Genomic DNA, 115343 nt, shown 5'->3' with positions numbered 1-115343 from the left:
CAATGACCATAGCCTGCTGACCCATGGCTGAACACATGATGACTTTGGCATTGGCATCTACTTTTTTGATTTCTTTTAGGGCGGCGATTCCGTCCATTTCAGGCATGGTGATATCCATCGTGATCAGATCCGGACGCAGTTCCTTAAATTTCTCTATAGCCTGTGAACCGTCCTGGGCTTCACCCACTACCTCAAATCCGTTCTTCGACAAAATGTCCCGGATCATCATTCTCATAAATGCTGCATCGTCCACGATTAGAATTCGGTTAGCCATTTTTACAAAATCCTCCCTAAGTATGCTTATTGTAATTTTTGTATACGGTCCCACTGGCTGACGATATCCGTAACGCGGACACCGAAGTTTTCGTCTATAACTACGACTTCCCCCTTGGCAATGAGCTTGTTGTTAACCAGAATGTCAACAGGCTCGCCCGCCAGTTTGTCCAGTTCGATAATCGAACCTTGCGACATTTCCAGAATATCTTTGATCTGCTTCTGGGTCCTTCCTAATTCTACGGTTACTCTCAGTGGTATGTCCATCAATAAATTTAAATTATTTTCGTCAATATTGCCAAAAGCACCTGCACTGAGGTTGGCAAATTGTACCGGCTGTACATTCACATTGCGATTAGGTGCAGAATTCTGCTGCGGCGCCTGCGGATATGGCATTCCTTGAGGCGGCATTCCGTAAGGCGGCATTCCCGGCATTCCATAGGCTGGCATACCGGCCGGAGGATAATAATAGCCACCTTCAGGCATTCCCGGATATGGCGGCATCCCCTGCGGCGGATATTGAGGAGGGATCCCTCCTGGGTCAGGTGCCGGCATCTGCTGCTGTACCGGAGGTGCTGCCGGAGCAGGTTCTGGTGCAGCGGCGGGTTTGGGAGGTGTTGTGGTCGATGCAACCGCCGCTTCCTGGTCAGCCTGGCTGACATCGCCCAATAGCATGGTCACCATGTCTTTGGCGAACGGTACCGGCAGCAGCTGCATAATCGTGGAATCGATCAAATCGCCGATCTTCAGCCGGAACGAAATCTGGATTAATGTTTCATCATCCGGCAGGCTTCCAACCCCTTCTCCACTGGACATATTTAGAATATCGATGCCTGGAGGAGAAATATTGACGAATCTGTTAAATATAGTCGACATGGAAGTAGCGGATGAGCCCATCATCTGATTCATGGCTTCCTGCACGGCGCTGATATGAATTTCATTCAATTCCTCGTCTTTGGGTTCACCTTCACCGCCAAGCATTAAATCGGCAATAACCTGTGCATCCCTGATCTTGATGACCAGTGAATTGATCCCCTGGAAACCGTCCACATACTGTACATGGACTGCGACATGAGGTTTAGGGAATGCTTCCTCGAACTCACTGCGGGTAATAATCGATACCTTTGGAGTCGTAATATCAACCTTTTTGCCGAGCAGAGTGGACAGCGCAGTCGCTGCACTGCCGAATGTAATATTTCCAATCTCTCCCAGAGCATCCTGTTCAAAAGGTGTTAAATAATCATCCACTGTCTTCGGCGAGGGAGCCAGGTTACCTTCCGCAGACTGTCTAAGAAGAGCATCTATCTCTTCTTGGGACAAATAATCTTTACTCGTCAAACTCTTCAACCCCTTCGCTGACAATCTCGTCTATTTGCACAGCCACTCGTTCTTTGATTATCCCAGGACTTCCGATGAATTTCAGCTTGTCCCCTACCTTGATTGACAGTCCGGAATCCACAGTCTTGTTAAGAGAAATCACGTCGCCGACACTGAGCCCGAGAAATTCAGCAATGGATAACCTCGATTCACCCAGCTCTGCTACTATCGGAAGCTGAGCCCGGTGAACTCTTGCCCGGATGGCTTCAAGCTCAACCTCATCCCGCACCTTCTTCTCGGATACAAACCACTGGTGAACAGACAGCCTCGACATAATCGGCTCAAGAACAACGTGAGGGATACAGAGGTTGATCATCCCGGTGGTATCTCCAATTTTGGTGCTGAGGGAGATAAGAGCAATCGTTTCATTTGGCGATACAATTTGCATAAACTGCGGATTCGTTTCCAGTGCTTCCATCCGTGGATGAATGTCCAGAACTGTCTTCCAGGCTTCCTGCAGACTTTCGAAACATCTGCTGAAAATTCTCTCCATAATTGTCGTTTCGATTTCAGTCAGGGCGTTAATCTTCGAAGGTGCTGTACCAAATCCGCCAAGCAGTCTGTCCAGCATGGCAAAGGCAATATTCGGATGCACCTCCATAACCATTCGGCCCTCTAAAGGTTCGGCTTCAAAAATATTCAGTATCGTCATTTTGGGAATGGAGCGGATAAACTCATCATAAGGGAGCTGCTCTACTTGAACGACACTGATTTGTACAAAAGTGCGCAATTGGGCCGAAAAGTACGTTGTAAGGTAGCGGGCAAAGTTATCATGGATCCGGGTAAGACTGCGGATATGATCTTTGGAGAAGCGTACGGCCCGTTTGAAATCGTAAGAGCGGATTTTTTTCTGGGTTTCTTCTTTTTTTAGTTCATCAGCATCCATTTCACCGGATGAGAGTGCAGCGAGCAGAGCATCAATTTCATTTTGTGATAGTACATCAACCAATTTCAATCACCCCCCCATCAAAGAATTATCCCGCCAGCAGTTACATTGGTGCCAAGATGAATTTGGTGAATTCGATCTGGGTAATCGTGCCTTCAGTCAAATTCTTATTGATTATGTTCACCAGTTTGCTGCTGAATTGATCTTTGCCGCTGGCCCCGTTTAAATCCTCAGGCCGGGCATCGGCAATCGCTTTGATAATAAGCGGTGCAATTTTAATAGCTTTTATCTTTTCGAATTCTTCCTTGGACTTCGCTGAATCTAGCTGAAACGCGATGTCAACTGAAAGGATATAATCGGGATCGGCAAGATTAGTTTTGATATCAGTGATTTCCGCCGTCAAGGCGACGATTTCATCCGCGCTTAGTCTCTTGGCTTCCACGTTCTGGACAGCCTGATTCACATCATTCGCATCACTGGGGAAAAACCTGTCCATTAGTAAAAATGCGGCTACTACAATGAGCGTAATCGCCAGTAAAATCGTAATGAGCCATGGCATCATCTTCTTCATGAAAGCTCCTCCATCGATTGGACTTTAATGGTGGCAGCATGTGTGCCTATGTCCCTGTTGTATTCCTTGATCTTCTCAATGACTTCATCAGCCTTTTCAAGCACAATCAGCCTTTTACCGGTTACGAGCGTGATATACGTATCCGGAGATTCTTCAACCATTTCAACCAGCAGGGCATTTAACCACATCGCCGCCCCATTCAATCTTGTTACCGAAATCATAACAGGCCTCCTAACAAAATAGGGGGAGGAGTCCCCCCCACGACTATAATAACAATACCGCCTCAAGCGGAAAGTTATTATTATACAGCAAGTTTATGACTAACCTTCAAAAACTTAACGCTTGAGGTTAACAACTTCCTGGAGTACTTCATCTGAAGTTGTAATAATACGTGAGTTCGCCTGGAAACCACGTTGTGACACGATCATCTCCGTGAACTCGTTCGTCAGATCGACGTTAGACATTTCCAGCTGGCCGGCAACAATTGAGCCTGTTCCCACTTCAGCATTGTTGGCAGTAGTCGGTTCCAGCGCCCCCTCTGCGTTGGCATTCAACGTCATCCGGTACAGATTGCCGCCGATTTTCTCAAGACCTTGCGGATTGCTAACTTTGGCAACGGCGATTTGAACCCCTTGTTCAGTCGTCCCGTCAGCCATCGTCTGAACAATGGTACCGTCACTTGAAATAGAGAATGCGGTAGCCTCTTCAGGCAACTGAATGGATTCCCCATCAACACTCACGACATGAAGACCATCGGAAGTAATGAGATTACGGTTAGAATCCACATGAAAATCTCCTGCGCGTGTAAGGAAAGGCGTCTCCTGATCATCCGTGAGTTTTACCAGGAAGAATCCGTCTCCGTCAATCCGCAGATCCGTAGGGTTATTAGTTGTCATGGCACTGCCCGCCAAATGCATCGTGTCCACAGAACCAATGCTTACCCCTAGTCCAATCTGTTTGGCATTAACCCCGCCTTGTCCGCCATCAACAGGTGCCGTAACACCGGATACCGTCTGGCTCATGATGTCTTTGAACATTACACGGCCTGATTTGAAACCGATGGTGTTGACGTTGGCAATATTGTTACCGATAACGTCCAGCTTAGTCTGGAACCCGCGCATACCAGATACTCCTGAATACATAGATCTTAACATTATTTGTCGTCCTCCCGGATTTAGAGTCTTTGAAGACTCTTAAAATTAGAATGATGGAAATTGGAGTGATGCCCGCGTCAGTCGGTCGGCGGACATTCCGGCTCTCCAGTTAGGACCAGCCGGTTTATGAAATAATTACTGCACTGTCAATCTGCGTAAATACATTATCTTTCATAGAGTTTCCATCCATAGCTGTAACTACGGTGCGGTTGGCAACACTTACGATTAACGCCATATCTTTCATCAGGATCAGCGATTCTTTGCTTCCCTTGGCCGCTGCCTTGTCTACCGCGGACGAGATCTGATCCAATTGTCGGCTGCCAAGCTCGATTCCCCGCTGTTCAAGCCGCTTTGCCGCATGATTGCTGAACTTCAGCATATTCTTCTGCAGCACGCTCTCAAATGAAGCTTCAGAGCTTACAGAGCACTTGGCTGACTGCTGACGCTGAAGTGTTGAAGGGTGTACACTAGACGGATACAGCTGGCCTATTGTCAGTCTGTCGCTCATGTGGTCGCCCCGCTCTCCCCGCCGCCCGTTGAAGTATCACTGCCCGCTGCCGGTTCAGCAGAAGGATTCTGAATTTGCGTGATATCTGTTAAGGCGATCCGCTCACTGCCTACTACCGCGTACTGTACACCGCTGCTTACAACAATGGATTCTACATTGCCTGATTTTGGTAATTTGGTTTGGGCATCTGTCCAAGTGACATCTTTGCCGATCAGACCGGATACAGAACCTAGTGACTGATTCAGTGCCGTAAGCTGGGTGGAAATGTTCATTAGCTGTTCGACAGATGAGAACTGGGCCATCTGGGCGATAAATTCCTTATCCTCCATCGGCTGCATCGGGTCCTGATTCTGCAGCTGGGTAATCAATATTTTAAGAAATTGATCCTTGCCCAGTGTCGAGCTGCCTGTTGTCTTGGTAGTTGAACTATCCGATACGTAATTCCATGAGTTACTGCCGGAAACGGGATTCGTTGTTGCCATTTCATTTCACCTCGCTTGTCCAGTTATTATACTTTGGCTGAAAAACTGCCGTTCTGATTATTATCTTGCTGCGTAGCCGAGACCCAATCTTTCCATTCTCCATTAAGCTCTGCGGCTAGCACCGCATCTGCTGATTCTTCCTGGCGCTCTCTAGAGCGTCTGCCCTGCTGTTGTCCGCCAGCTCCCGTATGTTGACCCTGCTGTCCGGTCCATTGTGACTGAGCCGATGGGTTGTTCTGGGTTACCTCAAGTCTTTCTACCTGTAGGCCTTGGGACTGTAAAGCTAAACGAAGCTGGTTCATCTGCTGCTCAAGAATATCCTTCGTCCCGCTATGCTGGGTCAGGAATTGGGCAACCAGATTACCATTTTGCATCGATATTTTCACATCGACTTGTCCAAGATTCTCCGGGAATAAGGTGATTGTAGCCTCAGCTACTCCGCCCTTTTTGACGATCTCCAATTTACCGCTGATAAAAGTGTTCATTTCCTGAGCGAATTGCTGAACCGGCACTGGAGAGGATGGTGCTTTCAGTGGTGCGGAAATTCCGTTACTGATTGATAACTGGCCTGCTGTAACGATTTCAGGCTCGTCAGCTGATGTTTTGACGGCCGGCAAAGCTTCCTCGGCAGTTGCCGTCTCCTTGACTGTAGCTATCCCCGCGGTAGGAACCTGAGGGCTTTCTTCTGCAGTTACGGTTGTACCGTTTACTGCTGCTGGTACTGGAGCAGATTCCGTCTTAACTGCGGCATCCAAAAATGTACGGATGTTTGAAACTACTCTTCTACTATCATCAACATTCTGTTTGGTTTCTGTTCCGGATGCCTGCTTAAGCGATGCTGACGAAACCTCTGTTGTACTTACTGTCTTAAGCTTGGGTTTGTTATCGGCAGGCACGCTTTCAGCCAGAATAGCCGAGAATTGATTCAACAGTGCAGCACCTTTGGCTGCTGTTTCTTCACTTCCGCTAACAGCTGCATCCTGAACCAGTTGGACCAGGCTGTTCAGCTCATCCTGGACTGCAAAGCGCAGGGTTTCCGGGTTCTGGGCAATTGGCGACAGACCTGTTGATGCTACTGCTCCAGTGTCTGATGCATCCGTCTGTTCAGCCGGAGTATTACCGGATAAGAGCGCCGACACTTGAAGAATCCACCCTTGAAGAGCAGCAAGCAGTGCGGGATCAGCCTCCAGACCTGCATCCAGATTCTCCATGTCCTGAGTTAGGCCTTCCAGAAGTTCTGATTTCTTGGCGTCCGTGCTGGCGGACTCTTCACCCTTGGTCTGTACCGCGTTCAGAAGACCCTGCAGCAAGGAAGCCAGATTGCCTAATACAGGTGCTTCCGTCCCTTTAGCAGCAGTGCCTCCCATGCTTTGTACAAGCGTCTGGGCAAAAGGTGTAGCCGTACTGGCAGTTCCACTGGTACCCGTTGACGTTCCACCGGCAGCAACCAGGTTACCTGCACTTAATGTTTGTACGATTAAACTCATCTTTTTCACCTCCCTTCAAGTGTTATTTACCGCCCATCAGCCGGTTTACAATTTTGGCTGTCTGTGCGCTGTCATTCTTGGTCATCTCCCCCAGGATAGAGGAGCGGACAGTATCACTGACTGTATTCAGTATGGTGATGACCTTATCCGGGCTAATACTGTACATCGAACCCAGCAGTGTAGCCGCGTCAGCAGCAGGCATTGAGGTAAAAGTCTGGCTGAGCTTTTCCTGATCAAGATTAGCTGAGGCTGCAGCCGTGGTTGTACCGGCTTCATCCTGTTTCAGTCTCGATTGAAGGGCTGCAATAGCCATATCGGTTGAATTCGTTGTTTCTTTTAGCTTTATAGACACATCCGCAGCTTTTTTCGGGTCCATTTTTTCCAGGATGGCCGTTTTGCTGGCATTGCTCATCACACTGAAGATTTGGACCATTTCATCTGTGGTCAAGTTCTCCATAATCGGTGCAGCTTTGGAGGCCTTCATTCCCGCGTACAGCTTGGCCAGATCCGTAACCTGCTTGAGATATGGATCTTCCTCTTCCTCAGTGGCTGCAACTGCCGCCGCTGCTTCCTTCATCCCGTCAATCTGCTTCTGAAGCGCCTCAGCTTTGTTAGCCTCGGACGCCTTGTCTTCTTCTGTCTGTTTCAGCTGCGCTGCCTGCGCGTTAAGCTGAGATTTCAGCTCTTTAATCGTGCTCTCCGAACTCGCAGCCTGCTCTTTACTTTCAGCTTGCGGATCATCTGCGGTTTCTCCGGCGGTATCCGAATCCGGATCCGGGGCAGGTTCAGGCACCCATTTCTCCACCACAGGAATCTTGTTCGCAATCTCAAGGACATTATTCCGGATGTCCATATTAAATAGGGTCAACAGTACTCCAAGCAGTACAAGCGTGAAGATGATCGGAATCATCAAGAATAAAAAACGCTCGAATTTACCTGCCGACCCTTCATCTTCAAGTTCCATTTGATTATTTGCCACTAGCGGAAACCTCCCGGGTTAGAGGGATTTCATCGCGAAGCGGACGGTAGCCATCTCATCCAGTTCGTTTTGTTCCCGTAAACTCATATTCTGCAGAAATGCTGTTTGTGCTTTGTCTTTGGCCTTGAGCCATACCTTCTCATCCAGAACCTTGGTACTGAGATGGTCCTGCTTGCTCTGAACCTCTGTATGCGCCCGGCTGATATCGGAATGCTTGCGGGCAATGCACTTATCCAGATAATCCACATAATCCTGCATTTCGCGAAGCTTAGCCATAGGTGTCTTTTGCTCAGCTGCACTCTGTAAAGACGACATTACCGCATTGCGCTGTATAATTAATTCATCAAGGCTTTTTTCCTGTGCCTGCAGTTCTCCGAGCGCGCTTGAGAGCATCCACTCTGCCTGTGTTTTTTCGTTACCCTTCAAGTCCACCACTTTTTGAAAAGTATAATGGAATCTCATGATCAATCAACTCCTCGAGAACTGTGAAATTAAAGACTGCTGCACTTCGCTAAGGGTTACCTTCTCATTCACTTTTTGCTTGGTGAAATCCCAGATGCTGTCGATGTAATGCATCGATTCATCGATTTGGGCGTTCGAGCCTCTTTGGTAAGCTCCGATATTGATCAGATCCTCGGAATCCTTATAGACCGCCATAAGCCGCTTTACATTCTCGGCTGCAGCAATCTGCTCTTCCGGTGCTATATCCTTCATCACACGGCTGATGCTGGAGAGAACATCGATTGCCGGGAAATGTCCTTTATTCGCGATATTCCGGTTCAGGACAATATGTCCATCCAGGATACCGCGCACAGCATCGGCGATCGGCTCGTTCATATCGTCACCGTCAACCAGCACTGTATAAAATGCGGTGATGGACCCTGTGGGGCCTGTTCCGGCCCGTTCCAGCAGCTTAGGCAGACTGGCAAACACCGACGGGGTGTACCCTCTCATTGCAGGAGGTTCACCTACCGCCAGCCCAACCTCGCGCTGGGCCATGGCATAACGGGTAACCGAGTCCATCATCAGCATGACATTCAGTCCGCGGTCACGGAAGTATTCGGCGATTGTAGTGGCGATCAAGGCACCTTTGATCCGGATCAGCGCCGGCTGATCCGAAGTAGCCACGATAACCACCGAACGCTGCAGCCCTTCCGGCCCCAGGTCGCGCTCAATGAAATCAAGCACTTCCCTGCCCCGCTCACCGATAAGGGCAATAACATTCACATCTGCCGAAGTGTTACGGGCAATCATTCCCATCAGTGTGCTCTTGCCGACGCCAGAGCCTGCAAAAATGCCGACCCGCTGTCCTTTACCGATGGTGAGAAGTCCGTCAATCGCCCTGACCCCGATGCTGATAGGTTCAGCTACACGCGGACGGTTAAGCGGATTGGAAGGAATGTTGAAGGTCGAACTGTGCGGCATACGGGCGGGAATGAGTGAGCCGTCAAGCGGCTGGCCCAAACCGTCAAGCACCTTGCCCAGCAGCTCCGAGCCCACCTGCACACTCAGCGGCTTACCTGTGCCGACAACATCACAGCCAGGCCCGATGGCCTGCAGTTCTCCAAGCGGCATCAACAGCACCTTGTTGTCACGAAACCCTACGACCTCTGCCTGAAGCGGTTTAGTTCCTTTGGCGGGATAAATAAAACACACATCACCGATGCTGGCATCCGGACCTTCCGACTCCACCATCAGTCCGATGACCTGGGTAACCTTGCCGTTAATCCGGACCGGGTCAAAATTACGCAGCTGTTCTTTGTACCTTCCGCTGTCAAGCATCGTCTTCCCCATTTCTGTGTTCACCTACGTCCAGGGCGATTCGCAGCAGTTCTTTTTTGATCTCAGCCAGCTGGGTATCCACACGTGCGTCGATGCTGCCAAAGGAGGAGCGGATGACACAGCCCTGATCCTTAACCGTTGAATCCGGAAGAATCTGCAGCTCAGCCTGTGAGTCCACGGCGAGTGAAAGCTCTTCCCGCGCCGCGTTGACAAACGCGAACTGCGCCGGAGAGACACATAAGGAAATCAATCCCTGCTCGCGCTTACGGGCCAGATTCTTGCGGATCAGTTCCATTGCAAATTGCGGTTCCACGGTCAGCTGCTTGTCCACTATTTTCTCGGCGATATCGCAGCTCAGCTCTACCAGAAAAGGTTCAGCTTCCTGAATAATTACATCTCTTGCCCGGTAAGCTTCCTGAAGTACAGTTCTTGCTTCCTCCATCATCTCGGCAAGCCGCTGGGACATCTCCTGCTCCGCATGGGCAAGACCCTCCTGGTAGCCTTGCTGAAATCCTTCGGACTTGACGGCTTCCACAAGATGCTCATCCTGCTCCCTGCGCTGCCGCCACCATTCTTCAGCTTCATTCCGTGCTGATTCCATAATATTCTCGGCTTCCTGAGATGCACTGCTGACCTGCCCTTCAGCAAACTCCTGGGCATCTTTCAGCATTTGCTTGCGTGCCTGCTCTGCCGCTTCCCTGGCGGGATCCTGATAGTGGACTTCGCCTGGAGCCTCCTCGGCAACAGGATCTTCGGTAAGCCCTGCATGATGTCTGGCCTGCTCCAGCCGCTTCAGCACATCTACCGGAACATATTGAGAATGTTTAATCAGCTTAGACAATAATGTCATCTCCTCCGCCACGGGCGATGATAATTTCACCAGACTCTTCGAGTCTGCGGATCGTGCCTACGATGCGGGTCTGTGCTTCTTCCACATCACGCAGCCGCACAGGACCCATGTATTCCATTTCTTCGCGGAAGGTTTCGGCCATACGCTTGGACATATTGCGGAAAATAACATCCCGCACTTCCTCGCTGGCCACCTTGAGCGCAAGCTGCAAATCCGCATTGTCGATATCCTTGATGATGCGCTGGATTGAACGGTTGTCCACATTGACGATATCCTCGAAGACGAACATCCGCTTCTTGATTTCTTCCGCCAACTCCGGATCCTGTATTTCCAGCGAGTCGAGAATGGTACGTTCCGTACCACGGTCAACACCGTTCAGAATCTGTACAATCGATTCAATACCGCCGGCATTTGTATAATCCTGGGTAACTGTAGCCGACAGCTTCTGTTCCAGAACCCGTTCAATTTGCGTAACAACCTCAGGAGAGGTGCTGTCCATAATCGCTATTCTCCGGGCAACCTCGGCCTGCTTCTCCTGAGGAAGGGAAGACAGGATAGAGGCAGCTTGTTCAAACTGCAAATAAGAGAGTACTAGTGCAATAGTCTGGACATTTTCGTTCTGGATAAAGTTGAGAATCTGGTTCGGGTCCGCTTTGCGGGCAAAATCGAACGGTCTTACCTGCAGCGTCGCCGTTAATCGGTTAATAACTTCAAGCGCTTTGGCTGAACCCAGTGCTTTCTCGAGTATCTCCTTGGCATAGTTAATACCGCCTTGAGAGATATATTCTTGAGCCAGACAGATTTGATGAAATTCTGACATGATCGACTCTTTCTCTCCGCTGTCCACCTTACGGACATTCGCAATTTCCAGAGTCAGCTGCTCGATTTCCTCATCTCTTAAATGTTTAAATATTTGTGCCGATACTTCAGGCCCTAGTGTGATAAGCAGGATCGCCGCCTTTTGACGGCCGCTAAGTCCCTGCTGGCTAGCTTTTGCCATTCCTTCACCTCTGTTCTTCAGCAAGCCATGTACGCAGCAGGTTTACGAATTCATCCGGCTTTTTCTTCGCCAGACTTTCCAGCTGCTTGCGGACCTGACTTTCATTCGTCACGCTCTCCATATTAATAGAAGGAAACTCGGTAGGAACCTGCAGCGGAATATCATCTTCCGCTTCTTCCTCCTGCTTATTCTTGCGGCTGCGGTAGATGAGGTAACCGCCGCCCGCACCGACCAGCAATGCGGCTCCGCCAATTGCCCAGATCATCCAGCTAGCCAGTCCGCCGGATGCTGCATCCGCCGCAGTACTGCCAAATTGTTGCGAGAATACCGAAACTTTTTTGGTTAAATCGGCGTCTGTATAAGTAATACCTGAATCTGCCAACGAAGCACGGACAATATTGACCAGAATATTCTGGATCGCCGCTGAAGTTGTATCATCCAAAGTTGTTTGCCCATTAGGTGGTTCAACTGCTACATTAATGGTTAAATCTTTAACAGTATATGGGCTTGCAATAATATCTTTAGTGATTCGATTCACTTCATAGTTCCTGGTCTCCGACGATTCCTCAGAAGAAGAAGTACCCGTGTCAGTCCCCGAAGGATATCCAGAGACATCTTCCGACCCTGTACCAGCAACCCCACCGGATGTATTCCCTTGACCCGAATAAGTATTGCTGATAATTTGCGAACTGATCTCAATCCCTTTCATATTCTCCGCATCTACCGGCAGTACGATTTCTTCCTGACGGTTCTCCTTATCGAAATTGAGCTTGGAGAACACCAGAACATCCACTTTATCGGGACCCGTGAGCGTACTCAGGAATTGCTTGACATCTTTCTTGACATCATCTTCGAATTTCTTCTGCAAAGCGAAGTTCTCTTCAACCTGGCTGGACACGCCAGCTTGTCCGCCTTTGGCTGTCGGCATCAATTCGACTTCATTATTAGTGATCGTAATGTTGTCAACCGGCAAATTCGGCACAGCGGTCTTTACGAGATTGAAGTACCCATCGATATTATCCTGTGTAGGCCTAAATCCGGGATTGAAGCTAAGCACCACGGAAGCCAACGCTTTCTCCTGATCCTCCTGAGAGGCAAACACAGTTTCCTTCGGCAGGGTAATCAGAACCTTGACATCTTTAATCCCCTGCATTCTTCTCATCAGCTGCTCAACTTCGCCGTTCAGGGCATTGTTGTACTTCACGTTGAATTCACTGTCTGTAGTCCCAATCATCGAAGAAGATTCATCAAATACTTTGTACCCGATCGAACCTTCCTGTACGATCCCCTGCGAGCCAATGGCTATCTTGATGCGCGCGGCGTCAGTACTGGGTACTGATATACTCTTTCCATCCGGACTTAAACGGTAAGGAATCCCCGAAGTATCCAAATAAGTCATAACTCCCGCTGAATCGGTACTGTCCAGATCCTGAAAAGCAACTTCATATTCTGTCTTTGATAATTGCATGGTCAAAACTACGATTATTATTATGATGATAAACAGAGTGGAGAAAAATAATATTTTCTGTTTACCGCTGAATCTGTTCCAATACAGGGTGATCTTCTCCCGGTACTGGGCCAATCTTTCATTCACAGTGTCACCCCATCCGAAACGTAGCTAGGATTATTTAGATTTGAGTTCTCATAATTTCCTGATAGGCTTCAATTACTTTGTTCCGGACTTGTGTAGTCAACTGCAAACTCAGCAATGCCTGTTGGGACGAAATCATAGCTTCATCAATGTTGACTTCTCCCAAAACAAATTTGTTACTCATGTCTTTAGCCTGTTGTTCCTGGTCCGCCACCTGATTAAGGGCATTCTCCAAGTATGAACCAAAGCTTTGTCCCGTTTCGGAGACGGCTGAAGCTTCTGAAGCTACGGGTTTCATAGCCAGCGGCTGTACAGCCTGAGTTCCAATCAATAAGTTCTGTATCAATTATTCTCCTCCTAATCAATCAATTCAATTAACGGCCGATTTCGAGCGCCTTACCCACCATCGCTTTGGACGCATTAAGCATCGTTACATTCGCTTCATAAGAACGTGAGGCAGACAGCATGTCCACCATTTCCTTCGTAAGATCCACATTCGGCATGTATACATATCCGTCAACATCAGCATCCGGATGACTTGGATTGTATACGGGCTTCAGCGGTGAAGTATCCTCAATAATCGACTTCACTTTAACACCTTCGCTGCCGCCGCTCATTTTTGAATCTAGTATGTTAGAGAAGCTATCAGCCTGGGCTGTTTCCAGCACTACAAGCTTACGGCGGTAAGGTACGGCTTTGCCGTCAACCACGGAAGCCCTGGTTGTCTCGGCATTGGCGATATTGGAGGAAATCACATCCATCCGCAGGCGCTGGGCAGTCAATGCCGAGGCGCTTATTCCAAAGCTGCTACCAAAGTTCATTATTTATTACCCTCCCTGCACAACTGTACGCATCATAGTAATCTGACTGTTCAACTGTTCAACGTAAGAGTTATACCTCAGCTGGTTCTCGGCGCTCAGCGCCTGTTCGCGGTCCATATCCACATTATTGCCGTTGTTATTCATAGAAGTAGTCTCATCTGTACTGACAACAGCAGCCGGCACGCCAGTTACTGTTCCGAATTGGAAATGCCGGGAGTCTGATACTTTCGCACTCAGCGTAGGTTTCACACCGCTCTCCTGTTGTCTCAGGAAACTTTCAAAACTGACATCAGAGCGTTTAAAATTCGGCGTATCAACATTTGCAACGTTATTAGCCAGAACACTTTGTCGTTTGGTGGCGGCATCTAGGCCTCCCTGTAATCTTTGAAAACTGACACTGTTCAGCAAACCCATGGTAATCCCCCTTCCAAACCTATCATAATGAAAAGAATTCCACAACTTCCCCCGAATTCCTGCTTACTTTCGACAAAAAAAGCTAAAATTTTCATTAATTTGTCGAGGGCAGGTCGAACGCTGTCGATGGATGATTCTTATGTCAATCTCACATACATTGATTCTCTTAGAATTTGTATATTATTACAATAAGAAATAAGCCCTATCTTTTCTGAAAAGAGAGGGCTTAAAGCATGTTTTTACAATATTCTACCTTTTTTATTCCATATAATTCTTTTAATTACTATTATTTAACTCTTTATGCATGATTTTCGAATCGAATTTGCATAGCAATAATTCTTAATACCTAATTTAGCGGGATAACACTCTGTCGCTTTAAAGGATATATTGGCTTAAATCGCGATCCTGGGCGATTCCTGCCAGTTTTTCGCGAACATACTCCGGAGTAATGACCATTGTCTCCAGTGTCAGCTCTGGCGCTTCGAAGGATAGGTCCTCCAGCAGCTTCTCCAGAATCGTATGCAGGCGCCGTGCCCCGATATTCTCCATATTCTGATTCACGGAAGCGGCGATTTTGGCAATTTCCTGAATCGCTTCCTTCTGGAACTGAATTTCGATGTTCTCGGTCTGCAGCAGATGAACATATTGCTTCGTCAGCGCGTTCTCCGGTTCGGTCAGAATAGAGACAAAATCCTCAAGAGTAAGACTGCTCAGCTCCACACGGATCGGGAAACGTCCCTGAAGCTCAGGAATTAGGTCCGAAGGCTTGGCAATATGAAAAGCTCCTGCAGCAATGAATAATACGTAATCCGTCTTCACAGGCCCGTATTTGGTCATCACAGTGGAACCTTCAACGATAGGCAGGATATCGCGCTGCACCCCTTCACGGGATACATCCGGACCGGAGCCTTTACCCTGGCTGGCCACCTTATCAATCTCATCGATAAAAATAATACCGGACTGCTCTGCGCGGGCTACCGACTCCTGAATCATATCATCCGTATCAATCAGCTTGGCAGCCTCATCCTGAATCAGCACCTTACGGGCTTCACGGATCGGCAGCTTGCGCTTCTTCGTACGCTTAGGCAGCAGGCTGCCGAACATTTCCTGCATGTTCATGCCCATCTGGTCATTGCCTTGGCCGGCAAACATATCCATCATCGAAGGAGTGGTGTCTTCCACATCGATTTCAATGATATCGTCCTCGAGCTGACCCGCCAGCAGCTTGAACTTAATGCCTCTGCGGCGCTCGCTCAGACTACCGTCCTCCGGCTCTTCTTTGGCTTCCTCTGCACCGCCGTTATTGCCGCCAAAAATCATCTCGAACGGATTGCGCTGCGATTTGCCCTTAGAGGTCGAAGGAACCAGTATGGCTACAATGCGGTCGTTCGCCAGTTCTTCAGCACGGTCCTTCACCTTCTCGGTACGTTCCAGCTTCACCATACGGATTGAAGTCTCTACCAGGTCACGGACCATCGATTCCACATCACGGCCTACGTAGCCGACTTCCGTGAACTTAGTGGCTTCCACTTTGATGAACGGTGCATTGACCAGCTTGGCCAGACGCCGTGCGATCTCCGTTTTGCCGACACCTGTAGGACCAATCATGAGAATATTCTTAGGAACAACCTCATCCCGGAGCTCTTCGGATAAAAGGCTGCGCCGATACCGGTTGCGGAGAGCAACGGCCACCGATTTTTTAGCCTGTTTCTGACCTACGATATATTTATCCAGCTCTGCTACGATCTGGCGGGGTGTAAGCGATTGATTCACCATTGTGACTTCCTCCCTCTTTCTATGGCACCATGCCTATAATTGTTCGACAATAATATTGGAGTTGGTATACACACAGATCTCGGAAGCGATCTGCAGAGCTTCTCTGGCAATATCCGCTGCGCCCAGATGCGATGCATGACGCTTGAGCGCGCGTCCGGAAGCCAGCGCAAAGTTGCCGCCGGAGCCAATTGCCAGCACGTCATCATCAGGTTCAATAATTTCGCCGTTTCCGGAAATAAGCAGCATGCCCTCCTTGTCCATTACGATCATGAGCGCTTCCAGCTTGCGCAGGATACGATCCTGGCGCCAGTCCTTGGCCAGTTCTACTGCAGCCCGCTGCAGATTGCCGTGATGCTCTTCCAGCTTACCCTCAAACTTCTCAAACAAAGTAATTGCATCCGCTACGGAGCCCGCAAAACCGGCAATTACTTGTCCTCTGTACAGGCGGCGGACCTTCTTGGCCGTCGTCTTCATAATGACACTCTCTCCGAATGTAACCTGACCATCGCCGGCAATCGCGGCATGACCGTCATGTCTTACCGCACAAATCGTAGTCGCATGAAAGCTGGGTAACATAATGGGCACCCTCCTAAAGTTTTGTGAGCGTTAGCATCCCGAAACAGATTGAAAGAAACCTGATCCGGAAGCATACACTTAGTGTTGTGGCATAAGCATTCCGGACCAGCTTCGGACAATCCGTCCCGGAAGCTTGCGTTTAAGCTTTATTGTGCCGGACTTTCCGCTTCGGTAAGCTGAGGTTCTACGACCTCCGGCTCAGTATAGGCCAGGCCTTTGTCTGCAGCATAGGCAGCAAGACTGTCCAGCGCACGGTAAGCCAGACGTTCGTTTTTCTCTTTTTTACTGCGGAATCTCGTTTCAAGCTTTGGCAGCAAGCCAAAATTGGCGTTCATCGGCTGGAAATGCTCGGGATCTGCAGAAGTGATGTAGGCCGGCATGCTGCCCAGCACGGTATCCTGCGGGAAGATCAGACCATCCTCACCGAGTGCCGCTCTGGCAGCGTTCATACCGGCGATCATGCCTGAAGCCGCAGACTCCACATAACCTTCAACCCCCGTCATCTGGCCGGCAAAGAACAGTCTTTCCCGTCCCTTCATTTGATAGGTGGGATGCAGCAGCTTGGGAGAATTGATAAATGTATTGCGGTGCATGACACCATAACGGACATACTCTGCGTTCTCAAGACCGGGGATAAGTGAAAACACGCGTTTTTGTTCGCCCCACTTCAAATGCGTCTGGAAGCCAACCAGGTTATAAAGCGTTCCCGCTGCATTATCCTGACGAAGTTGCACAACCGCGTAAGGAAGCTTCCCTGTATGAGGATTCATCAGACCTACAGGCTTCATCGGCCCGAAGAGTGCTGTCTGCTTGCCGCGCTTCATCATAATCTCGATCGGCATACAGCCTTCGAAGTAAATCTCTTTCTCAAAATCTTTGAGTGCGGCAGTCTCAGCCGAGATCAGTGTATCATAAAAAACATCAAATTCCTCTTCCGTCATCGGACAGTTCAGGTATGCAGCTTCACCTTTGTCGTATCGGGAGGCCAAATACACCTTGCTCATATCAATGGTGTCCTTTTCAACAATCGGGGCAGCCGCATCATAGAAGTAGAAATACTCCTCGCCAAGCAGGCCTTTAATCTCAGCGGAGAGTGCCGGAGAGGTCAGCGGGCCTGTCGCAATGACAACAATCCCTTCCTCCGGTATATGCATAAGTTCTTCATTTATGACTTCTACCAGAGGGTGATTATGCAGCATCGATGTAATCTCACCGGAGAATCCATCGCGGTCTACGGCAAGTGCGCCTCCGGCCGGAACCGCATGCCGGTCAGCTGCACCCAGTACCAGCGAGTCCAAACGGCGCATTTCCTCCTTGAGCACACCTACCGCATTGCCAAGGCCGTTGGCCCGCAGAGAGTTACTGCAGACCAGCTCGGCGAACTGGTCCGTATGATGCGCCGGTGTCTTCACAACCGGACGCATCTCATATAATCTGACCGGAACCCCGCGCGAGGCAATCTGCCAGGCGGCTTCACTGCCGGCAAGTCCGGCTCCAATCACGGTTACTTTAGCTATATCAGTCAATTTCCTTTCCTCCTGTAACACTATTATTCTGCCAGCTCTTCGTTGTCCAGCACTGCCTCGGTATGATCACAAGAAGTGCATTGCAGCTTAGTTCCCTGTTTGTTGCGCTTCTCTACCATCCAGGAGCCGCAGACAGGACATGGTTTAACCGACGGTCTATCCCAGGATACAAAGTCACAGCCCGGATACTGATCGCAGCCGTAGAAGACACGGCCTTTCTTGCTGCGGCGCTCCACAACCTTACCCTCATGACATTTCGGACAGCTTACTCCGATATCCTTAATGATCGGCTTCGTATTACGGCAGTCCGGGAATCCGGAGCAGGCCAGGAATTTACCGAAACGGCCCAGCTTGTAGACCATCGGCTTCCCGCATTTCTCGCATAGCTCGTCGGAAACTTCATCTTCAATCTCAATTTCCTTCATTTCTTCTTCGGCGTAGAGGAGACGTTTCTCAAAAGATTCATAGAACTGGGCCAGTACTTTCACCCAGTCCTCAGCACCTTCCTCCACATGGTCAAGATCCCCTTCCATATGGGCTGTGAATTCCACATCCAGAATTTCCGGGAAGAACTCTTCCATTTGCTCTATGATCAGCTCACCGAGCTCGGTTGGCATGAACTTCTTCTCTTCAATCGCTACATATCCGCGCTTCTGGATCGTCTCCAGTGTTGGCGCGTACGTACTCGGACGGCCGATCCCCAGTTCCTCCAGCGTTTTGACCAGACGCGCTTCCGTATATCTTGGAGGCGGCTGAGTGAAATGCTGCTTCGGCTCAATATCATGCTTGGTTAAGTCATCGCCTGCCTTAAGCGGCGGCAGATACTTCTCCTCATCCGTTGTGCCGTCATCATTGCCTTCTACGTATACCTTCATGAAGCCCGGGAAAGAAACCTTGGACCCGACGGCTCTGAAAATCGCAGTGCCTGCTGTGATATCCACAGACAGCGTATCAAGAAGGGCTGAAGACATCTGACTGGAAACAAAACGCTCCCAAACCAGCTTATACAGGCGGAATTGGTCACGGCTCAGGAATTCTTTGACCATGTCAGGCTCACGGAGCGCCGAGGTTGGACGGATCGCTTCATGCGCATCCTGGGCCCCCGCAGCTTTCTTGGAATACTGGCGCGGTGTCTCGGGAACGAACTTCTCACCGTATTTGGAGAGGATCAGCTCCTTAGCTTCTTCCTGGGCCGTAGCAGACAGACGGGTGGAATCCGTACGCATATAGGTAATTAAACCGACAGTGCCTTCCTTGCCCAGCTCAACCCCCTCATAGAGCTGCTGAGCAACAGACATGGTCTTGGATGCGCGGAAGCCCAGCTTACGGGCAGCTTCCTGCTGCAGTGAGCTTGTCGTAAACGGAGCGGAAGGATGCCGTTGTCTTTCCTTCTCTTTTACCTCTTTAACCTGGAAGGCGGAATTCTTAATAGCATCCAATACTTCCTGTACATCGCTCTCCTGGCCCAGCTCTTTTTTGTCGCCATTCAGCTTGTGGAACTTCGCTTCGAACAAGGAATCGCGGATGCCCAGCTTCGCAGTAATGCTCCAGTATTCTGTGGGAACAAAAGCAGAGATTTCGTTCTCGCGGTCCATAATAATCTTCACAGCTACCGATTGTACCCGTCCTGCGGACAGGCCTTTTTTGACTTTCTTCCATAATAGGGGGCTAATCTTGTATCCGACGAGCCGGTCCAGAATACGGCGGGCCTGCTGGGCATTCACAAGATCCATATTAATTTTGCGCGGTGTCTTGAAAGCATCCTTCACAGCCTGCTTCGTAATCTCATTAAAGACAACCCGGCATTCCTGTGTGTTGTCCAAATCCAGCGCATGCGCCAAATGCCAGGCAATAGCTTCACCTTCGCGGTCCGGGTCAGCTGCGAGATAGACTTTTTTTACTTTTTTGCTGGCATCCTTGAGTTCCTTCAAGATAGAGCCTTTGCCGCGGATCGTTATATATTTGGGGTTGAAATCATTCTCCACTTCCACACCAATCTGACTTTTCGGCAAATCTCTGATATGTCCCATTGATGCCTTTACAATATATTTACTGCCCAGATATTTACCAATCGTTTTTGCTTTTGCCGGTGACTCTACAATAACCAACGCATCTGCCATAGGTTTTCCTCCCAAAAGTTTGTAAGCATACATCCTCCTGAACCTGCCCTCAGGCCCGGCAGAAATCAAGAGTCTATGCTTAACACGGTTACTTCTATATTAAATTACCTTATAAATTGCACCCGGCAATTGTGTTACCGCTTTTTTTATGATTAAAGATAACAGAACTGAATGCAAATGTCCAAAATCCCACCTCGTGGACGCCAGGAGCTCATCGAGTGTAAAGGGGCCTTGATGCAGTATATGGTAAAGGTGCAACTCCTCACTTGTCAATTTCTTTTCGATTAAGCCATCTCCGGCGGAAGGCCCGGAACCGCTTGCCGGAGATCCTGAAGTCCCCTTTCCAGGCAGATAAGCTATGTATTCTTCCACGATATCCGCGGAGCTTGTTACCACCTTCGCACCTTGTTTAATCAGCTCTAATGCGCCTCTGCTCTTGGGCGAGGTGAGCGGACCCGGAACAGCAAACACATCCCTTCCTGCTTCTAGCGCAGCGTCGGCGGTAATCAGGGAACCGCTGCGGCTGTCTGCTTCGACCACCACCGTGCCGAGCGACAGTCCGGCGATAATCCGGTTGCGCTGCGGAAATAATCCGGGATGGCTCGGGGTACCGAGCGGATATTCACTAATCACAAGCCCGACACGTGAAATCTGCTGCTCCAGCTCACGGTTCTCAGGCGGATAGACCTTATCCAGCCCCGTTGCGACCACAGCAATGGTACTTCCGGCTCCCGATAATGCTGCTTCGTGGCAGACACTGTCAATCCCTCTCGCTAGGCCGCTTATAACCGTGAGACCGGCCGCACTGAGCTGTTCAGCCAGCATTTCACCAATCTTGCGTCCATAGGCAGTAGGCACACGGGTACCAACCATAGCTACAGAAGGACGGGAAGCCAGCTCCAGACGGCCGCGATAATATAAAACCCAAGGCGGCTGGGGGGTTTCCTTTAACTGGACAGGGTACCCTTCATCCAGCAAAGTCACCATCGAAACACCGCTTGCTTCCATTAAAGAGCGGCGCTGCAGAATCCATTCTTCATTAAAGACAGCGTTAAGCCTGGCCGACATTTTGCCGCTGATTCCGGCCCGCTCCCAATCTGTAACGGAACAGGACAAAGCTTCATTCGTCAAAAGTCCCGCCTGGCGTATTCTGTCCATACTTTTCCATCCAATGCCTTCTACTTCATTCAAACCGAACAGCAGATCCCGCGTTTCCATATGCATTCTCTCCTATACGGAAGGGCCAGCCTTCCTTAATGATTACATAAACTGCTGAAAAAAGACAAAAAAAGCAACCCTTCACCCCGGTACTCCAGGACAAAAGGTTGCTTACCTTTAAAATGATTATACATGAATCAGCGGTAAAAGCAGTGATCTTTGTGTGATTCTGCAGGCTGAGCTCTAGTGAGTGGTGAAAGCATTCAGAATGCCGCGTTCCTCAAGCACGCTGACGAGTGTAGAGCCCATCTCCGCAGGCGTTGGCGCGACCTTGATCCCGCAGGACTCCAGCACAGCGATCTTCTCGCTGGCCGTTCCTTTACCGCCTGAAATAATCGCCCCGGCATGGCCCATCCGTTTGCCGGGAGGTGCAGTAACGCCCCCGATAAAGCCTACTACAGGCTTTGTCATATTCTCTTTAATCCACTCAGCCGCCTCTTCCTCCGCCGTCCCGCCGATCTCTCCGATCATAATGACAGCTTTGGTGCCCGGGTCATCATTAAACAGCTTCAGAATATCTATGAACTCCGATCCCTTGACCGGATCTCCGCCGATACCTACAGCCGAAGACTGGCCGATTCCACGCTCCGTCAGCTGATGTACAGCTTCATAGGTTAAGGTTCCGCTCCGCGAGACAACCCCTACATAACCAGGCATATGAATATAACCCGGCATAATCCCGATTTTACATTCTCCAGGCGTGATTACCCCCGGACAGTTGGGACCGATTAATACAGTAGAACGTCCCTCCATATATCTTGATACTTTAACCATATCCAGCACGGGAATGCCTTCTGTGATACAAATGACGAGCTCCATTTCAGCATCCACAGCTTCCATAATCGAATCTGCAGCAAAAGCCGGCGGAACATAAATCACACTGGCAGTTGCACCTGTAGCTGCTTTGGCGGCAACGACCGTATCAAATACCGGGAGACTGGCCTCCGTGCCATTTTCAAGCGTGATCTGAACAAAGGTTCCTCCCTTGCCCGGGGTTACCCCTCCTACCATCTGGGTGCCGTAATCCAGTGCTCCTTTAGTATGAAATAAGCCCGTAGCGCCCGTAATTCCCTGTGTGATGACTTTTGTATGTTTATCTACAAGAATGCTCATGCGTCAGGTCACATCCTCACTTTTATTGTCGAATATTACACCAGAGCAACAATTTTACGGGCACCGTCAGCCATGGAATCGGCAGCAACAATATTCAGTCCCGATCCGGCGAGAATTTCTTTGCCCAGTGCTACATTCGTGCCTTCAAGACGTACAACCAGCGGCTTCGTTAACCCGAGCTGTCTTGCTGCCTCAACTACACCGGTAGCAATGACGTCACAGCGCATGATTCCGCCGAAAATATTAACAAAAATCCCGCTTACCTTATCATCCGAGAGGATGATCTTGAAAGCTTCGGTTACCTTCTCTGTGGTTGCGCCGCCCCCTACATCCAGGAAGTTGGCCGGCTCTCCACCGTAATATTTAATAATATCCATGGTAGCCATCGCAAGCCCCGCCCCATTCACCATACAGCCGATGTTGCCGTCAAGCGCGATATAGCTAAGATCGTATTTGGAAGCCTCAATCTCTTTGGCATCCTCTTCGTCCAGGTCACGGAGCTCCAGAATATCTTTATGCCGGAACAGCGCATTAGAATCGAAATTCAGCTTGGCATCAAGCGCCATCACATTTCCGTCAGCCGTTACAACCAGCGGATTAATCTCCGCGATGGAGCAATCTTTATCCACAAAAGCCAGATATAGCGCTTGCATGAACTTGACCGCTTTATTTACCAACTCTGAAGGTATGGCTATGCTGTAAGCCAGTTTACGCGCCTGGAAGGTCTGCAGTCCCACTGCCGGATCAATGATTTCCTTGAAAATCTTCTCCGGATGTGTGGCCGCCACCTCTTCGATCTCTGTACCGCCTTCCTCGGACGCCATCATGACTACCCGCCCGGAACCACGGTCTACAACCAGTCCGATATAATACTCTTTAACAATCTGGCAGCCCTCTTCAATCAGCAGCCGCTTCACTACCTTGCCTTCGGGTCCCGTCTGGTGAGTGACCAGCGTCTTGCCGAGGATTTCAGCCGCATAGGCACGAACCTCATCACTGTTCTTCGCCACCTTGACGCCTCCGGCTTTACCGCGTCCGCCTGCATGAATCTGAGCTTTGACTACAACTACCGGTGTACTCAGCGCTGCGGCAGCTTCCACTGCTTCCTCCACTGTATAAGCTACTTTTCCGTTCGGTACGGCTACGCCGTACTTCTTAAGTACTTCTTTTCCCTGATACTCGTGGATATTCATACCGGAAGCCTCCTAAAGTGTTGCGGTGACCTGTGCAGGCAGCCTGCGGCCATTCCGCATTCCGTTTTGATTGTCCAAAGCCGGGTCCAGACCGGTGAAAACTGGCAATATCCCGGCACATGCAGAAAACCGCCGCCTGAATAATAAATCCGCAAACGGTACAGTTTTCTGCTAGTGGCATATAGAACATATTACAGAGTGATATCTATAATTACCTATATGCCAGAATGTGAAACCCAGAATATTGTAACATGTTTTATAAGCGCTTTCCTTAAAAACTTTCACTATTTATACATACATTTTCGCTCGATTTCATGCCGGAATGCGAACGATTGCATTGACTTTGTGCTGATAGACTATTTCGAATTGCTAATATTGCTCTCATGAACACGGGCAAGCAGGTCTTTGAACTGGCCAAGCAGTCCAACAAACTCCTCGGGGGAGAGCATGGTGCCTTCGGCCATTTTGCCGGGAATGCACATCGCATCCTGCTGCAGTGCCAAACCTTGTGCGGTTAATGAAATCAACACCTTCCGCTCGTCCTGCAAAGAACGTTCGCGCAGAATCAGGCCAGCAGCCTGCAGTCTCTTGAGCAGCGGAGTCAGCGTACCGGAGTCCAGGAACAGAGCTTCACCAAGCTCCTTGACCGTACATTGCCGTCTCTCCCAGAGGACAAGCATAACCAGGTACTGCGAATACGTTAATCCGATCTTGTCCAGGTGAGGCTGGTACAGCTTCGTAAATTCACGCGAACAGGCATAAATCGTAAAGCAGAGCTGGTTCTCGAGCATTAGCTCTGGAGGAGTCATAGTTTCTTCTTGCATATCATCTTCACCTGCCTTTGTGACATTAGTTTAACACAATTCATTCACAATATCATGTTAATAGCGGAAAATATATTGACTTTTATTTTAATTGTGTTAAATTAAGTTGTGTACAATACAATATGAAAACGAACGGGAGCGATTTATAATGATGACTATTCAACAGAAAATGTATGAAACTACAGTAAAAGCGGTTGGCGGAAGACAAGGATATATTGAATCTGAAAGTCCTAAGCTAAACCTTACAATCAGCACACCACGCGAAATGGGCGGCGCCGGCGGTGAAGGCACTAACCCTGAGCAGCTGTTCGCAGCAGGCTACTCCGCGTGTTTCGACAGCGCACTGAATATGGTGGCCCGTATGGGTAAAATCAAGATCGAGGGCAGTGAAGTAACAGCAACGGTAAGCTTCGGCAAAGTCGAAGACGGCGGCTTCGGCATTGCCGTGAAGATGGACGTTCTGGTCAAAGGCGTAGATCACCAAACTGCAGTCCAGCTGGTAGAAGCGGCTCACGGCGCATGCCCTTACTCCCGCGCAACCCGCGGCAATATTGAAGTTGAACTGAATGTGCTGTAAGACATACTGCTCAGTATAATTACAAGACCGGGTATACATGTCCTATCCCCAGCCTGCCCTTTATATAGCCATACTTTCTTTAAAGTAAACGCCCTGTCCGGCGGCCCCGGGTAGGGTGTTTGCCGTTGATCGGCAAACTTTATGCTTTGGGTCCCGTGTTAATCTATCCATTTGTCTTCGATTATTCTATCTAACCCGCACTACAATTAACTTTCAAAAGAGTTACTGATGTGCGTTTCCCGGCGGAAACTCAGCACGACTCTTGGGTGACTACCAGCTGATGGAGTGAAATTCCTTTATATATGCAGATACGGCAGATTTGTATGTCAAACAGACTCAGAATCCTTTAGATGACCAGTTCCCGATCATTTCGGGCTCGAATGAACAAGATAACGCTCACTTAGTATTCCTCCTCTGCCGTCACCTGGCGGTCCAGATTACGGTACTGGACAGCTTCGGCAAGATGCGCAGAACCAATCTCCTCTGCCCCTTCCAGATCGGCGATGGTGCGGGCCAGCTTAATGATCCGGTCATGCGCCCGCATGCTGAGGCCAAGACTCTCCAGAATCCGGTTCAGCAGCAAATTTTCTTCATGCCTCAGAACTGCGTAACGGCGTAACGCCGCTCCTGAAAGCTCACTGTTCCAGGAGATCGGCAGGTGCTGGTAACGCTTAGCTTGAATAGCCTGAGCCCGCAGAACGTCCTCACGCATCCGCGCTGTAGACAACGCCGGCACATTCCGGTCCCATTCTTTCGGGCGGGGAACATCAACCTGCATGTCCATCCGGTCCAGCAGCGGTCCTGAGATTTTGGCCCGGTACTGGGCGATTCGTGCCGGACTGCAGGTACACCGCTGCTGTGAGCTGCCGTTCCCGAGAAATCCGCACATGCAGGGGTTCATAGAGCAGGCGAGCAGAAACTGGGCCGGGAAGGTAAACGACGCCCTGGCCCGGCTGATGGTCACTACCCCGTCCTCCAGCGGCTGGCGGAGAACCTCAAGAACCGTGCGGGAGAATTCAGGCAGCTCGTCCAGAAACAGAATTCCGCGGTGTGCCAGGCTGACTTCACCCGGCTTCGGTATTCCCCCTCCACCAATCAGTCCGGCTGCCGAAATCGTGTGATGCGGGGAACGAAACGGGCGGAGGCGCATCAGGCCTCCATTGCTGTCCCTCAGCTTACCGGCGGCACTGAATATCTTCATCACCTCAAGCGATTCATCATCGCTCAGGTCTGGGAGAATGCCGGGAAGTCGTTTAATCAGCATCGTTTTGCCTGTCCCCGGAGGGCCGATCAAGAGGATGTTATGCATTCCGGCAGCGGCAATAGTGAGCGCGCGCTTCACGTGATTCTGTCCAATGACATCACTGTAATCCTCCTTCATCAGATAATCCTCCCGGCTCGGGGCAATAACCTTGTTCCCTTCCGGCTGATATCTCAGATGGTCCAGCGTCAGCACCTGAACTGGCGGGCGGTTCCTCGGGGACGGCTCATTGCTAACCGATACCGGAAACGGCAGCTTTGTCTGCGGCATGGATAGTTCCGGAACGGCTGAATCAGGCACTTCTGTAGGTAATCGCGGCTCCAGTCCTGGAGCTGGCTCTACCGTAAACGGAGAAGCCGGAACACCGGCAGCTGACGGTGACAACTCACGCAAATGTCCGGCAGTATATACACAGATTCCCGTAATCAGCGCTGCTTCGGCAGCATTTCCCGGTGGTACGAGGACTGCCTGGAAGCCTGCCCGGCGCGCTGCCTCAACCATAGATAACACCCCATTAACCGGACGCAGACTGCCGTCCAGCGCCAATTCTCCGATGAGCAGCATTTTCCCGGCATCCGGCATAATAAGCTGGCCGCTTGTTGTCAGAATCCCCAGGGCGATGGCCAGATCGAACGCCGATCCCTCCTTGCGCAGATCTGCAGGTGCCAGATTGATTGTAACGCGCTGCTGAGGATAGCTGTAGCCGCAGTTTTTAACCGCAGCCCGGACTCTCTCTACCGCTTCCCTCACAGCAGAATCCGGCAATCCGATGATTATCGTTTGCGGAAGCCCGTTCGCCAGATCAATTTCCACGCCGATCATTACGCCTTCAATCCCGTACAAACATGCACTATGCATCTTTCCGTACACAAAAAAACACCTCTCCTCCTGAAATACGCCCGGTACGGGCGTTTATTTCCAAGAAAAAGGGTGCTTCCTCTTTTTTCCGTTAGCTTTATTATGTTGAGTATACCTATAGCCCCTGCTATCATGCAAGGACTATTACGCACAAGCTGATGCACAAATCCCAATTCCCATCCGTCTTGCATAATTGTGCATCTATGACTAGAGAATCAATTTGTTCAGCCTTCCTCACTGGCCACAACGGCATCCCTGATCTGTTCAAAGGACAACGGCGCATAATTCCAATGCTCTACACAAATGTTAAAATGGCTTTTGCCTTCATATTTCTGTCCATGAATATGGCCATGCACATTTACGTAAGGCATATGCTTGTTCATATACATAGGTTCATGGGAGAGCATAAAAAACTCTTTATAAATGATCGGGTATTCACTTACCTCGTCAAATCCGGCTTCCAGCCACCAATTACGCCCGCGTCCGCGGTCATGATTGCCGAGAATCAGGATTTTGTAGCCGTTCAGCGCAGAAATAATATTCCGGGTAGCCTCCTGATTCAAGAAGGAGAAATCCCCCAGATGAAATACCTTATCCCCTTTGCCCACCACAGCGTTCCAGCTGGCAATCATCGACTGGTCCATCTCCCCCGCACTGACAAAAGGACGGGATTCGAAATCTATGATCAGCTTATGGCCAAAATGATGATCCGAGGTGAAAAAGACATTAGTCAAAACAGCACCCCCATTTCAAGTACTTCAGGAATGGTTCATTTATTCCAGTTTCTCTTGGACGGACGCCGATTCACGTCAACCTGAATCAATTCGGCCAAAGGAGGGGTTTCCTCATGCTCGATCAGCCATTGACGCATTTCCTTAATGGCCTCTACCTGACCGTTCCCCTTATCCTTCCAGGTAAGCAGTTCGATGACATTGATGACCAGTGACAACAGGCTGCTGTTGCTGCTTTCTGTTTTTTCCGCACGCATTTTATGGAATAAAGCCTCATGCTCCCAGTCAATTAATATCTCTTCCGCTATTGCAGGCCGCATAACGGTAAATGTCTTATTACAATTGCTGCAGCAGACAACGGACAGAGGCTCTCCGCCCAATTCCGCTACGACTCTGTGCTCGCAATGCTGGCAAGTAAAACTTACCTGTATATCAATCGGTTGATTTCTCACTCGGACAGCCCTCCTCATGGTGACATTAAAAGTTACACTAATGTTTACCCATTTCTTTCGAGAAATGACCCATGGAGCCCATGATATGTCAAGGATAAATAAGCAAAATCGTTGAACACAGGCAAAAAAAGAGCTAAAATGCCTCACGGATATGCCGTAATGAAGCAATACTTAAATCTCTATTTAGCTGTACGGCGATTACATCAAAGGAAATCACCGGGTTATTCAGACCCCGCATATGTAAATACACCTGGGCTGTATTTCTCACCTGGCGGATTTTGCGTTCATCCACTGACTCCTCCGGGGTTCCCTGCACACCAGCCCCGCTCCGGCTGCGCACTTCAATGAAGACAATCCCCTCTTCATATTCTGCAATAATATCAAGTTCTCCGCTGCGGCAGCGCCAGTTGCACTCCCTGATTATGTATCCCCGGGAGGACAGATACAGACTTGCCGCCTGCTCGGCAGCAGCCCCTTTTTGCCTGCGGGTATAATTCGTCCTGTCCGCCCCGTGACTCACTTCGGTCTCCGTTCCCCGGCAGAACGGTCACTCTGATATACATAACTCAGAATCTCCGCGACCAGCTGGTATAGCTGAGGCGGAATCTGCTGATCCAGATCCAGCTTAGAGAGGACCTCCACCAGCGCGGCATCCTCCTGCACAGCAACCCCGTTTTCCTTGGCTTTTTGCAGAATGATATCGGCTACCGAGCCTTGTCCTTTGGCAACAACAACCGGGGCTTCGCTTTGGCCGGGGATATATTTAAGGGCAACCGCCTTTTTGAGGTTCTGTGAAACCTTATGTTCCGACTCACTCATATGCGGTAATCGACTCCTTTGTAGGAATCGGGAACATAATCGGACTGTTTGGCAGGAGCTGCAGCCGTACTCAGCTCGGGCAACGGCTCCGTGCGCAGGCTGGACAGCTGATACCCTATAGACTCAACCGCTGTCTTAATGTCCTCACGGCGCCCTTCCAGCAGCTCCAGCACCCAAGGTTCATTATTATGCAGCTTAAGGCTGACAATCCGGTCAACGACCTGTACGTCTACCATAGTCTGGCCGAGCTGCTTCATATCCAGATCAAACCACAGGCGGCAGTTCGCCGCATCCAGCTCGCCTTTGCGGCCGCGCCGGGACTGGATATGGACGGAAGCCGTCTCCTGGCCGTCCTGCCCCCGCAGCGGCAGGAACATCGTCACCTGCGCGAACGGCGCGGTGCGGTCTGTATTCAGCAGCAGCTGCTGGCCAGTCAGCTGCTGCACCAGCTGGCCCGCAGCTTCCTTGACCGCGGGCGGGACCTCGCTGCTGCCGAGAACCTGCAGCAGCACGCCCTTGAGCGTACCGGCGGCATCCTCCGCGCTGCCGGACGCCCCTTGCAGCGCCGCAGCCGGCAGCGCTGCCTCACGCCCGTGCGCGGCAACGCCGCCGCGCACGGCCTGCTGCTCGTGCTCCGCACCGAGCAGCTTCAGCACCCGCCCCACCCACGACTCCGTGTCGGGGGCGGGCGCCGTGCCCTGCTGCGGCTGCGCAGCCGCAGCAGAGGCGTCCCCGCGCGGCGCAGCGGGGACTTGCCCTTGCCCCGCCGGTGCTGGCGGGGCGGTATTGCCCTGCGGCGGCTGCGCGGCCGCAGGGCCTTCGCCCGCCGCGCCGGAGGCGGGCGGAGCTGTAGCGAGCTGCGGCAGCGTGCCGCGCAGCTCGGTGAGCACGCCCTGCAGCTTCGCGAGCAGGGCGGTCCCCGAGGCAGTGCTCTGCGGCTGCGGAGCACTGTTTACCGGCGCGGCAGCACCCGCACCTTCCCGAGCTCCTGCGGCCTCGGTGCGGCCAGCCGCAGCGGCTCCCGAGCCCTCCCGTGCTGCTGCGGCCTCATTCTGACCAGCCGCAGCAGCGCGGGAGCCTGCCGGGTCAGTGCTGCCGCTTCCTTTGGCAGCTCCTGCTCCAGCAGGCGCGGTACCAGCAGGCTCTGCATCTCCTGCTGACACAGCCTTATTGGCGGACGCCGCCTCGGACAACGGCAGTTTCTGCGCCAGGCCTCCAGGCACTTCCCCCTCTACTGCAGAATCTGCATTCAAAGCTGCAGCAGCCTGTCCAGCACTTCCTATTGCTTGAGTATTGCCAGCATTGACGTTACCATTATTACTCCCTGTGTTACTTACCATTCCTGATCCAGACTGGGTCTCTACAGAACCGGCTGCCGCCCCCGAAGGAGCACTATTACCTGTTGCGCCAGCTTTCGATGCCGGAAGTTCAGCATCTGTATTCGCTCCGGGCAGCACACCAGCCGTTACCGTATTTCCGGTCACAGGAGCTGTGGTGCCGCCTGTGAGCACTCCTGCCGCAGGTTTATTTCCTCCTGCCGACTCTGCACTCTTACCAGCATCACCCTGCTGGGCCCACATGTTCAGCTCCGATTCCAGCGTGGCCAGCAGCTGATGCAGCTTCGGACCGAATACCGCCTGCTGCAGCCCCTTCACCGTCTCAGCCGTAACCGGCAATCCGCGCTTCACGGAGATGACGGCCGCTTCCAGCCATTCCGAGGCTGGCACACCAGGCGGCTTGGCATTCATGACGGCATCCAGCTTCGCCGCCGTCTCTTTGGTCAATGCCAATCCGCCGGACTGCATCGCCTGAACAATCTCCCGCCCTGCCTTCGAATTCGTAAGGCCAAGCGATTCAATAGCTTCCCCCATACTCTGCGGTGAGGCGAGGGCAGCTTCACCAAGAGAGACGGGCTTCAGCACCGGCAATCCGTTCTCACCAGGTGTACCCACTTGCAGGTTCAGGGTCTGTCCAGGCATAAGCGGTGTTTCCAGTTCAGCACGGACAGGCGTCCCCTGAATCTGCACCATGGCTTCCTTGCCTGAATCAGACACGCTGAGTACAACGCCGCGAACAACCTGACCTTCCTTGAGCTCTACAGATTTAGGCTCTCCCGCCTTGCTGTCTCCGAGCAAGCCGCGAATGAGTGATCCGATATTCATGTTGTCCGCCTCCTGTCTCTTCTATATAATATCGGAATTATCTGTCCTTTTGATAACTGCGTATGTCCTTAGAACAATGTCTGCTGCTCGGCAAGAATATTACCGATGAAGCTGCGCCGGTGCATAGGCGTTACACCCAGCGTCTTGATCTGTTCCCGGTGCAGCTTGGTTGCATATCCTTTATGTAATTTGATCCCGTAATCCGGGTATAATTCCTCCCACAAGCCTTCACAGAGCCGGTCGCGTGTAACCTTAGCTACAATCGAAGCGGCAGCAATCGACTGGCTGCTGGCATCCCCCTTGATGATCGAACGCTGCGGCAAAGGCAAGTCCACTTTCTCTGCATCAATCAGCATATAATCAGGCTGCTGGATTAATCCTTCAACCGCCTTGCGCATAGCCAGACGCGAAGCCTGCTTAATATTTATTTCATCAATCACCGTCGATTCTACATGCCCTACACTTACCGCCAGTGCCTGATCCATAATAATCTCATACAAGGCATCACGCTTCTTGGCCGTCAGCTTCTTGGAATCATCCACACCCTCAATAATCAGCCGGGCCGGCAAAATTACCGCAGCAGCCACCACATCCCCGAACAAGCAGCCCCGGCCCACTTCATCGACACCGGCAATGTGCTGGTAAGACAATTCCCAGCCTTCTTTTTCATACAACAGCATATCTATCGTGCTCACTTCTATCCACCTGCCAATCAACAATTTATCCGGTTCCTCTACTAGCCAGCTTAACATAAGCGGCCATTATGGTCATCCGTCATTATAATGATTTTTTGACTTGAAGCTCAATCGTCCCTGCGGTGAATATTTGAATTTCCGGCCGCTTGGTAACACAGGTTTACTTGATCTAATCCTCTATCCGCAGTTGAAACTGGTTAACACAATTGCCCTCTGTCGCTCCTGCAAGTCCAAAACACTTCTTTTCGCTTTCGTTATTCTTTTGCGTTGCTATCTAGCCTTGCTTGCCATTAAATAGCCGGGTTAACCGCTGCATCGTAACAGTCTCCCAATTAACATTCCTGCACGAAATACAACATTCCCTTCATTATTTCCGCTCCAATCCAAAAATGTTGTATGGATTGCAGCATTTTCCCTCCTCCAAGCGACTTAACGGGATTATTGTTGTATTTCCTACAACAATCCAGCAGAATACCCAGTTGTGCATAACCCAAAGTTGCATTAAGTACAACATTTCTCCGCATTCACCCTCATCGCCAACTCCCCGTGCTGCCACGCAAAAAAGAGCCAGTCCACAAACACGGATGGCTCTTCCATTCCACAATTCGTTCTTAAGTTAAGGCGTCTCCAGCGTAAAACGTCCAAGCTTGCCGGCGCGCAGTTCATGCAGGAGTGCGCGTGAAGCTTTCTCCAGATCTACGCGTCCGCCGCTGAGCAGACAGCCCCGTTTACGTCCTACCGCTTCCATCACGGCAACGATTTCGTCCGGGTTCTCCAGATCCTCAGGCAGCTTGTCGATACCAAAACGCTCCTGGAACCGGCTGCCGTAATCCTTCACCAGATATTTCACCGCATAGAACGCGATATCCTCAATGTTCAGGATTTCTTCCTTGATCGCTCCGGTTACCGCCAGCTTATAGCCTACCACCTGGTCCTCGAACTTCGGCCAGAGGATACCCGGGGTATCCAGAAGCTCCAGATTCCCGCCTGTCTTAATCCATTGCTGGCCCTTGGTGACCCCTGGACGGTCTCCGGTAATCGCGATACTTCTGCCCGCCATCCGGTTAATGAGTGTCGATTTGCCTACGTTGGGAATACCGACGATCAATGCGCGCATTGCCCGCGGGTTAATTCCCCTGGAAATCTGCCGGTCAATCTTTTCCTTCAGCAGCAGCTTGACCTGCTCAGGAATCTCCTTAATGCCTGTCCCGGTAGAAGCATCCACAGGATAGGCAACATGGCCCTGTTCCTTGAAGTAAGCAAGCCACTTGCGCGTTGCTTCCGGATCGGCCAGATCCGCTTTATTCAGAATAATCAGCCTTGGCTTATCCCGCAAAATATCGTCAATCATCGGATTGCGGCTGGAAAGCGGCAGACGGGAATCAAGCAGTTCTATTGCAATATCAATCAGCTTCAGCTTATCCTCAATTTGCCGTCTAGCCTTCGTCATATGACCAGGAAACCATTGAATGGCCATTGCCGTCACCTCCTTTGACTTCTGTCAGCTTAATGGTTAATTAATGTAATATCTTTGACCGGCCAGAAAATAAGGTCCGCACGGCCGACAATATCACCCAGTGGCACATAACCGATCATCCGGCTGTCTGTACTGTCTGAGCGGTTGTCCCCCATCACAAACACATGTCCTTCGGGCACTGTGCCATCCGTAAAATCTTCATTCGGGAAGTTCTTATTGTTGTACAAAGAGTTGTTATTATGCGCATCATCAATTGCGCCCTGGATATACGTTTCATTTACCGGTTCGCCGTTCACAGTTACGACATCCCCTTCAACTTTTACCGTATCGCCCGCTACACCGATGACACGTTTAATGAAGTCTCTGCCTTCAGACGGCACATGGAATACGATGACTTCACCACGCTGAGGTGTACGTATATCATAGAGAATTTCATTAACAATAACCCGTTCGCCAGTATGGAAGTTAGGCTGCATGGAAGGTCCGTCCACGATAAACGGTTTGAACAAAAGCCAGCGTATTAGAATAACCAGAACCAATGCAATCGCAATCGCTTTAATCCATTCCAGGACTTCATTCTTAGGCTTCTGGGGGCTCTGGCTGTTAGATTCTGTAATCTCGCCTTGCCCTGGCTGCAAATCCTGCTGCATAGTTCACCGTCCTCTCCATATGTTGTTATCTCCACTATACAATACAAAAAAACTCCTACCAAAAACTCCCCCGCGATTACTCCTTCAGGAGGCCTTTTCGGAGAAGCTGTTCCTAAGGCACATATTTCTTAGTTGAATGTTTTGATTACATAGTAAGAATAAACGAAAGGGGCTTGATTTCAAGCCCCTTTCACTTGCCGCTATTCTAGCGACGGATTTCTTTAATTCTTGCAGCTTTACCGCGAAGTTCACGAAGATAGTACAGCTTCGCACGACGAACTTTACCACGGCGAGCCACTTCGATTTTCTCGAGCTTAGGGGAGTTGATTGGGAATGTTCTTTCCACACCAACACCATAAGAGATTTTACGAACTGTAAAAGTCTCACCGATACCACCGCCGCGACGTTTGATTACAACGCCTTCGAACAACTGGATCCGTTCACGAGTTCCTTCGATAACTTTTACATGCACCTTCAAAGTGTCACCCGGGCGAAAACTCGGGATATCTTTGCGAAGTTGCTCTTGCGTAATTGCTTGTAGGATATTCATTTAGGACTTCCTCCTTCCGTACAGGTGTTCTTGCCTCTTCCGGAGAGCCATTGCTCTCCCTCATTATCCGCAGAGGACCACCGTATTCCACACAACAGAAATAATATTACCACACGGCAGAAATAAAGACAAGTATAAAATCCAAAATAGAAGAATATATATGCTTCGCACTATAAATTCCCCTTCTAGTTCTCGCTGAAACGGTACCGTCCTGTTAAGGACGACATAGCGTTTCTACTTGTTTAGAGTGGCAGCATATCCCTTTTCTTCGCTTTGACCTTGCAATCCTTGCAGAGTCCGACCACACTTCCGTTATCCTGGGCATAAAAAACCAGCTTGCCGTTTTTCTTCTTACAGGAAGAACAAAGCTGATCTGCAGCATTCTGCTTAGCCTTGCGGTGCCCTTCCATAGATATTACGTTGCTGGCTTTAACCGTTCTTGGTGCCTCAGGCTGCTCCCTGTTCATCCGGTTGCGGGAAATTACATAAACAACTGCACCAACCAACAAAATAATGAAGACCGCCGCATATTGCATTTGGCTCATCCGCTCCTCTGACTTCATCAGTCAAAATAGTAAACAGACCTGGTTCCGCCTTACCTTCTATGCCGGTCTGTTCCAGCTGCCAGGATTGATTATTCCGGTCTTTAGATCTAACGCTAGTTTAACATATTGCTTCATCAAAATGTAGTCAACAGGCTTACTGGACTATGGTCCAGTACAGCAACCCGCCGCCAGCCCGTTATCCATATATTTTCCATAATATATAATATTAAATATACATAAGCAAATCACTAACCTTCAGGAGGGTATATATATTGAAGAAAAATCACAACACCGCAATTATTGCAGCAGTAGCCGTCTTCTCCATCGCTTTACTGGCAGGATGCAAGGAACTTCCCGGCAAAGAGGCGGCAGATCATCAGCTGGAGCAGCGTCTGTCCGGAAACTTCCAGCAGGAAGCCGCAGAGGCGGTTAAGCAGAGCATCGGCAAGGCAACCGTCACGCTAGGAGATGCAGTCCAGACGACAACGGACAGGATTGAACAAAAGATTAATGATAAGGGTATCAGCAGAGAATTCTCCACCTCCCTGCCGGCAGGTTCAGCCTCTGAATTTAAGCTTGATAATATTCTGGGTGAAGTCAGCTTAGTTCCCGCTTCCGGGGACGAGATTGTTGTCAAAGCCACCATTGTTGTCCATGATCGTTCGTCTAACGACGACGCTTCCGAGGTACTTGACCACGCTGAAGTATCGATTGAACATAAAAGTGGCGTGCTGACCGTTTCCACTCACGGGGAGGATAGCCCGAAGAAGAATCTTTGGGACTGGTCACAGAAGGAATACGGGCATTCAGACTTCAGTATTAATTATGTAGTTGAGCTTCCGGATACAGTGAACTATGTTGAGATCAATTCTAATGTAGGCTCCACACAGCTCCGCGGTCTGCAGGGTACCTTTGATATCGTCAGCAATGTCGGAAGCATCATCCTTCAGGATACTGTTTTCACAGGCAAATCTTCTATTAAGTCTAATACAGGAAGTATCGAGCTTGGTATATCCGGAATGGATAGCGGCAGCAGTCTTAAGGCTACAAGCGATATAGGTAAAATATCCGCCGATCTTGCCAGTTCAGTGCAATGTACTGTGGAAGCTGAGAGTGAGCTGGGGCATATAGCCGGCGCTACAGGCGGCAAGCAGGATTATAACGGCGGCGGTCCGCTGGTAACGCTAACTACCCAGATTGGAGCAATATCCGTTAATAATTAGAAAAGTGGGCGTTCCTGTTTTCCAGGAGCCCACTTTTTAATTTGTGCTCTTATCAGATCAGCGCAATGGCCAGCAATGTAAACAGGCTGAGTGTAAGGATTTCGCTGCCATAGCCGAAGTACCCTCCATAATAATTCCCCGAGCCTCCCGGATAAAATGCCGAAGTTTTCATTTTGCCGTTTCCTTTTGTTTTCAGGTACACATTGTTCTGGTCCACATCTACAATAATTCCTTCATGACGTTTGCCGTCATTGGTCATAATACGCACCCGCTTATTTTTGCAATGGAGACAGTTATAATAAGCTTCCATCTGCTGATTCCTCCTCAATCGTGTTTCTGTATCTTATGAGGGGAGGGATAAGCCGGTAACGGCAATAGCCACGCGGCAAATGTCTATAATTATTTTAGCTGTGAAATCAAGAACTTGTGAACATTGTGTATCATTTTCCGAAGAAAAGGGGTATTATTAAGATAATAATACGAATTGAAGCGCTTACGATTGTGAACATTAATCTACAATTCATAAGGAGGCAGGAATCATGAGCACAGCAGGCAGACGTTTCATTAATGAAGGAGTACTTCGTATCGCCTGGTTCATCATATTCACATCGCTCACCTACACGGTGCGCAATTACACTTGGGCTATTGTACTGCTTATGGTTGTTGCTGTATATTCGCTGGTCACCGGGATCATCATGCTTACCCGCCAGGATAGGGACAGGGGCAGAGCTTAACCGGCGTTATTCGTATAAAAGTTAAAAACACTTCCACAGAGCTTACGGCCCTGACGGAAGTGTTTTTTGATCGGAGTAACAGGATTCGAACCTGCGGCCTCATCCACCCCAAGGATGCGCGCTACCTGGCTGCGCTATACCCCGACATCTATGTATGCCTGCCTTCGAAATAAGATACGCGCCTTCTTTTAACATTATGCCGGAAAGCGGTTACTTCCTGGTTATATTTTATATATTCCGCAGAAGTACATTTTATATTTATTTTTAAACTATTATTCAAATTTTATGGATTTTTCATATAAGCTATGCTATACTCTTGGCACAAGGAAAGGAGGTGCGTTCACATCAAGCATGACATGCTGAACGTATCCCTTACCCGGACCAACGGCTGAATCACTGGCCCTGGTGGCGCGGGATACGGATCAAAGTAACAAACTAGCGCCTCGGGTAGAAAGACCGTCTACGGACGGTCTTTTTTTATGGGATCAGAACGTAGACGGGTTAGTTTATGTCTATAGATCTGTTTCTCTACACTCCATCACGAAATAAATAACCGCTAAAGCCAGCGTACCTTAGGTCCGTCTGTCTTTAGCGGTTATTTGTGTGCTCTGCTACAGTATCACTGAGCCTATGGAACCTGCTGCCAGGGTCTTGTTCATTCCTTGAGTTAGAGGGTTACGATTTACGATTCTTATAGAAATCAATAATATCGCTTACTGTGCGGAGCGGCTCCGCCTCCTTGTGGACAGTGTCCACGGCTGGCTTGAAGGGTTCATGCGTATTCGTAGTCACTTTCAGTCATTCCTTTCGATAATTAAGCTAGCTGCGTCTAAAGCTGCATGTCTGATCGCGGCACCTCTATTCATTACCCTAAAAAAAGGGCATTAACGCACATCCGCTCTTATTTTTGTGTGAATCTTCTGTGTCTGCTAATTTATTCTATGGATTTGATCAGTCTCCACTTCTCAGCACATAGCAAAAAACGCCTCCCTAACGTAATATACGTTAAAAAGACGCTATCTATGACTCTTCTCCGGGCCCAAATTTCATTTATTTGTTATTCAGGCTTGTCTGCTCCTGCAGCCGCTTCAGTGTCAGCTTGTCTTTCGCAGAAAGCTCTGCTGTCTTCAGCAGGTCCGGTCTGCGCTCAAGTGTGCGCTGCAGCGCCTGCTCACGCCGCCACACCTCAATGTTGGCATGATGTCCGCTTAGAAGCATATCCGGCACTTTCCAGCCGCGGAATTCTGCAGGACGGGTATAATGCGGATATTCCAGAAGCCCCGTGCTGAAGGAGTCGGTTACTGCAGAGGTCTCGTTACCCAGCGCCCCCGGCTGCAGCCGCACGACCGAGTCAATGACAGTCAGGGCAGGCAATTCACCGCCGGTCAGTACATAGTCGCCAATCGAAAGCTCGTCCGTCACCAGATGCTCGCGGATCCGCTCATCATAGCCTTCATAATGGCCGCAGATGAAGATCAGATGCTGCTCCTGCGCCAGCTCCTCGGCGATCTGCTGATTATACGTCTGGCCCTGCGGACACATGAGAATAATCCGCGGCTTCACCGGCGGGTCTATAGCGGATTCAGCCGCACCTGCTTCAGCGCTGGTCTCGGCCAGCACATGCTCTACCGCCGCAAAGATCGGGTCTGGCTTAAGCACCATCCCTCCGCCTCCGCCATACGGCGTATCATCCACGCTGTTATGCTTGTTTCCTGAGAAATCACGGAAGTTCACCGCATTCAGTGATACGATGCCTTTGTCACGGGCTTTGCCGAGTATGCTTGTGCCGAATACACCTTCACACATTTCCGGAAAGAGTGTCAGCACATCAATCCGGATCATGGAAGCAGCCCCTCCATAATGTGCACCGTGATTTTTTTGGCCTCGATATCTACGTCAAGCACTACATCATTGATGACCGGAATCAGAATATCCTGGCCTTTGGCCGGCTTCACCACCCAGACATCATTGGCACCCGGCTGCAGAATCTCCGTGATTGTACCCAGCGGCTGGCTGGCGTCTTCATCGGTGTACACTTCACAGCCAACGATTTGGTGGAAATAATATTCATTCTCCGGCAGTTCCACCAGGTCATCGCTTGGCACTTTAAGCATACTGCCCTTATATTTCTCAACCTCATTAATATTGGTATAGCCCTTCAGCTTGGCTATATACATACCTTTGTGTTCTTTCGCGGATTCTACCGTCACCTCGAATCTCGGGCTTCCGTCCGCCGGAATCAGCAGCAGCTTTTTGCCGGGTGCAAAGCGCACTTCCGGGAAATCGGTATGCGACAGGATTTTGACCTCTCCGCGGATACCGTGGGTATTCACCAGTCTGCCTACTGTTAACTCTTCCGTCATGTGATCCTCTCCTTTGACAAGTTTCGAATATCTATATATTTCAACAAAAAGGAGCCGGGATATACTATCCCTAGCCCCTCATTGTACGCACACTTAAGATAAAATATCTACGGTAACGCGTTTATCGCTCTTGACTGCTGCAGATGTAACTACGGTACGAAGCGCTTTGGCGATCCGCCCCTGCTTGCCGATGACCTTACCGACATCATCAGGATGTACGGAGAGCTCATAGACAATCAGGTGATCCTTCTCCACGGTCCGTACGGTCACATCCTCTGGATGATCCACTAAAGCCTTAGCAATAACACCAACTAATTCTTCCATAGAGGACCCTCGCAATCAGTCATTATTTCTGTTGCTTCAGCTCATGGAACTTCTTCATCACGCCAGCCTTAGAAAGCAGGTTGCGGACGGTATCAGATGCTTGTGCACCTGTTTGAAGCCATTTAAGAGCTTTTTCCTCATCAATCTTAACGACTGCCGGTACTTCAATCGGATTATAATAACCGATTTCCTCGATAAAACGACCGTCACGAGGGGACCGGGAATCGGAAACCACTACACGGTAGAAAGGCGCTTTATGTGCTCCCATTCTTTTCAAACGAATACGTACTGCCACGAAATTCACCTCCTTATAAGAATATCGGAATTATTATTAACCTTTGGGACAAACCTTTTTCGATCCCTCCCAAACCCTCCCTTCCAAGGGAGGGCCCCAAGGGCTCTGCCCTCTGGACACCCGGCTAAGTGCAACTAGCGTAGGCGTTCAGACTGGCGGGACCTTGAGATGTTCGGGGTAAGACCGCTTTTCCTCCCTGCGGGATACGCTTAACTGCGGCGTTACCTTGATACAGGGAAGAGATTTAAGGACTACGTCAAAAGATTAAGATCAAAACCATTCTCGATCATCTGATGTTGTACTATATCTGATCTATGGTAAACCATAAAGGATAAGAAACTTAAAAAATCAAAGATTAGAGATCAACGGAAAGGGAACTTCATACCGCCCTTGCCGCCAAGGCCTTTAAGCTGCTTCATGGCGTTCTTCTTGCCGCCCTTGCCTCCGCCGCCCATCATGCCGGAGAACTGCTTCATCATCTTGCGCATTTCATCAAACTGCTTGATGAGCCGATTAACCTCGGCGACGTTGGTACCGCTGCCGGCAGCAATACGCTTGCGGCGGTTGTGGTTGATGATCTCAGGCTGGGCCTTCTCGGCCTTGGTCATGGAATGAACAATGGCTTCGACGCGTCCCATCTGCTTATCATCAACCTTCAGATCCTTCATGCCCTTGGCTTTGTTCATGCCAGGCAGCATATCAAGAATCTGGTCGATCGGGCCAAGCTTCTTGACCTGATCCATCTGCTCCAGGAAATCATCGAACGTAAATTCCGCATTACGCATCTTACGTTCCATTTCCTTCGCTTTCTCGGTATCGATATTGGCCTGAGCCTTCTCGATCAACGACAGCATGTCGCCCATGCCGAGTATCCGTGATGCCATACGTTCCGGATGGAACGGCTCCAGCGCGTCGATCTTCTCGCCAAGAGCAGCGAATTTGATCGGGCAGCCGGTTACGGCCTTGACGGACAACGCGGCACCACCACGGGTGTCACCATCAAGCTTCGTCAGCACTACGCCAGTAAGCTCCAGCTGCTTGTTGAAGCTGTCAGCCACATTCACGGCATCCTGACCGGTCATGGCATCGACTACAAGCAGCACTTCGTCAGGAGTTACGACGTTATGGATCTGCTTCAGCTCTTCCATCAGCTCTTCATCAATATGCAGGCGGCCTGCGGTATCGATAATGACATAATCGAGGTTATTGTCCTTCGCATGCTGAACACCTTGTCTGGCGATTTCCACCGGACTTGTCTGATCACCCAGCGAGAAGACCGCAACCTTGATTTGCTCTCCCAGCACCTGCAGCTGCTTGATCGCCGCAGGACGGTAGATGTCAGCCGCTACGAGCAGCGGGCGGTGATTGCCCTTCTGCAGCAGCTTCGCCAGCTTACCCGAAGTGGTTGTCTTACCCGCACCTTGCAGACCTGTCATCATAATGACGGTCGGCGGCTTGTTCGACTTCGCCAGCTTCGCCTGGCTTCCGCCCATCAGCTCAGTCAGTTCCTTGTTAACGATGTCGATAATGACCATGCCTGGCGTGAAGCTGTCCATCACTTCCTTGCCGACGGACTTCTCTTTCACCTTGGACACGAAGTCCTTGACGACTTTGAAGTTAACATCGGCTTCCAGAAGGGCCAGCCGCACTTCGCGCATGGCTTCGTTTACGTCTTCTTCGGATACTTTCCCTTTGCCGCGCAGTTTGCTGAACACATTCTGCAATCTTCCGGTTAAACCTTCAAATGCCATATGCGGCTTGCTCCCTTCATGCTACTCTAACCTCTGCAAACGATCCACGATGTCCGTGAACCGCAGTTTATATTGCTCAGGCAGCATCCCATTGTCCGGCAGTCTGCGCAGTTCTTCTAAATATCTGTTGCGGTCTTCATGTTTGGACAGCAGTCCAAGCTTCTCTTCATAATTCTCAAGAACTTGCTCCGCCCGCTTAATATGCTCATACACAGCTTGACGGCTGATTTCAAATTCCGCAGCAATCTCTCCCAGGGAGAAATCATCGTGGAAATAATATTTGAGAAACGTTTGCTGCTTGTCAGTAAGCAGCCGTTCGTAGAAAGCAAATAGCAGGTTGATCCGGTTGGTTTTCTCGAGCCTATTCTCCTGACTCATTAAGGGCACTCCCTTCGTCAAGGAAAAACACTTTACAGCTTCACAACGTCCCTTATGATACCGAAAACAAAGAAAGATGTCAAGCCTTTTTGCTTGTCATCTTTTTCTTTGCCCGAAACCGGCATTTCGGAGGTAAATTCCGGCCTGCTTAGTGAATCGGCAGGATGTATAAGAATACAACGAAGAAGTGAAGAATCGTCCCTGCAAGCACGAACAAATGCCAGATGGCATGATGGTACGGGAAGCCGCGCCACACATAAAAAACTGTGCCAAGCGTGTACAGCAGACCGCCTACCATCAACAGAGTCATGCCGCCGCTGGCCACAACCTCAGACAGAGGGCTCCAGGCGATCACGATCATCCAGCCCATGGCGATGTAGAATATGGTCGACATGAACAGGAACTTTTTGACAAAAAAAGCTTTGAAAAAGACGCCGAATACCGCTACTCCCCAGGCGATTCCGAATAAAGTCCAGCCCAGCGGCCCCCGGATCGCCACCAGCATAAAGGGTGTATACGTTCCGGCGATAAATAAATAAATTGAAGAGTGGTCGAGGAATTCAAAGAAGTCCTTCGCCTTGCCGTCCCTGAGACTATGCACCATTGTTGAATTAAAATACAGCAGCAGCATAGTTACCCCATATATGGAGAAACTGACAACATGCCAGGCCGTACCATTCTGGACAGCATATACGACCAGCAGAACCAGCGCAGCAATACTTAATACTGCACCAATCCCGTGTGTAATCGCGTTCGCAACCTCTTCCTTGCGGCTGTAAGTGTGAGTATTAGCCATCCCACTATTCCTTCCATTTGCGGTTTCCTTCTATTATAGCTCTTTCCCTGAGGTCCTTCCAGCTTACGGCAGCCGCAAGGAATACTTCTCCGTTTACAGCTTGTACAGGTCAGTGTACTTTGCTTCCAGATAATCCGCCAGATAATCCGGGTTCAGCGGTTCCCCTGTTACCTGCTCGATAATCTGCGAGGGTGTCAGGCTCTGACCGTAGCGGTAGATTTTGTCGGTGAGCCATTCTTTGATCGGCAGCAGGTTCCCGGCAGCAATCAGCTCCTCGAACTCCGGCAGCTCCTTACGCAGCGTATTCAGCATTTGGGCCGCGTACATGTTGCCCAGTGAATAAGAAGCGAAATATCCGAAGTCTCCTCCCGACCAGTGAACATCCTGCAGTACGCCAAGCGCATCCGTAGGAGGGGTTATACCGAGATATTCCTGATACTTCGCGTTCCAGGTCTTCGGCAGATCCTTCACTTCAAGCCCTTCGTTGAAAATAAGCTTCTCGATTTCGTAGCGTACAATAATATGCAGGTTATAAGTCAGCTCATCGGCTTCGATGCGGATGAAGGAATTGCCTACACTGTTGATGGCGCGGTAGAAATCCTCCATTTCCACATTAGCAAGCTGTTCCGGGAAATGCTGCTGCAGATCGCCGTAGTAACGCTGCCAGAAGGCCCGGCTGCGGCCGATCATATTCTCCCATAGTCTGGACTGGGACTCGTGAATCCCCATGGATGCGCCTTGAGCCAGCGGTGTACCGATAATCTTTTCACCGAAATTCTGCTCGTACAGGGCATGTCCGCCCTCATGCAATGAGCTGAAGATCGAGCTCGTCACATTATCCAGCAGATAGTTTGTTGTGATGCGTACATCGCCGGGATTCAGGCCCGTAGCGAACGGATGTACACTTTCATCCAGACGTCCTGCCTCAAAGTCGTAGCCCATCTGCTCAAGCAGGAAGAGGCCGAACTTCTCCTGCTGCTCTTTGGGGAAAATCTGACTCAGGAATTCCGTATCCGGCTTGTTCGGCGACGCGCTGATCGCTTCGGCAAGAGGAACAAGACGGCTGCGCAGACGGCTGAAGATGTCGTCCACTTTGGCCACCGTCAGATCCGGTTCATACATATCCAGCAGCGTATCATAACGTGAGCCTTCTACTCCCCAATAATCGATGAACTCCTGTTTGAACTCAACAATCTTGGTCAGGTACGGCTCGAAGGAGGCAAAATCATTGTTATCCTTGGCTTCTTCCCAGATGGTCTGGGCATGGGCGGTCAGGACAGAGTACTCCTCGAATTTTTTGGAAGGAATGCTCTTACTGCGGCTGTACTCTTTGCGGGTATCCTTCACGATCTTGTTCTCATTATCGCTTAACTGGCTCATCACTTCCGGACGGCTGAAGAATTCGGTAAAAGCACCGATCTCCTCCGATACCTGCAGTTTGAACGCTTCTGCACTCAGCATGCCAAGCGTGGCTGATCGCATCTCCACACCTTTACGCGGCGCACCTGTACGCAAATCCCAGCCCAGGAGCCCAATAGCTTCATAATAGCCTCTGATTTTGGATAATAGCTCTTTAAATTTATCCCACTCTTCTTTGACCAATTGTTCCATTGGTTGAGCACCTGCCCTTGTCTAATTTATCCACTCCTCTTGATGATACTTTTATTAATGGCTATAATCAAATTCAGAATAGACATCTTCAATTTGAAATACTTATATTCTAATGAATACCGTGAACCCGGGGAATTCTGATTACTGACTTTAAGTTCGCGGCAAGAAGATGTAGAATGGATAACAACTTATTGCGTAAGCTTCCCAAGGGGGGGCTGTACGAGGGGATTTCAGAAGAAGTCTATTATCATTTAACTTTGAGGAGGCAGCATGCTCATGAGTCAGGTCACAGAAATTATGAAATTTAACAAGCATTTTGTTGAGGAAAAAGAATACGAAGCCTATCTGACCAGCCGCTTTCCGGATAAAAAAATGCTGATCATCACCTGCATGGATACCCGGTTAGTTGAGCTTCTGCCCAAAGCGATGAATTTCAAGAACGGTGATGTCAAAATCATCAAAAATGCCGGAGCCGTCATCTCCCAGCCGTTCGGAAGCGTAATGCGCAGCGTAATGGTTGCGCTGTATGAGCTGGATGCGGATGAAGTTATCGTCGTCGGGCATTATGAATGCGGCATGGCCTCCCTAAATGCGGACCGGATGATCAATTCTATTAAGGAACGCGGTGTTTCGGAGCAGGTGCTCGATACTTTGGAGAATTCGGGAATTAAGCTGACCAAATGGCTGCGCGGGTTTGACAATGTGGAGGAAGGGGTAATTCAGACTGTGGAGCTGATCAAGCGCCATCCCTTACTCCCCCCAAACGTACCTATTCACGGCATGATCATCGATCCGGCAACCGGAGCGCTTGAGCTTGTCTCGGATGGATACGCGGAGCATAAGGCAACTCTCTGAAACTGCTGTTTGCGTGGATCCTGGATCCACGCACTTTTTTTTGCCTGCCGGAACCTTGAAGCCAGTTAACATTTCTATTTGTGATTATTAAAAATTGAAACCTCCTGAGGATAACCTGCGTATTACCGGGCAGACACACAGAAACTAATGTGAACAAGACGGATGCTAATCGTTAAAAGAATGGTTTTGTCCGCTGCAGATTCTGGAATGTCTGTATTTACCACACTTCTGGGAGGTTCTCGTACTAAATGAAATCAATGAAACGTGTAATGATGATCGTCATGGCCTTCACTCTGTTCTTTGCCGTAACTGCTCCTGACTTTGCAGATGCCCGCCGTGGCGGCGGCTTCAAATCGGGTAGCCGGGGATTCACCACTACCCCAAAGAAATCAACAACAAACAATGTGAAACAAAGTGATAGCACCAAAGGCACCACAGCCGGAAGCACAACGAATGCAAACCGCGGATTCTTCAGCGGCGGCAGCCTGATGAAAGGCCTGATGATCGGCGGGATCGCCGGCTTCCTCTTCGGCGGAATGTTCTCCGGCATGGGCGCTTTCGGCAATATCATCGGCCTCTTCATTAACATGCTGGCCATTTATCTTGTCGTTATGATGATCATGTCCTTCTTCCGGCGCAGACAGGAACGGCGCAGAATGCAGGAAAGAGACGGGCGCTACTAATGAGTGTTACCGTACTCAGTATGGATGAGATTATCAATGCAATCTGCCTGCATATGGCTGAACGCAAAGCTGTACGGGTGGAGGAAGTCCGGGTGGAGCTTAGCTGGGATGAAGACACCGGCTACACTGCAGAGGTCTGGGTTCAGGGCCGCAGCCAGTTCCTGGTCGAATCCAATTTGATTGAATCGATTCTGCGTTATCTGCACAGCGAATACGGCATCCGCGCTTACCGTGAAAATGTACGCCTGGAGCTGGACGAAGAAATCACCGCTGTTGTCACTATGTAAAACTCATACGCCGTCCGCTGATACATTCAGCGGGCGTTTTTTTTGTGCTGGCGGGTTGGGGTTGGGGTTGGGGTTGGGGTTGGGGTTCGGGTTCGGGTTCGGATTCGGATTCGGATTCGGGTTCGGGTTCGGGTTCGCGCTGAAGCTTGATTTGGGACTAAGTGGAAAAACAGCATCTATTACTGGCGAAGTCATTATTATCGCCGGAATAGTTGGAAAAACAACACTTAATGATATGCAAAATCGTAATTATCGGAATATGTGTTGAATTAAGTGCCTTATTTCCATCTACAGTCTGCAAAAAGCATGAGACGTGAGTAATAAGTGCCTTATTTCCAACTATCATTGCTCTGGAGAGAAATCCCGAGACTTCTGTTATCAGCGAATCAGTGAGCATGCACCTTTCATTTTTCTTTCAGGAACAGCTGGTATATTATCTCAGAACATTTGCTTGCCGGAGAAGTCACAGCTAATGACGCAGGGTATGAGCGAAGCTTGATGGCACTGCAAAAGCTCACAAACTGAGAGTCTATAGCCCTGAAGCAACTTTGTACGAATACATATATTCAGGCTTGGGCTCACATTATGTCTAGGAGGACCAGAGATCATGTCGAGATTAACAAAATGCCTGTGCACAGGCATGCTGCTGTCTGCACTGCTCTTGTCAGGCTGCGGCAACAAGGCGCAGGAAGAGACTATTCCGGTAGCCAGTCCGGATAGTGCAGAAACTGCCGCTGTCCAGAGCTTCACCGGAAAAATCATCAGCATCAGCGGAAACGAAATTACGCTCTTTAAGGCTCAATCAGGCGGTATTCAAGAGCCCGGAGTTGCTGAAGCTGATCCGGCCGGGGTGGATGCGGCGGGTAGCGGGAACAGTGCTGGGGAAAGTTCTGCGGCTGGGAGTACTGGTGGTACAACTGGCGGGAGTAGTGATACTGCAACTTCGGCGGCCGCTGGGAGTACCGGTGATACAGCTGGCGGGAGTAGTAATGCTGCAACTTCGGCGGCGGACGGGAGTACCGGTGATATAACTGGCGGGAGTAGTGATGCTGCAACTTCGGCGGCGGACGGGAGTATCGGTGATACAGCTGTCGGAACTGACACTGAGCCAGCTGTATCAACTGGCAGTAACACGGGTAGCGGGAGTAATGCGGCAGATGAAGTGGACGGTTCTGCCGCAGGTGAGGGTGAGGCCGGTGGCGCAGGCAGCAGTCCTTCTTCGCCCGCTCTCCAGTTTACTGACGAGACAGTGGTTATTACAGTGGATGAGAATACGGAGTACGTGGTCCAGTCCGGCACCGCAGAACCCGGCTCCTCTTCTGAAGCAGCTGCCGGTGCTTTGACTCTGGCAGATCTGCAAGCAGGTGACGTCCTTACAGTCACGCTGACCGAAGGTACGTTAACTGCTTCAAGGATTGAGCTGCAGAGCGGATTTGTTGCCGGTGGGGGCGGGCTGACGGCGGCGCCGGATGCCAGCGCCAGCCCTCTCCCGCTGCCCGGCCCGGGAGATGACGTGAAGCCGCAGCAGACTCCGGGTGCCAAGCCGGACGGACAGGCTGCCCCGCCGCAGGACGGCAAGGCGGGCGAACGGCCCGCCGGAGGCCCAGACGGCGGGCCTGCAGGCGGAGCACCCGGGGGCGACGCGCCTGCGGATGCCGGAGGCGGAGCAGCGGGCGGCGCTGCTCCGGGCAGTGCTGGCGGCGCTCCCGCAGGCGCGCCGGACAAGCCGGGGGCTGCCGCGGGCGCGAAGCCGGCAGCAACCCCGGCCGCTGGCGCGAAGCCTGCGGCCAGCACTTCCCCTGCGCCCAGCGCCAGCGCGGGCGCTAGCAGCAAGCCTGCCGGGGACGCGAAGCCCGCGGCAACTCCGGCAGCTGGCGCGAAGCCAGCTGCCGCAGATGGTGGTGGCAGCGGCGGGAGGACTCCCGGCGCCGCCATGAGCTTCGGCAAGATCAAGAGTATCAGCGGCAGCAAGATTACTCTGTATACAGCCGAAGCGCCATCCGCTGCTCCGCAGGATGGAGCAGCACCCGCGGGAGGCCCGCAAGGCGCGGAGCCTTCGGGCAGACCAAGCGCCGAGCCGGGAGCCGGAGGCGGCGGCCAAGGCGGTGGTGGCCAAGGCGGCAGGCCCCAGGGACAGGGCGGCGCGCAGATGAGCTTCTCAGAAGAGACCACCGTTATTACGGTGGCATCGGATACGAAGCTTATCTCTATTACTTTTACCGATGGCAAGCGTACAGAGGCTACGATCGCCTTGTCCACGCTCAAGGCAGGCGACATCATCCAGTACACGCTGAAATCAGGCACAGCTCAAGCCGATAGCATCAGCCTCAGCAGCGGTGATTCCGGCAGCAAATAAGTAATACTGCCGGGAACTTCGCAGCATTCCACCCTGCAGGCTCCAGCCTGACCTCACATCAGGTTCTGCGCTGAAGCCGGTCAGCAGCACTTCAACTGCCAGATAAATCATCCGGCAGCTTATTACATGCAGCACCCGCACAAAGCATGGGGCTGCAGAAACCGCATCACAAAACCGGATCGGCAAGATGCTGATCCGGTTATTTTTGCATGAGCAGGTTATTCCCTCTACTTACTCTACTTATTACAATAGCCGCAGCGGTCAAGCACGCATCCGGGCAACTCTCCGGCCCGCACCCGGCTCAGATTAACGAAATTGCCAGCAGTTCGAATAATACCAGCGGCAGGATGACATTATTATTCACCGGCCCCGGATACGGATAACCTGGACCTGGATAAGGCTTGTAATACGGATTGTAGTATCCGCGTCCCGTTTCTGTAGTTATAGTCACCGTGAGGTACAGATGTTTGCTGTCCATGCCGGCAATGGTGCCTTCATGCATCTGTCCATCGATGGTCTGTACCTTCACATTATGGTTCAAATAAGGCTTGCAGGACTGGTGCAGAGAATCGCGGACACCGTGCAGATGCTGGACCACCGCAGGGTCAGCCTGATAGATAACCGCTGTTTGCGGGCCACTATGATATGTCGACATGAATGTTTAACCTCCGTATAAATGGATTTGCTACATTCTATGCACATGCCCAGCCCAGGGTGCCTAGCCCGCTGCCGTCCCTCCACCCCGCTTGCTGTAATTCCTCCGCCTCTATACCAAAGCAAACTAAAAAGCCGTACACCGGAAAGTCCTTGTATACGGCTTAGCTATTCACTTATTCTCCATTAAATCTGCAGCAGCCTAAAAAGCAACGCCGATTCCGCCCTGTCCTGCATATGTACCCATCACAGGTCCCATGGTGGACAGCAGAATTTCTTTGAAGGGATGCTTCTCCAGAATACGCTCCTTAATTTCCAGCGCCAGCATCTCGCAATTGCTATGGACGATGGCGATGACCGCCTGTTCATAATCATGCTGCTTCTGATCCAGCTTGGCCAGCAGATGACTCAGTGCCTTAGGAAGTCCCCGGGTCTTCTCGACCACTTCAACAGTTCCCTCATCGCTGATCTTCAGCAGCAGCTTAATGTTCAGTACAGAAGCCACGGCACCGGAGATCCGGCTCAGCCGCCCGCCTTTGATCACATTCTCCAGAGTATCCAGTGTGAAATAAGCGGTGGTCTCTTCAACCTTGTGCATCACTTTATCTTTCAATTCAGCCAGACTTGCTGCCGTCAGCGACCATTTCGCTGCCATAGCCACAATCAGTGTCAGTCCGCCTGAAAAAAGCTTGGAATCTATAATTTCAATCGCATTCGGATGTCCTTCTTCCTCGTACATCTCCTTGGCGATCATTGCGGTCTGATAAGTACTGCTGATATTGGAGGACATGCAGATGACCATAATGTCAGTGCCTGCTTCCACTTGTTTGAAATTGTCCAGGAAGACCTGTGGACTTGGGCTCGCCGTAGTCGGCAATTCCTTCGCTTCATGCATCTTCGCATAAAAAGTCTTCGCGTCCGTATCATAAGGCATGAGTTCATGTCCGAAATGAACCGGCAAATGGACAATAGAAATGTCGTACTGCTCTACGTAATCTGGGGGTAAATCGGAACCGCTATCCGTTATAATCTTGATGGGCATCAGAGTGCTCTCCTTTCAATTCTATACTAGTATAGTCACCTTTTATGTAAACCAATAGTACAATTTATAACTTGTCAAAAGCGTTTTTTTGTGCTTAGTGTTATTTTTCACAGCTCAGCAGACTATTCTGCCTGAAGGATTGTTACTCTCTGCGACTATTAATAGCTGCATCAGGTTCTTTCTTAACTTCCCGTCTTATGATATGGTTTATGCATAAGTGAATAGAAATGGAGTGTAACGATGAGCAAGAACAAAGTGTGGAACAGAGGCAAACATAATGGTGCCGGCCTGTCCAAAAAGACCCCCGCTAACGTAGAATCCGAAGGTACAGCAGAGACGGCTGCGGCAGAGAGCATCAGCCCCGAGGAAACTCCGAATCCGCGGATTGATACGGTGAAGCCGATGAACCGCAGCAATTGGGTATCCAGACCCGCCCGCGTGAAGCCGCAGAATCCAGAGCGCAATAAGTAACTTGCCCTTAATGGGCAGCAGCTTAACATTACCGCATCCAAAAAAAAGAGGAGCCGCATACCTTACGCGGCTCCTCTTTTATCATACAACGCACACTCTTAGCTGGTTCCCTAAGTGCAGCTGCTACAGATTCAAGCTTCGCATACTTTGCTCCGGATAACGCATGCCGGAGGCAGCCCCTTGAGGCGCAGCCTCATCAATCTGCTGCAGCTCCTCAGCGGTCAGCTCTATGTCCAGTGCACCTACGTTCTCTTCCAGATACTTCGTCCGTTTCGTTCCCGGGATCGGCACGATGTCCTCCCCTTGCTTCAGCAGCCAGGCCAGCGCAAGCTGAGAGGGCTCGCAGCCCTTCCCGGCAGCAATCTGCTTGATACGTTCCACCAGATCCAGATTCTTCTTGAAATTATCCCCCTGGAAACGGGGGGAGTTGCGGCGGTAATCATCCTCGGCCAGATCCTCGAAGCTCTGAATCTGCCCGGTCAGGAAACCGCGCCCCAGAGGACTGTACGGAACGAAGCCAATGCCCAGCTCGCGGACAAGCGGCAGAATTTTGTCCTCCACCTCACGGCTCCACAGGGAATATTCGGTCTGCAGCGCCGTTACCGGATGAATGGCATGAGCGCGGCGGATGGTAGTGGGCCCTGCCTCAGACAGCCCTATGTAGCGGATTTTGCCTGCTGCAACGAGATCGGCCATCGCGCCAACGGTTTCTTCAATTGGCGTGTTCGGATCTACCCTGTGCTGATAGTATAGATCAATATGATCTACGCCAAGCCGCAGGAGACTGGCGTCGCAAGCCGACTTCACATATTCCGGACGGCCATTTATGCCGAGCATCTGCCCTTCCGGACTGCGTACATTGCCGAATTTGGTCGCCAGCACAAGATCGTTCCGTTTGCCTTTGACAGCTTTGCCGACCAGCTCTTCATTCCGTCCCACACCATACATATCTGCCGTATCCAGAAAAGTAACTCCCAGGTCCATGGCCCGGTGAATCGTGCGGATGGACTCCGCTTCATCCCGGCCGCTATAGAAATCGGACATCCCCATGCAACCGAGTCCAAGTGCAGACACCTGCAGCTTACCGCCTAGCATTCTAGTATTCATTCCCTGCTTCCGCCTCCCGATTTGAAATTGATACCTTGTCTGCCCTGATCATACCACAGTCAAATTCCAATATCATTTACGGCACCTTTAGAGCAGACCTTTCGGCAGATACCCGTTGCGATCCAGAATAGCCTGCATCATCGCAAGCGTATCCGGCTGCAGCGGAATACCAGTAGTTCTATACAGCTGGAGCCAGCGCAGACAAGCCAGCGCCTCGAATAGTTCAAGCTCTGCTGCAGTGTAACTGCTCGTTGCAAGAAATGCTGAACGGTAGACTTCTGCATAATGCTCCCCCGCATAGACCCGGATAATTAGAATAGACCACGCTATATCATATCTCGGATCGCCCAGCTGGACATTCGTCCAGTCTATAATGGTGTAGGCTCCGGCTGCCTCCAGGATATTGCCCGCATGATAGTCTCCATGGATCAGATGATGCGAGGTTATTCCAGCCTTGTCTGCCAGCCCCAGCGCCAGCCTTCTGATCTCCGGCTGACCTCCCCACTCCGGGAAGAAGTAATCTGCGAAATCATATGCGGGTACTTCTATACTGCTTAAGGAATCTATTGGAAGCCTATGTATATCCAGCAGATTTTCTGCTATGGCTGTAAGAACGGAGGTATTCGCTTCCGTGAGAGGCACACCATCAAAGCTGGTTAACAGCACCTGATTGTCCCCGGGGTCCAAGCCCCAGGCATAAGGCCGCGAAACCGCACGGCCCTGCCGGTACATCTGCTCCAGCACTTTATATTGAATAGAGATATCCGGCCGTGAATCCCGGTTCCATATTTTGAACACAAGCTCTGTATCCGGCAGTGTAACTCTGTATACCTCGGCTTCCAGCCCGCCCTCTAGCGGGGTTATGACCGCCTCATCTGCCCTTTGCAGAATCGCCTCATATTCCGCACTTTGCTCTTTCCAGCGGATATTGCTTAGAACATTATTCATGGTTATGAATCTTCCTTTCTGTTGACTGATTCTTGTTCGCTTGTCATTATGCAGCTGCTGTCAATCCAAATACTTGTATTCTAGGCACTTTCCTCAGGTACCTGAATAATATAAACCAATTAAACCATACAACGGATAAATGAGGGAAGCTATATGGAGCATTGGATCAGAGTCGAACCGAACGTGAAGATTTATGTTAATGATATCAACCCGCTGGGCAGCAGAACGATTCTCTTCGTCCATGGCTGGCCTGCTAACCACCAGATGTTCGAATATCAGTACAACCAGCTGGTGCCTATGGGCTACCGTTGCATCGGGATGGACATGCGGGGATTCGGCAATTCGGATAAACCGCTGGGCCGGTACGATTATAACCGCTTAGCTGATGATATCCGCTGTGTGATCGGGGCACTCGGACTGCAGGATATTACACTCGGCGGACATTCAACCGGCGGAGCCGTAGCGATCCGGTATATGGCCCGGCACCAGGGATATGGTGTCTCCAAGCTTGCGCTATTCGCTTCGGCAGCCCCCAGTCTGATTCAGCGGCCGGGCTTCCCTTACGGGACGACCAGAGAAGCTATTGAGCAGATCATTGAGGCTACCTATAAGGACCGGCCCAAGATGCTGCATGATTTCGGCGATATATTTTTCTATCAAAAAGTATCCCAGCCGTTCTCAGACTGGTTCTTCCAATTAGGGCTTGAGGCCGCAAGCTGGTCCACCATCGCTGTCTCTAAGGCTTGGCTCGAGGAAGAGTTGTTTAATGACCTCCCACGGATACAGGTGCCTACGCTGATTCTGCACGGTATTCATGATCAGGTATGCTTCTTCCCGTTGGCCGAGGCACAGCATCAAGGAATCCGTCATTCGGTACTGATCCCCTTCGAGAACAGCGGACACGGCTTATTCTATGACGAACGCGACAAATTCAACCTGGAGCTGTCCCGGTTCGCCAAGTAGAAATCATCCGCCATATAACAACAGCCGTTTCTTTGCGGAAGCAAAAAAACGGCTGTTTAGTCATTTTACATTTTAAATCACGTATCAGTTAGTTCATCCTTAATCCTCTGTATACAACCTTACAGCTCCAGCGTCTCACCATAGCCAAGCGCCGAGCCTCTGATTCCCGCTTCTTCCAGCGCCTGAACGAAAGCACCTGCATCCTGACGGATCGGCGGGAAGGTATTGTAGTGTACCGGAAGTACATGTCTCGCTCCCAGCCACTTAGCGGCGATGAGTGCATGCTCAGGTCCCATGGTGAAATGTCCGCCGATCGGCAGAATGGCCAGATCAATCTCGTACAGCTCCCCGAACATCTTCAGGTCTCCGAACAGTCCGGTGTCCCCTGCATGCAGAATGGTGCGTCCCTCAGCTTCAATAATGAAGCCCGCAGGCGTCCCGCCGTAGATACTTTGTCCATCTTCAAGTGTAATACTTGAGGTGTGGAAGGCATGGATCATCGTCGCTTTGGCAAAACCAAGATCCACCGTCCCCCCGATGTTCATGCCAATCGTCTGGGCGCCCTTACCCTCCAGGTAGGAGGCTAACTCCACAATAGCTACAATCGGAACATTATTACTTTTGGCAATCGGCGCGGCATCCAGAATGTGATCCATATGGGCATGAGTCAGCAGCACCGCATCTGTCTTAATATCTTCAACCTTCGTCACCGCTGCAGCATTGCCGCTAATAAAAGGATCGATAATCAGCGATTTGCCGTTTACCTCGATTTGAACACAGGAATGGCCATGGTAGATAATTTTCATTGATTTTCTCTCCTCTTCGCTGCTAAATTCAATGGGTTTAAGGGATTGAAATCGTGCAAAAACCCAAAGTTTACGTTACAATGACACCAAGCTGCTCTGAAACCAGACATGCTAGTGAACCAATACAATATAACTATTTTTAATACGTTCGTTCGTTTTTATGATATATTCATTTCTGCCAGCTGTCAAGAGAGGTGTGAAGAACATTGCTGTCCGTTGAGAAAACCATGCTGTTCCTGTTGTCCAAGGTGGAGCAGATGGGCGCCCAGCAGTTTGTTGAGATTTACGAGCAAAGGGGGTACACCTCCACCTATATCCGCAATGCCCTGTCCCGTCTGAAAAAAGAAGGCTATATCGCTTCCCCGTCACGCTCCTGGTACAACGTTACTGCCGAGGGCCTCGCCTACATTAAGGCGATTAACAGCAAGCCCGCCCGGTATCAGGAAAAGTGGGATCACACCTGGGATGTGGTCATGCTGGAGGTTCCTGAGTCTGAACGCAAGAAGCGCGACCAGTTCCGTACGGCGCTCGGCCAGCTGGGCTATGGTCTTCTATATAACAGTGTGTACATTTCACCATGGAACTATCGCGATGAAGTCGCAGCATATATCCAGAAGCTGGAGCTGGAAGGCAAGGTGTCCATCCTGCAAGGCCAATTCCAGGAAGGATCCATTACGCCACAGAAAGCACAAGCTATCTGGCAGCTGGATGAAATCGAAGCCTTATATCAGAAGAAATCGGACTGGCTGCAGGAAGAATTCGTTCCATCTTTGCACGAAGCTCTCCAGGCGGGTCAGCCGCTGCAGCTATTCCTGCTATATCTGCAGATGGGAGAGGAGTTAAGCGGCCTGTTTATGGCCGATCCCTATCTCCCGGATGAGCTGCTGCCGGACCATTGGCCGGGTAAAGTGATCATCGCCGCAATGAACGAGCATATGCGTAGAGCCGCACAGGCCATTCCTGCGGATTCATTCTATGCCCCTTTCGTCAGATAAGATGATCTTGGAAGGATGCTTAACACAAAGAGCAGCCCAAACCGCAGGCTGCTCTTTGTGTTATATACTACCCTTCGCGATTACCGGAGGCCAAAAGCTCCCGGACCGCCTCCATATTCGTAACCGGCGCACGGCAGGCAAAGTTACGGCAGACATAGGCTGTCGCATCGCCGCGGACCGCCGGTTTATCCGCCAGATGCGGCAGAAGGCGGAGAATGCCTTCGCTATCCCCTTCCCAATTGACGATTAGCGCAGCGTCAGGCAGATAGGCCTGCTGCACCTGAGCCAGCATGCCGTGCAGCGCCGGGTCCTCTTTTTTGCCGGAGAGCACCCATTCCCTGCCGCCCGAGGTCATCGCCAGATGGGCCTGCAAATACATCGCATAACCCGGCGGATACTCCGCTGCCGCAGATGAAAGTACCGCAGCGGTACGCTCGGCGATGCCTTTGAGCTCAACGTCCTGGGCAATCACCGACAGCTTCCAGAGCAGCTTCGCCGCTACCGAATTCCCGGATGGAATAGCCCCGTCATACAATTCCTTCGAGCGGATAGGCAGTTCTTCCCCGTCATGGCCGGTGAAGAAGAAGCCGCCGCCTTCGGAATCGTGGAACAGCTCCAGCAGACCATCCTTGAGCATCAGAGCGCGTTCCAGATAGACCGCCTGACCCGTAGCTTCATATAGTTCGCTCATTCCCCAGATCAGGAAGGCATAATCATCCACATAAGCGGGAATCGCCGACTCCCCGTCACGGTAACGTGCCAGCAGCCTGCCATCCTCGCGCCGCAGCTTGTCCCAGATGAAGTTTGCTGCCGCTTCTGCGGCCTTGGCATATTCAGGCTTTTGCAGCGCTTTGGCCCCTCGGGCCAGCGCCGCGATCATCAGCCCGTTCCACGAGGTCAGCACCTTGTCATCCTTGAGCGGATGAATGCGCTGCTCGCGGTAGTCGAACAGCTTCCCGCGCCATTCCTCCATCCGGGTCCGCAGGCCCAGCGGGTTCATGCCCATGCGCTCTGCCATTTCTTCCGGCAGCCCCTGCAGCAGATTCGGGATATTGGCACCCTCGAAGTTGCCTTCCGGGGTAATCCCGTAGACATGGCAATACGAATGCATGTCTTCCAGCCCCAGGGCCTCCTCAATCTCATCACGGGAGAAGACGTAGAACTTCCCTTCCACGCCTTCCGAATCCGCATCCTCCGCAGAGTAGAAAGCGCCTTCGGGCGAAGTCATATCGCGCAGCACATAGGTGAAGATCTGTTCGGCAATCTCCGCATACAGCGGTTTCCCGGTAATCTGGAAAGCTTCCAGATAGACGTTCGCCAGGAGTGCGTTATCGTAGAGCATTTTCTCAAAATGCGGAACCAGCCATTCCCGGTCCGTGGAATACCGCGAGAACCCAAAGCCCACATGATCGTACATGCCGCCCCGGTACATCGACTCCAGCGTCTTCTCCACCATGCGGAGCGCTTCCGGCTGATTGTGCAGCTGGCTGTACGCCAGCAGGAAGGACAAATTATGCGGCGAAGGGAACTTCGGCGCATTGCCGAACCCGCCATATTCCTCGTCGAACTGGCGCCGGTACAGCTCATAAGCCTCATGCAGCAACTCATCGCCTGGGATACCGCCGTCTACATCAACCGAGTTATACGCATTCTTACGGTCAAGTGTATGAAGCTCTTCAAGCAGGTCATCGCCCAGCTTATTGAGCGCCTCCCCGTCCTGCTCCCACTTCGTGTGGATCTGCTCCAGCACATCCATCAACCCGATCCGGCCAAACATCTGCCGCTTCGGGAAATACGTCCCGGCATAGAACGGCTTCTTCTCCGGCGTCAGCAGCACCGTCAGCGGCCATCCCCCGCTCCCCGTCAGCGCCTGACACACCGACATATACAGCGCATCAATATCCGGCCGCTCCTCGCGGTCTACTTTGATCGCTACGTAGTTGTTGTTGAGGATTTGGGCAACCTCTGAATCTTCAAAGGATTCGCGTTCCATTACGTGACACCAATGACAGGTACGTGTGAATCAACAACTAGCTATACCCAATAGATAAGAAGACAGGCTTGTTGTCGCGCTGGGCGATTTCAAAAGCTTCTTCCGACCAAGGGAACCAGTTCACTGGGTTGTGAGCATGTTGCAGCAGATACGGTGACTTTTCCTTGGCTAATCTATTGGGTACTTTTTGAGTTGTCATGGGGCATCACCTCTTTTCGTGTTGGATTTGGGTAAAGTATTGCTTAAGGTTAGTTTACCCAAAAAGGTGGGGGAGGGCGCAAGAGGAGCCAGCTTATATTTCCAGTTAAATTTTCAAAATTATTTCCCACTTATCATATCCACAAAAAGATAATGATTTATTTCAAGGCGCTTTTCAAAAATAAGGTTTCTAATTTCTTTTTTTCTTTCAATTAACTTGTAGTTTATGCTTTCAAAATCATCCTTTTTAATATGTTCAACCAAAATAAATTCAAATTCTACATACTCATTAACTTTTTTCTCCAATCTTTTTTCCTTACTAACCTCGAAATATTTGCATTTCTGATCTATTGCCCGCTCAATGTCATTATCCAATACCTTGCATTTATATAATTTTTCACTTGGAAGAAGGTATAGAAAATAATACGGTAAATTAAATTTTGTTATACCTTCAAAGTAATATCCTCTACTACTAACAAAACTTGTAAGAAGTTTTTCGAATTTACTTTGAGAAATATCGAAGCCTAGAATCTTAGAAATACATTCTCGTAATTCTTCTGGATAAGTTTTGATAAGTCTTACAATTTCATTATTTTTCTTTTGCCCTGGAATATCTGTATATAACTTACCAGCTTTGTCATTATGGAATGGACAATCTTTATATTCATATTCGTCAAAATCAGCTAATTGCGGTACATTTTCAGTAAAATGTCTCCCATGTAATGCTCGTTTTCTTTTCCTATCCGTTTGATCTTTAACATATAAACCAATAAAATTTATTGGATTACCACAGGCAGGACATATTGCTAAGTATCTGGTCCTTTTTCTAATTACTTGACAGTAAGGATGTTTCTTATCAGTTAATTTTTCGAAATTTTCTCTTGTAATTTTATATGTTTTATTATCATTAAGTATCTTAAATGAATCCATCTCTTTCCTCCATCTTGTAAGATTCTAAATAAGCAATTATAAATTTTATTTTAATAATACTCTTGATATTTTATAGCTCTCCTGTTATAAAATGATGAGCCTACGAAAATCAAAATAAACACATTTTGATTAATATAGCTATTTACTTGATGAAAACAAAAGTCTCTACCAGGTAAATCATTTTACTGGATTACGTTCGTACTACAGCAAATATGGCAACTTTTCGATTTGCCATGGGCATCACCTTTAAACATATGGATTCTCGGTAAAGTGTTACTGAAGGTTTCATCTAAAAGAGTAAAGACAGACGTAAAGAAAGGAAAAGGTAATCACAGAACAACACACAAGTATATTTTATAAAATTTTCTCTCTCAACATGTAACCAACGACAGAGCCTTGTTCCACCAAGAAATTCAGTATAACTAAAACTTCCTGCTTTTGTTTTTTCCCTCTTCTTATGTCTTCTCGTTGTATATAAATATACTTTTTAATGATGGACTCTAAATAATACACAGTATTTGTATCTAATTTCGAGTTCCATAATACTTCACTTCTATTTAACATTTCTGAAATCCAGATTACTCCTGGGAGTAAGTAGCTCCTGCCAATACTGTTTAATAGCTTGGACAGTGAGTATAAAGTAGAAGGACAATGGCCTATTTTTCTGGAAATTTCTTTGAAAAATCTTTTATTTCTTTCACTAAAGGTTCTCCACTCCGTTACTGTTTCTTTCCATTGGACCGTTGCGAATAGGTAGCTTTTTATTATGTCGCTTACATACCAGGGCCGCTCTCCCTCTTTAGCGAGTGTAGTTACTTTTTCAAAGAATGCATCCCATACTTTCCAAAACTTATCATTCGAATTAAGGTTATCCTCAGCAATAATAAATTGATCAAACAATTCTGAGAAAACTTTTGAGCTATTAAAGTTTTCAATAAACGGCTTCAAATACAATGGTATATACGCTTCGGAAGAGCCTAGAACCAAGTTTGTAAATTTAACTAAAAAATCATGCTTAATAGAGTAGTCAATTCTATCTTCTCTTCGATCTGATACCAATTCAGTTGCAAATTTAGATATTATATCTTTTGCAATCTGTATATGCTCAGGATCTTCAGTTCCTAAAGGAATCAATTGGAATGGTGTTATCAAGGATTTTAAATCTAATTCTGAAATATCTTCCAGATCATTTAGTGTAATTTTGTTTGCAATAACTTTTTGTATATCATTTTCATAATCGAGAGCTAAAATCTCAATCACTTCATTTTCACTCAAACCATAACTACTTTGTCGACGCCTTTTTTTCCAGAGTTTTTCGCGAACCGATTTATATTTGGGAACTAAAAACAGATAACCAATAAAAATAGCATGAGCGTCTTCAAAACTCAAATCCCACAAATCCTTTAATACTGCGTTAGCCGCGAAGTCTGAAAAGTCAGCATACATACCAATTCTATTTGGATCAAAAAGTATCATTAGCAATATAAATTTGATAATGTCCTTTTCATTAGAAAATTCTTGCATTAAGATAGGCAATACTGAAATTGCAGATTCCACTCCATCTGATATCTGATACTGGTAGTTCGATCTAAACGATGAAGTGGCTGCTTCCAGTATAATCTCCTTGCAAAAATCTTTATCTTCATCAGTAAGTATATTGAGAAAATCTCTAATTAATACAGAAGAAACTTCTGAAGGAATTGAATGATTCAGTAGAAAGAATCCTTCATATTCATTCTGTTGGTTAAGTATTTCTGTTTCAGCGAGTCGTTCAAGCTCTCCGATAATCTCCAGTACTTCCTTAAGTGCAACTTTAGGATCATCCTCATAACTGATGTATTGCTTATACTGTTCTTCATTTTTCATTCTATAGTATGCCCAAAGCTTTAACGAAGCATATTTCATCTTTTCAGAATTTTGTTTTAATCCAGTTTCACTATAGTCACGAACCTCTGGTTCCAACTCAGGATTAAAGCTTATGAGAACATTACCATCCTTTTCTTCCAAAGTAGGGTTCATTTTTCTTTTGTCAATTCTCGCCAAATAAAGCTTCCACGTTTTTGTATGCTCTTCTTCAACTAATATTTCTGACATTTCATTGTAGTATGTATCCAAAACATCCCAAATAGCCCTTTGCCTTTGTTCTGCGTCCTCCTCATTAACCCCTTCAGTTCTAAAAAATTGGTATTCAAGCGCAATGTGTTCGAGGCTTTTTGATCTATGCTTATCATCACAGGTTCCGATACGTTCGTCCTGAAAAATCTTAGAACTATAGTTTAATCCATATCCGATGGAATAACTAAATTTTGCAGATAGATCAAGTACCATTCTACTAGTGTCATAAAAGAATAAATCTTTAGTTTTAAATAAATTGATTGCAATATTAAATGTTTTTTCTGGGCATGCCAAAACAACACTCACTACAATTGCAGTTATCGAAGTTGACTTGGAGTTCTTTAATAAATACAAAAGCCAGCCTTCTAATGTTACAGCATCGATATCCTTTGCAGCCTCAAGAAGTACTTTTTCCAAAGCCATATGCATTGATTCCAGGACATCAGGCGCAACTTGAGTTCCTCTATAGAGATTCCACAACCTATTACAAATATATTGTTCGTAACTTTGATCTTCAACATAAAGCTGTATTGTTGCAACTTCATGTTGTCCCAACTCAGATTTCGCAAAGCACTCTGTTGCTTTATTAGTAAAGTCTAAAATAAAGTTAATTGTCTGAGCGAATTTAGTCTTCAAAAGCCAATAAATCGGAGTTTGATACGCGCTAGCAGGAAAATATCTATCTATTCCTTCATCTATACCAAAGTATTTACTAACACCGATATCTAGGTTTGAATAAATATCTTCTCTTTCGTAAGAACGAAGCCAAAATAACCCTCCTAGTTTCAACACATATTCTGGTAACGCTTTTATAATTTCCATATTCACAAAAGTCTTAGTCAGTAACATCTCAATCAAGTCATAGTAAGGTGTCCTATGATCTTTTGCTTTGTTGGTTAATACCTCATCAAAAACAGTTGCTAGTTCTGCTTTAAGTTCCCCCGCAGCATACAAAATTGTCTGTAGTATTTTATCCTTAAAATCTTCGTTACGAGAAATATATCCTTTTTCTTGTACTATCCATTGATAATATTTAAAGGCAATTAGGCCTGATAATCTAGTAGTCTCTCCTTGCTTGAAGTTCGAATTCCAATCATGAACAATTGGTAAAATAAAGTTTATATTCTTTATCCCAATTTCATCTAAGTTATTATATACAAATTGAATGAGGCTTTTCCATCCACTCCCTTTGGGTTTTGTGAAGATATATTTGATTGACAAGATATCAATATTTTTAATTTCTGACTGAAAGACATCATCCACTTCCTTACAAGAAATTCTTAATAAGAAAGAAACCCTTCGTAGTAATTCTTTATCTTTATCCAAAAAAGTTCTTTTGAAAGAGCTGAAAAAATATTGGGAGTAATCGCATAGTAATACCGCAATTATTATCTCATCCTTCCAAAATCCGGCTACTTGCTCGTCATCCATTATTTCTTCAATGAATTCTTTGATTGAATTGTTTTCAAGATAAAGTTTCTCTGAAATCCAATTTCTAAAGCTTCTACGAATCGCAAATGATTCTCCAACTTTTTCAAAGAATCCAATATTATTTTCTTTTTTAACAAACTCAGATTCAATTATTTTTTCTAAAGCCCATTCTTCATAAATGTCATGAGTAATAAAGTAACCAGCAATCTCATAACCTAGTACACCTTCTTGAATAAGTGCTTCTATATTAATATCATTGGAATCAAACGTTAAAAAGAATTGATTTTCATTTGCTCTTTTAAACGCAATCTGCAAAAAATATTGTTCCCTAGATGGTTTTGCTTTTTTTATTATTTTATTCCATAACAATTCTTTAAATTTTAAATACCCTGCATTACTACCTTCAGTATAGAATTTAAGATACTCACTTAAATAAAATGGGGTTGTAATTAATTCTAATAACTTAGAATCATTAGGAAGTTCGAAGTTATACGTACTTGCCAAGTATCCTAGTTCATCCTGACTTAATTTACTGACATGAATTTTTAAGGGACTACGTTGAAAATGATCAATAAAATGAATATCAAGATCAATTAAGTATCTGCTTCTTGCAGTAAAAATAACTTTCCATCCAGTTCGCAGTAATTCTGAGAGGAGTTCTTTAAAAGGATTATGATTATTTAGATCCATTAGCTTTTCAGCAGAATCTATTACGAATACTTTTTTATTATCATTGTTATGAACATCAATAAAATCCTTTAAATTGGCATCACCAAATAAAAGATCAACATTCGCTACCTCAAATTCATTTGCTTTTATTATATAGAAAGGAATATTACTACCAAGATTATCATATAAATTTTTAACAACCGCTGTTTTCCCAACTCCTCCTTCTCCGCTTAATACTATTATAGAATCCCGCTCCAAATAAGTATTTAAGTCCTGAAGAAGCTTACTTCTATCTAACGCTATATTGTACTCACTGAAAACAATTGAAGTTTGAATCTCCAATAATAAAGATTCAGTATGCCTTCTCATATCCTTTATGGAATCCATAATGTTCTTTTTTAAGCTGAAGAAGTAATGCGGGATTAATTTATTTTCTAATACCACAAAAGGTGATTCAAAATAACTAGCGGTTCTCCACTCAATTTGAATCTTGAGTTTTTCAGCTTCTTTCTGAACCGCAAGCTTAACCTCAGAATCACTTTGAAGTTTCCCTTGTCCCCATTCTTGATTAGTAAAAATGATGATTTTTGTTAAGTCAGGATATCTATCTTTGCTTTTTTTCAACATCTCTAATAGATCTATTTTGTGCGTTGATAATGTAGTCTCATAGAATTTTGCCTGCCATCCAATAACTTCGTTTTCATGAATTACAGGAATGGTTTCAATACCAGTTTGATTCTTGTAACGAAAAATACCTAAGGGTAACTTAAACTCAACACAAAAGAGTAAATAACACAACCATTCAAAGTTACTTTGTGGGTTCTCACTAAACTTCGCTTTAAATATATTCCAATCCGGTTTAATCATTAACCACAATTCCCCCCATTGAAATTTATATAGTCTAAAAAGAAAACACAATTCAAAAAATTACCATGGATCTATTCTACCATTTGGAATATATATTTCAAAGAACATTTGTTTGTATTTATCGGGTTAAATTCTTAATCATGAATCTTTTATTCCTAATGAATTAAGCCTCTGGAAGTGTTCCCAGAAGCTCGCATTTATATCTATTAAATAATTCAAATTAAATATGTATTTCACTTATAACAAACCGTCAACTCCACCCGATTCCCTTCCCGATTATACACAACCCGCTCCACCAACTTCTTCAACGCCCAATTCTTCTCTTCACTAGTCACCGCTTCACTCCACAACTCCCTAAACTGCCCAATCCGCTCAACGATCTGCTCCATCGTAGGATAATTTCCTTCATATACTACCACCTTTCGCAAATTCAGCAATTCTTCCTCCAGTTTCTGAATCTGTCTTGTTCTAACCACCTTTCGCTCCATAAATACCTGCTTCGTAATAATGTCCTCTTCAATGGATTCATGTAATTTATCTAATGCCCGTTTATGCTTTTGCAGCTCCTGCTCCTTCACGGAAATCATCGTCTTCGTATCGTTATAACCACGACCTTGCAGCTCGATCTCCTGCAACATGTTCTGGTCTACATTAATAATCCGCTCATATAAAGCATCAAAAAATTCTTCGTCCAGCACCTTGCCCTTCTGCTCACATTTGCTGCCATCCTTATAATGGTGATAGCATAACGCGCTCCAGTATTGACCTTGCTTCTTGCTTTGGCCACTCTGAACTGCATTCTACAGCCACACTTTTCACAGTAGAGCAATCCCGAAAGGGGAAATATATTTCTTCGATATTGGGATTCATCAGCCTGTTCTTCACTAAACGTTCTACAATGGCATCATGTTCTTCCTGGGTCTTCAATTTCTCATGTGTTCCCATGAGCTTGATTCGTTCCTCTTCAGGGACAATCTCCACTTGACCACGTTTTGTTCGTGTTTTTCCGTAGGTGATGTAGCCAAGATGAATCTCGCTCAAAAGCAGCCTCTGCACAGTCACATTGGACCATCCCTTGTCCCTTCCATCCGGCTTAATGTTGTATGGCGTAGGTATCTTGTTATCCGTTAACCATATCGCAATATGCCCAAGATTGATTCCACTCCGATATTATTCAACTATGGCTCGATAAATAGGGCGCTTGCCTTCATCCACCCGTACCGATTTTGTGTTCTTATCATAATAATAGGGAAATGGTGGCTTACCGTTCGTCCACATGCCTTTCTTGGCTCCTGCTTCTTTCCCTTGCTTCATTCTGTGCTTAATCGTTTTATACTCGATTCTGGCGAAGATAGACATAAAATCAAACGATACATCGTCATTGTCCACTTCCAGATCGTATATCTTGCTTGGTGTAATGATCACTGTCTCCGAGTTCATACAATTTGTCTTCGACATGCCGAAGTAACTTCTGCATTTCCTTCCGGGCCTCGATCTTTTCCCCTGAAGCCACCTCTTCATATAGCCTATAGGGGCATTAAGAGAATTCCATGAACATGTTGCTGAACTCATTAGCCGAAACAACCAAAACGAGGCCGAAATGGACATACCTCTCCCCAAATCAAACTATTCTACACAAGACAAGCCTGAATCTTAACAAAATAAAAACAAGCCGATGCGTATAACCACTCACGCACCGGCTTGTTTTATTTCAGGCTATTTCGAACAAATTCCCGCTCCGCTTTTTTCAATTGCTTTAATGAATTCTCGAAAGAATATGGAAACCTACCTCTAAGCTCAATCAGCTTTTCAACCTCTGCCAAGGCAATAGCTTCCTTAATAGCAGGAATCCACCTCTCTTGAACAGTGCCCCAACTTTCTGCCTGAAGAAGCTCGTCTATCAACATAGGCAACTTAGAATTAGAAGTCTCATAACTCTCTCCTATCCGACTTTATTTATTCCAAAATCAACTTCTCCTTAGTCTGTATAAGTTCTGCCTCATGTTCCAATACTTCTACGAGCATCGCTGCTCCCATTATGAAGCCAAGAGTATAGGCAGCAGTCCTCTAAAAGACTCACTTATACCCCCTCCCAAATCATCATCTTCTTGATTATTTTAGCGAGTTTTTCGCTAAAAATCAATAGCGAATAATTCGCTAAGATATGCTTGCGTTGGAGGTGTTCGATATGTATCAACGTATCCGGGATTTACGCGAAGATAAGGATTTGACGCAAACTCAAATGGCGGAGTATTTGCAATGCAGCCAGCGAATCTATAGTAATTATGAACGCGGTGATGTCGATATCCCCACGGCGATTCTTATCAAGCTGGCAGACTTTCATATGACGAGTACTGACTATTTGCTTAATCGAACGAACCAAAAGAAACCTTACTCCAAAAGTTAAATTAGAAAATTAGAATAAAGCGTAGATGCTGTAGGATTCAAAATGATTCATCTCATCTATACACTCGTTGGTTGATGAATATTAAGAATCTGCGGCTTACGCTAAGACAACGTTCCGGCTCATAGAAAAAAGCTCATTGGCTATCACCATGAGCTTTTTTATTGGCACCACTACTTCAATTTAATACCTTATAAATAAAAAACCTTATTTTACTTTCCATATCTGCTTTGCTACATTAAAGCATTCCTCATACCCAAAGGGTTCGCCATAACTGGAAGAAAATATTTCTTGTATGCTTCTGGCTAGTTCTTCGACTGTTCCCCCAGCTATAGCCATGTTTACACATGCAGCCCTAACCGCAGAGCCAATCCTGCGGAGAATTCTTTTTGAGAATCCAATTTCAGTTCGTTATACACTTTGGTCATACGTGCCTGTGCTTGTTCCAAATCACCTGTTAAGCAAAAGAGCACTGTTAAATGATGCGGGTTCTCGTAGATTCCAGCTTTCTCCCTTAACTCCATTACCCCGATGATATCTTCAACCTCTTCAACCTGCCACAGATGATGGATTATATATTCTGTAACGTCTTTCGTTATCCTTTGTTTAAGTTGTTCGACGTTAGAATCCCTCGTCATTTTGTATCACTGCTCGTTCTTCGTTAGTTCAGTAACTGCGTATCTGTAGAACTGAGCTTACGACTGTTGGAAAAGATGGCCTCTATACAAATTCCAGGATTAATACAGAATTCAACCTCATATTGTGTATTCCAATTGGATGCCTGCAGCAAGTCCCTAGTTCACTTCACTTAGGAGACTTGCTGTTTTTTGTGTTAGTTGGTCTATTTGAACTGGAACCAAGTTAAATTTGCAACTGTGGTTGAATCTGACTTAACAAAAGTAACATATACCGTATGAGTTCCTACCGCTGTCCCGGCATTAAGCGGGATATTCTTGAGGGACCATGTCTGCCATCCGCCTGTGCTTTCGGCCGTCCAATAACCCAGCATAGTGCCTGTAGGGCTATCCAAGTGGAATTCGATCCTTCCGCCGGAATTAGCGGATGCAACCTTCATATCAATACTTGTTTTAGCTGTACTGCCAAAGTCTACATTTTTAAATGCTATATAGTCGCCATTACTGCCTCCACCCACATCCAGCCCGCCGTCCGTGCTTGACTCATAGGACATAACACCTGAACTAAGGTTATAGCCTTCCGCTTCAAATTTCAATGTGTTGAATTTTGGCTCTGCAGCATAGCTGTTCGTATCTGTTATTTTCAAATCTGTCAAATTATTCACCGCAACTCCACCGACGCGAACATTGTTTAATGTCACTCCGGAGACCGTTGATGTGTCACTCCAACCCTTCATTATTGAAACTTCACCTAAAGCGCGTAAATTGATATTATTATAGACCACATTTTTTATCGGACCGGTTTTTGCCGAAAGATCCAACCATCTGGAGTGAACACCGGATCTTGGCCAGAAGCCTTCTACATCTATATTGTCAAATACGATGTTTTGTGCTGCTGGAGTCCCATAGAGATGACCGACTGCTAAAGCGCGCCAGCATCTGTATACAAAAGAGTTTTTAACAACGATGCCATCCTGAAGCTGTTTCACTCCATCTCCAACCTTGAATGCTCCACATCTGCTCCAAGCCAAAGCATCATCGACAACTACATTTGACTGGTTTTCAGGAGTTCCCGGCCAGTTTGCAGCGATATCCGTAGTGGCTACATCCCAGGTCTTAAATGAGTAGGTGTCATCCTCCGATACTGCTACAGTGTGCTTAATGAGTACATTCTGGCTCTCTTGAATGTCTATTGCATCATTCTCATAATCAAGTTCATTGTTGTTGAAGTGCTTGGTATTCTGGAAGGTTACGTTATTAGATCTTGTAACGATTGTAGCCCAGCCACCACTGTCTCTGATGGTTATGCCGTCAACCGTGAAGTTGCTGCACTGCAAGGGTACAAGAATATTGTTCAAATAATTGTTTGTATTTCTCATATAATGGCCATTGCCGTCAATCGTTCCCCTACCGTATATCTTAATATTGTTTGCATTGGTTTCGGTATAAATAAACCAGGTTCCATCCTTATTCAGAGAATTCTTATGGAAATGGGTAGTGTAATCGCTTGGATTTCCTGAACCCCTTATCACAGAACCACCCTCCAAATAAACCGAAACATTGCTTTTTAGAACAATGTTACCGCTCTTGTACACGCCGGCTGGAACGTATACTATACCGCCGCCTGCTGTGTTAGCCGCATTAATGGCGTTTTGTATGGCAGTTGTAGCCAAAGCGGCACCGGTACTGTCGGCACCGTACCCGGTTTTAACATTGTATATCCCTGTACCGGATGAAGCCGGAACATTGGTTTCAAGAGCATCTGCCGCAATAACCAGATCTTTCAGGTTATTGATTTTAACGATAAGATAGGTTGGTGATGAAAGTGTAAAGGTAAGTGTATTTCCGCTCTTGGCTGCAGTGATCCCCAAAGCTTTGGGAGAAATATTATAGGTATTGATTGTCTCGCTTGCTGTTATTGTGATTGTAGTCGTACCTGAAAAAGAGAAATTACAATAATTATAGTTTACAAATACCTCCGAAGTGTCGATTACCGGTATATTGGTAGCGTCTGCTGTTACCGTGTATTGACTGGTCGTAGTATAGATCGACGGTAACGGATAGCTTACAATTGTACCCGCTGCACTTGCTGTCAAAGGAACGACAGCTAAAAGACTGGCGAGCATACAAACAATTAAACTTAATAATTTTAACTTTTTTAGCATAAATAAACACCCCTTTCATATTTTCAGAAAACACTCTTATCTCTGCTCCGGCTCCAGACAGAGCCGGAGCAGATCGTCCACATGGGCCGTTGCCAGACATTCCACCGTATCCGCAGAGCCGTAATAGATCTTGACCTCGCCGTCATCCTCCAGAATCATCCCTCCCGGAAAAATCACATGATTGCGGAAGCCCCCGCTAGTCTCATAGTCTGTCTCCGGTGCCAGCAGCGGCTGCATGCTCATGCCGATCACCTTGCGGGGGTCTTCCAGATCCAGCAGCATAATTCCGGCGGTATAGCGCTTCTTCCAGGTATCCTCCCAGCCGTGCTTGCCTCTGGCCGGGTCCACATCCACCGCATGGAAGGTGGTCAGCCAGCCCTTATCCGTCCGGACCGGAGGTGCGGCCGGGCCAACCTTGTCATTGGCAAACGGCACCTGCTCGACGGCGAGCAGTAGGCTGGAGTTGCCCCAATGCACAAGGTCCGGCGACTCGGATATCCAGGCATCGAAGCGGTCCCGGCCGCCGCGGCTGTATACCGTGAAGGGACGCTCCAGCCGGACATACTTGCCGCCGATGGGCTCGGGAAACAGTACCATATTGCGCAGGTCCGGTGTAGACAGGCTGAGCACCTCGAAGTGTTCCAGATCATCGGTAACGGCAATTCCGCCGCGAATGCCATGGTGCGTATCCACGGCAAAACACATATAACAACGGCCGCCGATTACAGTCAGGCGCGGGTCGTAGGCGCGGATAATTTCCTCGTCATGCATTTTGAACACTGGCTTCGGGCCGGCGGTCCAGCTCAGTCCGTCGTCACTGTAAGCAATGCCGAGATCCGTGGTGTGGTGCGGCTCAAGCGTCTGATCGACCAGTGAGCCGTAATCATTACGGAAGATCATCACATACTTGCCGTTAAATTTCGTTACACCGGCATTGAATACCAGTGCGGTGGGGTAAGGAATCTTCGAGGCATCCAGCACCGGATTTCCCGGATAACGCCGGATGAACGGGGCGGATTGCAGTATTGCAGGAACCTGTAAAGTCATGGGGTGAACCTCCTTGAATGTTAAATATGGAATATGGGTTGCGCAGGGCCGGACCGCTACCCTTTGAGGGAACCGGCCGTCATCTGCATGAAGGATTTGTTGGCGAAAAGATAGGCCACGAGAATCGGCAGAATGGACAAGCAGGCGCCCGCCATCATATAGTGGGTCTGGGAAGCGGCCGAAATCCCGTATTTCAGGTTCGCCAGCCCGACAGTAAGCGTCTGCAGCTCCGGCTTCGTCATCGTGAACACGAGCGGCAGCAGATATTCATTCCACGCGCCGCGGAAGGTGAACAGCGCACCTACGCCGAGTCCGGGTCCGAGCAGCGGCAGAATAATCCGCCAGAAGGTCCGGCCGAGCGAACTGCCGTCGATCAGCGCCGCCTCGTCCAGCTCCCGGGGGATTCCCTTCATGAAGCTGAACAGAATGAAGAATATCGACGCGTGTGCGGAGATCAGGATCAGAATTACGCCCCAGAGGCTGCTGTGCAGATGAAGCTTAACCATCAGATCGAATTGCGGACGCAGCACCACCGCCCCCACGGCCACGAACATGGTGAAGGATTGCAGGCCGATATATATTTTTTTGCCGAAAAAGTCCATCCGGTCCACCACATAAGCTGCCATGGAAGAAACCAGTAAAGTGCCTACTACCGCCGACAGTGAAATAATCAGGCTGTTCAGCGTATATTTGGAGAAATTCGCCTGTTGCCAGGCTTCAGCATAGTTAGAGAAGTGCCAGCTGCTTGGCAGGAAGGTCGCTCCGGTGGTCAGCTCGGCATTCGTTTTGAAGGAGCCCAGCACGGTGATGACGACCGGAATCAGGGTGATAAAAGCAAAGGCCAGCAGAAAAATCCACAGTACAGTGTTGCCCAGTATGGTTCTTATTCGCATCTCGCGTCTCTCCTCAATCGGTCTGATTCATCCGCCGGGAGGCGTAGAAATAAATGAGTGATATGATCCCGACGATTATCGCGGACACAAAGGCGACCGCACTTCCATATCCGAACTCCTGTACCTGAACTCCGGCACTCCCCCCGCCTATAGGGAAGAATAATTTGTATAAATACAGGAACATTACTTCCGTCTTGCCTACCGGGCCGCCTTCGGTCAGAACCATAATGCTCTCGTAGCCCTTCAGGGCTGTAATGATCGCCAGCATAATAACCATCTGCATGACAGGTCCGAGCATCGGCAGCGTCACGTAGCGGAACTGCTGGATTTTGCTTGCCCCGTCCAGGGCAGAGGCTTCATACACATCCTCAGGAATATTCTGCAGACCGGCGAGGAAGAGCAGCATATAGTTCCCGACCGCGCCCCAGGCCGCAACCAGAATGACGGTGAGCATGGCATACTTCGGACCCAGCCAGTCAATCCCGGAATCGCTTAGACCGAGTTTGATCAGGAACTGATTGAGAATCCCGTTATACGAGTTGAAAATGGTAAAGAAGACGACAGCCATAACGGCTGTACTGATGACGGTCGGCATGAAAAAAATCCCCCGCAGCAGCTGTCTGCCCCGCAGCCCCCGGTTCAGGATTGCGGCCAGCAGCAGAGCCAGCGGAATCGTGATCAGCAGCTTGCCGCCTGCATAGACAAAGGTATTCACCACCGAATCCCAGAATTGGGTATCCTTCAGAATGCGGCTGAAATTGTCCAGACCGGTAAACCGGGCCGTTCCATAACCCTTATAGTCATAGAACATGTAGCGGAACGCCCAGGCAATCGGGTAGATTCCGAGCACAATGGTCAGAAGGGCGCTTGGAAAGATAAAGCTGTATGAGAATAAGGCATTTTTTGTTTTATTCATCTGATTTCTTCCGGCTCCTTTCCCTTACGGTCAGAGCAGAGGGGTGGAGAACGCAGCTTCCCCATCCCCGTCATCTGACCTGTTTCTCTATGTTTCGCCTTCCGGTTACTTGGCGAACTTGCCGCCCAGGCCGGCCGGATCAAAGCCTGCATCCGGCTCAGCCTTGATTCCGTCATTGGCAATGGCGCTGTCCAGCGCAGCATTATAACGCTTGTTCAAATCCGCGATGACCGCCTTCAGATCGCCGCCATTGAGCATATATTTGAAGAAGGCGTCATCCGACTTCATGCCCTCCGGTGCAACCGCCGGATAGATCGGCCATACCCCGTCATTTTTATTGGGAAGGAAGCCTTCGATGCCGTTGACATCCGGTGTTGCGGCAACCGCACTGATGGATGGAACCATGGAGATGCCGAAGCCTTTCTCCTGATAATCCGTCAGCACCTGATCCCCGTACATGAACTGCATGAACTTCCAGGCCGCTTCCTTATTCTCCGATTTCGAGCTAAGACTCAGCCATTGGCCGCCGAGGAAGCCGGAAGCGCCCTTCACCATGCCGTCAATTGTAGGTGCCGGAGCCGCAGCCCAGTCGATCTTGGCCGGGAACTGGTTCTTGTACACACCAGGCTCAGAGGAGTAGGAGATATACATTCCGATCTTGCCTTCGGCAAATTGGGCCCGCAGCGGATCGATATCCAACGATTCCACACCCGGAAGCATGCTGCCGTCATCCTTGATCTGCTTGAAGGCATTAATAATCGGCTCGAGGCCGCTGAAATCGTAGCGGGCAGTCTTGAAGTCATACCCGAAGCCGCCATAACCGCTCATTTCCGCAATGACCCGTGCCGAACGTGCGAATGCACTGGAGGGACTCTTGAAATTCAGTGCAAAGCCGTAAGCGCCGTCAGCCTTACCCGCTTCGGTCAGCTTTTTGGCTGTATCCACCAGCTCCTGCAACGTGGTTGGCGGATTCTCGACGCCCGCTTTGGCGAACAGGTCCTTGTTGTACACCAGGCGCATCGTCGTTCCGTAGTTCGGCAGGCTGTAACGTTTGCCGTCAAATTCATTCAGATCCGGCATGGCCGGGAACTTCGCCTTCAGCTCATCGGTGAGGAATTCATCAATGGGCGCGAGAAAGCCCTTCTTGTAGAACGTCTGGATGGTGTTCTCCTTCACCCGGATCACATCCGGGGCATCCGAGGTCTGGAAGGACAGATCCAGTGCGGTATCGAAGTCATCGCCCTTGACGACCAGCTCCACCTCAATACCGTCCGTATTGGCCCTGTTGAACTCGGCCACCTTCTCTTTCACGAAATCGGCGTCATGGCGGTCGCCCGTCCAGTAGCTGATTTTGGTTTTTTCTCCTGAACCGCCTGTCGCTGCATCTCCTGAGCCTTCTGCTGCATTGCCGCCGCCACTGTTACCGTTGCCGCAGGCTGCCAGGCCAAGTGCCAGAACCAGGCTCATAGATGTCATTAGCGTACGCTTCATCATTGGTAGTGCCCCCTTATTTATCGCTGCTGAATTTAACTTACAACCTGATTATAGAATGGGTAACGCTTTCACATAAGGCGGGTAAGCCCACATTGAGGGCAGGTTTCTGCGGGAGTTGCCGTCACACTGCCGGGCGGAGGCTGCCCATCATACAAAAGGGAGTGACTCTCCGCTTAGCGGAAGCCCCTCCCTTGTCCTTCTTTATTCTTTTCCAAGGTAATGCAGCTTAAACTCCGACGGGGTCATTCCTGTATACTTCTTGAACACCTCGCTGAAATAACGCCTGTGCTCGTAGCCGAGATCCTGGGCAATCTCCTGTACCTGCAGGCCGCCGATCAGCATCGCCTTGGCCTTCTCCATCTTCTCATGCATCACGTATTGCTGAAAGGAACCCCCCTGCACCTTCTTAAACAGGTTGGAGAAATATCCTGGGCTGAGGTTAATCTGCTTCGCGACCTGCTCCAGTGACAGCCCCGTATCCAGATGACTCCTGATATAAGCGATCGCCTGATGGATAATCCGCGTGGATTCCAGGGAACGGGCTTCCTCCACCAGCGCGCAGGCCTCCCGGCACAGCCCGGACAGCAGGCTCCGGATATCCTGAAGGGAAGGATGCACCCGGTTCTTCATTGCCTCAATTCCGCGCTCCAGCGGCTCCACCTGCTCATAGGGAAACTGCTCGAGCAGAACCCGGCAGATCTTGGAGCTCAGCTCATAGCCGACGCTTTCGACATACCTTGGCTCAGGCAAAAGCTCGCTGTCCAGCAGCTCCGAGAACAGCTGGTCCAGCACCTGCAGGCTTTTGCCGGAATTGCCGGAACGCAGGGCAAACAGCAGCTCCTGCTCGGCGGCGGCGGAATAGCTGTGAAGCGAGAGCGGCTTATTCTCGATATTGCCGTAATGATATACACCGTTGCCTCCGGTATAGAAATGATAACCCAGCGCGCTCAGCGCCTGCCTGTAGGCTGTAGCCAGCTCATGAATCGCTGATACACCAGGCCCCACGCCAATAGAGAGTGTATTACGGGAGAACTGGCTTACATTCGTGCAGCAGGCCTCCGTAATCAGCGCAGCGGTATCCGGGGCCGAGCCGTTCATGATGCAGACATACCGGTCTGTGGCCTCGCGGATAATCACACCGCGGGTCCAGGCGGAAATCGTCTCTTCGAGAATATTGTGCAGGCTGAACCGCAGCAGCTCCACCTCCTGCACAGGCTGGCCCTGAAGCTTCTCGGCGAAATGATCGATCTCTGCGACAAACACGAAGAAGTCATGCTGCGCAAGCGGGATATCGAGATATGCCCACCTGGAACGGGCATCCGCCTCTGTCGTCTGGTGATGCAGCAGGAAGGTCAGATACTCCTGGCGGAGGATGGGCAGGCTCTCCCTGATTTTGGACTCCATTACCGCCAGTCTCGCAGTCTCCTGCCGTTCTTCCCGGCACAGCTCCTTGGCCTTCAGCACCACATTCACAATCTCATCCAGCGAAAAAGGCTTCTTCACGAAATCGAGCGCCCCCAGCCGGATGGCTTCCTGAGCGTAAGCGAATTCCGAGTAGGCGCTAAGGATAATAATCTTGCAGTCCGGCAGATCTTCCAGTATCGCCCGGGTCATCTTCAGCCCGTCCATTCTCGGCATCCGGATATCGGTCAGCACAATATCGGGCCGGGTCTCGCGGATGATCCGCAGCCCCTCTTCACCGTCGAGCGCCGTGCCGGCGACTTCAATACCGTGCTCCTGCCACGCCGGCTTGCGAGAGATCATCTCCACCACACTTTTAATATCGTCGATGATACATAACTTGAACCTTCCCTGCTCCAGCTTCTGGTCCATCATCTATCGCTCCTCTCTTAACGGAATCCACAGCTCCGTCTGCGACCCCTTGCCCGGTTCTCCGTCCACTTCCATGAGGGCTTCCTCTCCGTAGTAGAGCGCCAGGCGATGTCTGATGTTGAACAGGGCGTAGCCCTTCTTGGACTGCGGGGCGCTGCTCATTCCCTGCCTAACCTTCCCGGCATCGAGCCCTCGCCCGTTGTCGGTAATAGTAATATGCAGCAGCTCCAGCTCCCGGCTGACCGCGATGTCAATCCGGCCTCCCCCGGACCGGTCACTGAACCCGTGCTGGATGCTGTTCTCCACAACCGGCTGCAGGATGATTTTGGGAAGCGGGCAGGACAGCAGCTCTTCATCCTCAACCGTAATGCTGTATTCAAACAGTCCTTCATAGCATTTCTGCTGAATGGAGAAATACTGCCGCACATGAGACAGCTCATCCTCAAGGGTAATCAGATCCTTGCCTCCGCTAAGCCCGATCTGGAACATCTGCGATAATGACAGGATCATCTCATTCACATCCTCATTCACGCCCAATACCGATTTGCAATAAATCGTATTCAGCGTATTGTACAGGAAGTGCGGCTCCATCTGCGCGGTAAGGGCCCGGATCTCCGCATGCCGCTTGTCCTCCTCCTTCGACTTCACATCCTCAATCAGTGCCTTAATCTCCGACATCATCCGGTTGAACTGAAAGCCGACCTGGGCGACTTCATCCTCATAGCGGCTCTCGTACACTACACTAAGCTGGTTCTCTTCGACCCTGCGCATCAACCGCCGCAGCTTGAACAGCGGCCTCAGCAGCACAGACGTCAGCTGATTGGAGATCAGCCAGGTTGTCAGCAGAAAGACACCGATTACATACAGGGTGATGCGCTGCACCCTCTCCAGCTTGCCCAGCAGCTGGTCGCGCGACTGCATGCCGGAGATGATCCAGTCAGGAGATGCTGCAGAGCTTTTATAATTGACCAGATACTCCTTGCCGCCATAGCTGTAGGTATGCTCCTGCGGTTCGGCTGCTGCGCCGCCTTCCGCAAGCACCGGCTTCCAGGGAAATCTGCCGCGGAACGGCCAGCGCGACTCCACCACCGCATCCCCCTCCCCGCTCATCAGGTAATAATTCCGGCCGGGCTGCTGCCCGCCCTGATTCAGCAGTTCGTCAATCCGGCTCTCCCGGATATTGACGACGATAAACACATTGCTGACCGGCGTATACGGGTATTCATAGATTCCCCGGACCACGAAGGAGACGACCCGCTGGCTGCCCGTGAACAGCCGGTCATAATGCCCTTTGGCCCAGTAGCCGCCCGGCTGCTCCTTGCTGAGATCATATAATTCCGAGCCGTAAAACGAGTTATCCTGCGCGCGGATTTGCGTGGTGGAGTAGAAGTCGCCTATCGGCGTGACGATCAGCACATTCTCGATAATCGGTTGATTAAACGTCGCCTGTGAGAGCACATATTGCAGATCCGACAGATGCACATAATAATTCGACACATCATGGCTGAGCACATCCATCATCATCTTCCGGTACGCATCGCTCAGCATCAGGGACTGCACGGACAGTGCCACATCATTCAGGCGGGAATCCAGCAGCTGGGTAGTTTTGCTGACCGTTTCCTGGCTGCTGGCGTAAGCATTATCCTCAATCTCCTGTGCGGCGATCCAATACGAGAAGCTGCCCATAGCACTGATGGACAGCGTGATCAGCATGATGAACGAGAACAGAATCCGCTGCTTGATGGATATCCGGTAATACCTGCTGGCGATCTGCCGCCGGATCTGCCTTGCATAGGCTGTGAATGTATTCATAGTTCCCCCTTCTTGAGCATGTACCTCCCTATGTTTGTATGTTCTTGTCACTTGTACCATACGGCTGCTCCAGCCCGGCGTCAAGACAGGGCATGATTATTTAGCGGATTCTGTCCCTTATTATCAATAGGCAGGGGGCCTTCCACATAACATGGTGATGTTGACATTCCTACGACGATTCTGATTAAGCTGGCAGATTTTCATATGACGAGTACGGACTATTTACTTAACCGAACAAACCAAAAGAAACCCTACCCCAAAGGTTAAATTAGAATAATGATCATTGCATACAAAAATCCGCAGTTTAGACGGAGACAAAGATCTTAAGCAGCACAAAAACAAGCCCAGTGACGAACCACATGAGCTTGTTTTACGTTAGTACCATCACTTAAAGCCTTCTTAGCGCACCACAACTAACACTACAATAACTCCGAGCAAAATCAGCCAGACAACTGGGTGGCCGAAATTTAATCCCCAGCCGACTCCGAACCTTTTCTCGACAATTAGGTTTGGATCTTTGCGATTGAAATAAATCATACCTAATTTCCATTTATCTTCATCATGGACAGGTCTAACATTGGCGCTATCGGCAGATCGCTCCAAGCGGCTTTCGACCTGACCCGCCCAGAACGATAAGGCGAGGGCGTATAGGATGATAAAGGCTATTATGATTAGGATAACGGGGATAGCGAAATTGATGTTAAGCAGAGATATCATATTGAGCTGCCCGACGGCTAACAGGATCACTATTAGGAAGCTGGCTGTAATCATAAAACACGACCAAGCCCGGCGGTAAGTTACGTCTTCTCTAACCTGCTGTTTCTCTCTGCGAATACTCCAATTCTCAAATAGGAACAACAGTATTACGAGCCCTTGAATTAGCGTAGTCATAAACACAGAGGTATACGATTTAGCTGCATAGCGGTCTATGTTCCAACTGCCGTTGAAATGGACCGGAAGCTGGTCAGGGATCAGATTGTAGTTGCGGAGCACAAATACAATATTAATAACCACAATGACAACATGAATGAAGAACCAATAATTAGACAAGCCAATGTTTCTTTTTTGCAATCCAGTGTCCACTTTCATGATTGATGGTCCTGGAGCAATAGGCAGCGTGGGCAGTACACTTTTCATTTTAAAATGATAGCTAATATTAATGACAAGGGAGATTACGAGCATGGCGAGTGCATAGGTAATAATAATCCAACTGACTTGCTTGGAATGTTCATCACTGTAGATTAGGCATAGGATGCCAACAATGAATAGGATGGTATGTAGAATAGCACTAATCCTGGCATATGACCTCCGCATCTGGCGCAGCGGCTCACTGAGGAATTGTACAGCGCTGACGGTGACTCCGAAACTAATCGTCTTTTTTGTTAAATACGGCATACTCACGAGGAGTACAATGGAAGGTACAAATACTAGGATAAATATTATAACAGGCAGTATCGTCATATCATTCACCTCATTCTACATGGATATTATTTCACATAATCCTCGAAAGCGATCTTATACTCTGCATATTTTTCAGGATTACTTTTTTCAAATATTTTCAAAGAAGCAGGTTCCCGAAAATCTATATCATTGACTGAAAAACTGACACTCTTCATATCTCCATTCGCATTATTTTCAGTCTTGTATGGTTGTATTATTCTACCTTCCTGTATCATTTCAATGGCTAACATCTTAGCCCATCCACGCATCACATAAGCAGAGAATGAAATATGATCATAGCTGATAAATTTCCACACTTCTTCTATAGATGACGTCCTATCATATTTTGCGTATTGATTACTTGAATGTATTGCCACAAATCTGTAAGGTGTATTAATAAATACGTCCCTGTATTCAAATGTACTATCGTTGCTGGTCGATGATAATAAAGGTAATTTGAAGTCTTCACCAAAATATGCACCATCTTTTTTTCCTTCATTGATCGCTTTCATGATTTGATCATCCGTTAAACTATAGATATATCCGTAACCAGATTTTACTTTTTCTTCTATGTCAACTTTATTTTCTATTAATTTCAATGAATCTGCTGCCATACTTGTTTTAGGTAATTGAGTACTTCCTTTCTCAACTAAATCATATTTAGTTAATCCATAAAATATCACAGCATTTATTGCTAATGAAATTGTCAATAATACAAATAGAATCTTAACCTTCATTATATAAGCCACCTTCAACTTTCTTATCATTATAAAGCATCTATAGCTTCTTTAATTTGCGGAATAGATAAACCGTTCGCTTTCAGCTCTTTTATCCAAATAATGCGTGCGACGGTTTCCTCTCTTCTATATCTGCGGGTTAAATTCTCTTCAGCCTGTTCAAAGGGCAGCATACCTTCTTCGGTGTAATGTTTCAGCGTGCTATAACGGGAACCTGTGATTCTTACCAATTCACCTATTGACACATGCTCTGAGGCCAGAATCGCCTCCATGGAACGTTGCCTGGACATGGATACAACTCCTTTACAGTGGGCGCTTCGGAACAAGACGCACACCTTGAATCGGTACTCTCATCATCACAAAATGCGGCATAGCATCGTATAACAAATTATCAATTTGGATGGTCGCAATTGATCCTCCCTCAATCACCTTAACCTCATGTCCATAGGACTCTAGTCTTGTAAGGACGGAGTTTAGCCTTTTATTAGAATTATCGAACCAAGCCTCTGTCTCTACAAAGACAGCCTGTGACCGCTCAAGGAAAGGGAAGAAAAAATTAATACTGCTGCCCACATATGTCTTCACAAACGAGGACTTCATTTGCAGGAACTGTTTGATCCCTAACTCAACTCCATGATGGATTTGGATCCGAAACAATGTCTTTGCCCGTAAGTTACTACGGTATAGATCGTGCATTCTGGTATTGATCTTCTCCAGTTCATTCCGTGAGAAGAAATCATGCATACATCCGCTTTCGCGAAGCAGCCACAGCATGCAAATGATCTCATCTGTTACCGTTCCCTCTTCCAGAATTTCTGCCCGAAGGTTCTCTGTAATGCTTGTATAAACCCCATTATGGCTGCGATAGGCTTTCATTTCAACACCCGCTGAATCGAAATACATGTCGCTCCCTAACAGACTCGGGATTTCTTCCAACACATTCATTGCCTTTAGATAATCTGATATCGCGATTTCAAACTTCTTTAATTTTTTGTTAGACAGCATGGAAGCTTTTTTCAGCCACCATTCCAGATCACCTTGTACCACAGCATGATTATGGAGCAAGGGTAATAGAACAGTTTCCCTGTATAGCGTTGAACTGGACTTTTCAAGAACTTCTTGGCGGAAAGTTAGCCCGTTATCAGCTTGTGTAAAACATCCCTCTAAGTAGGCCTCCAAAATAACCGCCGCAGCCATAGAGCGCAAAGACACTTTCTTCGCATTAGTCATGTAAAGACTACTCTGTGCATTTAATGCGATCAGCGCAAAGCTTTGTGCTAATTTTAAATCCATCATAGCCATCCACCCCTACCCATGATTTAGATAAGCCGGTCCGTGATTCGTGTGTATGAAGAACTTTTTTGAATTCGTATTACTTACTACTTACTACTTACTACTTATCACTTACTACTTACAGTACGCCATTTGCAAAATATTGTCAAGGATGACTCCGTGCATCGTTCAACCGAAAAAGTATGTAAATACAACAAATGCCCCACGGAAAATCCCACAGGACAAGCATGAATCTTTACAAAATAAAAACAAGCCATACGTATGTGGTAATACGCAACGGCTTGTTTTATGTTAGTCTATGCCAGCCCGTTCAACCAGCTGTTCAGGCTTACGTGTATTCCTGGAATGGCAGTGAATAAGTTCAACTTCTTCCCCGTTCTCGATATAAAAGGCCGGGCCTTCGTGATTCTCTACAGTCACCTGCTGAAACTTTACATCCCGCACGTTGCTAAGATAGAAGCCGCGGTTATTCATACTCTCCATACCGGTCATCATGTCCGGGTGTCCAGGCACCGCATCCTTCGCCATAGAGATATCCACATTACTGAAGGTAACCTCCGAAACATACTGTTCTGCCAGCCCATACAGGAATCCGGCGGAAGCATGTACATTCCGGGCAGTAATATTGGAAAAATGTATGCGCCGGAAGCAAGGCGTCTCTGCTGTCACCGGGTACGGATTCTTGTCCCAGACATATTTCTCCTTGCCGCGCGGGCCGCAGAAATAATACAGATTCATCGTAAATGGACACAGCACCTGGTCCATGACAATATTGGTAATGCGAATATCTTCAATCGTTCCGCCCCGGCCGCGCCGTGACTTCATGCGGATGCCGCGGTCAGTCTCCTTAAAAATACAGTTGCTAATCACGACATTTCGGATATCTCCGCTCATCTCACTGCCGAGCACCACTGCACCATGTCCATGAGCCATGACACAATTCGTAATCGTAATATTCTCACAAGGAATCCGCTCGTCGGTATCCTCGGTCCCGGCCTTGATAGCAATACAATCATCCCCTACATCAATGCTACAATTGCTGATCCGCACACCGGAGCAGGACTCCGGATTGATACCATCTGTATTCGGGGAATCTGCCGGATTGATGATTGATACATTATCCACGGTGATATTGCTGCATTCAATCGGATGAATTGTCCAGCTTGGTGAGTTGAGCAGTGTTATATCTTTAATCGTTATCCGTGTGGAGCGGTCAAAGCTGATTAGCTTCGGCCGGGGATATTTCAGTCCCTCCCGGTTGTCCCGGAACATATCCCACCAGGCAGCGCCATTCCCTTCAAGGGTTCCGCTGCCTGTAATGGAGATGTTGATCAGATCACTACCATAAATACAGGAAGCATAGACCTGCTGCCGGACGCCTTCCCATCTGGAGGCTACAACCGGATAATCTGCCGGGTCTGTACTGAAGGAAAGAACAGCGCCGGGACTTAAGTGCAGCTCCACATTACTCTTCAGAAGAATGGCTCCGCTCAGAAACCGCCCTGCCGGAATATATACTGTTCCTCCTCCGGCCTGATTCGCCGCCGAAATGGCCTTGCTGATCGCCGAGGTCGCAGGAATTCCGCTGTCCCGCTGCGCCCCAAAGTCTGTAATACTATAACCCTGCAGCATATGATCCTCCCGTTTTCACAGAATGTTGCTTTACTCTTAAATGTTCATATTCCGCACAAGCCTGCAGAAAGGCACCCACACCCTTCTGGTCATTGGTAATGATCGGCTCGCTAATATAATAGGCATAGGTTCCGTCACGCTGACCGGCACCACCGAGACCGGCGACCTGACAGTTTTTGTTCAGATTCACCCAGCCTTCCTTAGTCACAAGCACAAATTCGTCAATGATGCCAGCATAGGCACGATCAAGCACAGCATTCCAGCTGTCGTCTAATACCCCTAACCGGATTCCCTTAGCAATGGTGTACGTAATCATGCTTGAAGCCGATGCTTCCAGATAGTTGCCCTTACGGTCAGATAGATCGACTACCTGATACCAAACGCCTGTTTCGGAATCCTGGAATTTCGCCAGGGCGGTTAACGTATCCCGCAGAATGCGCACCAGTTCAGCGTAATCTGCATGATCCTCCGGCAGTAACTCCAGCACATCGGCAAGCGCCATCAGATACCAGCCCATGGACCTGCCCCAGAAATTAGGGGACAGGCCGGTTTCCGGATCACACCACGGCTGTACCCGCTTCTCGTCCCAGGCATGAAACAACAGTCCCGTAATGGGATCTTTGGTATGCTGCTCGCACACCATAAACTGCTTCGTCACATCTTCAAGCCCCTGCCCCTCTTCAAAGGTCAGCAGATACTGGAGGTAGAACGGCGCACCCATATACAAGCCATCCAGCCAAATCTGATACGGATAGATGTTCTTATGCCAGAAGGCGCCCTCTGATGTCCGGGGATGGGTCCGCAGCTGCTCCCGGAAGGATTCCGCTGCGAGCCTGTATTTATCTAAGCCCGTCTCCGCATAGAGCGTGAACAGCAGCTTGCCGTTATTAATATGGTCGATATTGTATTCATCCTGCCGGTATCCGCGGACAGTGCCGTCCTCCTGAATGAAATAATCCAGATTGGCCGCGATATAATCGAGATACCTGCGCTCACCGGTCTGCTTCCACAGTAGTTCAAAACCCTTCAGCACCACTCCGTAATCGTAAGACCATTTTCCGTGATATCCCAAATCCTCATACAGCCTGGGCAGCCGCTCCATCAGTGATTCCGCCATTCTCACAGCCCATTTCTCTCCCACAGCCTTCACCTTCCTTATGTTATGGATTCTTCAGCGCGTCCAGGCAATGTCTCCGCCAAAGACCGCCTCAAGCGAGAAGTTATCTTTCATATTCTGCTCCAGTTGCTTAGACCAGCTGATTCGCTCGCCGGGAGCCGCTCCCGGTCCAACCGAGCCATACTCGGCATATTGCACGGTATCGTTCACACTGGATTTGCCCCAGTCATTCCAGCCTTCCCGGCGGATATGTCCGCCCATCCAGCAATCGATGAAGACAGTCCGGGCATAGTCGCGCCAAGGTCTTCCCAGGTACACGCTATCTGCAGCGGCATCGCTGATCAAGCGGCATTTATGAAAAATAAAACCCGCTTTCTTATCCTCAGGTGTTGCAGCAGCAGATATGAATCCATTAATCTCCATATTCCGGTCGAGACTAATAATTTCACATTCTTCAAAATAAGCCGTGGCTGACCCAAATATAAAGTCAACATCCCCGGCAATCCGGCAATGTTCAAAATAATTGCGTCCGCTTGTATTAAGCTTCTCCTCCTTTGGCTTAGCCAGATACAGTGTATCCTGAGCTGCAAGGAAGGTGCAATTTCGAAATACAGCCTGATCGGCATCCAGATAAAGTGCTACAGCCTGGCCTACTATACTGCCCGGACCCGCTGTATTCTCGAAGATAATATGCTCTACCCGGATGTCATCACCAGTAATGTGTGTGCTGCATGAGGCATTCGTGCCCATAGGGGTACCGTCGCTGCCTAGCTTCAGCGCATAATCATCGTAGACTAATCTGACTTCGCCTTTGCCGTATAACCGCAAATGCGGTTTATGAATCTGCAGCTTCTCCTTATAAACACCTGCCTCGATGATCAGATGTGTCTCTTCCGTCCTGCCCACAGGTATGCTGTTAATTGCAGCTTGAACAGAGGTATAATCGCCCCTGCCGCTCTTGCTGACCCGAATGGATTCCATTGTTAACGCCTCCGCATCATTCCGGCGCAGCTATCGTCAAACCAAGCCCACCCTATAGGGTGAGCTTGCCTGTGACGCGCTGTGCTTAGTTCTGAGTCAGCTTATACGCTGCTTCATATTCTTCGGTAATCTTGCTGCCGCCTGAATCCTTCCAGGTCTGTACCGCTTTTGTGAAATCTGCTTCCGTCGATTGTCCCATGATGTACTTGAACGTAGCATCCGTGATGATCTTCGCAAGCTCTGTACCCTGTTCATTGTTCGTTGCCGAATCCAGCGGAACTGTCGGATCAAGAACGGCGAACTTGTCATTTTCACGGATTAGATCATTCGCCAGCTGCTTCTCAGGATTGGCATCCTTAAGTGAATAAGCAATCTCACTTGGTCTGCTAGAGGAGAAAGGCTGTACATCTGCCTGCCACAGATCTTTATTAAGAACTTTGTAAGCACCACTCTCGTCATATTCGTAATGAGTGCCTTCGATACCACCAGTCATCAGCATGAATGCTTCTTCATCAATCAGATCATTAACGAATTGCAGCAGTCTCTTCAGCTGGGCTTCGGTTTTAACCTCTGATTTCGGGAATGCCATCAGACCGCCGACACCACTGCCTTCAGACCAGATATGGTACTGGCCGTCGCCGTTCGAAATCTTATTCACCGGTACAAGCTCAAGACCTTCCTGAAGATCCTGCGCTAATGTTCTCAGACTCGAGATATCAACCATACCGGTATAGATCCCTGTTTTACCCTGAGCAAACTGCTGCTGCTGGTCGGTTTTGGCGGTAACTGCGAAATCCTGGGCCAAGTAACCGTTCTCATACAGCTTTCTGGAGAAGTTCAAGGTATCGAGATATTCCTGAGTATCGAATTCCGGTGTGAACTTGCCGCTGTCATCCACTTTCCAGCCGTTAGGTGTACCAAAGTAAGAGCTAAGTGTCTTGAAACTGCTATAGCGCAAATCATTTCTGTCCCCGAAGCCTGTTGTATCAGCAATACCGTTACCATCCGGGTCGTCCTCAGTGAAGGCTCTGGCAACTTCGTAGACTTCATCCAGTGTAGTTGGAACCGGCAGACCCAGCTTGTCCAGCCAGTCCTTACGGAAGATTAGCCCGGAGCGGGCCAGGTTCTTCTGGAACGGAACACCATACAGTACGCCTTCAATAGAAGCTGCAGCCCGGATCTCTGGAGCAATCTTGGACAAATTGTCATAATCATCAATGTACGGGCCGACATCCCAGAATAAACCCGATTTCAGAGAGCTTCTGACCGATGAGTTGGTCATCATAGTCAGAGTCACGATATCGGCAAGCTCGCCGGAAGCCAGCGCTGTTGTAATCCGCTCCTCCTTGGATGCATCAGGTACCCAGTTGAAGGTAAGCTTCGTATTCGTATATTCTTCAAGCTTGGATTTGATCGTATTGGTCGGTGGTGAAGCTGTATGCAGGACATTCAGCCATGTGACCTCCAGTGGCGCATTTTCATCAGCTATGGCAGTATTTTTAACTGTTTCTTTGTCTCCTCCGCAAGCAGACAAAACCGTGGTAATTAAGGTAACGCCCGCAAGCATACTGACCCATCTTTTTCTCATAACACTTCTCCTCTAGAATAGTTTTTATCACTGCCTTAATATACGCCGTCTTCGCCCATTTTCTTGGCCAGCTTGTTGGAGGCCATTACGAGGATGAGACCGACTACACCTTTGAATAAGCCTACTGTGGTACTGAAGCTGAGCTGACCATTCTTCAAGCCCGCTGTATAGATATAGGTGTCAAAAATTTCGGCCACTTCGCGGTTGAGCGAGTTGAGCAGCAAATACATATGTTCAAAGCCAAGATCCAGCGTACTGCCGATTTTGAGAATCAGCAAGGTAATAATAACTGGACGGATGGCTGGCAGTGTCACATGCCATGTCTTGCGGAGACGGGCAGCGCCGTCCATTTCCGCAGCTTCATACAGCTGAGGGTCTACTACAGTAATTGCTGCCAGATAAATAATCGTAGACCAGCCGATCTCTTTCCAGATGATCTGGCCGATATAAATCGTGCGCAGCCATTCCGGCGAGGTCAGGAAGCTGATTTTTTCGAAGCCCATGCTTGCGATCAATTCATTGATTAATCCGCCGTCCAGTGTCATGAATACATAGGTAATCGATACGATGATAACCCATGACATGAAGTGGGGGATGTAAATAATGGTTTGAATCCAGTTTTTCAGATGACGATGTTTAAGTTCATTTAACATAAGAGCTACGATAATCGGCAATGGAAAGAAAATCACAATGTTGAGCGCAAACAGTACAAGTGTATTGCGAAGCAGCATTATAAAGGTAGGTTCAGTGAACAGCCGGATGAAATGCTTGAACCCTACCCATGGGCTGCCCGTGATTCCAAGAAACGGCTGATAATCCTGAAATGCAATGACAAGCCCGCCCATTGGCATGTACTTAAATATGATGAAGTATACCAGTCCGGGCAATATCATCAGATATAAGAGCTTGTATTTCTTTAGTGCAGTCAAGAACGCGTTGCCTCTCCTCTTATCCAAATTCAAATTTGATGGTGCGGTGATACTTGAAACTTTCACTTGTCAGCCTCCTTTGGTGATTCGGGGATTACGCTCTCTAGACTAAGGAATCTCCGGCGTTACGTATATAATCATTATGTGATTGCGTACGCTCAGGCCTGTCCGCTGTAGTGTTTGCGCTTTCTTAACCTCCTGTAATGATTACAGTATAAGATAATGATTATATGCCGGTTCAGGTGCATACTCCGGCTGCCAAGCCAATACCTCATGCCCGGATTATATACGTAATCTGTTCCTCTTGTTAAAGTTGAAAGGTAACCGAATACGAGGAGGATATGAAATGAACCACAGCCCACGAAGAAAAGAATCGCTCAGCGGCCAGATATTTACCATTGTAAATGCCGGCATTCTGATTCTGCTCGCACTTGCCTGTCTATTACCTTTTGTAAACATTATCGCCAGCTCCTTCGCAACTACCCAGGAAGTGATTGCGAAAAAGTTCATCCTGTTCCCGACTACCTTTTCACTAGATGCGTACCGCTACATTCTGTCCACACCCACAATCTTCCGGGGTCTGGGCGTATCCGTTGGTGTCACGATTGTAGGTACTATTGTAAGTATGATTCTAACTGCACTGATGGCCTACGGCCTATCCAGAAGATATCTGCCTCTTAGAAACACCATTAACTTCATTGTAGTGTTCTCCATGCTCTTCAGCGGTGGTATGATCCCTACCTTTCTGGTTGTAAAATCAGTCGGCCTCATTAACTCCTACTGGTCCCTTGTCTTCCCGGTGGCAGTCAATGCCTTCAATATGATTATTATGCGTAACTTCTTCCAGGCACTGCCGGACAGCCTTGAAGAGTCGGCCAGAATTGACGGAAGTAATGACTTTGGTATCTTCCTGAAAATCATGCTGCCGCTCGCGCTGCCGTCCATTGCAACCATCTCCCTGTTCTATGGCGTTGCTTACTGGAACACCTATATGAACGCAATTCTGTACATTAATGACTCGGTCAAATGGCCGATTCAGGTGCTTCTGCGCCAGATCGTTATTGTCTCCAGCGGCATGCAGGCAGAAGGAACCTCTGTCGATATTATCCCGCCGGCCCAGACAATCAAGATGGCAGTCATTGTAGTAGCCACTGTGCCAATGCTAATCGCTTATCCTTTTGTACAAAAGCACTTCACCAAAGGTGCCCTGATGGGAGCCGTAAAGGGTTAATCCTTGCCTCAGCTATACTATGTATCGTAATATAGCTTAAACATAAACTTTCATATATTTGTAAAAAGAAGGAGCTTTCCTAAAAGCCATGAAATGGCTGCTTGGAACAGCTCTTTGTTTTGGAGTAGGATCAACGTGAGCACTGGGGTGGACGCTGCGCGAACGGACCGTTGTTCCAATCGCTGTTGTCCCCAGATTTTATTGATTTCCCTTAGCGGTGAAAATCCGGGGACAAAGGCGACCGCTGCCGCTTTTCCGCGGGTCGTTCCGTCCTCTCCGCTGTTTAAGCGGGATACGAAAACACTTTTTTCAACAAACACAAAAAAAGAAATCGCCTTTTTGGTAAAATGGAGGTGCCACCCAACCATTTCAAAAGGAGCGATTTCTTTGTACATTCAATAGTCCATGGAGCAACTTTGCTTGCCAATGGATCTATTCGTCTCGTCAAATCGCTAAGGCCGTACGCGAGATCATCCCTTTCATGTGGCTGGCCGGACGGCAACGCTCCGACTTTCGTACGCTGAATCGCTTCCGTTCCCAGCGAATGAGGAGTGTCCTTTCCCTTGCTCATAATCTGCTGAAGCAAGCCACCAATGACCAAAAACGCAGAGCAGCGATCCTCCAATAACGCGAGAATCGCTGCTCTGCTCACTTTTTGTAGCATTAAGAATGAAGAGAACTGTCTTCCACCGTAGAAAACCTACTTTTGGGACAGTCCCTTCTTTATAACCGTCTGTACTATAAAAGAAATGTGATGATTACTATTGTTATATCAGGATTATCTCACTCCCCCTGCTGCAGCTTACGGTAAGTGCCCGGGGTTACCTGCTCCTTCTTGCGGAAGGAACGGATAAAGTTCTGCGGATTATGGTACTGCAGCCGCTCAGCAATCACTCTGATCGTCATATCCGTCTCCGACAGCCACTTCTTGGCCATCTCCAGCCGGTAATTCATTAAGTATTCACTGAATGCCGTACCATATTCCTTCTTGAAGATATTGCTGAGATAATTCGGATTGTAATGAAGCCTCTCTCCAATGCTCTCCAGCGTCAATTCCCGATCGTACTCTGCATCGACGATGGCAGTAATCTTTTCAGACAGGCAACGAAATTGCTTGTTCGTCTTCTCCTTCATGACAGTGGTCATCGGATAGATGACCTCATGCACCAGCAGATGCTCAATCTCTTCAGGATTGCGGATGTCCAGTACACGGTGATACAGCTTGTTGTTGTCCTGAGTCAGCAGGACCTGAATACCAAGCTGCTGCTCCAGCTGAATCAGATTGTTTACCAGCCGTACCAGCATGACTTCAAAGTTGAGTGTACTCTTGTTCTTGCCGATTAACTGGGCCAGGAATGGATATATTGCTTCAGTAACCTGTTCCCTGTCCCCCAGCCGGATGGCATTGAACAGCTCGGATTCCAGCTCAACCGGATAGTGCAGCAGGACAGGGCCGGAGACGACCGTTGAGATATCCTCATAAAAGATAATAGATTCCTTGCCTAGATTGAGGCGCTGATGCAATGCCTGCTTGCCCATCTCACAGGCTTCCTTGCTCTCCAGCAGATTGCCATAGGTCTTGCTAATTCCGATACTGATCGGGACTTTCAGATAATTCCGCACTGCCTTCATCACCGTTCTTGAATACTCCAGCAGTTCTTTGTTCAGCTCTGATTCACTCTGTACTTGAAGAGTCAGGATCGTAGCCAAGGTGTCATCGCTCAGGACAATCGGCAGCATCCGCTGCTGCTTCGGAATGACCTCTTCAACCAGCTTATTGACCGCCAGCAGCAGGACATCCTTATTCGTAGTCCCTTGATTACCCAAACTGTCCAATTGAATCAGCATAGCGGCATACCTTAGCTGCCCATTAGGGGCATAGCCGAAGCGCTGAAGATTCTTCTCCAGCTCCTCAGGCTGGACACGGCTTCTGAAGAGGTTCAGCACAAGCTGGGTTTCCAGCTGCGGCATCTCCGCTTCAATCAGGCTCTCCAGCGACTGCTTTTCCGATAGAATGGTGTCAATAGAATCTATAATATACTCGAATTCATTCTTGGAATTGACCGGCGGAACAAGTGATAAGCTCCGTTTGATCCGCTGGATAGGCTTCGTAAAATAGTTAGCGACCATATAAGCTACAACCAATATCAGCAAAACACTCAGCAGCCCCAGCGCATAAAGCCCGAATTTAGTCATTTTCAGCGTGTCGGCAATTTCATCCTCATCTAGCACAGTAAGATAAGTCCAGTTATTGTAGGAAGACTTCGAATATAACAGCTGGAGAGGCCTCCGTCCCCCTGCTTCCAGCTCAACTTTGCCATTCTCTTCACCTGAGGTAGTAGTTCCGTTTAACTCATGCAGCTGTGCTTCGGTGAGAGCAGAGCCTTCCTGACCGGAATCATACAGAAGCTCTCCGGACTTATTAAGGATATAGACATGCGCATCTTCGTCAGTCTTAATAATAGAATCAAGCGTATACTGCGAAATATCAGATAAAGCAATAGCCTGCTTCTTGCTGGAGAAGACCGGCAGTGTATTGACGAACCGGATCCCCTTGTCCGTCTTGACCCAGAAGAGGCTCCGATTCTGATCGTTTATATACTGCGCACGCAGCTGCTCTGCTTCACTATCACTAAGACTTGTCAGCCGCTCATTATTGATCTGCCAATTCTGGTCCAGACTGATCAGGGAATATGTCGTACCCTCCGCCGTCATGGAGGCGATGTAATTCAGTTGGGAATTGACATTACGGTAGGCCGCAAAATCCCGAATAGTGATCGGATTGGTGACTACCTCCTGAAAAGAACTGGTTGTGCTGTAAGTATTAAATGCATACTCAATACTCTGAATCTTATGTTCCAGGTTGTTCTTAATCTGCTCAATATAACTTTGTTTGTTGCTTGAGAACTGTCCGACCACTGACCGTATCGTGCTGATATATATGTAACTGCCGAAGCTAGCTACCAGCCCTACCCCCAGAATGAGTATGGGAATGAAAATCCCGTAAAACATTCTACCTTTTTTCATTGCGCTGCCCCTTTAATTTCTGTTCACTACTTTATTAAGTATAGCGCTTTCATCAAGGGGATTCCATGATAAACATTACTTATAACAACAGGTACCCGCTTCGTTCAGAATTACACCTCCAGCTTCCAGCGATTCTACCTTATACAATGCTCTTCCATCCCCCACAAAAGATGCCCAGTTAAAAAGAAAAAACGGCGCAGTTGCCCGCTGGCAGGTCTACGCCGTATTGATATAATTATCGTTCTAGGGATTATTGCATGCCTTGCATGATAGCATTAATAATGCCTTGCTGTGTTACGGTGTTGTTCGTACGGTTGAACAGTCCGAAGCCATGCTGGCCGTTATAGCCATTGTCCCAATAGACCGGCACTGCGCCGTATTTTTTAGCTGTCGCTGTTACCGCTTTGGCAAAGGCCGCACGATACACGTTATTGCTGGAATCATATGCAGTTTTGTCAATGGAACCGAACTCACCAATGACTACAGGGTAACCCTGGGTAACAAACTTATTATACATCGATTGGAACTGCGAGTTGAGGTAATCCTCTTGTCCCCAAGTCGATTTTTTGGATGGGTTCGTGGCCGATGCCCCCCATTGCGTAATCGTCCCCGACTCCTCACCTGCAAAATCCCACGGTGAATAGTAATGTGCGGAGATCATAATTCTTTTTTCTGAACTAGGGATTGTGGAGGAGCGATACGTATCCGTTGGCAGAACAAAGCCGTAATTGCCGGCAGTATAGTCGATATTCGTATTCCAGCCCGGAATCAGCAGCCATCTTGCACTATTGTTGCCGCTGGTTTGTCTGACCGTATCCACGAAGATCTGATTGTAAGCATTAAGGTTGGCGTAGTAAGCAGAATTCGGATTACTATAAGAACCGTCAAAAACTTCGTTCATTGACTCAAAGATAAGCCGCTCGTCATAGCCTACAAACTTGTTGGCAATTTGCTGCCACACAAGCTTATACTTCTCTTTGATGGCAGTCTGGTTGCCGCCATTCACCAGTAGCCACCCGCCTTGAACGGTATTGTACCCATCCCCGTGAACATTAATGACCACATACAGGCCCTCGTTGTAGGCATAGTCTACAACCGTTTTCACACGGTCCAGCCATGCAGTATTAATCGTATACGAGGAAGCGTTTCCAATATAATTCAAGTAAGAAACGGGAATACGAATGGTTTTGAAGCCTGCAGCTTTTACCTTTTTGATCAGCTCCTGAGTAACAACGGGATTGCCCCAGGCCGTCTCGCTCGGCGTACCATTGTTAGCTGCCTCAAGCTGATTCCCCAGATTCCATCCGGCGCCCATCTCGCCGACAATTTGCGAAGCCGAAAGTGATCTGAAATCGGATGTAATAGGGGTTGCTGCAGATGCCCGGGTACTCCATCCGGTCAAGGAAACTGAAGCCAGCAGCATAAGAGCTAAACAATAACCCCCGTATTTTTTCATTTTGGCCAGCATGTCAAAACCTCCGTTTATTTTGTGGTTGTGCATCATGCAAACGTTCACAAATAACCAGACTATATGGACTATACGAAGATCCGAATGCCCCCTTTCTGAATTATCTGGCTTAGACAAAGGAAATAAACTGATGTTTCTTTCAGAATAACATATATTTGGAAAATTAAGTATAATATATTCCGAGAATTCTATGTCCATTTAAAATAAAAAATAAGCGTTTTCCGCTATGAGCAATTTTGATAAACTTCTGTAACTCATCAGCTGCCAAACTTTGCTTCCCATTGCTCTAACCAGGCTTTATAACTCATAGAATGCACTTCTTCTAACGTTCTTCCATCTAATGACCATACGCCGCCATCCATGGCCTGATCGATTACTGGATAAGAATGTCCGCCTACTGCCTGGTTATCCACGACATAGATCCAAATTGCGGTTTTCCCTTTAGATTTAACAATATTCTCTGGTTTGGCGCTTGTAGATTTCCAGTTATCCAATGGATGGTTTGTTACTATGAACTTCTGTACGTTAACCTCTTTGTCCAGATAAATACCGGGATCTTCGCTTTGCAGCCCCCAGTAATTAGAATAAGGCAAGTTCATTAACTTTTCTTTTGTTAAAGTGTAGACTTCACTGGAGCCTTCATACGAAGAGACCTTGTAACCCTTAGATTCCAAATAATCTTTTGCCGCAGTAGCATCTTGGTCTAATGTTGTGGCGCTTTGCGGAGCAAAACAGCCCGTTAAACTGAATAGCAGCGTCATTAATGTTAAGACAATTCTGACCAAATCGTCCCCTCCTCCATTGATTTCTTAGCAATCTTCTCTATTATTGGGAAAAACCACTTATTGAATTTAACGAAACGAAATCGACTTTTGTTACAAGTACGCAGATATATATGGAGTAGGTACTCAGGGATTGGGAGGTTTATCGTATGTAAGAGGAAATACCGGGTGGAATTCACGGGCGCGTTGCTCTATGATATCTGCGGTTATAATCACAGCTGTATAGTTTTGTATGTTAAGTACACCCAATTATAACCGCCGATATAATACGCTTTCAATTTTAACAATTAACAGGCCTACACTTCTCGTAAATGAATAAACCATGTTCTTCTTTGATTTTGACATAACCATTTTTTTCATAAAAATAATGATTACTTATACTCCAGTTTGGCGTATCCAACCACCACTTCTGCACCTCAGGGTATTTAGCTTCTATAAGCTTCATAACTTGGTGACCCATTCCCTGGTTTTGATGAATTGGATTAATTTGAATTCTCCCCCACTTAGCTAACGCTTGAAGTGGCGGATTCTTGCGAACAGAAGAGTACCCTCTTCTTATGGAGCAAGCGATCCCTGCGTTCCCGCAGTTTTACATTTTTGACGCAAGTGAAATGTTGAATTCTATCGTTTGGTTAGGTGGTGGTTAACCGCTACTTTTTCAATATTGTGAGCGGCGTTTTCGTCACGGTCATGGATCGTCCCGCAGGCCGTACATGTCCATTCCCGAACGGACAGGTTCTTCACCTCGGGGTGGATCGTGCCACACACATGGCAACGCTGACTGGTCGGCTCAAACGTGTCGGCGATCCGAAGATTTCGTCCATACCATTTCGCTTTATACGTCAGCTGTCGCACCCACTCGCCCCAAGACGCATCAGCAATGGATTTTGAAAGCTTGGGGTTCTGAATCATATTCGCCACACGCAGATGTTCGATACTAATCGTTTGGTTTTCACGAATCAGTCTCGTGGTCAGCTTGTGGAGGAAGTCATTTCGTTTATTGGCAATGCGTTCGTGAATACGAGCGATATGCTGCCTTGCTTTCTTCCAGTTGGAGCCGCCCGGAGTACGCCGAGCCATCCGCCGCTGCCAAAGCGCCAGCTTGTTCTCGTATTGACGGTAAAAGCGAGGATTGGCGATATGTTCCCCGTTTGAGCATACTGCATATTCTTTCAAGCCTAAGTCGATGCCAATAGGTGTATCCACTTGGGGCAGAGGGTTCTTTTGAACTTCGCAAACGAGCGAAACGAAAAATTTCCCGCTGGCGTTTTTACGAACGGTAGCGGACAATATCCGGCCTTCCAGCTTCCGGGAGTTTGCAAAACGTATCCAGCCGAGTTTTGGGAGCTTCAAGCGACTGCCCTCCATGGCGATATTCCCGTTGGTGAATTTGGTCGTGTAACTTTGAATCGGATGCTTTCGGCTCTTGAAGCGTGGCGCTTGATTTTGCTTCTTGAAAAAACGATCAAAGCTATCCGCCACATGACGAGCAGCCGACTGCAAAGCGATGCTATCGACTTCTTTCAGCCAGTCGTATTGTGCTTTTAAACCGGGGAGTTGTGTTGCACAAGCGTGATAAGACAAGCCTTTTCCCGTTTCCACATACCTTTGATTCCAAGCTTCCAAGAAGTAATTGAACACAAAACGGCAGCAGCCAAACATTCGACGAATGAGTTGCTTTTGCTCTGTATTGGGGTAGATCCGATATTTATAGGCTTGATGAACCAGGGGTTTCGAAGAAACCTCCTGCGCAGACACGAGCATGTGCAACACCTCCTTTTAGTCAACTTATCCATATCATAGCACATACGTTCGTCTTGAAATCGAAAACTACTGATTCATCCCCACCCTATCGAGGTGGAGTATTCTCAGCTTTTTTAGATAAATCCTGCCCAAATTGTATACTAAGCTATCATTCACATAAACTATCAAACCACCAACAATTTCATTAGCCTTTAAAATTTTATAGTAATGAGCCTGTTTCATAAATTCAATTTGCGAATCTATAGAATCGTATCCCTCAGGACCCCCTGGCTCATTATTGTTAAACGTTCTCGACTCATCATCAAAACTGTCTCTCTGAATTTCAGCTAATAGTTCAGCATCATCGATATTAGCTTTTTCGACAAAGACCTTCACTTTCACCCTCCTTGGTTATCCGCCCAATGATGTCTCCTTAATCGGAAACAATAAATCAAGCTGTAAATCGTCCATTTTACCGCCTTTTTGTACGTAATTGTAAAAATTCAACGTTTCTTCAAATCCTTGCCCCGCAACCGTCTCCAGCGATGTCCAGCGCGGGGAATCCCAATCATTATCATATTTATTGCTTGCGTTAACCCATTCCCTCAAAAAACGCCAGTCCTCAAAGTCCCACGTTCTCAACACGTGTGCAGCATATAATCCGCCGTCGAACGTTCGTTTGACTAAAGGCGCGGGTACCTCTGTGTCGCCAGGAATGGATACCCACACCTCATATACATGGGAGGGTTCTCCGATTCCTGCTGCCCCCTTAGAGCAGTCAAAACCAAAACTCCGGGCGTCGGGTTTAATTGTTAGCAGTCCGCTCTCTGTTACAAAATGCGTGATCATATCCAGCGCTTTGCCTTCGCAGCCTTCTCCCGTTGCATAAGCAGCAGCCACAGTCATGGGCGGCAGATAGACAATCCGCACATCTTTGTCCGCCAGTTTGTTTAAATTTTCATTTGCCTTGTTTAATTCTTCCATTGACTTTTCCTCCTTGAAGTTGATTTTCGAGACAGTCAAGGAATCCACAACCTCCAGTAAACTTGCATCGTCAGGCAGCGCGAATTTCGCACCTCTGAGATTCAGATATTCGACAAAGGCTTTGATGACACTGCGAATGGTGGAGAGCGCGGTGATCTCGTCCTCAATATCCGCAAGGTTACGCTCAAAAGCTTCGATCGCAACACGTGCTTCCGCGCTTTGCAGAATTTCGGCAATCTGTTTGAGCGGAATCCGCAGTTTACGAAGAACGATAATCTGACGCAGACGTGTGATCGCTTCGGGATCGTATGCGCGGTATGCGGAATCTTCCTTTTTCGCAGGCGTAATCAATCCGATTTGCTCGTAATACCTAAGGGTACGGGTAGATACTGAAAAGTGCTTTGACACCTGACTGATGGTTTGCAGTTCCATGACTATCCCTCCTTCATGAGAGTAAATATACAGGTTTACGTGACGTTAGAGTCAAGAGACCTGGTACCGGAATCTTATGTAATTATCCTTAAGTATTACGACGTTACTCTACCTTCATCCATAGAGCATTCTGCCGGTCATCTGGACTTGATAAAACTATCATCCCAGATTGATGACCATCAGGAACTAAGAATCCAACCCAACCGTTGAAGGGATTTCCTTCGGATACACTGGGAGAATTTTTGGAGAACATAAAAGAAGGAATTCTCTTTAAAGTTACCGCGTCAATATATTCAAACCTATAATTATTTATTGATATCGATGCCCCAGGTTTTTCAGATGCTAAGACTTCAAGGTTCACTTTTACAAAAATATAGGTATAACCGCTTGGAGCAGTTCCTTTTATCTCCTGAAGGTTTTTCACAACATCCTTTCCTGTGCTCGCTTCTTCGATAGAGACTGAACCAACGAATTTATCAAAATTTTCATTTATTTCGAAATATGCTTTTGAACCAAAAATTAAAGGATTGGACTCATTGTACCCGCCGTACATACTTATATCTCTTCTCAAAATACTAATTGTATTCGACTCAGGCATGACATGATATGACCCTCCCATCCCTTCAATAACTGTACGCAAAGGTACATAGGTCACGCCATCAATGACTTTAGCTTCCCCTTTAATGGCAGCCCCGTTTACCCTTAAAGAGTATGCTGCAGTGGCTGCATAGACCGTAATGGATAGACCACTACAAAATTTTATGTTTTATCAGAAAGTACACATTCAACAGACTATCCTAGTGCGAACTCAAGTCAAACAAATTTCACAATAGGATCTGCTACACCCACCAAAATCGAGGCATATACAGAACCGGGAGATTACTTTAGATATGTTCAATGGGATGGAAGTTACTATCAAAGTGGTAGTTTGAATTTCACAGTGAAAGTTTCTTATAAGATTCCTGGAACATGGGTTTCATTTAGTACAGGTTATACAAATGCAGAAACTTTTCCAAGCAAATCCTTAAAAACCTTTGATAACAGTGGTACCAATAAAGCAAGAATAGCAGATGTAGAATACGCGACTGGTATGCAATTAAAAGATGTCGGAAACACCTTTGATACAATTTTTGCAGTAGGACATTATAATACTAATACAACAAAGAATCTAAACATAAGATGGTCATATGATGTATTTAATTCACAAAATTATTTAGCGTTTGGAGCACAAACTAAAAGCATGTACTTTTCATATACTTCCAAGTAAGATATTTACAAATAGAAACAGAGTGGAGCTTTTCTTTTTCACTCTGTTTCATTACAGTGATTACTCATTTTTCCAAAGACTTTCAAAATCAATATCCTGAAGAGGTGGTTTAATGTTTTTCTTATTCATCTTGATTTTTCTTTTATTTTCGATAATTTTCATTATCAAGGATGAACGGAAGGAAACAATTAAAAATATTTCTTTGTTAACTACTATTTTACCTTTGATATTAGCAATTTTGTTATTAATCTCAGCTACCTATGACTCCGGTGTAGTAGGTTTTTTATACTTGGGAATATTCGATGTTAAAATATCGAGTGTTTCAGTGATAATTAAAACTTTTGCAAGTGTCTCATTGATATCACTACTGCTTTATTTTTACTCGCTCATTAAGCAAAAATAAATTCCGTCAACGTCCCGCCAAAGTTAGAGTGAATTAACATCTGAAAACTATATCCAAATTGTTAAGAAAACAGGCTGTTATCGCGCTTGGCGATTTACCATCAAGAACAAAAACAATATGCTTAATGTCTGCAAAAGCCGGCATCTATTTGATTCCTTCAGCTTGCTATCAAAGATCTGCGAGCCGGCAAAAGCTCCGGCTTTACGGAAAACTTGCAGCATTTGGTTTTTCAAGGCTACATTCACAATTGTAATATCCAGCTTGGCACAAATACGGCTAAACTAACTGTGACTATCACCCACCATTTTCTAATTGATTGTTCCAAAATAAAAATCCCCTTCGTGTTCTTGTGCACACAAATGCACATATATAATAAAATGAAAAGCACCCTGCTATAGCAAATTCATGAGTGCTTTCATATTATTCGCTGTCTCTTCGAAGGTATCGACTTCCTTCTCCGCACAATTTTGAACCTGTTCTTGAAATCCAGATGACAGGAATTCACTGAACGGTTCTGAGGAAAATACTCTGCAATCTCCCCAATCTTCATTTCGCCGTTACCCGCAAGGAAGATCTGCAGTTCACTTCGGACGGGGTCGAAAATAGCTCTGAAAAATTCAATATCAATATTGTCTTCAATCAGTATCTTGCATTTATCCGGTTCATGCTTGAGTCTCAAAACTTCACCGCCTGATTATATTATATGCATCCGTGTGCACAAAAAGGGCCAGACCAGGGTATCCCCCAATCCAGCCCTTTATCCTACCCTGTGTTAAGGCTCAATCCCCCACACCAGCTGGCCATTCATATATCCGGTGACCTGCTCATTGTTAACAAATTGACTGGCGGAGGCCTTGAACGAGTAATCGTTAGCCTGGTTGTAATTGGACCAGTCGGTTTTGGAGAAGCGGGTCTGGATCTCCGCGCTCTGGCCGGGATTCAGTGTTCCAGCGGAGCTTGTGAAGCCAATTTCCAGCGCATAATCGGCACCGGCAACCGGGGTTGCCAGCTTCACGAACTTGCTGGTTACGTTCGCGCTTCCGGCACTGGACCAGTCGATCCAGAAGCTCTGATCTTTCTCGCCGTCGATCGTGTAGTAATACCGGAGCTTCACATCACTGAGCTGAACTGCCGAATTGCCGCTATTGACGACTTTGAATTTGGCCGAAATTCCGTTAGTAGAGGCACTGGTGTTGCCATTAAAAGCCTGGATCGTCAAGCCGCCTGTTGGTAGCGGAACACTGCTATCTGCTACATTTACCGTAAGCACAGCGTTATTTCCTCCATTGAAATGGAAGGTGATCGGATTCTGACCGAGCGGCAGCGTGGAGAGATAGGATTTCTTCAAGACAATCGTTGCGCCTGATGCCGTATAATCCTGGCCCGATACAAGCGTGTAGCTTCCATTCGTCAGGTTTGTAAGCTGATGTCCGTTTAAGGTAAGGGCTACGGAAATATCCTGCGCTTGGGCCGGTGCTTTATCAAATGCCGCGCTCACAGGTGCAATAGATGCACTTGGCGTTGTATCGACAATTGTAACTTTCAATACGGGATCTTGTCCCTGATTGAAATCCAAGACAATCGAATGCTCGCCAACGGAGAGCGTTGCCAGGAATGACTTTTTCAGCAGCAGCGTATTTCCGCTTACAGTATAATCCTGCGTCGCGGTCAAGGCATTGCCCCCAGTCCGGAGGGCAGTTAACGTATTGCCGTTAGCATTCACGGTTATGGCTTTGTCGCTCTGAGCCGCTGCATACTTGTTAAATTCGATACTTGCAGGTGTAATGGACGCGCTAGGGTTTGGATTATTGACACTTAAATCAGGCAGCTCATCCAGCGTAATCACATAATTGCTCTGATACAGCGTGGTCAGTGTAGCCGGATAATTAAAGGCAGAACTCATGAGATGCTCGCCATACCACGGCAGGAAATAGAGCCAGCCCGACTTCTCCTCGGTCAGATTCTGTACGCTTGGGACAGTATCGTTCTCGGTCATGGCTACCATTTTGGTGCCGCCGGTTAGATCCACCAGCTGATAGAAAATCGAGGTAATGGCATCCTCATTGGGCACACCGGACAAACCGTCATAGCGGTTGTAGACGGTATTGTATTTATCGTAGCCGACAATATCCACCTGATCGTCACCGGGATACCAGGCGGGTGAAGTACTGTAGACATAACTGTTATACGTCCAGATCAGGTTGTGCAGGTCATAGGTTTCTGTAAGCTCAGTATAGAGCTGATCCCACAGCTGCTTATATACCTCTGCGCCTGCCGATGCCCACCAGAACCACGCGCCTTGCCCGTTCAATCCCCCGTTGCCCTCAGCTTCATGATAGGGTCTGAAAATAACCGGCACGTTGTTATCCTGCAGAATCTGCAGCTGCTCCGCCAAATCCGCTATAGCCAGCTGTACGTATTGATACTCTTTCGTCCCGGGAATGACTGCATTGGCTGTATTAAAATTAGTTTCCGTCGGCTTATAGGTGGCTTCCTTCCAATCCACAAATTCCCCCAGCTGATAGGCGGTGAAATCCCGGGGAACAGTGAGATGCCAGCTGTTAGTCGCAATCCCGCCCCGGTTGTTCACCCAGTCGATCATCCGCGCGGTTGTACCGTCCTCCCAGCCGTATAGCGGATTATAGTTCATCAGATCGAACCCGCGGATGGCCGGATACTTGCCGGTTAAATTGTGAATCCAGTCGAACTCCAGCTCGGAATTCCCGTCATTGCCTCCCCCGTAAATCTCCTGCTGGCCGGAGAGCATATGGTTGCCGTAGACCTCTGTCAGATAATTCATCAGCAGCTGAGTTTCCGGTGTAGCTTGAGCATCACTGAGAACAGGCTGCACATCCAGGGGATCCAGATCGGCAACATCCACACTGAAGCTGTCAAAATAAGCGAAGCCCCAGCCCGCCTTTAGCTGGATGGTGTTACTGCCCTGATTCAGCTTGTGATAGCCAAAATCGAAATCCGACCAAGTGGTCGTGTAAGGCAGCATATACGAACCCTTCGTAACACCGTTAACGTTCAACGATTGAAGCCGGCCGTCTGCGCTAAGCTCCTGCATATAACGGGTAGAGATCGTGTACATGCCTGTTTCCGGGACCGTCACATTGAAGGTAATGGTGCCTGAATTCTGCATCCAGACAAAACCGCTCCCGGTGTAGCCGGGCTTAGGCTGTCCGTAAATTTGGGTCGTCACTTGAAGATCGGAGGTGAGCTGAGCATTTTCGCTTTCAATTGTGAAAAGTGCGTTGTCTGCATGAACGGGCGGCGCTGTCATCACTCCAAGCAGCAGAGTAAATGCCAGGATCATTGTGCTTGCCTTCTTGAGCAAATTTTTCATTTCCACCTTTCCTCCCCATGATAAAATGGTAAATACTTGATCAATCTATCAAGTCTTGGATGCGCTTTCATAGCAAAGATAACATACATTCCATATTTTGTAAATCGTTGAATATTGAAAATAATGTACCCTGATGCAGGCGCACTAAAAAACTCCCGCTAATAGATTAGCAGGAGTTTCTATAGAGAGGTTCAACATTAATCATACAAGACTTCAATCATCTGCCTTGTCTTCGCCAGCTGCTCCACCGTTAAATCATGCTGGGCAGAGGCATATACGCTAAAGACAATGTCAAGTACAAATAACTGGGCGAATCTCGAGCTAGTTGCCGCACTGCGAAGCTTAGCTTCCGGCGCGCGTGATGTAAATAAAGAGACATCCGCAAGCTGGGCAAGCTTGTTATTTCCGGGGCGGGTGAGACTGATCGTTTTGATCCCCTGCTCCTTTGCCCGTTTCGTTAATTGAATGACCTCTCTCGTCTCACCGCTATACGAAATCCCCCAGAAGACGGCGTTTTCTGATTTCGTAGCCATGGCTGCTGCCAATAAATGACGGTCTGAAATCGCATATACATTTTTGCCGAGCCGAAGCCATTTCTGTGCTGCATCCTCTGCAATGATAAAAGAGGCGCCAATCCCATACACATAAATAACCTCTGCCTGTTGTAACAGGCGCACAGCCTGCTCAATGGATTGCGCGTCCAGCTGGCTGGCCGTATTCTGAAAGGTCAATATGGTATTTGACAGCATTTTATCAATGATAGAATGCACCGTTTCATTCGATTCAACATCAAAGTAGCCCACATAATTCGTGTTCTCTACTTCAGCGGATAAACGGATCTTCAGAGCGGGGAAACCCTCGATACCCACTGACCGGCAAAAACGGACAACCGCCGCACTGCTTGCCTCCGCTTTAGCCGCTAACTCATGTATGGTCATATGCATCACTTCTTTAGCATTGGCAAGAATGAACTCAGCTACTTTTTTTTCTGATTCCGGCAGTTCATTTAATACCAGTTCAATTTGGGAAATCATGCTTCCTGCTGCCAAGTTCTAAGCTCCTCTCCTCAGTCTATTCTCCTTATTGTAACAAAATAGATGGGAGTAATCATTAAGTAGCAGCTGTGAAGCTAAAGCGCCTTCCGCCTTGTCTGACGTAATCTAGTAGAGGAAGATCCTCTTCTATCACATGACCAATCACATTAACAGCTTCATGTGCCGGCAGATCTCTTAATGTGATCTGCAGCTCATGTTCATACCGGCCATACAAATAATTATCGACGGTAATCGTTCCTCTAGGCCGCTTGTTCGTATGCATAGGCGCAATACTTCGGGTCATTACAAAACGTTCCTGATCTGTCCGGGCAGTTTCTGAGCGAATCACATCACGGGCAGCATCCAGGCGGTTCCGGTGAACCGTATCCCAAAGGGCATAAGGCAGTTCTTGGGTTACCCGCAAAGGAATAATCCCATCTTCATACCGCTGAAATTGAATCTGAGACCCTTCGGAAAGGGTTAAATCGCCAACGAAAATTTTGTCCACCGCACAATCCTTCTCTAATTCCAGATAAGCTAGAAAAGAAGATTGATTCCTGTGCTTCTCTAAGGTAGGCAAGCTTTGAAATAACGGTTTTCTCTTTAGCCCGTCTCCCGGAATAAAGGCCATAGTCGTAATGCCTTCCGCTTGCAGCCATCTGTTCTTCGCTATAAATGCTTCTTTATCCAGACCTGTCTCCGGGCGGGGATAATAATTATGCCAGGCCTGGGTATTCTCTAGACAAATACGATGCTCTTGTAATGCAGTTAAGAATTCTGAGGTTAAGGTGCTGGCGTTTAGGGCGATTTTCATTTGTTGTGAGTAGGCTGCAATTTCACGGGCATCGAAGCCGAAATCCATTCGCAAACCTGTGACACCAGCATCTAATAGAAAGGGAAACGTGAATTTCTCCAATGCTTTTCCGGAAATATCCGCCATCAGGTCCATTCCTAACCGCCGGGCAGCGTTTGCGATCTCCAGCAATTTCTCCTTCAGTTGTCCGATATCATCTTCCGGCATATGAAGAGAGGTGAATATCTCCGTACAGCCTGCAGCCTTCATTTGTTCCATATACTTGACGTTGTCTTCTAACGTGCGGTCCGCCACAAAAATTGAAATTCCGAGCAATGGAATCACCTCAATAGTTCGAATCAGTTAATCCTGTTCTGCCATAGCCTCTTTGGGTGTACCGAAGAGATAAGTGGCAATAAATCCGCCAGCGTAAGCTGCAATTAAGCCTATGACGTATTTCAGCCATAATCCATTCGCAATCAAGGGAATTAACGCAACCCCGGAAGGACCAATGGCAATCGCTCCAACGTTGCCGAATAAACCAATGACCGCACCGCCGATCCCTCCGCCAATACAAGCTGTAATAAACGGCCGGCCCAGCGGTAAGGTAACCCCGTAAATTAAGGGCTCGCCGATCCCCAGAATACCCACCGGAAGCGCACCTTTAATCATGTTCGTTAATGATTTATTCTTCTTACAGCGAATCCATAATGCAATGGATGCCCCAACCTGACCCGCACCAGCCATAGCCAGCATCGGAAGCAACAGCGTCATCCCTGAATCATTGATCATCTCAATATGAATCGGCGTCAATACCTGATGCAGTCCTAACATAACAAGCGGAAGGAACGCTGCTCCTAATACGAAGCCTGAGAATGCACCGCCAACCTCTAGCGTCCAGTTGATAGCTCCGATTAAATTGGTGGAAATAAATCCGGCGAATGGCATGATGAAGAAGATTGTAATCAGCCCTACGGCCAGCAAGGCGATTGTAGGTGTAACGATAATATCAACCGCATCCGGAATCACTTTACGCAAATATTTCTCCACGATGGATAGAATCCATACGGCGATTAGAACGCCGATAACCCCACCTTGCCCTGCCGTTAAAGGTGCACCCGTAAATATATTAAAAATGGGCAGGTCAGCTGTAACCCCTGTTAAGAGAGTCACCCCGCCGATCACGCCACCAAGAGCAGGAGTAGCTCCAAATTCTTTAGCTGCATTAATACCGACATAAATCACCAGGTAACTGAAAATTGCGTTTTTGATAACATTTAAGATCGTTACATACTGCTGCCAGGTTGCAGTGTCTAAGTTGCCCGCTGTAATATTGTTAGCTAGAATTGAGCCAATACCCGCAATTAATCCGGCTCCAACGAACGCAGGGATAAGCGGTATGAAAATATTCCCGATCTTCCGTAAAAAGTTTTTGAACGGCGTATCATTCTTCTTTTTAAGCTGCGCTTTCATTTGTGCGCCTTTGGCCTGTAATTGTTCAGCCGAAATAGTACCTTCGCCCGCAGAAGCACTTTCTTCAAGCACGATACCGAACTCTTCAGCCACCTTGGTCACGACCCCGGGTCCGAGAATGACTTGATACGTATCATCATCCACCACACCCAGAACCCCGTCGATTTGCTTCAGCTCTGCTTCGGCGATCCGGCTGCGGTCCACAACCGTTACACGAAGACGGGTCATACAATGGGTATACGAGGATACATTCGCTCGGCCACCAATAGCCCCTAGTATTTTGACCGCTAAATCATGATATTTACTCATGTTTGTGCCCCTTTCATACTGTCCTATTATTGAATCGCCTGACGTACGAAGCCTTGTGATTCTTCGAGCCGTTGAACAGCTTCTTCTTTAGTTAGCCCCGCAAGAATCATCACAATGGCAATCTTCGGCTTCTGATCGGCCTGCTGCAGATAATCCTCTGCCGTTTCAGCGTCACAGTCTGTCGCATCCATAACAATCCGTTTGGCACGTTCTACAAGCTTTTCATTGGTTAGCTGTACATCCACCATAAGATTTCCATACACTTTGCCCGTACCGATCATCGAAGCTGTAGACAGCATATTGCAGATTAATTTCTGCGAACTACCGGCTTTTAAACGTGTTGACCCTGTTAATACTTCCGGTCCATTTACGACTTCTATCGCAATCCTGGCTATTTTACCAATCGCTGAATCCTTGTTGCAGCTTACGGCTACAGTTGGTGTACCTATAGAATTGGCATATTCTAATCCGCCGATAACATATGGCGTGCGTCCGCTGGCGGCAATTCCGACGACAACATCTTGGGCTGTCAGCTTAATATCCTGTAAATCCTGCACCCCTAATTGTTCGTTGTCCTCTGCACCTTCGACCGCCTTGATAAACGCCCTCTCTCCCCCGGCAATTAGCCCGATGACCTCCTCTGGCGTTGTTCCAAAGGTTGGCGGACATTCAACAGCATCCAGTAAGCCGATACGTCCGCTTGTTCCAGCCCCCATATAAATTAAGCGTCCGCCTTGTTTAATAGCCATGGTAATCACTTCTACTGCTTTGGCAATTTGCGGAATCTCTTGTTTAACCGCTTGTGCGACCTTGTGATCTTCTTCATTCATCACTTCCAGAAGTTCAAGAGGAGTTAATTCATCCAGGTTCATTGTTTTCTTATTGCGGGTCTCTGTTGTCAAATGCTCTAACATGATTTCCTCATCATCCTTTTCTGTTTATGAAATCGCTCTCTAAGTGAAGAATAACATCACTGAAATATTATTTCAACATTATTTTTTTTAATTGAAATTTAATATCAGCAGGAGGTTGGGCACGCAAAAAAGAGCCTGCCCCAAAAGCTACTATTGGCATCTGGGACACCTTCAATTCTTAAGTAAGATCAACGTGTGCACTTGACTGGACGCTCCGCGAACGGACTTTTTAAGCGGAAAGCGAATCTTCAATCTTTTAAAAGCACAAAAAAAGAAACCGCTCCTGTGTAAAATGGAAGTACAACCCAACCATTTCAAATCAAAGGAGAAGTTTCTTACTTTTGTACATTCAACAAACCATGGACCAACCCAATTATAATTCACCCAACCGGTACGTATAAGTCTTGCTGTCTTTCTTGCTGTCCGTGAATTCAAACTGCAGTTCTGACTTATCAGCGCCGCTGCCTGCGAACTTGATCCCATCATATTTGAATCCCGGCATATCCGTAGGGTTAATTCCGAACTCTTTGTAGAGGAGGATTGCCTGCTTGGCTCCGGTGTCAATCAGCGTCAGCAGACCTTCTTGCGAGGATCGGGCAATTAGATAACCCTCTCCTATGGCTTCAATAGCGTAGGTTTGCTCCGGGGTACCTGCCAGCTTCGAAACGTTCCAGGCTTGCAGGACGGAAGCATCCGGCGCAATCAACCGGACCGTGTGGCCGTCGTTCATAACGGCGTTCCCGGCATACGTCTTCAAGTCCTCAGGAGAGAACTGCCAGTAATGGGCAGTCGATTGGCGCAGGATGGCCCCTTTTTTGACAAAAAGGTTGAATACCGTCAGGTTGATCGAAGGTTCACCGCTGGAATTCTGAATGGTCACCAAATCCGCATCTTCTGAAATCTTCACCGATGTCAGCTGTGTTCCCGCAATATAATAAGGTTCAAGCTTGGCTGTAGAGGCGCCCATAGAGTGAACCACTCCGGCTGCATCCCGCTTATATAAAGTGCCGTCCACCCCGTTTAAGAAATACGCGTCTTTGCTGGTCTGGCCGTCACCGACAAATTCAGGATAGCTGATGAGCGCCTCCCGGCTGTCCGCATTCCATTGCAGTGAGCCCCCAATAGCATCATTCACGAACCGCAGTGGGATGTAGAGCTGCTTATTCACCTGCTGGAAGGCTGCGGAATAAGTGATTTGCTTCCCGTTTACCGTTGCAATGCGGCTCCCGATCTTCATACTGCCCTTCGTGAACAGATTCCCGATGTTGATCATTTTGGAATGTTCATCATAACTGACCGTTGCCCCCCTGACATAGAGCATGTCCAGCGAGAGCATTACCGTTCCATTCATTAGGGTGGCTCCTCCTGCTGAGGAGGTGATCTGCGAGTTGTTCAAATAGATACGGATAGCCGGTAATTTCGCGGTCTGTGCTGTACTAGTAGCTGCCGCTTCCATAGCGGGGGGATGAACAACACCCGTGACAAGAACACTAAGACCAATGATCTGCAGAATTTTTTTGAAAGTAATCATAAAGAGCCCGCACCTTCCTTTCTCAGAAAATACCATATCTCAAATCATAGCATACAGCAGATAGAATACAAAAATTAAATGGTAGACTGAGAAAAGTCAGGAAAGCGGGACGGGCAGTAAGTATTAGTTATCTCACTTCTTGACGGACACCCGAAGCGCTTGCCTTACGGATCGCATCCATCAGACGATGCACGCGGACCGCCTGGTTGAAATCGGGCAATTCCACCTCTTCCCCGTCAAGCCGCTGCGCCAGTCGGGCATAGAGATGAGCCACATTGTATCCTGGACCGGCAGGCAGATGCCGTACCAGTGAAGTATACACTTCTGGAGTTTCCAGTATCTCTGTCTCTCCGGAAGTTCGGACGAGCTGAAGCTTCAGCCGGTCCATCTGAAACATTAGCTGATCCTGCGGAGTGATGACCAGTTCACCACCGGTTCCGATGATCCTCATCGTAAATCCAGGGGCACCGCCATTAACAAACTGGGCCGAAACTAGTGCATTCTGTGCCAGTTTCCCGTTAACGAGCACGTGATCCGGTGCATTTGCGGTCACTGATGCACCAGTCTCCAGTACGTGAACTTCAGGGTATTGCGTATCCAGCCTACCGGACACCTCTACAAACGGCGCTACCATATATTCAATCGCATCAAGTACATGCGCTGCCCCGATTGTCAGTTGATCTGCCCCGTTAGCTTCATCCAGCAGATAGACATGTGCCTGGTCCACTGTTCCGTTCGAGGTAGGAAATACAGGCAGGGTAACTATTGTATTCACAGCCAATATTCGGCCAACAGCACCTTCTGTGATCAAGTCCCTGGTGTAGCGGACAGTTGGATTGGCCCGGGCCTGTAGGCCCGTCACATGCTTCGCTCCCCGTTCTTCCGCGAGTTCAAGCAGCGCTTCCGCCTCCGCAGTGTTCCTGGCAAGTGGCCATTCACTGTACACATGTTTGCCGGCATCCAAGGCTTCCCGGATCAGTCGGTCATGTTCGGGTACTTTTACAGTTACCACTACTATGTCAATTCCGCTCTGCCCTGCCATCTCTGAGGTACTTGTATAATAAGAGCCGATGCCGTGGAGCTCAGCCGCCGCCTGTGCGCTCTCTACCCGTGTGCCGGTTACTGCTCTCACCTCATAATTCTCAAGCGCTGCGAGTGCGGGAATGTGAGCCAGTCCACCCCATCCGCCTGCTCCAACGATTCCCGCTCCCCATGATGCTTTTTTTAACATAGCCATATATTGTTACCTCCACATTTAGCGTTGTACTGACACGATTGAATATAACCGTTATAATCAAAACAAAAAAGTACGCACTTTTTCGTAATATAGTTACCATTTGGGTACGTTGAAGGAGATCGATAATCATGACATATGAGCCTAACGAGGGGAATGCTAACGCTATACCCGGCAATACAAAGTACCACAATCCGACCGAAGCCACACTGGAGCGGATCGGCGGCAAGTGGAAGACAGCCATTCTCTGCCTGCTGGCCGAGCAAGGAACCATGCGTAATGGAGAGATGCTGCGCACGCTGTCGCCGGTCACCCAAAAAATGCTCACCCAGCAGCTCAAAGAGCTTGAAGCAGACGGGCTTATTCTCCGGACCGTGTTCTCGGAAGTGCCTCCTAAAGTGGTATATGAGCTGACGGACAGCGGACGGTCTCTCGGGATGGTCCTTGATCCGCTTTGTGAATGGGGCAAACGGTTTGTTAATTCAGTAAACCAGGACAAAAGCACCGGGAAAGAATAAATCAAAAAAAGCCTCTGTCATCTGAAATGACAAAAGCTCCTTCATCCGGCAGACCTCTCTGCCTCCAGTACAAATAACTTTATGTATCTTAAGCCTTAAATAAAATAACAATTTCGGTAATCAGGATCAGCCCGGCAGCAGACACGCCCAGTGAATTAATGATCGTCAGTGCGTCCGGGTAGTTCTCTTTCCGGAACTGTGAGCAGAGCGAAACCGTCCATAACACGCTGAAAAAGAGTCCAGCTGACCCGCAGCCATGCTCATTCAGCACCTGTCTTCTGCGTTGAAAGAACCGGCCCAGCCCGGCAAAAGTGAACACCATATAAATAATAAGCTCAGCCGATGATATCGCAATGACCTCGCCTGCAGAAAAAAGATGCATTAATGCGTACTGAATGCTAAAACCCATAATTACAAGCATGTTAAAGGAAACCTTGTGTAAACTCAAGTCTTCTTCCTCCCTTTGCGTAATAATGTACACAGCATTAAGATAACGCTTACATTATAATTGTAATCGTTTTCCTTTTCTGTGATTAATGACGCTTCCGGCCTATAGGATACTATGCATTATGGGTCTTATCAGCCAAATATTGCACACACAAAAACCGAGCTGTGACGGTAACAGCCCGGTCTCTCTACAAATCTATACATAGATCATGATTATTTTACCGCTCAACTTACATAGCTATCAGAAAATCATTCACAGCCTGTGTTCTCTTATCGCCGTTCTTCTCAAGCAGCAACAGGAAATCACCAAGCTGTGTCAGCAGCCTGCTGTCATCGGTCTGCTCAGGACCGGCTTCGGAAAGGGTATTCTCATAAGCAATAACTGCTTCTTCCTTGATGACCTGTGTCTTCTGGTCGAACAACGGTGTGTTCGGGGTTCCGTAGAATACATACCTTCTGGACACTTCAAAAGCTTTTTTCACCGCCGCAGTTCGGTTAGAGGTCTTGTATGTCTGTACAAAAGCCTCATATTGCACCGCCCGTTCCACAACTTGGTACCAGTCAATCTGTAAAGTTCCGTTGATCACAGACGGCTGCTCCGACTCTGCTGCCATCAGATCAATGTAAGCCTGCAGATCTTGGCTGATGTACGGCTTGAATACTTTGAAGCTCTTGTAATGGATAACCGGTACAAACTGGCCGCCGTCCGTCCCCAGCTTATAGTCCATGGCCGTCAAGTCCTGCAGTACCACGCGGGAATCGTACTGCTTCACCTTGGAGCGCGCCAGCACCATGGTCATGCCGGAGGTGTATATGCTTTTGATATCCTTTTGAATGGCAGGTGTATTCATGCGTTTGGTGGCTGTGGGCAGATAAGCTTTCAAAGCATTTTCCAGATGCAAAACGGCCAGATTGGCCTCTGCCTGCGTCATTTGACTAATACGGTTAACTAAGGTCGCCTGGGCCAGACTGAGCGTGGAAGGCTTCTTCACTCTTTGCTCAAATAAGCTGAAGGCTTCCGTAGGCTTCACCGCCGCTGCCTCTGTATATTGAGGGAAGGCACCAAGGACGGTAATCCCGGCACCCGTCAATAGCATTGCTGAGCCGAGCGCGGCTGCTACACTTTTCGTAAACCTGGTCTGTCTCATAAGCACACACCTTTCAGAGATCCTGAGATATAACTATCATTTTACCACACATTAACAATAGGTTCGTTATGCTCAAGCCGCTCTCTGCTCTCTCTGACCCAATCCTTGAACCAATCATTATCTGATGAACTGAAGGATTCGTCACCGTCGAAATTCCTGTATGCCCCGATGTAAACAATCAGCTCTCTGAGCTTCAGGAATACAGGGATTTGCTTCAGCCAATACTGCTCCAGGGTGTTCTCCCGGCTGTACCCCTTCATGAAATGATCCATAAACCGAAGTGCCTGTTCCTCACGGTCGTCCCGGCCCTCTTCCCCACCGTATACATAGACCAGATAATACAGCTGAATGGCGATATCCTCTACAAACCAACTGTACTGCGCCTCATCGAAATCGAATAATGTGATCTTGCCTTGATCACTCACATGGAAATTCCCGAAACCCATATCCCCATGGATAAGTCCGTAAGCCTCTCTGTTCTTGGGAAATTCTTGGAGAGTATCGATGATTCCGTAATAAGTTTCTCTTACGCGATGGTGCGAGGGGGGCAGGATATCTATATTTTGCAGATAATAATTGAGATTCCATTCATGCCGCCGCACAGTGGCATCCGGATGGTCATACCGCTTGGCAAGCGCATGCATCTTCCCTGTAATCCGGCCCAGCTTCTCATAGGTTGCGTTATCGTTCAGGCATTCGGGATAGCCGATCCTGTTGCCATGGGCTTTGTCAAAGCTGGCGGCAATAAAACACATCTCCGGCGTTACTATAACTTCAGTCCAGTTGCCATCCGCAGAAAGAACCGGACCCGATGCTGAAATTCCGTTCTCGGTCAGATACATAATCCAGTCCAGCTCGGCTCTAACCTGCTCAGCAGTCCGGTGCATCCCTGGCGTAATTCTTAGAATATACACCCCACCGCTCCGCTGGTATTCGTACACGAAGTTCTGAAACCCGCCTATGTAAGTTAACTCCTCAGGGTTGATTCCATAACGGCTTGCGGCAATACGCATAATATCTTTTTGATCAAAAATGTCCTTTATAGCATTTTCCATTTGAGTAGGCCTCCGGTGACTTAGTTAGACTGCAATAGCGACTATAAAACTAGTAATAAGCATCATCACACTGACCGGCGCCCAAATTCTCCTCTCCCGGACACTCCGTGTCATGATATTCAAGATGGAGGAAAGAACTGAAAAGCCAACCACAAACCAAATGCCCACAGCTGCAAATTCAAGCCAACCCGGAAGTATAATCTCCGACTTGCTCAGCACAATCAGCGCCAGGAAAGCCAAGACTGCAATCTGAACCAGGCAAGCCGCACGCATTGGCGCTGGAAGCTTCCCGGGAAACTTTCCGCCCATCGCGAATTCTCCCCACGGCATACCAAACGCCAACGCTGCCTGAAAAAGAATCACGATAGAAACCAACGCGGAAAAAATTACTGCTGAGCTGGATAAGAGCATGATCGCTTTCCTCACTTCCATTAAGTAGCGTCTTGTGAATTATCATAGACAATATAGAGGCAAAAAACCATAATAATTGTATATTAATGGTTTTTTATGAACAGGAGAGCAATTATGAAATTATCAGAAGCGTTTAAGACGGAGCGGCTGCACTTCCGCTTGCTGAATGTAGAGGATGTTGATGTAGTGTATAGACAATTCTCAGACCCGGAGATGTGCAAACATTTCAGCGAACCGCCCTGCAGCTATGAAGAAGCCATAGAAATCATTGAACATTACGCCAGTCCAGAGGGAAAAGGCTATCTCCGTTACGGCATGTTTGATATTGAAACGGATGCATTTATCGGGACCTGCGGCTATCATTACTGGGAACGTGAGCTGAAGCAAGTCGAGATCGGCTATGATATCTGGAAAGAGTATTGGAGGCAGGGGTATATGTCCGAAGCCTTGCCTGTACTCATCAAGCTCTGCTTCGAGCATCTTAACGTGGATTGCATTTATATCCTGACCCATCCACACAATGCTGCATCCATGGCAAGCGTACGCAAGTTTGGATTTGAGGTGTGTGAACCCTGCAGATTCGTTGAGGAGGAGCCGCAGGTGTGTATGAGGTTGATGCGGGGTAGCTGGCGTGATTAATGAGGGGAGTGAAATGGCTGCCTGCTCAATATTTTTTAAAGTTAAATACCCGTAACGGATCGTCACGGGTATTGGATGGCTAATTCATTGAATTTCATTCATTGTATGAACTGGGATACTTAGTCCTATTCATCGTATTATATTGAATATTCAAATAAAAATTGCCTTTGGGTGTTGTAAAATACAGATTCAGGCCCTCTTGTTCGTAGGGTCCGCAATCGACTTGGAACATCCCTTCAGGATCTAAGGTTACACTTACCTCATTTAACATCTTTCGGGGCTCTTTCTGTGTCTGTACACGTACTTTGAGCGTTTGACCGCCAAATTGTGTGAATTTCCCTTTAAGAGTGAGTGTACGATTTTCATGGAATTCCGCAAAGAATGTTCGGTCTTCCAGTACCACCGGATCAACATACACTTGTTTGGGAGGAAGTGCCGGTAAACTTGAATTAGGCGTTGTGCTAACCGGACGTCCCCGTAATTCATTAAGCTTGGGCCGCAAATACTGAAGGATCTGTGCAGCCTCAGCACGGGTAATCCATTCCCCCCCCTGATAGCCAAACACTGAAAGTTCAGTTTCACATCTTACGTAATCCTTACCAAGCACGAACCGCACAGCATCATTGTTTTTGTAATTTAGCCCGTCTGCCGCAGCAATAATCTCAGCAATTTTCAACCGGGTGATCCGACTATCTCTTGCGTTCAGATTGGATAGGCCATTAAGCGGGAAATTGCGTTCCTTGGCGATAAGGTAGGCGGCGTCAGCCCAATGCTTTGTTTTGGCAGGCTTATATGCATCAATATTGATGTTATTGGCTCTTAGCAGCATGGTCCAGAATTCAGCCTCGCTTACGGCGGCCTCAGGTTTGAAAAGCCCCTTTTCCGCTTCTGCCATAATGCCTGCTTGAAGAGCCCATTCAATAGCCGGCAACGCCTTGTTCCCCGTAATGTCTGTCAGCTTGCCCGGGTTCGTTGCAGGATAGACTTTTGTTTTTAATTTTGGATAGACTTTTACTTTTATTTGTGATGATACTGCCCCTGAAGATACGGTAAGGATGTAATCCCCAGGTTTGCCCCCCGTAATAACTCCGGCGTACGAGACATTTAAGCCATTTTTCTGATCAACAGAATACTTAACCTCACTGCCCGGCAGCACCTCTGCTGTTTCATCATCATATCCGCCTTCAGTCTGAAGCTGGATTTCCCCGCCTTCATTGAGCACGATTTCATTGTAGGCTGGTGTCAATTGGGTTAGGGCATGCCCTTTACCCGTTGTGAATGACCATACTTTGTTCAGGGTATCCACAGAACCTTCTATCTGATATTTCAGGGATACAGTGTACCTGTGATTCCCCTGTAAAATGGGCTTGGGAAAGAGATAAAGAACATTGCCCTTAACTTCATCATAATAAGGAATCTCTGTCCCCTTCTCATCGGTTATTAGTGCTGTATGCGAAGTCATGTTCTTATCAGTATTAGCAGAAATAATATAACCTGTATGTTTGACGGCAAACTGGCTAAGCGGGTCTGGAATTTCACCCCCATAGAAGCCGACAGGAACATTGGTCTGCTGATCGTAAGGGTACACGGTAATCCCCGCATGGATCTGCTGGCTCATTCCAGGACCTCCGGTATCCAAAACCGCTGTTCCTTGCGCCAGTCCAATTCCAATTTCAGTAAAAACGGGGTCCAGAATAATGGCACGGTGATAGGCGGTATCGAGCCAGCCTTGGATAGCTGATTTACTGCTGGGTTGACCAAAATGCATTACTTCCCCATAGCTGTACCCACTGTATCCCGATACCCAGCCAGCCGCCATCATCCGTTCAAAGGCCGACTTCCCCGTATATCCGGGCCTTCCCGAAATTTCAGAATGGGCACTTAGCCCTGGAAGATCTGACCGATTGGCATTATAGAATTCAGCATGCGCGATTGCTGCCTTGGTAATGGCTGCATTCAATTGAACGGGTGGAACACCGGCGCGGGCGCGCACCTCGTTGAGGAAGTTTAGACCTTCCAGCTGGTCTGAGGTATACTCAGCTCCCTCATTGGCAGCATCCGCTGCAACAGTTATACTGCTTACATTTAGTAC

The 115343-nt window shown here is 48.1% G+C and carries 113 protein-coding genes and 1 tRNA gene (2 of these 114 running past the window's edge); 16 read left to right on the top strand and 98 right to left on the bottom strand.

All coding sequences use genetic code 11. The annotated features are described in order from the left end of the window. From MHI42_RS35125 to MHI42_RS35000, 26 genes are all read right to left on the bottom strand, one after another. Nucleotides 1-274 carry the 5' portion of a response regulator gene (locus MHI42_RS35125; protein ID WP_019910416.1) on the bottom strand. It extends 92 nt beyond the left edge of the window, so 274 of the gene's 366 nt are visible here — the first part of the coding sequence; its start codon is at nt 272-274; its stop codon lies off the left edge, out of view. 26 nt (nt 275-300) lie between these two features. After that, nucleotides 301-1611 carry a flagellar motor switch phosphatase FliY gene (gene fliY / locus MHI42_RS35120; protein ID WP_342422178.1) on the bottom strand — a complete coding sequence of 437 codons (1311 nt, stop codon included), beginning with the start codon at nt 1609-1611 and terminating at the stop codon, nt 301-303. After that, the gene (gene fliM / locus MHI42_RS35115) at nt 1601-2599 is read right to left on the bottom strand and encodes a flagellar motor switch protein FliM (RefSeq protein WP_039295181.1); all 999 of its coding nucleotides are present in this window, start codon (nt 2597-2599) and stop codon (nt 1601-1603) included. The genes fliY and fliM overlap by 11 nt, the downstream gene beginning before the upstream one ends. 40 nt (nt 2600-2639) lie before the next feature. Beyond that, the gene (locus MHI42_RS35110) at nt 2640-3107 is read right to left on the bottom strand and encodes a flagellar basal body-associated FliL family protein (RefSeq protein WP_039295180.1); all 468 of its coding nucleotides are present in this window, start codon (nt 3105-3107) and stop codon (nt 2640-2642) included. Further along, nucleotides 3104-3328 carry a flagellar FlbD family protein gene (locus MHI42_RS35105; RefSeq protein WP_039295177.1) on the bottom strand — a complete coding sequence of 75 codons (225 nt, stop codon included), beginning with the start codon at nt 3326-3328 and terminating at the stop codon, nt 3104-3106. The genes MHI42_RS35110 and MHI42_RS35105 overlap by 4 nt, the downstream gene beginning before the upstream one ends. A 114-nt stretch (nt 3329-3442) precedes the next feature. Continuing rightward, nucleotides 3443-4261, bottom strand: coding sequence for a flagellar basal body rod protein FlgG (gene flgG, locus MHI42_RS35100; protein ID WP_171716089.1), 819 nt, complete (start codon nt 4259-4261; stop codon nt 3443-3445). 124 nt (nt 4262-4385) lie between these two features. Next, nucleotides 4386-4769, bottom strand: a complete 384-nt coding sequence (locus MHI42_RS35095) for a TIGR02530 family flagellar biosynthesis protein (protein WP_342422177.1) — start codon at nt 4767-4769, stop codon at nt 4386-4388. Further along, nucleotides 4766-5251 carry a flagellar hook assembly protein FlgD gene (gene flgD / locus MHI42_RS35090; RefSeq protein ID WP_342422176.1) on the bottom strand — a complete coding sequence of 162 codons (486 nt, stop codon included), beginning with the start codon at nt 5249-5251 and terminating at the stop codon, nt 4766-4768. The genes MHI42_RS35095 and flgD overlap by 4 nt, the downstream gene beginning before the upstream one ends. 26 nt (nt 5252-5277) lie before the next feature. Then, the gene (locus tag MHI42_RS35085) at nt 5278-6738 is read right to left on the bottom strand and encodes a flagellar hook-length control protein FliK (protein ID WP_342422175.1); all 1461 of its coding nucleotides are present in this window, start codon (nt 6736-6738) and stop codon (nt 5278-5280) included. A 22-nt stretch (nt 6739-6760) separates the two neighbouring features. Continuing rightward, on the bottom strand, nt 6761-7717 hold the full coding sequence (locus tag MHI42_RS35080) for a kinesin (RefSeq protein ID WP_342422174.1): 957 nt from the start codon (nt 7715-7717) through the stop codon (nt 6761-6763). An 18-nt stretch (nt 7718-7735) separates the two neighbouring features. Further along, complete coding sequence (fliJ, locus tag MHI42_RS35075) at nt 7736-8179, bottom strand: flagellar export protein FliJ (RefSeq protein ID WP_171716092.1); 444 nt, start codon at nt 8177-8179, stop codon at nt 7736-7738. Between the two features lie 6 nt (nt 8180-8185). Beyond that, entirely contained in the window at nt 8186-9511 is a 1326-nt protein-coding gene (gene fliI, locus MHI42_RS35070) for a flagellar protein export ATPase FliI (RefSeq protein ID WP_231637677.1), read from the bottom strand. Continuing rightward, on the bottom strand, nt 9492-10340 hold the full coding sequence (locus MHI42_RS35065; RefSeq protein WP_342422173.1) for a FliH/SctL family protein: 849 nt from the start codon (nt 10338-10340) through the stop codon (nt 9492-9494). The genes fliI and MHI42_RS35065 overlap by 20 nt, the downstream gene beginning before the upstream one ends. Beyond that, nucleotides 10333-11349, bottom strand: a complete 1017-nt coding sequence (gene fliG, locus MHI42_RS35060; RefSeq protein ID WP_036692485.1) for a flagellar motor switch protein FliG — start codon at nt 11347-11349, stop codon at nt 10333-10335. Before fliG ends, MHI42_RS35065 begins: the two co-directional genes overlap by 8 nt. A 4-nt stretch (nt 11350-11353) precedes the next feature. Next, entirely contained in the window at nt 11354-12943 is a 1590-nt protein-coding gene (fliF, locus tag MHI42_RS35055) for a flagellar basal-body MS-ring/collar protein FliF (RefSeq protein ID WP_342422172.1), read from the bottom strand. A 34-nt stretch (nt 12944-12977) separates the two neighbouring features. Beyond that, nucleotides 12978-13286 carry a flagellar hook-basal body complex protein FliE gene (gene fliE, locus MHI42_RS35050; protein ID WP_039295158.1) on the bottom strand — a complete coding sequence of 103 codons (309 nt, stop codon included), beginning with the start codon at nt 13284-13286 and terminating at the stop codon, nt 12978-12980. Between the two features lie 28 nt (nt 13287-13314). Further along, a complete protein-coding gene (flgC, locus tag MHI42_RS35045; protein WP_042138162.1) occupies nt 13315-13761 on the bottom strand; it encodes a flagellar basal body rod protein FlgC in 447 nt (148 codons plus the stop codon). Nucleotides 13762-13767: 6 nt separating this feature from the next. Continuing rightward, nucleotides 13768-14175 (bottom strand): flagellar basal body rod protein FlgB, encoded by a 408-nt coding sequence (gene flgB, locus MHI42_RS35040; RefSeq protein WP_039295153.1) that lies wholly within the window; start codon nt 14173-14175, stop codon nt 13768-13770. A 375-nt stretch (nt 14176-14550) separates the two neighbouring features. Next, nucleotides 14551-15951 carry an ATP-dependent protease ATPase subunit HslU gene (gene hslU, locus MHI42_RS35035; protein ID WP_039295151.1) on the bottom strand — a complete coding sequence of 467 codons (1401 nt, stop codon included), beginning with the start codon at nt 15949-15951 and terminating at the stop codon, nt 14551-14553. A gap of 33 nt (nt 15952-15984) precedes the next feature. Beyond that, nucleotides 15985-16527, bottom strand: a complete 543-nt coding sequence (gene hslV / locus MHI42_RS35030) for an ATP-dependent protease subunit HslV (RefSeq protein ID WP_039295147.1) — start codon at nt 16525-16527, stop codon at nt 15985-15987. Nucleotides 16528-16673: 146 nt separating this feature from the next. Next, nucleotides 16674-18053 carry an FADH(2)-oxidizing methylenetetrahydrofolate--tRNA-(uracil(54)-C(5))-methyltransferase TrmFO gene (gene trmFO, locus MHI42_RS35025; protein WP_342422171.1) on the bottom strand — a complete coding sequence of 460 codons (1380 nt, stop codon included), beginning with the start codon at nt 18051-18053 and terminating at the stop codon, nt 16674-16676. Between the two features lie 23 nt (nt 18054-18076). Then, nucleotides 18077-20173 carry a type I DNA topoisomerase gene (topA, locus tag MHI42_RS35020; protein ID WP_039295145.1) on the bottom strand — a complete coding sequence of 699 codons (2097 nt, stop codon included), beginning with the start codon at nt 20171-20173 and terminating at the stop codon, nt 18077-18079. Between the two features lie 99 nt (nt 20174-20272). After that, nucleotides 20273-21391 (bottom strand): DNA-processing protein DprA, encoded by a 1119-nt coding sequence (dprA, locus tag MHI42_RS35015; protein ID WP_342422170.1) that lies wholly within the window; start codon nt 21389-21391, stop codon nt 20273-20275. A gap of 183 nt (nt 21392-21574) precedes the next feature. Next, nucleotides 21575-22504, bottom strand: coding sequence for a succinate--CoA ligase subunit alpha (gene sucD, locus MHI42_RS35010; RefSeq protein WP_171716099.1), 930 nt, complete (start codon nt 22502-22504; stop codon nt 21575-21577). A gap of 35 nt (nt 22505-22539) precedes the next feature. After that, on the bottom strand, nt 22540-23697 hold the full coding sequence (sucC, locus tag MHI42_RS35005) for an ADP-forming succinate--CoA ligase subunit beta (protein WP_039295138.1): 1158 nt from the start codon (nt 23695-23697) through the stop codon (nt 22540-22542). Between the two features lie 356 nt (nt 23698-24053). Then, a complete protein-coding gene (locus tag MHI42_RS35000) occupies nt 24054-24521 on the bottom strand; it encodes a MarR family transcriptional regulator (RefSeq protein ID WP_042138172.1) in 468 nt (155 codons plus the stop codon). A 148-nt stretch (nt 24522-24669) separates the two neighbouring features. Between MHI42_RS35000 and MHI42_RS34995 the strand changes: the two genes are divergently transcribed. Further along, nucleotides 24670-25098, top strand: coding sequence for an organic hydroperoxide resistance protein (locus tag MHI42_RS34995; RefSeq protein WP_342422169.1), 429 nt, complete (start codon nt 24670-24672; stop codon nt 25096-25098). A 400-nt stretch (nt 25099-25498) separates the two neighbouring features. On the opposite strand, the gene MHI42_RS34990 is transcribed toward MHI42_RS34995, so the two are convergent. The 11 genes from MHI42_RS34990 to MHI42_RS34940 all read right to left on the bottom strand — a co-directional run bounded on the left by MHI42_RS34990 (nt 25499) and on the right by MHI42_RS34940 (nt 35316). Then, complete coding sequence (locus MHI42_RS34990; RefSeq protein ID WP_342422168.1) at nt 25499-27229, bottom strand: YifB family Mg chelatase-like AAA ATPase; 1731 nt, start codon at nt 27227-27229, stop codon at nt 25499-25501. A gap of 212 nt (nt 27230-27441) precedes the next feature. Continuing rightward, nucleotides 27442-27951 (bottom strand): phosphoesterase, encoded by a 510-nt coding sequence (locus tag MHI42_RS34985; protein ID WP_342422167.1) that lies wholly within the window; start codon nt 27949-27951, stop codon nt 27442-27444. 35 nt (nt 27952-27986) lie between these two features. After that, on the bottom strand, nt 27987-28400 hold the full coding sequence (locus MHI42_RS34980; protein ID WP_171716103.1) for a hypothetical protein: 414 nt from the start codon (nt 28398-28400) through the stop codon (nt 27987-27989). Nucleotides 28401-28533: 133 nt separating this feature from the next. Continuing rightward, complete coding sequence (locus MHI42_RS34975) at nt 28534-28920, bottom strand: YraN family protein (protein ID WP_076246957.1); 387 nt, start codon at nt 28918-28920, stop codon at nt 28534-28536. Then, a complete protein-coding gene (locus tag MHI42_RS34970) occupies nt 28917-29219 on the bottom strand; it encodes an EscU/YscU/HrcU family type III secretion system export apparatus switch protein (protein ID WP_039295123.1) in 303 nt (100 codons plus the stop codon). Before MHI42_RS34970 ends, MHI42_RS34975 begins: the two co-directional genes overlap by 4 nt. After that, complete coding sequence (locus MHI42_RS34965; protein ID WP_342422166.1) at nt 29216-31381, bottom strand: DNA ligase; 2166 nt, start codon at nt 31379-31381, stop codon at nt 29216-29218. The genes MHI42_RS34970 and MHI42_RS34965 overlap by 4 nt, the downstream gene beginning before the upstream one ends. Before the next feature lie 68 nt (nt 31382-31449). Continuing rightward, nucleotides 31450-32061 (bottom strand): ribonuclease HII, encoded by a 612-nt coding sequence (locus MHI42_RS34960; RefSeq protein ID WP_342424862.1) that lies wholly within the window; start codon nt 32059-32061, stop codon nt 31450-31452. 631 nt (nt 32062-32692) lie between these two features. After that, nucleotides 32693-33553 (bottom strand): ribosome biogenesis GTPase YlqF, encoded by an 861-nt coding sequence (ylqF, locus tag MHI42_RS34955; protein WP_039309356.1) that lies wholly within the window; start codon nt 33551-33553, stop codon nt 32693-32695. 29 nt (nt 33554-33582) lie between these two features. Beyond that, entirely contained in the window at nt 33583-34203 is a 621-nt protein-coding gene (gene lepB / locus MHI42_RS34950) for a signal peptidase I (RefSeq protein ID WP_171716106.1), read from the bottom strand. Between the two features lie 205 nt (nt 34204-34408). Further along, nucleotides 34409-34753: a 50S ribosomal protein L19 gene (rplS, locus tag MHI42_RS34945; protein ID WP_039309361.1), complete on the bottom strand. Its 345-nt coding sequence runs from the start codon at nt 34751-34753 to the stop codon at nt 34409-34411. 242 nt (nt 34754-34995) lie between these two features. Next, nucleotides 34996-35316 carry a hypothetical protein gene (locus tag MHI42_RS34940; RefSeq protein ID WP_342422165.1) on the bottom strand — a complete coding sequence of 107 codons (321 nt, stop codon included), beginning with the start codon at nt 35314-35316 and terminating at the stop codon, nt 34996-34998. 254 nt (nt 35317-35570) lie between these two features. Between MHI42_RS34940 and MHI42_RS34935 the strand changes: the two genes are divergently transcribed. After that, nucleotides 35571-36521 (top strand): hypothetical protein, encoded by a 951-nt coding sequence (locus MHI42_RS34935; protein ID WP_342422164.1) that lies wholly within the window; start codon nt 35571-35573, stop codon nt 36519-36521. Nucleotides 36522-36573: 52 nt separating this feature from the next. Here MHI42_RS34935 and MHI42_RS34930 read toward each other — a convergent pair whose 3' ends face one another. Further along, nucleotides 36574-36831, bottom strand: a complete 258-nt coding sequence (locus MHI42_RS34930) for a hypothetical protein (protein ID WP_171716108.1) — start codon at nt 36829-36831, stop codon at nt 36574-36576. 229 nt (nt 36832-37060) lie between these two features. On the opposite strand from MHI42_RS34930, the gene MHI42_RS34925 reads away from it, so the two are divergent. After that, nucleotides 37061-37255, top strand: a complete 195-nt coding sequence (locus tag MHI42_RS34925; protein WP_039309369.1) for a hypothetical protein — start codon at nt 37061-37063, stop codon at nt 37253-37255. A 70-nt stretch (nt 37256-37325) separates the two neighbouring features. Here the strand turns inward: MHI42_RS34925 and MHI42_RS34920 are convergent. The 9 genes from MHI42_RS34920 to MHI42_RS34880 all read right to left on the bottom strand — a co-directional run bounded on the left by MHI42_RS34920 (nt 37326) and on the right by MHI42_RS34880 (nt 44773). Then, nucleotides 37326-37399: transfer RNA gene (locus MHI42_RS34920), tRNA-Pro, on the bottom strand. Nucleotides 37400-38305: 906 nt separating this feature from the next. Continuing rightward, nucleotides 38306-39094, bottom strand: a complete 789-nt coding sequence (gene trmD, locus MHI42_RS34915) for a tRNA (guanosine(37)-N1)-methyltransferase TrmD (RefSeq protein ID WP_342424861.1) — start codon at nt 39092-39094, stop codon at nt 38306-38308. After that, nucleotides 39094-39618 carry a ribosome maturation factor RimM gene (gene rimM / locus MHI42_RS34910; RefSeq protein ID WP_042237185.1) on the bottom strand — a complete coding sequence of 175 codons (525 nt, stop codon included), beginning with the start codon at nt 39616-39618 and terminating at the stop codon, nt 39094-39096. Before rimM ends, trmD begins: the two co-directional genes overlap by 1 nt. A gap of 93 nt (nt 39619-39711) precedes the next feature. Next, entirely contained in the window at nt 39712-39942 is a 231-nt protein-coding gene (locus MHI42_RS34905) for a KH domain-containing protein (protein WP_019910364.1), read from the bottom strand. A 22-nt stretch (nt 39943-39964) separates the two neighbouring features. Beyond that, complete coding sequence (gene rpsP / locus MHI42_RS34900; RefSeq protein WP_019910363.1) at nt 39965-40237, bottom strand: 30S ribosomal protein S16; 273 nt, start codon at nt 40235-40237, stop codon at nt 39965-39967. Between the two features lie 362 nt (nt 40238-40599). After that, nucleotides 40600-41988 (bottom strand): signal recognition particle protein, encoded by a 1389-nt coding sequence (ffh, locus tag MHI42_RS34895; protein ID WP_342422163.1) that lies wholly within the window; start codon nt 41986-41988, stop codon nt 40600-40602. Nucleotides 41989-42009: 21 nt separating this feature from the next. Next, nucleotides 42010-42366, bottom strand: coding sequence for a putative DNA-binding protein (locus MHI42_RS34890; RefSeq protein WP_039309377.1), 357 nt, complete (start codon nt 42364-42366; stop codon nt 42010-42012). A 148-nt stretch (nt 42367-42514) separates the two neighbouring features. After that, nucleotides 42515-43162 carry a hemolysin III family protein gene (locus tag MHI42_RS34885; RefSeq protein ID WP_039309379.1) on the bottom strand — a complete coding sequence of 216 codons (648 nt, stop codon included), beginning with the start codon at nt 43160-43162 and terminating at the stop codon, nt 42515-42517. A 93-nt stretch (nt 43163-43255) separates the two neighbouring features. Then, on the bottom strand, nt 43256-44773 hold the full coding sequence (locus MHI42_RS34880) for a carboxypeptidase M32 (RefSeq protein ID WP_171716109.1): 1518 nt from the start codon (nt 44771-44773) through the stop codon (nt 43256-43258). A gap of 276 nt (nt 44774-45049) precedes the next feature. On the opposite strand from MHI42_RS34880, the gene MHI42_RS34875 reads away from it, so the two are divergent. The 4 genes from MHI42_RS34875 (at nt 45050) to MHI42_RS34860 (ending at nt 48954) form a co-directional block, all read left to right on the top strand. Then, complete coding sequence (locus MHI42_RS34875) at nt 45050-45628, top strand: carbonic anhydrase (RefSeq protein WP_039309384.1); 579 nt, start codon at nt 45050-45052, stop codon at nt 45626-45628. Nucleotides 45629-45885: 257 nt separating this feature from the next. Further along, entirely contained in the window at nt 45886-46311 is a 426-nt protein-coding gene (locus MHI42_RS34870; protein WP_039309423.1) for a membrane protein, read from the top strand. Further along, entirely contained in the window at nt 46311-46598 is a 288-nt protein-coding gene (locus tag MHI42_RS34865; protein ID WP_039309385.1) for a YxcD family protein, read from the top strand. The genes MHI42_RS34870 and MHI42_RS34865 overlap by 1 nt, the downstream gene beginning before the upstream one ends. Nucleotides 46599-47205: 607 nt before the next feature. Then, entirely contained in the window at nt 47206-48954 is a 1749-nt protein-coding gene (locus MHI42_RS34860) for a hypothetical protein (RefSeq protein ID WP_342422162.1), read from the top strand. A 301-nt stretch (nt 48955-49255) separates the two neighbouring features. Here MHI42_RS34860 and MHI42_RS34855 read toward each other — a convergent pair whose 3' ends face one another. Both MHI42_RS34855 and MHI42_RS34850 read right to left on the bottom strand, forming a co-directional pair. After that, on the bottom strand, nt 49256-49609 hold the full coding sequence (locus MHI42_RS34855; protein WP_042138203.1) for a hypothetical protein: 354 nt from the start codon (nt 49607-49609) through the stop codon (nt 49256-49258). 201 nt (nt 49610-49810) lie between these two features. Beyond that, complete coding sequence (locus MHI42_RS34850) at nt 49811-50650, bottom strand: DegV family protein (RefSeq protein ID WP_171716111.1); 840 nt, start codon at nt 50648-50650, stop codon at nt 49811-49813. 240 nt (nt 50651-50890) lie between these two features. On the opposite strand from MHI42_RS34850, the gene MHI42_RS34845 reads away from it, so the two are divergent. Beyond that, nucleotides 50891-51121, top strand: coding sequence for a hypothetical protein (locus MHI42_RS34845; protein ID WP_342422161.1), 231 nt, complete (start codon nt 50891-50893; stop codon nt 51119-51121). A 123-nt stretch (nt 51122-51244) separates the two neighbouring features. Here the strand turns inward: MHI42_RS34845 and MHI42_RS34840 are convergent, their stop codons facing one another. Further along, nucleotides 51245-52228: an aldo/keto reductase gene (locus MHI42_RS34840; protein WP_342422160.1), complete on the bottom strand. Its 984-nt coding sequence runs from the start codon at nt 52226-52228 to the stop codon at nt 51245-51247. Between the two features lie 87 nt (nt 52229-52315). After that, complete coding sequence (locus MHI42_RS34835) at nt 52316-53176, bottom strand: aminoglycoside phosphotransferase family protein (RefSeq protein WP_342422159.1); 861 nt, start codon at nt 53174-53176, stop codon at nt 52316-52318. Between the two features lie 153 nt (nt 53177-53329). Between MHI42_RS34835 and MHI42_RS34830 the strand changes: the two genes are divergently transcribed. Then, a complete protein-coding gene (locus MHI42_RS34830; RefSeq protein WP_342422158.1) occupies nt 53330-54139 on the top strand; it encodes an alpha/beta hydrolase in 810 nt (269 codons plus the stop codon). A gap of 119 nt (nt 54140-54258) precedes the next feature. Here the strand turns inward: MHI42_RS34830 and MHI42_RS34825 are convergent, their stop codons facing one another. Beyond that, complete coding sequence (locus MHI42_RS34825) at nt 54259-54945, bottom strand: metal-dependent hydrolase (RefSeq protein WP_342422157.1); 687 nt, start codon at nt 54943-54945, stop codon at nt 54259-54261. 206 nt (nt 54946-55151) lie between these two features. Between MHI42_RS34825 and MHI42_RS34820 the strand changes: the two genes are divergently transcribed. Further along, a complete protein-coding gene (locus tag MHI42_RS34820) occupies nt 55152-55940 on the top strand; it encodes a PaaX family transcriptional regulator C-terminal domain-containing protein (protein WP_342422156.1) in 789 nt (262 codons plus the stop codon). Between the two features lie 67 nt (nt 55941-56007). Here the strand turns inward: MHI42_RS34820 and MHI42_RS34815 are convergent, their stop codons facing one another. The 8 genes from MHI42_RS34815 to MHI42_RS34780 all read right to left on the bottom strand — a co-directional run bounded on the left by MHI42_RS34815 (nt 56008) and on the right by MHI42_RS34780 (nt 66050). After that, nucleotides 56008-57933, bottom strand: a complete 1926-nt coding sequence (locus MHI42_RS34815) for a thioredoxin domain-containing protein (protein WP_342422155.1) — start codon at nt 57931-57933, stop codon at nt 56008-56010. A gap of 37 nt (nt 57934-57970) precedes the next feature. Further along, the gene (locus tag MHI42_RS34810) at nt 57971-58132 is read right to left on the bottom strand and encodes a DUF255 domain-containing protein (protein ID WP_342422154.1); all 162 of its coding nucleotides are present in this window, start codon (nt 58130-58132) and stop codon (nt 57971-57973) included. Between the two features lie 119 nt (nt 58133-58251). After that, a complete protein-coding gene (locus MHI42_RS34805; protein ID WP_342422153.1) occupies nt 58252-59061 on the bottom strand; it encodes a hypothetical protein in 810 nt (269 codons plus the stop codon). Nucleotides 59062-59415: 354 nt separating this feature from the next. Further along, nucleotides 59416-64143, bottom strand: coding sequence for an AVAST type 4 anti-phage nuclease Avs4 (gene avs4 / locus MHI42_RS34800; RefSeq protein WP_342422152.1), 4728 nt, complete (start codon nt 64141-64143; stop codon nt 59416-59418). Between the two features lie 233 nt (nt 64144-64376). Next, nucleotides 64377-64841 carry a hypothetical protein gene (locus tag MHI42_RS34795; RefSeq protein WP_171716123.1) on the bottom strand — a complete coding sequence of 155 codons (465 nt, stop codon included), beginning with the start codon at nt 64839-64841 and terminating at the stop codon, nt 64377-64379. 31 nt (nt 64842-64872) lie between these two features. Beyond that, a complete protein-coding gene (locus tag MHI42_RS34790) occupies nt 64873-65301 on the bottom strand; it encodes a recombinase family protein (protein WP_342424860.1) in 429 nt (142 codons plus the stop codon). 12 nt (nt 65302-65313) lie between these two features. Beyond that, nucleotides 65314-65583, bottom strand: a complete 270-nt coding sequence (locus MHI42_RS34785) for a hypothetical protein (protein WP_342422151.1) — start codon at nt 65581-65583, stop codon at nt 65314-65316. Between the two features lie 266 nt (nt 65584-65849). Then, nucleotides 65850-66050, bottom strand: coding sequence for a hypothetical protein (locus tag MHI42_RS34780; protein ID WP_342422150.1), 201 nt, complete (start codon nt 66048-66050; stop codon nt 65850-65852). 281 nt (nt 66051-66331) lie between these two features. On the opposite strand from MHI42_RS34780, the gene MHI42_RS34775 reads away from it, so the two are divergent. After that, nucleotides 66332-66550 (top strand): helix-turn-helix transcriptional regulator, encoded by a 219-nt coding sequence (locus tag MHI42_RS34775; RefSeq protein ID WP_036733492.1) that lies wholly within the window; start codon nt 66332-66334, stop codon nt 66548-66550. Nucleotides 66551-66888: 338 nt separating this feature from the next. On the opposite strand, the gene MHI42_RS34770 is transcribed toward MHI42_RS34775, so the two are convergent. The 17 genes from MHI42_RS34770 to MHI42_RS34690 form a co-directional block, all read right to left on the bottom strand. Beyond that, nucleotides 66889-67185 (bottom strand): hypothetical protein, encoded by a 297-nt coding sequence (locus MHI42_RS34770; protein ID WP_342422149.1) that lies wholly within the window; start codon nt 67183-67185, stop codon nt 66889-66891. 203 nt (nt 67186-67388) lie between these two features. Then, nucleotides 67389-69347, bottom strand: coding sequence for a carbohydrate-binding protein (locus tag MHI42_RS34765; protein WP_342422148.1), 1959 nt, complete (start codon nt 69345-69347; stop codon nt 67389-67391). A gap of 36 nt (nt 69348-69383) precedes the next feature. Then, nucleotides 69384-70394 carry a glycoside hydrolase family 130 protein gene (locus MHI42_RS34760; protein WP_342422147.1) on the bottom strand — a complete coding sequence of 337 codons (1011 nt, stop codon included), beginning with the start codon at nt 70392-70394 and terminating at the stop codon, nt 69384-69386. 56 nt (nt 70395-70450) lie between these two features. Next, nucleotides 70451-71287, bottom strand: coding sequence for a carbohydrate ABC transporter permease (locus MHI42_RS34755; protein ID WP_171716129.1), 837 nt, complete (start codon nt 71285-71287; stop codon nt 70451-70453). Nucleotides 71288-71300: 13 nt separating this feature from the next. Then, nucleotides 71301-72203 (bottom strand): sugar ABC transporter permease, encoded by a 903-nt coding sequence (locus MHI42_RS34750; protein WP_171716130.1) that lies wholly within the window; start codon nt 72201-72203, stop codon nt 71301-71303. Between the two features lie 105 nt (nt 72204-72308). After that, nucleotides 72309-73697, bottom strand: coding sequence for a sugar ABC transporter substrate-binding protein (locus tag MHI42_RS34745; protein ID WP_042138230.1), 1389 nt, complete (start codon nt 73695-73697; stop codon nt 72309-72311). 201 nt (nt 73698-73898) lie between these two features. Then, the gene (locus MHI42_RS34740; RefSeq protein WP_342422146.1) at nt 73899-75533 is read right to left on the bottom strand and encodes a response regulator; all 1635 of its coding nucleotides are present in this window, start codon (nt 75531-75533) and stop codon (nt 73899-73901) included. Beyond that, entirely contained in the window at nt 75534-77342 is a 1809-nt protein-coding gene (locus MHI42_RS34735) for a sensor histidine kinase (RefSeq protein ID WP_342422145.1), read from the bottom strand. It lies immediately after the preceding gene. Between the two features lie 399 nt (nt 77343-77741). Beyond that, on the bottom strand, nt 77742-78803 hold the full coding sequence (locus MHI42_RS34730; RefSeq protein ID WP_342422144.1) for a DUF5808 domain-containing protein: 1062 nt from the start codon (nt 78801-78803) through the stop codon (nt 77742-77744). A gap of 26 nt (nt 78804-78829) precedes the next feature. Then, nucleotides 78830-79519, bottom strand: coding sequence for a hypothetical protein (locus MHI42_RS34725; protein ID WP_342422143.1), 690 nt, complete (start codon nt 79517-79519; stop codon nt 78830-78832). Nucleotides 79520-79548: 29 nt separating this feature from the next. Then, nucleotides 79549-79809, bottom strand: coding sequence for a helix-turn-helix domain-containing protein (locus tag MHI42_RS34720; protein WP_171716136.1), 261 nt, complete (start codon nt 79807-79809; stop codon nt 79549-79551). A 13-nt stretch (nt 79810-79822) separates the two neighbouring features. Continuing rightward, a complete protein-coding gene (locus MHI42_RS34715) occupies nt 79823-80821 on the bottom strand; it encodes a hypothetical protein (protein ID WP_342422142.1) in 999 nt (332 codons plus the stop codon). 282 nt (nt 80822-81103) lie between these two features. Next, nucleotides 81104-82441 (bottom strand): glycoside hydrolase family 28 protein, encoded by a 1338-nt coding sequence (locus MHI42_RS34710; RefSeq protein ID WP_342424859.1) that lies wholly within the window; start codon nt 82439-82441, stop codon nt 81104-81106. Continuing rightward, nucleotides 82428-83561 (bottom strand): glycoside hydrolase family 88 protein, encoded by a 1134-nt coding sequence (locus MHI42_RS34705; protein WP_342424858.1) that lies wholly within the window; start codon nt 83559-83561, stop codon nt 82428-82430. The genes MHI42_RS34710 and MHI42_RS34705 overlap by 14 nt, the downstream gene beginning before the upstream one ends. 54 nt (nt 83562-83615) lie before the next feature. Then, a complete protein-coding gene (locus MHI42_RS34700; protein WP_342422141.1) occupies nt 83616-84542 on the bottom strand; it encodes a pectinesterase family protein in 927 nt (308 codons plus the stop codon). Between the two features lie 85 nt (nt 84543-84627). Continuing rightward, nucleotides 84628-86130 carry an extracellular solute-binding protein gene (locus MHI42_RS34695; RefSeq protein WP_342422140.1) on the bottom strand — a complete coding sequence of 501 codons (1503 nt, stop codon included), beginning with the start codon at nt 86128-86130 and terminating at the stop codon, nt 84628-84630. Nucleotides 86131-86165: 35 nt separating this feature from the next. Further along, nucleotides 86166-87125 (bottom strand): sugar ABC transporter permease, encoded by a 960-nt coding sequence (locus tag MHI42_RS34690; RefSeq protein ID WP_342422139.1) that lies wholly within the window; start codon nt 87123-87125, stop codon nt 86166-86168. 280 nt (nt 87126-87405) lie between these two features. Here MHI42_RS34690 and MHI42_RS34685 point away from each other — a divergent pair, with 280 nt between their 5' ends. Then, nucleotides 87406-88290 (top strand): carbohydrate ABC transporter permease, encoded by an 885-nt coding sequence (locus MHI42_RS34685; RefSeq protein WP_171716144.1) that lies wholly within the window; start codon nt 87406-87408, stop codon nt 88288-88290. A gap of 50 nt (nt 88291-88340) precedes the next feature. On the opposite strand, the gene MHI42_RS34680 is transcribed toward MHI42_RS34685, so the two are convergent. After that, nucleotides 88341-88685 (bottom strand): hypothetical protein, encoded by a 345-nt coding sequence (locus MHI42_RS34680; protein WP_342422138.1) that lies wholly within the window; start codon nt 88683-88685, stop codon nt 88341-88343. Nucleotides 88686-88720: 35 nt separating this feature from the next. On the opposite strand from MHI42_RS34680, the gene MHI42_RS34675 reads away from it, so the two are divergent. After that, nucleotides 88721-88918: a transposase gene (locus MHI42_RS34675; RefSeq protein WP_342424857.1), complete on the top strand. Its 198-nt coding sequence runs from the start codon at nt 88721-88723 to the stop codon at nt 88916-88918. Nucleotides 88919-89073: 155 nt separating this feature from the next. Here the strand turns inward: MHI42_RS34675 and MHI42_RS34670 are convergent, their stop codons facing one another. The 8 genes from MHI42_RS34670 to MHI42_RS34635 all read right to left on the bottom strand — a co-directional run bounded on the left by MHI42_RS34670 (nt 89074) and on the right by MHI42_RS34635 (nt 97297). Further along, on the bottom strand, nt 89074-91317 hold the full coding sequence (locus tag MHI42_RS34670) for an AraC family transcriptional regulator (protein WP_342422137.1): 2244 nt from the start codon (nt 91315-91317) through the stop codon (nt 89074-89076). A gap of 250 nt (nt 91318-91567) precedes the next feature. Next, complete coding sequence (locus tag MHI42_RS34665; RefSeq protein WP_342422136.1) at nt 91568-92785, bottom strand: glycoside hydrolase family 5 protein; 1218 nt, start codon at nt 92783-92785, stop codon at nt 91568-91570. A 257-nt stretch (nt 92786-93042) separates the two neighbouring features. After that, complete coding sequence (locus MHI42_RS34660; protein ID WP_342422135.1) at nt 93043-93570, bottom strand: hypothetical protein; 528 nt, start codon at nt 93568-93570, stop codon at nt 93043-93045. Between the two features lie 277 nt (nt 93571-93847). Continuing rightward, nucleotides 93848-94126 carry a GNAT family N-acetyltransferase gene (locus MHI42_RS34655; RefSeq protein WP_342424856.1) on the bottom strand — a complete coding sequence of 93 codons (279 nt, stop codon included), beginning with the start codon at nt 94124-94126 and terminating at the stop codon, nt 93848-93850. A 62-nt stretch (nt 94127-94188) separates the two neighbouring features. After that, the gene (gene tnpB / locus MHI42_RS34650) at nt 94189-95331 is read right to left on the bottom strand and encodes an IS200/IS605 family element RNA-guided endonuclease TnpB (protein ID WP_342422134.1); all 1143 of its coding nucleotides are present in this window, start codon (nt 95329-95331) and stop codon (nt 94189-94191) included. A gap of 66 nt (nt 95332-95397) precedes the next feature. Continuing rightward, nucleotides 95398-95706 (bottom strand): hypothetical protein, encoded by a 309-nt coding sequence (locus MHI42_RS34645; protein ID WP_342422133.1) that lies wholly within the window; start codon nt 95704-95706, stop codon nt 95398-95400. Between the two features lie 15 nt (nt 95707-95721). Next, entirely contained in the window at nt 95722-96726 is a 1005-nt protein-coding gene (locus MHI42_RS34640; protein WP_342422132.1) for a MerR family transcriptional regulator, read from the bottom strand. A gap of 103 nt (nt 96727-96829) precedes the next feature. Next, the gene (locus MHI42_RS34635; protein WP_342422131.1) at nt 96830-97297 is read right to left on the bottom strand and encodes a hypothetical protein; all 468 of its coding nucleotides are present in this window, start codon (nt 97295-97297) and stop codon (nt 96830-96832) included. A 369-nt stretch (nt 97298-97666) separates the two neighbouring features. On the opposite strand from MHI42_RS34635, the gene MHI42_RS34630 reads away from it, so the two are divergent. Next, entirely contained in the window at nt 97667-97993 is a 327-nt protein-coding gene (locus tag MHI42_RS34630) for a hypothetical protein (RefSeq protein WP_342422130.1), read from the top strand. 1175 nt (nt 97994-99168) lie between these two features. Here the strand turns inward: MHI42_RS34630 and MHI42_RS34625 are convergent. From MHI42_RS34625 to MHI42_RS34595, 7 genes are all read right to left on the bottom strand, one after another. Continuing rightward, on the bottom strand, nt 99169-101745 hold the full coding sequence (locus MHI42_RS34625; RefSeq protein WP_342422129.1) for a glycosyl hydrolase: 2577 nt from the start codon (nt 101743-101745) through the stop codon (nt 99169-99171). A gap of 197 nt (nt 101746-101942) precedes the next feature. Then, nucleotides 101943-102794, bottom strand: coding sequence for a MurR/RpiR family transcriptional regulator (locus tag MHI42_RS34620; RefSeq protein WP_083705411.1), 852 nt, complete (start codon nt 102792-102794; stop codon nt 101943-101945). A 61-nt stretch (nt 102795-102855) separates the two neighbouring features. Next, nucleotides 102856-103917 carry a MupG family TIM beta-alpha barrel fold protein gene (locus MHI42_RS34615; RefSeq protein WP_342422128.1) on the bottom strand — a complete coding sequence of 354 codons (1062 nt, stop codon included), beginning with the start codon at nt 103915-103917 and terminating at the stop codon, nt 102856-102858. 18 nt (nt 103918-103935) lie between these two features. After that, nucleotides 103936-105354: a PTS transporter subunit EIIC gene (locus tag MHI42_RS34610; RefSeq protein ID WP_342422127.1), complete on the bottom strand. Its 1419-nt coding sequence runs from the start codon at nt 105352-105354 to the stop codon at nt 103936-103938. Between the two features lie 26 nt (nt 105355-105380). Then, entirely contained in the window at nt 105381-106268 is an 888-nt protein-coding gene (murQ, locus tag MHI42_RS34605; RefSeq protein ID WP_342422126.1) for an N-acetylmuramic acid 6-phosphate etherase, read from the bottom strand. A gap of 373 nt (nt 106269-106641) precedes the next feature. Next, complete coding sequence (locus tag MHI42_RS34600; protein WP_342422125.1) at nt 106642-107799, bottom strand: copper amine oxidase N-terminal domain-containing protein; 1158 nt, start codon at nt 107797-107799, stop codon at nt 106642-106644. 127 nt (nt 107800-107926) lie between these two features. Then, nucleotides 107927-109036: a Gfo/Idh/MocA family oxidoreductase gene (locus tag MHI42_RS34595; RefSeq protein ID WP_342422124.1), complete on the bottom strand. Its 1110-nt coding sequence runs from the start codon at nt 109034-109036 to the stop codon at nt 107927-107929. A gap of 128 nt (nt 109037-109164) precedes the next feature. Here MHI42_RS34595 and MHI42_RS34590 point away from each other — a divergent pair, with 128 nt between their 5' ends. Continuing rightward, on the top strand, nt 109165-109551 hold the full coding sequence (locus MHI42_RS34590) for a helix-turn-helix domain-containing protein (protein WP_342422123.1): 387 nt from the start codon (nt 109165-109167) through the stop codon (nt 109549-109551). An 88-nt stretch (nt 109552-109639) separates the two neighbouring features. Here the strand turns inward: MHI42_RS34590 and MHI42_RS34585 are convergent, their stop codons facing one another. The 4 genes from MHI42_RS34585 to MHI42_RS34570 form a co-directional block, all read right to left on the bottom strand. After that, on the bottom strand, nt 109640-109933 hold the full coding sequence (locus tag MHI42_RS34585) for a hypothetical protein (protein ID WP_156118661.1): 294 nt from the start codon (nt 109931-109933) through the stop codon (nt 109640-109642). Nucleotides 109934-110228: 295 nt separating this feature from the next. Beyond that, entirely contained in the window at nt 110229-111146 is a 918-nt protein-coding gene (locus MHI42_RS34580; protein WP_342422122.1) for a hypothetical protein, read from the bottom strand. A 41-nt stretch (nt 111147-111187) separates the two neighbouring features. Beyond that, complete coding sequence (locus MHI42_RS34575) at nt 111188-112201, bottom strand: phosphotransferase (protein WP_342422121.1); 1014 nt, start codon at nt 112199-112201, stop codon at nt 111188-111190. Nucleotides 112202-112225: 24 nt separating this feature from the next. Next, nucleotides 112226-112633 carry a hypothetical protein gene (locus tag MHI42_RS34570; protein ID WP_342422120.1) on the bottom strand — a complete coding sequence of 136 codons (408 nt, stop codon included), beginning with the start codon at nt 112631-112633 and terminating at the stop codon, nt 112226-112228. Nucleotides 112634-112726: 93 nt separating this feature from the next. On the opposite strand from MHI42_RS34570, the gene MHI42_RS34565 reads away from it, so the two are divergent. Further along, a complete protein-coding gene (locus MHI42_RS34565) occupies nt 112727-113251 on the top strand; it encodes a GNAT family N-acetyltransferase (protein ID WP_342422119.1) in 525 nt (174 codons plus the stop codon). Between the two features lie 94 nt (nt 113252-113345). On the opposite strand, the gene MHI42_RS34560 is transcribed toward MHI42_RS34565, so the two are convergent. Continuing rightward, nucleotides 113346-115343: the 3' portion of a CAP domain-containing protein gene (locus MHI42_RS34560; protein ID WP_342422118.1), read on the bottom strand. Its footprint extends 108 nt past the window's final position; only the last 1998 of its 2106 coding nucleotides appear in the window; its start codon lies off the right edge, out of view — the gene reads right to left on this strand; the stop codon is at nt 113346-113348.

The sequence above is a fragment of the Paenibacillus sp. FSL E2-0178 genome (assembly GCF_038593005.1).
Taxonomy (GTDB): domain Bacteria; phylum Bacillota; class Bacilli; order Paenibacillales; family Paenibacillaceae; genus Paenibacillus_AQ; species Paenibacillus_AQ phytohabitans.
The sequence above is the reverse complement of the archived record's forward strand: the minus strand, read 5'-3'. Positions and strand labels throughout refer to the sequence as shown.

Excerpts from the sequence above, each read along its gene's own strand:
- MHI42_RS35110 (WP_039295180.1), bottom strand. The coding sequence starts at position 3,107 with ATGAAGAAGATGATGCCATGGCTCATTACGATTTTACTGGCGATTACG.
- MHI42_RS35105 (WP_039295177.1), bottom strand. The coding sequence starts at position 3,328 with ATGATTTCGGTAACAAGATTGAATGGGGCGGCGATGTGGTTAAATGCC.
- flgG (WP_171716089.1), bottom strand. The coding sequence starts at position 4,261 with ATGTTAAGATCTATGTATTCAGGAGTATCTGGTATGCGCGGGTTCCAG.
- MHI42_RS35095 (WP_342422177.1), bottom strand. The coding sequence starts at position 4,769 with ATGAGCGACAGACTGACAATAGGCCAGCTGTATCCGTCTAGTGTACAC.
- flgD (WP_342422176.1), bottom strand. The coding sequence starts at position 5,251 with ATGGCAACAACGAATCCCGTTTCCGGCAGTAACTCATGGAATTACGTA.
- MHI42_RS35085 (WP_342422175.1), bottom strand. The coding sequence starts at position 6,738 with ATGAGTTTAATCGTACAAACATTAAGTGCAGGTAACCTGGTTGCTGCC.
- fliJ (WP_171716092.1), bottom strand. The coding sequence starts at position 8,179 with ATGAGATTCCATTATACTTTTCAAAAAGTGGTGGACTTGAAGGGTAAC.
- fliI (WP_231637677.1), bottom strand. The coding sequence starts at position 9,511 with ATGGGGAAGACGATGCTTGACAGCGGAAGGTACAAAGAACAGCTGCGT.
- fliG (WP_036692485.1), bottom strand. The coding sequence starts at position 11,349 with ATGGCAAAAGCTAGCCAGCAGGGACTTAGCGGCCGTCAAAAGGCGGCG.
- flgC (WP_042138162.1), bottom strand. The coding sequence starts at position 13,761 with ATGAACTTTGGTAGCAGCTTTGGAATAAGCGCCTCGGCATTGACTGCC.
- flgB (WP_039295153.1), bottom strand. The coding sequence starts at position 14,175 with ATGGGTTTGCTGAACAGTGTCAGTTTTCAAAGATTACAGGGAGGCCTA.
- hslU (WP_039295151.1), bottom strand. The coding sequence starts at position 15,951 with ATGGTGAATCAATCGCTTACACCCCGCCAGATCGTAGCAGAGCTGGAT.
- hslV (WP_039295147.1), bottom strand. The coding sequence starts at position 16,527 with ATGTTACCCAGCTTTCATGCGACTACGATTTGTGCGGTAAGACATGAC.
- topA (WP_039295145.1), bottom strand. The coding sequence starts at position 20,173 with ATGGCAGATGCGTTGGTTATTGTAGAGTCACCGGCAAAAGCAAAAACG.
- dprA (WP_342422170.1), bottom strand. The coding sequence starts at position 21,391 with ATGGAAACGCGGGATCTGCTGTTCGGTTTGAATGAAGTAGAAGGCATT.
- sucD (WP_171716099.1), bottom strand. The coding sequence starts at position 22,504 with ATGAGCATTCTTGTAGATAAACATACAAAAGTCATCACACAGGGAATT.
- sucC (WP_039295138.1), bottom strand. The coding sequence starts at position 23,697 with ATGAATATCCACGAGTATCAGGGAAAAGAAGTACTTAAGAAGTACGGC.
- MHI42_RS35000 (WP_042138172.1), bottom strand. The coding sequence starts at position 24,521 with ATGCAAGAAGAAACTATGACTCCTCCAGAGCTAATGCTCGAGAACCAG.
- MHI42_RS34995 (WP_342422169.1), top strand. The coding sequence starts at position 24,670 with ATGATGACTATTCAACAGAAAATGTATGAAACTACAGTAAAAGCGGTT.
- MHI42_RS34970 (WP_039295123.1), bottom strand. The coding sequence starts at position 29,219 with ATGAGTGAGTCGGAACATAAGGTTTCACAGAACCTCAAAAAGGCGGTT.
- MHI42_RS34965 (WP_342422166.1), bottom strand. The coding sequence starts at position 31,381 with ATGAATATCGGATCACTCATTCGCGGCTTGCTCGGAGACAGCAAGGCG.
- MHI42_RS34960 (WP_342424862.1), bottom strand. The coding sequence starts at position 32,061 with ATGCTGTTGTATGAAAAAGAAGGCTGGGAATTGTCTTACCAGCACATT.
- ylqF (WP_039309356.1), bottom strand. The coding sequence starts at position 33,553 with ATGGCCATTCAATGGTTTCCTGGTCATATGACGAAGGCTAGACGGCAA.
- lepB (WP_171716106.1), bottom strand. The coding sequence starts at position 34,203 with ATGCAGCAGGATTTGCAGCCAGGGCAAGGCGAGATTACAGAATCTAAC.
- rplS (WP_039309361.1), bottom strand. The coding sequence starts at position 34,753 with ATGAATATCCTACAAGCAATTACGCAAGAGCAACTTCGCAAAGATATC.
- MHI42_RS34940 (WP_342422165.1), bottom strand. The coding sequence starts at position 35,316 with ATGAAGTCAGAGGAGCGGATGAGCCAAATGCAATATGCGGCGGTCTTC.
- MHI42_RS34930 (WP_171716108.1), bottom strand. The coding sequence starts at position 36,831 with ATGGAAGCTTATTATAACTGTCTCCATTGCAAAAATAAGCGGGTGCGT.
- MHI42_RS34925 (WP_039309369.1), top strand. The coding sequence starts at position 37,061 with ATGAGCACAGCAGGCAGACGTTTCATTAATGAAGGAGTACTTCGTATC.
- rimM (WP_042237185.1), bottom strand. The coding sequence starts at position 39,618 with ATGACGGAAGAGTTAACAGTAGGCAGACTGGTGAATACCCACGGTATC.
- MHI42_RS34905 (WP_019910364.1), bottom strand. The coding sequence starts at position 39,942 with ATGGAAGAATTAGTTGGTGTTATTGCTAAGGCTTTAGTGGATCATCCA.
- ffh (WP_342422163.1), bottom strand. The coding sequence starts at position 41,988 with ATGGCATTTGAAGGTTTAACCGGAAGATTGCAGAATGTGTTCAGCAAA.
- MHI42_RS34890 (WP_039309377.1), bottom strand. The coding sequence starts at position 42,366 with ATGAGTCAGGAGAATAGGCTCGAGAAAACCAACCGGATCAACCTGCTA.
- MHI42_RS34885 (WP_039309379.1), bottom strand. The coding sequence starts at position 43,162 with ATGGCTAATACTCACACTTACAGCCGCAAGGAAGAGGTTGCGAACGCG.
- MHI42_RS34880 (WP_171716109.1), bottom strand. The coding sequence starts at position 44,773 with ATGGAACAATTGGTCAAAGAAGAGTGGGATAAATTTAAAGAGCTATTA.
- MHI42_RS34875 (WP_039309384.1), top strand. The coding sequence starts at position 45,050 with ATGAGTCAGGTCACAGAAATTATGAAATTTAACAAGCATTTTGTTGAG.
- MHI42_RS34870 (WP_039309423.1), top strand. The coding sequence starts at position 45,886 with ATGAAACGTGTAATGATGATCGTCATGGCCTTCACTCTGTTCTTTGCC.
- MHI42_RS34865 (WP_039309385.1), top strand. The coding sequence starts at position 46,311 with ATGAGTGTTACCGTACTCAGTATGGATGAGATTATCAATGCAATCTGC.
- MHI42_RS34860 (WP_342422162.1), top strand. The coding sequence starts at position 47,206 with ATGTCGAGATTAACAAAATGCCTGTGCACAGGCATGCTGCTGTCTGCA.
- MHI42_RS34855 (WP_042138203.1), bottom strand. The coding sequence starts at position 49,609 with ATGTCGACATATCATAGTGGCCCGCAAACAGCGGTTATCTATCAGGCT.
- MHI42_RS34850 (WP_171716111.1), bottom strand. The coding sequence starts at position 50,650 with ATGCCCATCAAGATTATAACGGATAGCGGTTCCGATTTACCCCCAGAT.
- MHI42_RS34845 (WP_342422161.1), top strand. The coding sequence starts at position 50,891 with ATGAGCAAGAACAAAGTGTGGAACAGAGGCAAACATAATGGTGCCGGC.
- MHI42_RS34840 (WP_342422160.1), bottom strand. The coding sequence starts at position 52,228 with ATGAATACTAGAATGCTAGGCGGTAAGCTGCAGGTGTCTGCACTTGGA.
- MHI42_RS34835 (WP_342422159.1), bottom strand. The coding sequence starts at position 53,176 with ATGAATAATGTTCTAAGCAATATCCGCTGGAAAGAGCAAAGTGCGGAA.
- MHI42_RS34830 (WP_342422158.1), top strand. The coding sequence starts at position 53,330 with ATGGAGCATTGGATCAGAGTCGAACCGAACGTGAAGATTTATGTTAAT.
- MHI42_RS34825 (WP_342422157.1), bottom strand. The coding sequence starts at position 54,945 with ATGAAAATTATCTACCATGGCCATTCCTGTGTTCAAATCGAGGTAAAC.
- MHI42_RS34815 (WP_342422155.1), bottom strand. The coding sequence starts at position 57,933 with ATGGAACGCGAATCCTTTGAAGATTCAGAGGTTGCCCAAATCCTCAAC.
- MHI42_RS34810 (WP_342422154.1), bottom strand. The coding sequence starts at position 58,132 with ATGACAACTCAAAAAGTACCCAATAGATTAGCCAAGGAAAAGTCACCG.
- MHI42_RS34805 (WP_342422153.1), bottom strand. The coding sequence starts at position 59,061 with ATGGATTCATTTAAGATACTTAATGATAATAAAACATATAAAATTACA.
- avs4 (WP_342422152.1), bottom strand. The coding sequence starts at position 64,143 with ATGATTAAACCGGATTGGAATATATTTAAAGCGAAGTTTAGTGAGAAC.
- MHI42_RS34785 (WP_342422151.1), bottom strand. The coding sequence starts at position 65,583 with ATGAACTCGGAGACAGTGATCATTACACCAAGCAAGATATACGATCTG.
- MHI42_RS34780 (WP_342422150.1), bottom strand. The coding sequence starts at position 66,050 with ATGTTGATAGACGAGCTTCTTCAGGCAGAAAGTTGGGGCACTGTTCAA.
- MHI42_RS34775 (WP_036733492.1), top strand. The coding sequence starts at position 66,332 with ATGTATCAACGTATCCGGGATTTACGCGAAGATAAGGATTTGACGCAA.
- MHI42_RS34770 (WP_342422149.1), bottom strand. The coding sequence starts at position 67,185 with ATGACGAGGGATTCTAACGTCGAACAACTTAAACAAAGGATAACGAAA.
- MHI42_RS34765 (WP_342422148.1), bottom strand. The coding sequence starts at position 69,347 with ATGCTAAAAAAGTTAAAATTATTAAGTTTAATTGTTTGTATGCTCGCC.
- MHI42_RS34760 (WP_342422147.1), bottom strand. The coding sequence starts at position 70,394 with ATGACTTTACAGGTTCCTGCAATACTGCAATCCGCCCCGTTCATCCGG.
- MHI42_RS34755 (WP_171716129.1), bottom strand. The coding sequence starts at position 71,287 with ATGCGAATAAGAACCATACTGGGCAACACTGTACTGTGGATTTTTCTG.
- MHI42_RS34750 (WP_171716130.1), bottom strand. The coding sequence starts at position 72,203 with ATGAATAAAACAAAAAATGCCTTATTCTCATACAGCTTTATCTTTCCA.
- MHI42_RS34745 (WP_042138230.1), bottom strand. The coding sequence starts at position 73,697 with ATGATGAAGCGTACGCTAATGACATCTATGAGCCTGGTTCTGGCACTT.
- MHI42_RS34740 (WP_342422146.1), bottom strand. The coding sequence starts at position 75,533 with ATGATGGACCAGAAGCTGGAGCAGGGAAGGTTCAAGTTATGTATCATC.
- MHI42_RS34735 (WP_342422145.1), bottom strand. The coding sequence starts at position 77,342 with ATGAATACATTCACAGCCTATGCAAGGCAGATCCGGCGGCAGATCGCC.
- MHI42_RS34730 (WP_342422144.1), bottom strand. The coding sequence starts at position 78,803 with ATGACGATACTGCCTGTTATAATATTTATCCTAGTATTTGTACCTTCC.
- MHI42_RS34725 (WP_342422143.1), bottom strand. The coding sequence starts at position 79,519 with ATGAAGGTTAAGATTCTATTTGTATTATTGACAATTTCATTAGCAATA.
- MHI42_RS34720 (WP_171716136.1), bottom strand. The coding sequence starts at position 79,809 with ATGTCCAGGCAACGTTCCATGGAGGCGATTCTGGCCTCAGAGCATGTG.
- MHI42_RS34715 (WP_342422142.1), bottom strand. The coding sequence starts at position 80,821 with ATGGCTATGATGGATTTAAAATTAGCACAAAGCTTTGCGCTGATCGCA.
- MHI42_RS34705 (WP_342424858.1), bottom strand. The coding sequence starts at position 83,561 with ATGGCGGAATCACTGATGGAGCGGCTGCCCAGGCTGTATGAGGATTTG.
- MHI42_RS34700 (WP_342422141.1), bottom strand. The coding sequence starts at position 84,542 with ATGGAATCCATTCGGGTCAGCAAGAGCGGCAGGGGCGATTATACCTCT.
- MHI42_RS34695 (WP_342422140.1), bottom strand. The coding sequence starts at position 86,130 with ATGAGAAAAAGATGGGTCAGTATGCTTGCGGGCGTTACCTTAATTACC.
- MHI42_RS34685 (WP_171716144.1), top strand. The coding sequence starts at position 87,406 with ATGAACCACAGCCCACGAAGAAAAGAATCGCTCAGCGGCCAGATATTT.
- MHI42_RS34680 (WP_342422138.1), bottom strand. The coding sequence starts at position 88,685 with ATGTACAAAGAAATCGCTCCTTTTGAAATGGTTGGGTGGCACCTCCAT.
- MHI42_RS34670 (WP_342422137.1), bottom strand. The coding sequence starts at position 91,317 with ATGAAAAAAGGTAGAATGTTTTACGGGATTTTCATTCCCATACTCATT.
- MHI42_RS34665 (WP_342422136.1), bottom strand. The coding sequence starts at position 92,785 with ATGCTGGCCAAAATGAAAAAATACGGGGGTTATTGTTTAGCTCTTATG.
- tnpB (WP_342422134.1), bottom strand. The coding sequence starts at position 95,331 with ATGCTCGTGTCTGCGCAGGAGGTTTCTTCGAAACCCCTGGTTCATCAA.
- MHI42_RS34640 (WP_342422132.1), bottom strand. The coding sequence starts at position 96,726 with ATGGAACTGCAAACCATCAGTCAGGTGTCAAAGCACTTTTCAGTATCT.
- MHI42_RS34625 (WP_342422129.1), bottom strand. The coding sequence starts at position 101,745 with ATGAAAAATTTGCTCAAGAAGGCAAGCACAATGATCCTGGCATTTACT.
- MHI42_RS34610 (WP_342422127.1), bottom strand. The coding sequence starts at position 105,354 with ATGAGTAAATATCATGATTTAGCGGTCAAAATACTAGGGGCTATTGGT.
- murQ (WP_342422126.1), bottom strand. The coding sequence starts at position 106,268 with ATGTTAGAGCATTTGACAACAGAGACCCGCAATAAGAAAACAATGAAC.
- MHI42_RS34600 (WP_342422125.1), bottom strand. The coding sequence starts at position 107,799 with ATGATTACTTTCAAAAAAATTCTGCAGATCATTGGTCTTAGTGTTCTT.
- MHI42_RS34595 (WP_342422124.1), bottom strand. The coding sequence starts at position 109,036 with ATGGCTATGTTAAAAAAAGCATCATGGGGAGCGGGAATCGTTGGAGCA.
- MHI42_RS34590 (WP_342422123.1), top strand. The coding sequence starts at position 109,165 with ATGACATATGAGCCTAACGAGGGGAATGCTAACGCTATACCCGGCAAT.
- MHI42_RS34585 (WP_156118661.1), bottom strand. The coding sequence starts at position 109,933 with ATGCATCTTTTTTCTGCAGGCGAGGTCATTGCGATATCATCGGCTGAG.
- MHI42_RS34580 (WP_342422122.1), bottom strand. The coding sequence starts at position 111,146 with ATGAGACAGACCAGGTTTACGAAAAGTGTAGCAGCCGCGCTCGGCTCA.
- MHI42_RS34575 (WP_342422121.1), bottom strand. The coding sequence starts at position 112,201 with ATGGAAAATGCTATAAAGGACATTTTTGATCAAAAAGATATTATGCGT.
- MHI42_RS34570 (WP_342422120.1), bottom strand. The coding sequence starts at position 112,633 with ATGGAAGTGAGGAAAGCGATCATGCTCTTATCCAGCTCAGCAGTAATT.
- MHI42_RS34565 (WP_342422119.1), top strand. The coding sequence starts at position 112,727 with ATGAAATTATCAGAAGCGTTTAAGACGGAGCGGCTGCACTTCCGCTTG.